Raw genomic sequence first — 114517 nt, forward strand, 5'->3', positions numbered from 1 at the left:
AGGCGTTTCGACGTCCTTGCGCCAAGCCTGAAAGAGAGCACCTCCGTGCCCGCAGTCTCCTCGCGACTCCCCGTCTTCCCCTGGGACAAGCTCGAGCCCTACAAGGCCACGGCCGCCGCGCACCCCGACGGCATCGTGGACCTGTCGGTGGGCACCCCGGTGGACCCCGTTCCCGAGGTGATCAGGAAGGCGCTGACGGACGCCGCCGACTCGCCGGGCTACCCGACGGTCTGGGGCACGGCGGAGCTGCGCGACGCGCTCGCCTCGTGGGTCGAGCGCCGGCTGGGCGCGGTGGGCGTGGTGCACACCAACGTCCTGCCCGTCGTCGGTTCCAAGGAGCTGGTCGCCTGGCTGCCGACGCAGCTCGGTCTCGGCGCGGGCGACAGGATCGCCTACCCGCGCCTCGCCTACCCGACGTACGAGGTGGGGGCGCGGCTCTGCGGGGCGACGCCGGTGGTCTACGACGACCCGACCGAGCTCGATCCCGCCGGGCTGAAGCTGCTCTGGCTCAACTCGCCGTCCAACCCGACCGGCCGGGTGCTGCACAAGGACGAGCTGACGCGGATCGTCGCCTGGGCGCGCGAGCACGGCGTGCTGGTCTTCAGCGACGAGTGCTACCTGGAGCTGGGCTGGGAGGCGGAGCCGGTCTCCGTCCTCCACCCGGACGTCTGCGGCGGCTCGTACGCGGGCGTGGTGGCCGTCCACTCGCTCTCCAAGCGCTCCAACCTGGCCGGCTACCGCGCCGCGTTCGTCGTGGGCGACGCGGACGTGCTGGGCGAGCTGCTGCAGATCCGCAAGCACGGCGGCATGATGACGCCGGCTCCGGTGCAGGCGGCCACCGTCGCGGCGCTCGGCGACGACACGCACGTCACCGAACAGCGTGCCCGGTACGCGGCCCGTCGTACGGCCCTGCGCACGGCGCTCGAGGCGCACGGCTTCCGGATCGAGCACAGTGAGGCCAGCCTCTACCTGTGGGCCACGCGTGACGAGCCCTGCTGGGAGACGGTCGCCCACCTGGCCGGCCTGGGCATCCTGGTGGCGCCCGGCGACTTCTACGGGGAGGCGGGGGAGCGTTTCGTGCGGGTGGCGTTCACCGCGACCGACGAGCGCGTCGAGGCCGCCGTGAAGCGCCTCGGCCGCGCAGAGGCCTGAGCAGACGGAAGGGCCCAAGGAGCTCCCGGGGCCCTTCCGTGTGCGTGGTGCGGTGCCGTCAGCCGCCGAGCGGCATGCCGCCGAGGGAGCTGGTGGGCAGGCCGCCGCCGGTCAGCGCGTCGGTCGGCAGGCCACCCTTGGTGGCGCCGCCGACCAGGCTGCCCGCCTGACCGGCGGTGTCACCGGTGGCCTTCTTGGCGAGCGGGGTCGTCGCCTTGGCCGCCTTGCCGACGGTCTTGGTCGCCCCCGGGGCCGCCTTCTCCGCCGTCTTTCCACCGACCTGGCCGGCCACCTTGGTGGTCTCCCTGGAGACGCTGTCGACCGTGCCGCTGACGTTGTCCGTGTCGAGGGCCGAGAGGCCGCCGACCGGAGCCTGGGGGAGCTCCATGGCGCCTGCGGAGCCGGCCGCACCGACCACGGGGGCTGCTCCCGCCGCGACGAGCAGCGCGGCACGGGCGATCCGACGGGTCAGGGGGAGGGACATGATGCTCCTTGAGACGAGAGGACGTTCGGAATGGTGCGTGGTGGTGCGTGTCCGCGTTCGGACGTCCTGACAACCGGGCGGAGGCGGGGGGAAGTTGCGGTGGGGCGAGGTAAAGAGTTGGTAATGCGTCGCATTATCGGTCTCGGATAAAAACGGGCAAACGCAGCAATGCGCGGGCACTTGGCGAACCGTCACTTCGCTTGCCCGGCAAGGGAATCGGAGGCGCGGGAGCCGGCCGGTCGCGGTGGCCGGAAGAGGGTGCGCAGGAGTGGAACGGACCGACACCTTCGAGGGACGCGTCGGACTACCGTGCGATGCGGATCCGGACCTCGTCCGCGACGTCTTCGCCGTCGCCGTCGCCGCCGCTGTCGTCCGTACGCCAGCCGTCCGCCGACTGCCGGGCGCTCCACACCCGGCCGCCGTAGGACACCTCCTCGATGCGCAGCTCGTCCGCCCGCGCGACCGCCCAGTGCGCGAGCTCCCAGCCGCGCCTGCCGCCCGTGGTGCCAGGTCCGCCGCCCTGGCCGCCGCTCTCCGCGCCGGCGGTGTCCTCCGCACCCATGGGTGCCTGCGCCGGAACGGTCAGCTCCTGCTCACTCGCGTCGCCCGCACGCCCCCGTCCGCTCCCGCCCTTCGGCAGCACCTCGGGCCCGAACACCCGGGTCAGTTCCGTCCGCACCCGCGCCGGGTCGCCCGGTCCGCCACCGCTCTTGGTCTCGCAGGTCAGGGTCGCGGAGGCCCGGCCGGTGAGGGCCGCGGCCAGCAGCGTCGCGTCCGGCTCGTGCTTCGCGTACGCCTGGGGGAAACCGCTGCGCTGGACGCGCTGCGCCGCGACGGTCAGAGGCAGCCGTGAGTAGCCGGGCACCTCGGCGAGATGCTCGTAGAACTTCTCCGACGCGTAGACGGGATCGAGGATCTGCTTCGGGGTGCCCCAGCCCTGCGACGGGCGCTGCTGGAAGAGGCCGAGGGAATCCCGGTCGCCGTGCTCGATGTTGCGCAGCGCCGACTCCTGGAGGGCGGTCGCCAGTGCGATCGTGACCGCCCGCTCCGGCATCCCGCGGGTCGTGCCCACCGCGGCGATCGTCGCGGCGTTCCCCGCCATCTCGGACGTCAGCTCGTACGACGGCCCGTCGCCCTCGGCGGTGCGGACGACACAGCGGGGAGTCCCGCCGCCGGTGACGTACTGCACCACGACGTAACCGATGAGGGCCAGCAGCACGAGGAACGCGGCCGCGAAGCGCAAGGAGCGGCCGCGCCGGACGGGAGAGGCAGTCTCGGGCACCCGCCCACCGTACTGGAGCGCCCGCGCGGCTCCGGGGGGTGTGCCGGTCAACGGGCCGGCGGGGCTCCGGGGGGTGTGCCGGCCGACGGCCCGGCCGGACCACTTATCGTCGGAGGCATGCATCCGACCGCGCTTGACCTCACCCTCGACGCTCCCGCGCTCACCGCCGCCCTGGTCGACTTCCCGTCGGTCAGCGGCAGCGAGAAGCCCCTCGCCGACGCCGTCGAGGAGGCGCTGCGCGAGCTGCCGCACCTCACGGTCGACCGGCACGGCAACAACGTCGTGGCCAGGACGCACCTCGGCCGCACCGAGCGCGTGGTGCTCGCCGGACACATCGACACCGTCCCGATCGCCGACAACGTGCCGTCGAGGCTCGACGAGAACGGCATCCTGTGGGGCTGCGGCACCAGCGACATGAAGTCGGGCGTCGCGGTCCAGCTGCGGATCGCCGCCACCGTTCCCGAGCCCAACCGCGACCTCACCTTCGTCTTCTACGACAACGAAGAGGTCGCCGCACACCTCAACGGTCTGGGACACGTGGCCGAGGCCCACCCCGACTGGCTGGACGGTGACTTCGCGGTCCTTCTGGAGCCCTCCGACGCCCAGGTCGAGGGCGGCTGCCAGGGCACGCTCCGGGTCCACCTGCGGACGAAGGGGGAACGCGCGCACTCCGCCCGCAGCTGGATGGGGTCCAACGCCATCCACGCCGTCGCCCCGATCCTCGACCGCCTCGCCTCCTACGAGCCGCGCCGGCCGGTCATCGACGGGCTGGAGTACCGGGAGGGCCTCAACGCCGTCGGCATCGAGGGAGGTGTGGCCACCAATGTCATCCCCGACGAATGCACTGTGGTGGTCAACTACCGCTACGCCCCGGACCGCAGCATGGCCGAGGCCGAGGCGCATGTCCGCGAGGTGTTCGCCGGCTGCGGTCTGAGCGAGATCGTGGTGGACGACCACACGGGCGGTGCCCTGCCCGGTCTCTCGCACCCGGCCGCCGCCGCGTTCATGGAGGCGGTCGGCGGGACGGCGCAGCCCAAGTTCGGCTGGACCGACGTCTCACGCTTCAGCGCGCTCGGCGTGCCCGCGGTCAATTACGGCCCCGGTGACGCGCTCTTCGCCCACAAGCGGGACGAACACGTCGCCGTGGACAAGATCACACACTGCGAGCAGCGGCTGCGCGACTGGCTGACTTCCTGACACCGCATTCTGGTTGATCGCCCCGATTTCGCCATTCGTAACGTCGGCCGACCTACCCTGAGCCAAAGCAGATGATGTTCGGCGGAGGGAGCAGGTCATGAGCAACCCCGAGGGATTGCGGGCGCTGGAGGAGCAGCGGCTGGGACCGGTACTGCGCCGCAGGGATCAGATCAGGCCGGGCACCACGGACCAGCGGCTGCTCGACACCGAAGGCGATTCCCAGTGGGTGCACACCGACCCGTGGCGGGTCATGCGCATCCAGTCCGAGTTCGTCGAGGGCTTCGGCGCACTCGCCGAACTGCCCGGCGCCATCAGCGTCTTCGGCTCCGCCCGCACCCCGGCCGGCACGCCCGAGTACGAGGTCGGCGTCAAGCTCGGCAGCGCGCTCGCCACCGCGGGCTTCGCGGTGATCACGGGCGGTGGCCCGGGTGTGATGGAGGCCGCGAACAAGGGCGCGCGCGACGCCCGGGGCATCTCGGTAGGCCTCGGCATCGAGCTGCCCTTCGAGCAGGGCATCAACGCACACGTCGACATCGGGGTGAACTTCCGCTACTTCTTCGTCCGCAAGACGATGTTCGTGAAGTACGCGCAGGGCTTCGTCGTCCTGCCCGGCGGACTGGGCACCCTCGACGAACTCTTCGAGGCGCTCACCCTCGTCCAGACGCGCAAGGTGACGCGGTTCCCGATCGTGCTCTTCGGGTCGGAGTACTGGAGCGGCCTGGTCGACTGGCTGCGGAACACCGTGATCGCCCAGGGGAAGGCGTCCGAGAAGGACCTGATGCTCTTCCACGTCACCGACGACGTGGACGAGGCGGTGGCCCTGGTCTCCAAGGAGACGGGCCGGTAACCGCCCCGTCGCCGCCCGATACGGGCCCCCGGCGCTGTGCCGGGGCCCGGACGGGCCCGCGTCCGTCCGGACGGGCCTGAGGGACTTCCGGACGGGCCCCGGGTGTCAGGCGAGGCCGCGGCGTGCGACCGCCGGCGGACGGTGGCCCGCGATCGAGGCCACCATGTCCAGGACCTGCTTCGTCTCCGCCACCTCGTGCACCCGGTAGACCCGCGCGCCGAGCCACGCCGAGACCGCGGTCGTCGCGAGCGTGCCCAGCACCCGCTCCTTGACGGGCTTGTCGAGCGTCTCGCCGACGAAGTCCTTGTTCGACAGCGAGACCAGCACCGGCCAGCCCGTCGCCGTCATCTCCCCGAGCCGGCGCGTGGCCTCCAGACTGTGCCGGGTGTTCTTGCCGAAGTCATGACCGGGATCGATCATGATCCCGTCCCGGCGGACGCCGAGCCCGACCGCCCGCTCCGCCAGCCCCAGCGTCACGCGCAGGATGTCCGCCATCACGTCGTCGTACGCGACCCGGTGGGGACGCGTACGCGGCTGGGAGCCGCCCGCGTGCGTGCACACCAGCCCGGCGCCGTACCGGGCCGCGACCTCCGCCAGCTTCGGGTCCACGCCGCCCCACGCGTCGTTCAGCACATCGGCGCCGGCCTCGCAGACCGCCGCGCCCACGTCATGGCGCCAGGTGTCGACGCTGATCACCACGTCCGGATGGCGCCGCCGCACCTCGGCCACGAAACCGACCGTGCGCCGCGCCTCCTCCTCGGCGGAGACGTCCTCGCCCGGGCCGGCCTTCACGCCGCCTATGTCGATGATCGCGGCACCCTCCGCCACCGCCTGCTCCACCCGGGAGAGCGCGGGCTCGTCGCGGAACGTCGCCCCCTGGTCGTAGAAGGAGTCCGGCGTCCGGTTCACGATCGCCATGATCACCGGCTCGTGCGCGTCGAACTCGCGCCGTCCCAGCCGCAGCATCCGCTGTTTCCTCCTCAGTGCTCGTACGCCTGCGACCCTAGCTGTCAGTGCCCCGTGGCACGATCGGCACCGGACGGTTTCCCGCTCGGGTAAGTTCCCCTGGGACGTACGGGAAGCTGCGAGAAGTCCGGGGAGAGGGTCGCTCGTGTTCTGGTTCTTGCTGATCGCGATGGTCGTGGTCATCGCGGCGGTCACCCTCGTCGTGCTCGGCGGCAGCGACACCGCTGCGCTGCCGGAGGCCGCCCCCGAGCAGCTGGTCGACCCGCTGCCGCTCGACAGGCCCGTCGGCCGCGCCGACGTCGACGCGCTGCGCCTGCCCGTCGGTATGCGCGGCTACCGGATGGCCGACGTGGACGAGGTGCTCGGCCGCCTCGGCGCGGAGCTCGCCGAGCGGGACGCGCGCATCGCCGAGCTGGAGTCGGCGCTCGCGGGGGCACAGGCCACCGCCGGCGGCCGGTCCGACATGTTCGACAAGCCCGGAGAGGAGCAGGGCCGGTGACCGCCTTGGCCGGGGGCGCCGTACCGGGCCCGGACGGGGGACTGCGCTGTCCCTGGGGTCTGTCCACCGCTGACTACGTGGCGTACCACGACGACGAGTGGGGCCGCCCGGTCCACGGCGACGACGCCCTGTTCGAACGGCTCTGCCTGGAGGCCTTCCAGTCCGGGCTGTCCTGGATAACGATCCTGCGCCGCCGTGAAGGGTTCCGCAGCGCCTTCGACGGCTTCAAGATCGCCTCGGTGGCAGCGTTCACCGACGCCGACGAGGAGCGCCTCCTCGCCGACCCCGGCATCATCCGCAACCGCGCCAAGATCGCCGCGACCCTCGCCAACGCGCGCGTGCTCGCCGACTGGCCCTCGGGGGACCTGGACAGCCTGATCTGGTCGTACGCCCCCGACGGTGCCCGGCGAGCCGCGCCACGCACCGTCGCCGACGTACCGGCCGTCACCGACGAGTCCACGGCACTGGCCAAGGCGCTCAAGAAGCGCGGACTGCGTTTCGTCGGCCCGACGACGGCGTACGCCCTGATGCAGGCGTGCGGGCTCGTCGACGATCACCTCGCCGACTGCGTCTTCCGGGGCGGCGCCGCGGGAGGGAGCGGACAGGACCGGGCCTAACGGCCCAGATACTTGGGGGCCTCCTTGGACAGGAACGCCTGCACGGCGATCGCGTGGTCCTCGGAGGCGCCCGCCTTCGCCTGGAGCTCCTCCTCCTTGTCCAGCGCCTCGCTCAGCGAACGGTCCGCGCCGTACGCCATGGACTCCTTCAGCGCCGCGTACGCGACCGTGGGACCGTCGGCCAGGGCGCGCGCCACGGCGGCGGCCTCGGTCGCCAGTTCGTCCGCCGGGACGAGCTTGTTCGCGATGCCCCACTCGAACGCCTCCTGCGCGGAGAACGAGCGCGGGAACAGCAGCAGGTCCGCGGCGCGGCTCTGCCCGATCAGCCGCGGCAGCGTCCACGACACCCCGGAGTCGGCGGTGAGCGCCACGCCCGCGAACGACGTCGTGAACTTGGCCGTGTCGGCGACGACGCGGTAGTCCGCCGCCAGCGCGAAACCGAGACCCGCCCCGGCGGCGACGCCGTTCACCCCGGCGACGACCGGCTTCTGCATACCGGTCAGGGCGCGGACGATCGGGTTGTAGTGCTCGCGGACCGTGCTCATTGTCCCGCCGCTGCCGGACTCGCGGTCCGCGGCGAGCAGCGACACGTGCTCCTTGAGGTCCTGGCCCACGCAGAACGCCTTGCCGCCGGCCGCCGTCAGCAGCACCGCACGCACGCCGCTGTCGGCGGCCGCGGCCTGTGCGGCGTCCCGCAGGGCGACCTTGGCGTCGACATTCATCGCGTTCATGGCCTCGGGCCGGTTGATCGTGATCGTCGCGAGTCCGTCGGTCACGTCGTACAGCACGGAGTCGGCCATGGCGGGTCCCCTTAGTGATTCAGCTGGTGATCCAGCGTGGTTCTGGCGGCAGTGTCGAGGCCAGCATGACGGAGATCATCCGGCGTGCACATGTGACCTGCGTCAAAGAATCCCCATGGGCCGCCTGGCAAGCGGTGGCGAAGTATCGCAGGCACATCGCCGAATTGGGTGGTTTTGAGAGAGCGCGTTGCGCAAGCGATGCCGACTGATGTTGGTCTTTGGGTCCCGCCATGCGGGATAATGACCTGGAAGCAATGTGTTCGATGCCGGTGACACAGCACCTCTCATGGGGCCGCCGGCTGCGATGAGCTGGTTTCAGGAAGGGGAACGAGCATGGCGGCCATGAAGCCGCGGACGGGCGACGGCCCGCTCGAGGTGACCAAGGAGGGGCGGGGCATCGTCATGCGCGTTCCGCTCGAAGGCGGCGGTCGTCTTGTCGTCGAACTGACTCCGGACGAAGCCGATGCACTCGGCGACGCCCTGAAGAAGGTCGTCGGCTGACGCGTCCTGAGTTTCCACCGCCCCCGGCATGTGAATGCCGGGGGCGGTGTGCGTTTCGGGGTGCGTGGTGGTGGCCGCTGACGGCACGGGGCGCTTGCGGCGGGCTTGCCCCCTCCCCGCCCGCTTCCCGAAACCGGGGGCTCCTCCCCCTGGGCCTGGCGGCCTGGGGGACCCCCACCGGACCCCCGCGCCTCGAACTCCCCCTACGGCCTGGCGGCCTGGGTGGGGGGCGCCTCCCACGCCGCCAGGCGTAGGGGGCGTGCCCTCGGGGGCTGCTGTGCAGCCCGCCCGGCGATTGAAGGCACGGCCGAAGGCCGCACGGGGTCCGGGCTTGCCCCGGTTTCGGGAACGGGCGGGGAGGGGGAACGGCCCCAGGACGTCAGGGGCGGCGCACCGCGCACAGGAGGCCGTCGCCGACCGGCAACAGCGTCGGCAGGAGCTCCGCGCTCTCCCGCACCGCCCGCAACAGCTCCCGCACCCGCAGCACCTCCGCCGGCTGTGCCGCCGAGTCGACCGTACGGCCGTCGGCGAAGACGCCCTCGAAGCAGACCAGCCCGCCGGGCCGCAGCAGGCGCAACGATTCAGCGAGGTAGTCGAGGGACTCGGTGCGGTCACCGTCGCAGAAGACGAGGTCGTAGCCGCCGTCCGCGAGCCGCGGAAGGACGTCGAGCGCGCGGCCGGGAATGAAGCGGGCGCGGTTCGCGGCGAAGCCGGCCGCGCGGAACGCCTCCTTGGCGAACTGCTGGCGCTCCGGCTCCAGGTCCACCGTGGTCAGGACGCCGTCGGGGCGCATACCGTGCAGCAGGTAGATCCCGGAGACCCCGGTGCCCGTGCCGATCTCGGCGACCGCCTTCGCGTCCGCCGTGGCCGCCAGCAGTCGCAGTGCGGCGCCGGTGCCCGGCGACACCGAGGGCAGCCCTGAGTCCCGGGCCCGGTCCCGGGCCCAGTGCAGAGCGTCGTCCTCGGCGACGAAGGCGTCGGCGAACGCCCAGCTCGTCTGCTGGTTGGCGGTTATGACCCTCTCCCGTCCCCGTAGTTGGCGCGACGCTGACTGTATCCGCTGCGCGCGGGAACCCGCAGATGGGACCGTCCGTTGTTCAGGGCAGAAGGAAGCGCGTGGACCGGGGCCGGATGCCGGACCCAAATCCACGTAAAGATTCTTATCCGGAGCTAACGGGCGAGGTGGCTATGGTAGGGGCTCCGCTGGACACCACCAGAGCCGACAGGGGAGGTGCGGCTGCACCTGCGGATCGGGGAGGAGTGCTCAGGCGCCTTCTCAGGTCGGTGGGTGAGCCGAAATCCGTGACCAACACTGCTGACCGTTCCGTGCCCTCCGACTCCGTCACCACCGCGACCTTCGCATCGGATGCGGAATCGCAGGCGTGGACTCCTCCCACGTGGGAGGAGATCGTCAGTACGCACAGCGCACGGGTCTACCGCCTCGCGTACCGCCTGACGGGGAACCAGCACGACGCGGAGGACCTCACCCAGGAGGTCTTCGTCCGCGTCTTCCGCTCCCTGTCGACGTACACACCCGGCACCTTCGAGGGCTGGCTCCACCGGATCACCACGAACCTGTTCCTGGACATGGTCCGCCGCAAGCAGCGGATCCGTTTCGACGCCCTCGGTGACGACGCGGCCGAGCGGCTGCCCAGCCGTGAGCCGTCCCCGCAGCAGGTCTTCAACGACAGCCACTTCGACGCGGACGTGCAGCAGGCGCTGGACACCCTCGCGCCCGAGTTCCGCGCCGCGGTCGTGCTCTGTGACATCGAGGGTCTGTCGTACGAGGAGATCGCCGCGACCCTGGGCGTGAAGCTCGGGACCGTCCGCAGCCGGATCCACCGCGGCCGCTCCCACCTGCGCAAGGCCCTGCAGCACCGTTCTCCGGAGGCACGCGCCGAGCAGCAGCGTTCGTTCGCGGGTGCCGTCGGGCTGGCGAGGGAGGGCGGGCCGGCGTGAGCGGTACAGGTCCGACCCCCGCGGAACAGCATCTGGGGGACCGGCTCGCCGCGCTTGTCGACGGAGAGCTGGAACACGACGCCAGGGACCGCGTCCTCGCACATCTGGCGACCTGCCCGCGGTGCAAGGCGGAGGCCGACGCCCAGCGACGCCTCAAGAACGTCTTCGCCCAGTCCGCCCCGCCTCCCCTGTCCGAGGGGCTGCTCGCGCGGCTCCAAGGGCTGCCCGCGGCGCCCGCAGCCGGTGACGACGACGAGCCCGGCCCCTTCGGCGGCGGCCGCGTGGCGGGCGGGGTGTTCGGAGGGCTGAACCCGTCCGCGGGAAGACCGCGCGACCCCCGCGCGGAGACGTTCGGATACGTCCCCGGGGGCGCCCACGCGGCCGTTCTGCCCGGTGGCGGGAGCGGCTTCCGGATCCACGAGGTGGGCCGGGCGGAGGCTGAGCGTTCGCCGTGGCGCGGCAGACGCTTCGCCTTCGCGGCGGCCAGCGCCGTCTCCTTCGCCGCCATCGCCCTGGGCGGTGCGGTTCCTCTGGACGTCTTGTCGGACTCCGGTTCCCGCGGCCAGGGCGGCGGGAACAAGGTGACGCCACTGCGCACGACGACGCCCACCACCGCCACGAACGGCTCCGGCACCGGTTCCTCGGGCGGCGCGACATCGCTGCGCGGCACGGAGGGCGAGCGTCGGCGCGGGACGGGGAGCGGCCAGGTCAGGCCCGGCTCAGGGCCGGTCGTCGCGGCCGTGCCGGGTGAGCCGGCCGGTCAGACGCTGAACCGCTCCTTCGGGGTGTCGCCTCTGAATCATGCCTCGGCGATGTCGCCGCTGATCCGTCCGACGGCGTCCGTGCTCCGGCTCGCCGCCGCTCCGGCGATCGGCCCGGCCGCCACTCCCGTCCCCACGCACCTGGCGGCTCCCACGCAGCCCGCCCCGCCGCTGCCGCCCTCGCGCTGACAGTGTCCCGGCGGGACTGAGAGGGACCTGACCAGGGCCCTGCGCTCGTATTCGCAAACCTGGTTGAATCTCAGCGGGCGCCCGCGCGGGCGCCGCATCGGCCGGCAGTTTGCGGGGAGAGCATGGACGACGGGAAGCCCACCGGACCCAAGGCGAAGTGGTGGAGCCGCCCCAGCACAGGACGCGGGGTTCCTTCCGGACCGGAGGCCCCCGCGTCCGACGTGACGCCCGTGGCGCCGGACACTTCGTCGGACGCCTCGCCGGCACAGGACGAGTCGCCCCCGGGGACGGGCACCGAGCCGACGGTGGCGACGGACGCCGCCACCGCCCGGGCAGACGCCACGGTGGAGCTGCCCGAGCCGGTGGCCGACGACGGCGGGACCGCCCAGGCCGACGCTCCGGCAGCCGCGGTGGTCCCCGCCCAGGCCAGGCACCGGCCGCTGCACGAGCCTGACGCCTACAGCACCCCGCCGTACGGCGGGCCGGGGCCCTGGGCGCCTGCTCCTCCCGTACAGCGGCCGGTGCCGACGCCGGCCCACGGCACATCGCTGCCCCCGCAGTACGCGACGGCCGGGGCCGGGACGACCGCCGGTGGCTACGCCCAGCACCCGCCCCACGAGCCTCACACGCAGCCGCAGCCCGGCCCACAAGCCCAACCCCACAGCCACACCCACCCCGCCCCGCCCGTCATGGCTCCTCCGGCGCCCGCTCCCGTCGCGGCCCCGGCCGGCGAGCGTCCGCAGCCGCTGTCCTCCATGTGGCTCCAGTACGACCCCTGGAGCGCCCCTGGGCAGCCGCTCACACACCACGGAGCGGCGCCCGCGCCGCGCAGGCGCCGCGGGGCGCTGCTCATCGGGGCCCTGGTGCTCGCGCTCGTCTCGGGCGGTGTCGGCGGCGCCGTCGGCGCGTACGTGGAACGCAACGGCGGCATGACCCGGATCGAGCTTCCGCAGGCCGGCCCCGAGAGTGCCGACCGCGCGCCCGACAGCGTCGCAGGCATCGCCGCCCGCGCCCTGCCGAGCGTCGTCACCCTGCACGTCAGCGGCGACACCGAACAGGGCACGGGTACCGGATTCGTACTGGACGAGCAGGGCCACATCCTCACGAACAACCATGTCGTCGACCCGGCCGGCACCGACGGGGACATCTCCGTCACCTTCAGCGGCGGCGAAACGGCCAAGGCCACCCTGGTCGGCAAGGACAGCGGCTACGACCTGGCGGTCGTCAAGGTCACCGGGGTCGGCGGCCTCAAGCCACTGCCGCTGGGCAACTCGGAGAACGTCCAGGTCGGCGACCCCGTCGTCGCCATCGGCGCGCCTTTCGACCTCCAGAACACCGTCACCTCGGGGATCATCAGCGCCAAGGAGCGCCCGATCACCGCAGGCGGTGAGAAGGGCGACGGCAGCGACATCAGCTATGTCGACGCGCTGCAGACCGACGCTCCGATAAACCCCGGCAACTCGGGCGGCCCGCTGGTGGACAGCCAGGCCCGGGTCATCGGCATCAACAGCGCCATCCGGGCCGCCGACACCGGCGCCGGACCCGACGGGGGCCAGGCCGGTTCCATCGGACTGGGCTTCGCCATCCCCATCAACCAGGGGAAGCGCGTCGCCGAGGAGCTGATCAGCACCGGCAAGGCCACGCACCCGGTGATCGGGGTCAGCCTCGACATGCGCTTCACCGGTGACGGTGCCCGGGTCGGCGAGAAGGGGCAGGACGACACCCCCGCCGTCACCCCGGGCGGCCCCGCCGCCGAAGCGGGCGTCAAGCCGGGCGACGTCATCACGAAGGTCGACGGCCGGCGGGTGCACAGTGGCGAGGAGCTGATCGTCAAGATCCGGGCCCACCGTCCCGGTGACAGGCTGGAGCTCACCTTGCGGCGCGGTGGCGACGAGCGGACCATGACGCTGGTCCTCGGCTCCGCCGACAGCTCATGACCACCTTCGGGCAGCCCGGACGGTACCGGCCCGACAGTTCCGCCAGGTACCGTGGGTCGCGCTCCACCCCGGCCGGACCACGGGTCGCGGCGGGCAGGCAGGCAGCACGCAGCGAGCACAGAGAACACGAGGAGCAGCAGGGTGTTCAATGACATAGGCGCACTCGAGCTGGTGGCGCTCGTGGTTCTCGCCGTGCTCATCTTCGGCCCGGACAAGCTGCCGAAGGTCATCCAGGACGCCAGCCGCTTCATCCGCAAGGTCCGCGCGTTCTCGGAGAACGCGAAGGAGGACATCCGCAGCGAGCTGGGTCCGGAGTTCAAGGACTTCGAGTTCGAGGACCTCAACCCGAAGACCTACCTCCGCAAGCAGCTCGCGGAGAACGAGGATCTGAAGGAACTCAAGGAGCTCCGCAGCAGCTTCGATCTCAAGAAGGAGATCAACGAGGTCGCCGACGCCGTCAACGGATCGGAGCATTCCGGTGTGTCGGAGAGTTCCGTCCCCGCCGCGGTGAACGGTTCCTCCACAGGCGGCCCCGACCTGCTCAAGAAGGGCGAGAAGGCCGCCCACGACGAGCGCCCGCCCTTCGACGCAGACGCCACCTGAGGACCGTCCTGCCCGGCGACCGGCGACCGGGTGGCTATCCTCCATCTGTCCGGCAGTGAGGACGCCCGAGGGGGGCGGGTCCGCTGCAGGTGCGAAAGACGGAGGAGGCGGTCGGCACATGTCGACGACGAGCCGGGTGACGGGGCAGCAGGATTCGGCAGGCGATCCGCCGGCCGGGAGCAGCTACAGGTCCCGCACGGCGCAGGGGGACACGGCGGCCCGGCGTGCGGTGGAGGGATTCAAGAACGCCGCCTTCCCCTGGTACGCCCTGGACGCGGCCTTCACCGGTCCGCGCCGGCTGATGCAGGTCGGCACCGCCGCGGACGGCACGGTGCAGCACGGTGCCATCGGCCACGGCGACGAGCCGACCATACGGTCGGAGTCGGCCGGCACCGAGAAGGAGCGTTTCGCCGTCGTGGTCACCGTCGCGGCCAGCCCCGTCCGACGCAGCGGTGACGGCACCGGCGTACTGGACGCCACCACGGTCTCCTCGGCGGCATGGCTCGCCGGTTCGGGCCTCCTGGCCCACACCTGGCCGGAGAAGCTCGACCACGCGCTGCGCGACGACTGGCTGGACCAGCAGACGGAGACCGCGTTCGAACTGGCCGACGATCTGGACGGCCCCGCGTGGTCGGTCCTCTCGCTGCCGGTCGACGGGGTGTTGACGCCCTTCCACTACCGCGAGTCCGAGTTCGGCTGGGTGCTGGCCGGCACGACCGGGTCGGGCGTGCACATCGGGGCGTACGGGCGCGGAATGAGCGCCTACGGCCTGGGCTTCGCCGTGGTTCCCAACCCCGCCGCATACGCACAGTGAGAAGGGCGCCGCTCTGCTCGAGCGGCGCCCTTCCGGCGCGGGGGGAGAGCCCCCGTCAGAACTTGTTGCGGGGCGTGATGCCCAGGGACATGCCGGACAGGCCCCGCTGGCGGCCACCGAGCTTGTCGGCGATCGCGCGCAGCGCCGAGCCCGCCGGGGAGTCCGGATCCGTCAGGACGACCGGCTTGCCCTCGTCGCCGCCCTCACGGAGCCGTACGTCGATCGGGATGGAGCCCAGCACCGGGACCGTCGCGCCGGTGGTCTTCGTCAGGCCCTCCGCGACACTCCGGCCGCCGCCGGTGCCGAAGACGTCGACCATCTCGTCGCAGTGCGGGCAGGGCAGGCCCGACATGTTCTCGACGACGCCCACGATCTTCTGGTGCGTCTGCACCGCGATGGCGCCGGCGCGCTCGGCGACCTCGGCCGCGGCCTGCTGCGGGGTGGTGACGACGAGGATCTCCGCGTTCGGGACGAGCTGGGCGACGGAGATCGCGATGTCGCCGGTGCCGGGCGGCAGGTCGAGCAGCAGGACGTCCAGGTCGCCCCAGTACACGTCGGCGAGGAACTGCTGAAGCGCCCGGTGGAGCATCGGCCCGCGCCACACGACCGGCGCGTTGCCCGGGGTGAACATGCCGATGGAGATCACCTTCACGCCGTTCGCCGACGGCGGCATGATCATGTTCTCGACCTGGGTGGGACGCCCGTCCGCACCCAGCATGCGCGGCACGCTGTGGCCGTAGATGTCCGCGTCGACGACGCCGACCTTGAGACCGTCGGCGGCCATGGCCGCCGCCAGGTTGACGGTCACCGACGACTTGCCGACACCGCCCTTGCCGGACGCCACCGCGTACACCCGCGTCAGCGAACCCGGCTTGGCGAACGGCACCTCGCGCTCCGCCGTGGTGCCCCGCAGCGACGCGGCGAGGTCCTTGCGCTGCTCGTCGCTCATCACGTCCAGCGTGACGTCGACGTGTGAGACGCCGTCGACGCGCGAGACCGCCTCCGACACGTTCCTGGTGATCGTCTCGCGCATGGGACAGCCGGAGACGGTGAGGTACACCGTGACGGCGACCGTGCCGTCGTCCCCGATGTCGACCGACTTGACCATGCCCAGTTCGGTGATCGGTCGGTTGATCTCGGGGTCGTTCACCGTCGCCAGTGCCTCAAGCACCGCGTCTTCCGTAGCCATACGGGAATGGTACGGCGCCGCCTCCCGGCTCCGGAAAGCCCGTCAGCGGTCGTCTTCGTCACTCCGGCCGGACTGCTCGTACGGGACGGAGACCCGCTGCTCCTCCAGCTCCCTCACGAGATCCTCCAGTTCCGAGCGGATCCAGTCCCGGGTCGCGACCTCGCCGAGACCCATCCGAAGCGCCGCGATCTCACGGGTCAGATACTCCGTGTCCGCGATCGACCGCTCGTTCTGCTTGCGGTCCTGCTCGAGATTGACCCGGTCCCGGTCGTCCTGCCGGTTCTGCGCCAGCAGGATCAGCGGCGCCGCGTACGAGGCCTGGAGCGACAGCGCGAAGGTCAGGAAGATGAACGGGTACTCGTCGAAGCGCAGCTGCGCCGGCGCGCTGACGTTCCACACCACCCACGTGATGATCGTCAGCGTCATCCAGACGAGGAACCGGCCCGTGCCCAGGAATCGCGCGATCTGCTCCGAGAACCGTCCGAAGGCCTCCGGGTCGTATTCGGGCAGCAGGCTGCGGCGCGGCGGACGCGGCAGATCGAGCCGCACCCGGGTCCGCGGCGCGGCGCTGGCACCGGCCGGCATGCGGTCCCGCTCGCCCCGTTCGGGCAGGCCGTGGTCCCGCCCGCTAACCATGGGAGGGCTCCTCGAACTCCGTCTCGCGCCAGTCGTCCGGCAGCAGATGGTCCAGCACGTCGTCGACGGTCACGGCCCCGAGCAGCGCCCCGCTGTCGTCGACGACGGGCGCCGCCACCATGTTGTACGCGGCGAGGTGCTGGGTGACCGACCGCAGCGGAGCATCCGGCGACAGCGGCGGCAGATCGCTGTCCACGATCGAGCTGACCAGGGTGAACGGCGGATCTCGCAGCAGCCGCTGGAAGTGCACCGTGCCCAGGTACTTGCCGGTGGGCGTCTCGTCGGGCGGCCGGCACACGTACACCTGCGCGGCCAGCGCGGGGGACAGGTCCTCCTGGCGCACCCGGGCGAGCGCGTCGGCCACCGTGGAGTCGGGGCGCAGCACGATCGGCTCGGTCGTCATCAGCCCGCCCGCCGTGCGCTCCTCGTACGACAGCAGCCGCCTCACGTCCGCCGCCTCGTCGGGACGCATCAGGGCCAGCAGCCGTTCCTTGTCGTCCTCCGGCAGCTCCGACAGCAGGTCGGCCGCGTCGTCCGGGTCCATCGCCTCCAGGACGTCGGCGGCCCGCTCCTCCTTGAGCTTGCCGAGGATCTCCACCTGGTCGTCGTCCGGGAGCTCCTCGAGAACGTCGGCGAGCCGGTCGTCGTCGAGGGCGGCCGCCACCTCGGCACGCCGCTTCGGCGAGAGATGGTGCAGCACATTGGCGAGGTCGGCCGGCCGCAGCTGCTCGAAGGTGGCGAGCAGGCTCTCGGCGCCCTGACCGTGCTCCTCGAGCGAGAAGCCGGTGACCGCGGACCACTCCAGTGTCAGCGTCTCCCCCCTGCGGCGCAGCGCGCCGGCCTTGCCCTTGCGTACGAAGACCTTGTCGATCTCCCAGTCGCGCCGGGCGGGCAGCTGCCGGATCGCCACATCGACGACGGTGACCTCCTCGCCGCTGTCCACCAGGCGGACCCGGCGGTCGAGCAGCTCGCCGATCACCAGCCGCTCGGTCGGCCGCTGCTCGAAGCGGCGCACGTTGAGCACGCCGGTCGTGATGACCTGTCCCGACTCGACGCCGGTGACCCGGGTCATCGGGAGAAAGATCCGCCGGCGGTTGTGGACCTCGACGACCAGACCCAGGAGCCGCGGCGGACGGCGCCCGACGCGCAGCATCGCCACCAGATCGCGTACGCGACCGACCTGATCTCCGTTGGGGTCGAAGACGGGCACGCCCGCGAGGTGCGAGACGAAGACCCGCGGAGCTGCCGCCGCCATTCACGCCCCTCTCTTATGCCCGGAAACACTGGCTTTGACGGGTTCAGGCTAGCCGGTACCGATCCGGGCCGCCCCCGGCTGACGTCCGTACGGCTGCCTGCGTAACGGTGCACCCCGCACGGGTACGCTGCGGTCTGCCATCCCCCAAGATGAGAGGCAGAGCGCTCGTGACTCCCCTCCTTCCGGCCGGCCGAGTGCGCCGGGCCGCGCTCTCGGCGGTGCTCTGTGCCGGGCTGGCCGTGGCTCTCACGGCGTGCGCAGAAGACCCGGACGCGGGGACCAACGGGATCGGGAAGCTCTCCGCCAAGGAGATCGAGACCAAGGCACGGGCGGCGGCCGACGCCGCGACCTCGGTACGCCTGTCGGGCACGCTCGTCAGCAAGGGCGGCACCTACAAACTGAACATGCGGCTCAAGCAGGACGGCGGCACCGGCTCCCTCACCTCCAAGGAGAACGCCTTCGAGCTGCTGAGGATCGGTGACACCCTCTTCCTGAAGGCCGACGCCGGCTTCTGGAGCCACGCGGACGGGGACGGCGGGAAGGAGCCGACCAAGTCCGACCTGAACGCGGCGAAGAAGCTCGCCGACAAGTATGTGAAGGTCCCGAAGGGGGACCCCTCGTACAAGCAGTTCCGCGGCTTCACCGACATGGACGTGCTCCTCGACGGGCTGCTCGGGATGCAGGGCGAGCTCAGCAAGGGCGACCGGACCCGGGTCGGCGGCATCCGCACCATCAAGGTGACGGCGGGTGAGGGCGGCCGTGGCGGTGTCCTCGACGTGTCGCTGGAGGGCAAGCCGTATCCGCTCCAGTTCAAGCGGGCCGGAGGCGCGGGCGTGCTCACACTGGGGGACTGGGACAAGGACTTCCCGCTGGCCGAGCCCGCGGCGGGCGAGACGGTCGACTACGGGAAGCAGCTGCCGAAGACGTCCCGGACGGACTCCTGAACGACTGCCGGACATCGGAGCCGGGCTCGTGAACCCCTGAACCCCTGTGGGCGCATGCCGAAGCAGGCCGAGCCGGGCTTCCTGCCGAAGCGCGGCGGGTGGGGCCCCGGGTCAGCCGCGCCGCTTGCGGCGCTTCAGCAGCAGCCTCGGCAGCGCCGCCGGGACGGGCCGTCGGGTCGTCGCCGAGGTCGGCAGCGGCGCGGCCGCCAGGGAGCCGTCGGGCAGATCCGTGACCGCGTCGCGCGGCTCGAGCCGCAGCACCCGGCACTCGCGCGCCCAGCGCTCCGTCATCCGCTCGGCGTCCGGTGCGTTCAGCCGCTTGCCCTTGAGCTCGCCGACGGCCGCCTCCCACGCCTCGGAGTGCGGCGCGAGCTCACTGACGCGCGCCGACCACGCCACCAGTCGACCGCCCTTGTCCTTGCTGCGCACGGTGACTTCGGCGTCGCCGCCGTCCGCGAGCCCCGGCAGCGGCTGCTCACCGGGCCCGTCGCCGACGATGTGCGCGGCACCCTCGTGCCACACGTGCCACAGGGCGCGTGCGGGGCCGTCGCCGCGCACCCAGATGAGGCCGGACTTCTTGGTGGCCTCCTCGACGAGCGCCCGGCGGAGCAGATGCGATGTCATGCGCGCAGCCTATCGACCCGGCGGCCGGCCGTGCCGCCCCGCTGCGGCAGGTGCTCCTGCTCCGGCCGCAGCGCCCGGGACGGCCCGGTGCGGTACGCCCCGCTGCGGGACGGCCCGTGCCGCCCTACAGCCAGCCGTTGCGCTTGAGGGTGCGGTGGATCGCGAAACAGACCACCGCGATGCCGGTGAGCACCAGCGGATAGCCGTACTTCCACTGGAGCTCCGGCATGTGCTCGAAATTCATGCCGTAGATCCCGCAGACCGCCGTGGGCACGGCGATGATCGCCGCCCAGGACGTGATCTTGCGCATGTCCTCGTTCTGCGCGACCGTCGCCTGGGCCAGGTTGGCTTGGAGGATGGAGTTCAGCAGCTCGTCGAAGCCGATGACCTCCTCCTGCACCCGGGCGAGGTGGTCGGCGACGTCACGGAAGTACTTCTGGATGTCGGGGTCCACCAGCCGCATCGGCCGCTCGCTCAGCAGCTGCATCGGCCGCAGCAGCGGGGAGACGGCCCGCTTGAACTCCAGCACCTCGCGCTTGAGTTGGTAGATGCGTCCGGCGTCGCCGCCGCGCGTGCTGCCCTTGGCGGGTGCGGAGAAGACCTCGATCTCGACCTCGTCGATGTCGTCCTGCACGGCCTCCGCCACCGCGATGTAGCCGTCGACGACATGGTCCGCGATGGCGTGCAGCACCGCGGAGGGGCCCTTGGCGAGCAGTTCGGCGTCCTTCTGGAGGCTGTGCCGCAGCGCGCGCAGCGAGCCCTTGCCGCCGTGCCGCACCGTGATGACGAAGTCCCGGCCGGTGAAGCACATCACCTCGCCGGTCTCGACGACCTCGCTGGTCGCGGTCAGCTCGGCGTGCTCCACGTAGTGGATGGTCTTGAAGACCGTGAACAGCGTGTCGTCGTAGCGCTCCAGCTTCGGCCGCTGGTGGGCGTGGACCGCGTCCTCGACGGCCAGCGGGTGCAGCCCGAACTCGGCGGCGATGCCCGCGAATTCGGCCTCCGTCGGCTCGTGCAGTCCGATCCAGGCGAACCCGCCGCCCTCACGCACCCGCAGCATCGCCTCGTGCGGCGTGAGACAGGCGGTGCTCTCGAGGCGACGGCCGTCGCGGTAGACGGCGCAGTCGACGACCGCACTGGACGCCGAGGGGTCACGGGTCGTGTCGTAGCCGCTGTAGGGGGTGCTGCTCTTGCGCAGCGAGGGGCGGACCGCGGCGCGCAGGTCACGGATCATCGACATGGCTGGCTCCTTCACGGAGAGGCCGTCGGCGGTGGCGTGGCACAGCCCGGAATGGGGACGTGAGACATACGTCCGCAAAGCGGGCGGCACCGCGGGGGCGCGGTGACGGCGTTCGCTACAGACAGGCAAAAACGAAGTGCTCGCGCTCTTCCGTCATGCGAAATGCCGTGGGGCCCCGTGCGGGAAAAGGCCTCAGCTCACCGAATCCGGCTCGTCGGGTCAGGACCGGCGAGAGGAAGGGTGCCGTGCGGAAGAGCTGCTGGTACTGCACGATCGACTTCGATCCACCGCAGCCTCACCTCCTCCGGCCGGTCCCCCATGAGGGACGACGTGTCGTCGGGACTCGAAGGCGTCGCTTCTGCGCGCCGTCCCGACCAGCGGCCAAGACTATCAGCCGACTACGGGTCAATCCCTGTGTTTGCCCGTTTCTTACGCGACCTATGCTCGCCACATGGAAGATGTTCTCGCTCTCGTCGACGCCCGACTGCGCAGCGCCCTCGGCGAACCGGACGCGCGCGCCGCGGTGACCTTCCTCGGTACCGACCGTATCGAGGTGTTGCGCTTCCAGGACCGGGACGGCGGCAGGGACATCGTGCGATACGCCACTCTCGGCATGTCCGCGCATCCGATGACCGACCCCACCGCGACCCTCGCCGACCGGGTGAAGGGCCCCCGCGCCGAACTGGTGCTCACCGTGCGGGCCGGGCTCGCGGACACCGACAAGGTGCTGCGCCCGCTTGCCGTGCTCGCGGCTTCGCCGCAGGTCGAGGGTGTGATCGTGGCGCCGGGCGCCTCGCTCGACGTGGGGGAGGCGCTGTGGCCCTCGGCGCCCTTCAGCTCGGTGCTGGTCGCGGAACCCGGCGGTCTGGTCGAGGATCTGGAACTGGACGGTCCCATGGACCCGGTGCGCTTCCTGCCGGTGCTGCCCATGACGTCGAACGAGGCGGCGTGGAAGAGGGTGCACGGTGCGGCGGAGCTTCAGGAACGGTGGCTGACGCACGGCACGGATCTGCGTGATCCGCTGCGCAGGTCCGTGCCGCTGGACTGAAGTCGAGCCCGGTCCCGGCCAGTTGGCGAAGGCGGCGACACCGCCCTCGCCCGTGTGACGGGGCTTCAGCTCCGCCGGCCCTGCGGCCGAGCGGGGAACGCCCGGCCCGCCTCGCGGGTCCCGCACCGGCGGCGGTCGCCCGTGCGGCAGCCGTCCCTGGCGGTTCGCACCCGGCCAAAGAAGTTAGACGCGCTAACAAGTGCGATCGTCATCTACTCTTCGCGGGCCGGAGGCACGCTCCGGACGGGTGATCGTCCTTGACGCGGCGTCGGCCGGAGAGGACCGTTGGGCCTTATGAGGGGCGAACCCAGTTGCCCGAAGTGCGGTGGCCGGGTGAGGGCGCCCGGTCTCTTCGCCGATTCCTGGCAGTGCGGTGTGCACGGTGCCGTGCACCCTCTCCAGCCGGTGATCCCGCCCAGTGTCGAAGCCCTCGGTGTCGTGGTGCACCGCGCTCGGGTCCCGGTGTGGATGCCCTGGCCACTGCCGGTCGGCTGGCTGTTCACGGGCGTTGCCTACGCGGGCGACGACCGCAGTGGCGGCCGCGCCACGGCGGTGGCGTGTTCGGGGCCGGGGCCGCTCGGCGGCATCGGGGAATTGCTGCTGATCGCGGAGGAGCTGGGCGTCGGGCTCGGCTCCCGCTATGCCGGAATCGACGGACCCGACCCCGGGCCGCACATCGAGGTCGCCAAGCCGCCGCAGGCCAAGGTGCTCGCGGCCGGCCGGCCCACCCCGCTGTGGCATGTCAGCGGCGCGCCCGACGACCGTGCGGTGTTCGCGGGCGAGGCCCGCGGGCTGTGGCTGTGGGCCGTCGTCTGGCCGGAGCAGTCCGGGCTGCTGATGTACGACGAGCTCGTCCTCACCGACCTGCGGGACGCGGGGGCGGAGGTCGAACTGCTGCCGTGTGGGGCGCTGTCGCCGCGGCTCCTGTCGTAGCGGGGGCCCTGCCGCCTTCCGTCGCCGCTGCCGGGCGGCCGGGGGGTGCTTCCGCGGCGGTTATCCTGGGGTGTCCCCTTTTCCGCCCGCCGAGCCCCGGAGCCACGCGTCGTGCGCATCGATCTGCACACCCACTCCACGGCTTCGGACGGCACGGACACCCCGGCGGAGCTCGTACGGAACGCGGCCGCGGCCGGCCTGGACGTCGTCGCGCTCACCGACCACGACACCACCCGCGGCCACGCGGAGGCGGCCGCCGCCGTCCCGGCCGGCGTGACTCTCGTCACGGGGGCCGAGCTCTCCTGCCGCCTCGAAGGCGTCGGTGTCCACATGCTCGCGTACCTCTTCGACGCACAAGAGCCCGAGCTGCTGCGTGAGCGTGAGCTCGTACGCGACGACCGGGTGCCGCGCGCCCGGGCGATGGTCGGCAAGCTCCAGGAGCTCGGCGTGCCGGTCGAGTGGGCGCAGGTCGCCCGTATCGCCGGGGACGGCTCCGTCGGACGGCCCCACATCGCCGAGGCTCTCGTCGAACTCGGCGTGGTGCCCTCCGTCTCCGACGCGTTCACCCCTGAGTGGCTCGCCGACGGCGGCCGGGCGTACGTCGAGAAGCACGAACTCGATCCCTTCACCGCCGTCCGCCTGGTCAAGGCCGCCGGCGGGGTCACCGTCCTCGCCCATCCCCTCGCCGCCAAGCGCGGCCAGGTGGTGCCGGAGGCCGCCGTCGCCGAGCTCGCCGCCTGCGGCCTCGACGGCATCGAGGCCGATCACATGGACCACGACGGGCCGGCGCGCGCCCGGCTGCGCGGCCTCGCGGCGGAACTCGGGCTGCTGACGACCGGTTCGAGCGACTACCACGGCAGCCGCAAGACCTGCCGGCTCGGCGAGTACACCACCGACCCGGAGATCTACGGCGAGATCACCCGCCGCGCCACCGGCGCGTTCCCAGTGCCGGGCACGGGCGGAGTCCGCCCGTAACCCTCGCCCGTCCACCTCGTACGACCCTCTTCCCGCAAGGCCCTCACTGTGTTCGACACTGCCGTTTTCGGCTCTCTCTTCCTGACCCTTTTTGTCATCATGGATCCCCCCGGGATCACGCCGATCTTCCTCGCCCTCACGTCCGGGCGCGCCACCAAGGTGCAGCGGCGGATGGCCTGGCAGGCCGTGGCGGTCGCCTTCGGTGTGATCACCGTCTTCGGCATCCTCGGCCAGCAGATCCTCGACTATCTGCATGTCTCCGTTCCGGCGCTGATGATCGCCGGGGGGCTGCTCCTGCTGCTGATCGCCCTCGACCTGCTCACGGGCAAGACCGACGAGCCCAAGCAGACCAAGGACGTCAATGTGGCGCTGGTGCCGCTGGGCATGCCGCTGCTGGCCGGCCCCGGTGCGATCGTCTCGGTGATCCTCGCCGTGCAGCACGCGGACGGGGCCGGTGAACAGGCCTCGGTGTGGGCGGCCATCGTGGCGATGCACGTCGTGCTCTGGCTGACGATGCGCTACTCGCTGGTGATCATCCGCCTGATCAAGGACGGCGGCGTGGTGCTGGTCACCCGGCTCGCGGGCATGATGCTCTCCGCGATCGCCGTGCAGCAGATCATCAACGGCGTCACGCAGGTGATCCAGGGCGCGTGACCCGGGCGCCCATGCAATGCGCCCCCGTACGGATCGTCCGTACGGGGGCGTCGTGCTCCGGAGACTTCACAAGCGTTATGAAGCAGTGGTGGTGTCGGCGGGTCGGATGTAGATGCGCTGGCCGGTGTAGGCGGCCTGCTGCACGATCCGGTTGACGGAGGCGGCATCCACGACCGTGCTGTCCACGGCGGTGCCGTCGACGTCGTCCAGTCGCATGATCTCGAAGCGCAAGGCTTCTCCCTTCGTCGTGATCCTCCTGCTGGAGAACTGATGGGCAGACGGGTGTCCCCGTCCCTGTACTACGTCTACAACGAGATGCATCTTGCAAACATTCCCTACGCTAAGGAAATTTTTCGGATGCCTAAGTACTGGCGAGTAGTGCTTCGGACACGGACAATGAGCCACGTATGAACGACGCCGAGATCAGCGACATCGCGACCCGCCTGGAGCGCACCAACCAGCTCCTGCAGCGGATGCTCGCCGAGGTCGCGAAGACCCCTTCCACCCATGCCATCTTCGTCGACGCCGGTTACGTCTACGCCGCGGCCGGACTGCTGGTCGCGGGCACCGAGGACCGGCGCTCCTTCGACCTCGACGCGGAGGGCCTGATCGAGGCGTTCATCGACAAGGCGCGCACGATCTTCGCCGACAGCAGGCTGCTGCGGGTGTACTGGTACGACGGCGCCCGGCGCCGTATCCACACCCCCGAACAGCAGTCCGTCGCCGAACTGCCCGACGTCAAGGTCCGGCTCGGCAACCTGAACGCCAACAACCAGCAGAAGGGCGTCGACTCCCTGATCCGCAGCGACCTGGAGTCCCTCGCCAGGCACCGCGCCATCAGCGACGCGGCGCTCGTCGGCGGCGACGAGGACCTCGTCTCCGCGGTCGAAGCCGCCCAGGGCTACGGCGCCCGGGTCCACCTCTGGGGCATCGAGGCCGCGGAAGGACGCAACCAGGCAGAGCCGCTGCTGTGGGAGGTCGACAGCCAGCGCACCTTCGACCTCGACTTCTGCCGCCCCTACATCACCCGCAGGCCCGTCACGACCTACGAGAACGAGGGCGCCCCGCCGCCGTCGCGCGACGAGGTGCGTTTCCTCGGCGCGCAGATCGCCGCGACATGGCTGGCCGAGCGGGGGCGCGCCGAGCTGGCCGAACTGCTGCCCGGCCACCCCTACCTGCCCGGTCCCGTCGACCAGGATCTGCTCATCGAGGCGGAACGGCGGCTCCAGCGCTCACTGCGCGGGTACGCGGTGCTCCGCCGGGCGCTGCGGGACGGGTTCTGGCAGCACCTGCAGAGTCAGTACTGATCCCAGAAGCGCGCGAGTGCGGTGGCCGTCTCCAGTGGGCGGTCCGTGTTCGGCGAGTGCTCCGCGCCGCGGACCACCGTCCGGTGCGCGTCCAGCCGCCGGGCCATGTCGTCCAGCAGCGGCACGGGCCAGGTGTCGTCGCGCTCGCCCGACAGCACATGCTTGGGCAGCGGCCGTACGGCGGCGAGCTCCGCGACCCGGTCCGGTTCCGTCGTCAGCTGACGGCCGGTGGCCATGAGTTGCGCCGGATTGTGGCGCAGCCACCGCTGCCGCAGGTCCTCGCGGCCTTCCGTGGCCTCCTCCGCCGCGTCCTCTGGCGCGTCGAAGGCCAGGATCGCCTGCCACACCTGGTCCATCGGCATCACGGTGAGCGCGTCGCTCAGCAGCTTCACCCGCTGCTGCTGGGCGGCACTGATCTGCGCGGGGCCCGAGGACATCAGCGTCAGCGTCGCGAACGGTGAGGCGTTAAGGAGGACGGCGGCGCGGGCGATCTGACCGCCGAGCGAATGCCCCACCAGGTGCAGCGGCCCGCCGTCACCGCCGAGGGCCGCGGCCTGTGCCAGCACGTCCTCGGCCAACCCGTCCTGCGCGTAGGCCGCTTGATCCGCGGGGCCGGCGGTCTCGTACTGCCCCCGGCCGTCGACCGCGACCGCGCGGTAGCCGGCCGCGACCAGCGGCTCGAGCATCGCGATGAAGTCCTCCTTGCTGCCCGTGTATCCGGGCAGCAGCAGCGCGGTACCGCGGTCGTCTCCTGACGCCGGACGCGCGTCGAGCACGGCGAACACGCCGCGCGAGGTCGACAGCGCCCGCGGGACGGCGCAGGGCGGCGGGACGAAGGTGGGAGGCCGGCTCATGCGCACGAGGCTAACGCGGGACCGTACGCGGCGGGACGCGCCCACTCCGTGGCGCCCGCCCGGGCATCCGGAGGAAAGCCGCCTCGCCCGGCGCGGGGTGCGGGGGACGGGCTTGAGCCGGTGGGCGGAGACACCGGATGGCCCGGCCCCGCGAACGGGGCCGGGCCATCGGAGTCGTGCGGGGCCGTCAGCTCTCCAACTGCGCCACGGCCTTGCGCGCGCGCGTCCGCCGCGGCTTGGCCTCGGCCTCCGCCGGCGCCTCGGCGACCGGCTCCGCCTTCGGCTCCGCGACCTTGCGCGTGCGGGTGCGGCGCGGCTTGGTGTCGGTTGCGGTGTCGGTGGCTTCGGCCGTGTCGGCGGCTGCGGCTGCCCGGGTGCGGCGGCGGGGCTTGGTGTCGGCGTCGGCGGTGTCGGTGCCTTCGGCGGTTTCGACGGCTTCGGTGGCCTTGCGCGTGCGGGTGCGCCGCGGCTTGGTCTCGGTTGCGGTCTCGGTGGCTTCGGCCGTGTCGGCGGCTGAGGTCGCACGGGTCCGGCGGCGGGGCTTCGCCTCCGGCTCGGGCTCCGTCACAACGGTCGACTCCACGTCCGCCACGACCGCCTCGGCTGCCGCCGCACCGCGCGTGCGGCGCCGGCGGGGCTGGGTCACCGTCGCGGCCTCGGCCGTCTCGACGGCCACAGCCACGGCCTCCGTGCCGGCCGTCTCCACGGCTGCCGTCGCCTCCGGCGACGCCTGCGCCCCCACACGGGTCCGGCGGCGGCGACGCGGCGTGCGCGCCTCGGCCGTCGGCGTGTCAGTGCTGCTCTGCTCCGGCACGACCGTCTCTCCGCCGCGGGTGCGGCGGCGCTGACGCGGCGTGCGCGTACGGGCCGGACGTTCCTCGACGGCGGCCGGCGCCGCCGACGCGGACCGGCGGTCGCGGCCGCCCGTCTCGCCCAGGTCCTCGACCTCTTCCGCCCCGAGTCCCGCGCGGGTCCGCTCGGCACGCGGCAGGACACCCTTGGTGCCGGCCGGGATGCCCAGCTCCTCGAACAGGTGCGGGGAGGTGGAGTACGTCTCGACCGGGTCGGGGAACTTGAGGTCGAGCGCCTTGTTGATCAGCTGCCAGCGCGGGATGTCGTCCCAGTCGACCAGGGTGATCGCGGTGCCCTTCGCCCCCGCGCGGCCGGTGCGGCCGATGCGGTGGAGGTAGGTCTTCTCGTCCTCGGGCGTCTGGTAGTTGATGACGTGGGTGACGCCCTCGACGTCGATACCGCGCGCGGCGACGTCCGTGCACACGAGCACGTCCACCTTGCCGTTGCGGAACGCTCGCAGCGCCTGCTCGCGGGCGCCCTGGCCCAGGTCGCCGTGGACGGCTCCGGAGGCGAAGCCGCGGCGTGCGAGCTGGTCGGCGATGTCCGCCGCGGTCCGCTTGGTGCGGCAGAAGATCATCGCCAGTCCGCGGCCCTCGGCCTGCAGGATGCGGGAGACCATCTCCGGCTTGTCCATGGAGTGCGCGCGGTAGACGCGCTGGGTGGTGTTGCGCACGGTCGCGCCCTCGTCGTCGGGCGAGGTGGCGCTGATGTGCGTGGGCTGCGACATGTAGCGGCGGGCGAGTCCGATGACCGCGCCCGGCATGGTCGCCGAGAACAGCATGGTCTGGCGCTTGGCCGGCAGCTGCTGGATGATCTTCTCGACGTCGGGCAGGAAGCCCAGGTCGAGCATCTCGTCGGCCTCGTCCAGGACGAGCGCACGCACGTGCGAGAGGTTCAGCTTCTTCTGACCGGCCAGGTCCAGCAGGCGCCCGGGCGTGCCGACGATGACGTCGACGCCCTTCTTGAGGGCCTCGACCTGCGGCTCGTAGGCCCGGCCGCCGTAGATGGCGAGCACGCGGACGTTACGGACCTTGCCGGCCGTCAGCAGGTCGTTGGTGACCTGGGTGCACAGTTCACGGGTGGGAACGACCACCAGGGCCTGGGGGGCGTCGGTCAGCTGCTCGGGCTTCGCCCGGCCCGCCTCGACGTCCGCGGGGACGGTGACGCGCTCGAGAAGCGGCAGGCCGAAACCGAGGGTCTTGCCGGTGCCGGTCTTGGCCTGGCCGATGACGTCGGAGCCGGAGAGCGCGACGGGGAGCGTCATCTCCTGGATGGGAAAGGGGGAAACGATGCCGACGGCCTCGAGGGCTTCGGCGGTCTCGGGCAGGATCCCGAGATCCCGGAAAGTCTGCGTAGTCAGGGTGTTGCCTCTTCTGTGAGACGCGGCGCGAGGCGAACGCGGGGGTCGTACCGCACCCGGTATCTGACCGGCCGTGGGTCGGCCGGATGGGCGCGGGACCACTGCCGTCGCTCGAGCGCTCGTACCGCTGAGGGGGCCCCTCGTCTGCGGTCGTACGCAGCTGTGCGCACGATCCGCGGGGAGGGCGGTCGGGTCGGAGCCGATCGTGGCACCGACCGGGCATCCTCATTCATCAGACGGCCCACTGAAGGCGCAGAGATACTCCGACGCTCAGCAGGCGCATTACCACTGTACCCCGGATTCGCGCATGTGTGTTGGGTGAATTCACGAGAACTGCGTTCCGGGCATGGCTGACCAGGCCCTTCCCCCCTGCGACGGGCGGGCTATTGTGCCGTTCATGGAGACGCCTGACAACGCCACTGAATCCGCCGGACACACCGGGATCGCCGCCCAGGACTGGGCTGCGGCTTCCGCGGAACCGCAGTACCGTGCCGCCGTCGTGGACCTGCTCGGGGCGCTCGCGTACGGCGAGCTGGCGGCATTCGAGAGGCTCGCGGAGGACGCCAAGCTGGCGCCGTCGCTGGCCGACAAGGCGGAGCTGGCGAAGATGGCCTCCGCGGAGTTCCACCACTTCGAGCGGTTGCGGGACCGGCTGACCGCCATCGACGCGGAGCCGACGGCCGCGATGGAGCCGTTCGCGCAGGCCCTGGACGACTTCCACCGGCAGACTGCCCCGTCCGACTGGCTGGAGGGCCTGGTCAAGGCCTATGTCGGCGACTCGATCGCCAGTGACTTCTACCGCGAGGTGGCCGCCCGCCTGGACAGCGACACCCGCGCCCTGGTGCTCGCGGTTCTCGACGACACCGGTCACGGGAACTTCGCCGTGGAGAAGGTCCGCGCCGCCATCGAGGCGGATCCGCGGGTCGGCGGCCGGCTCGCCCTCTGGGCGCGGCGGCTGATGGGCGAGGCGCTGTCCCAGGCGCAGCGGGTGGTGGCCGAGCGCGACGCGCTGTCCACGATGCTCGTGGGCGGTGTGGCGGACGGCTTCGACCTGGCGGCGGTCGGCGAGATGTTCTCCCGGATCACCAAGGCGCACACCAAGCGCATGGCCGCGCTGGGTCTGGCGGCGTAGCGCGGCCGGAAGCGGTGTAGCGCGGCCGAGAGCGGCGTGGAGCGGCGTCAGGAGCGTCTTCCGGGCGGCGGCCCCGCCACCGGGCTCCGCTCCCGGCGGCCCGGGTTTCCCGGCCCCGGGCCGCGGCTCCGCTCGGGGAGCCCGCGTGCTTCCGGTCCGCGGTGCCGCTCGGGCGGTGGCGGGACGGGGCCGGTGCTCCGCCCGCCGCTGAGGCGGGCGGTCGTCGTTCGGGCTCAGAAAGGGAACGCGCGGCGCAGTCTGCGTGTGGACGGGCGGATCAGCAGTGAGAGCAGCACCGCCCCGATGGTCATGGACCCCAGCAGCGTCGCCAGCGTGTGCCCGGGCCCCAGGGCCACATGCGTCACATACGCGCCGAAGAGCGCGCCCAGCGCGCCGGTGGTGAACACCGCCCCGCGGGAGGGAAGCCGATCGGCGAAGTGCCGGACCGCCGCCCAGGAGAGGGCGAGCCCGAGCAGAACTGAGCCGAGCGATTCCAAGAGCACTGCTGATCACCTCGCGGACGCCGGACACGGGCAGCATCGGTCGTAGCCCGTATTACCCGGCGTACACGGAACGCAACCCTTGTGGGAACGGTTCTCAGCAGTGCTGAGCAGCTGAGGGCCCGGCGGTCGTCCGCCGGGCCCTCTTCGCCGTGCTTCACGCGTTTGTCCGGATCGTGCCCGGCGCGCGCCGTCGTCGCGGCTACAGTGCGCCGAAACCCACGCGCCGCACCGTCGTCTCGCCGATCTCGACGTAGGCGAGCCGGTCGGACGGCACCAGGACCTTGCGGCCCTTCTCGTCCGTGAGGCTGAGCAGCTGCGCCTTGCCGGCCAGCGCGTCGCCCACCGCGCGCTCGACCTCCTCGGCGGACTGCCCGCTCTCCAGAACGATCTCCCGGGGCGCGTGCTGCACGCCGATCTTGACCTCCACGGCTATGTCCCTCCGAACGGTCAGTGCGTTGCGCGGTCAGCCGCGCCGTACGCAGCACACACTAGCCCGGAGTCGGCACGGGGCATGACCCGCCGGGAAACGCCAGGAGCGAACAGCCCCCGCGCCCGAGCCGCCGGCGCGCGGGGCCCGTCTCAGTGCTGCTGCTCGCTGCCGTGCAGCGGGAAGCCCGCGATACCGCGCCAGGCCAGCGAGGTGAGCAACTGCACCGCGGTGTCGCGGGGGATGCCGGAGCCGCTGGAGAGCCAGTACCTGGCGACGACCTGCGAGACCCCGCCGAGGCCCACGGCCAGCAGCATCGACTCGTCCTTGGACAGGCCCGTGTCCTCCGCGATCACGTCGGAGATGGCCTCCGCGCACTGCAGCGACACCCGGTCCACGCGCTCGCGGACGGCGGGCTCGTTGGTCAGGTCCGACTCGAAGACCAGCCGGAAGGCTCCGCCCTCGTCCTCGACGTACGCGAAGTAGGCGTCCATCGTGGCGGCGACGCGGAGCTTGTTGTCCGTGGTGGAGGCCAGTGCGCCGCGGACCGCCTGGAGCAGCGACTCGCAGTGCTGGTCCAGCAGCGCCAGGTACAGCTCCAGCTTCCCGGGGAAGTGCTGGTAGAGGACGGGCTTGCTGACTCCGGCCCGCTCGGCGATGTCGTCCATCGCCGCGGAGTGGTAGCCCTGGGCCACGAAGACCTCCTGCGCGGCGCCCAGGAGCTGGTTTCTGCGGGCTCGGCGTGGCAGGCGTGTGCCCCGCGGGCGCGCCGCCTCTGTCTGCTCGATGGCTGTCACGCCGCCTCCCAATGTAAGAACAAGCACAGTTCGAACAAGCACAGTTTGAACAGGCGCCTGTCTGAACAAGCATTTGCCTGGACCGTCGCGGTCTCCCGCGTGCGCTGCGCGCCGCGCACGCCATCGTACTTTTGGGTAACCCGGCTGTGCGTCGCGCGGACGCAGGATTTCACGGACCGGACAGTCTCGGAAGCTGCCGGTTCGCGAATCGACCCTGGACATATCGGGGCATCGGGCGGCAGGTCACCGGTAGTCGTCCTCGTCGAGTTTGACCACGCGCGTCTGTTCGACGATGTCCGCCTCGTTGGCGGCGGCCGGGTCGACGCGGTCCACCGGGTCGTCGCGCTCGGCGCGCACCTCGGTGTGCTGCTCGGCGGCGTCGGCCTCGGGGACCTCTTCGTCACGCGTTCCGGTGTTCTGTTCGTCGTCTTCCTCGAAGGTCTCGGGATCGGTCGGGTCGACTGACATGCGGCACCGCTTTCGATGGAGAGCGCCCTTTCCTATGAGCCTAGGAGGTACTGATTCATGGCGCTACGTGGTGATTCCGTGCCCCATCCGGGTGCCCCGCCCGGCACCGGGAATGTGTGACGCCGAACACACGGGAAGCCGCGTGATCGTCTCGTAACATTGCCGCATGTCTTCGACCGAGCTGCCGGGAGCCCGCGCCCTCAGCGCCGCGGTGGCTCCCAAGGTCGCGACCGTGCGCGTCGCCGAGGGGGAGGAGCTCCGCTCCGTCGCCCTGCCCGGACTCACCCTGACCGTCCGGTCGAGACCTCCGGCCCGCACCGGGCTGCCGCCCGCTCTGTACGTGCACGGACTGGGCGGTTCCTCGCAGAACTGGTCGGCACTGATGGCGCAGCTCGACGACGCCGTGGACGGCGAGGCGCTCGACCTGCCCGGCTTCGGCGACTCGCCGCCGCCGGACGACGGCGACTACTCGGTCACCGGCCATGCCAGAGCGGTGATCCGTTTCCTCGACTCCGGCGGGCGGGGGCCCGTTCATCTGCTGGGCAACTCCCTGGGCGGCTCCGTGTGCACCCGCGTCGCGGCCGTCAGGCCCGACCTCGTGCGCACCCTGACCCTCGTCTCGCCCGCCCTCCCCGAACTGCGCGTGCAGCGCGCCGCGGTGCCGACCGGGCTGCTTGCGCTCCCGGGCGTCGCCGGTCTCTTCGCGCGGATGACCAAGGACTGGAGTCCGGAACAGCGCACCCGGGGAGTGCTGGCCCTCTGTTACGGAGACCCCTCACGGGTGACGGACGAAGCCCTGCGCCATGCCATCGAGGAGATGGAGCGGCGCATGAGCCTGCCGTACTTCTGGGACGCGATGGCCAGGTCGGCGCGCGGAATCGTCGACGCGTACACGCTCGGCGGGCAGCAGGGGCTGTGGCGGCAGGCGGAGCGGGTGCTCGCACCGACCCTCCTTGTCTACGGGCGCAAGGACCAGCTCGTCTCGTACCGTATGGCGCGCAAGGCGGCAGTGGCGTTCCGGGGCTCCCGGCTGCTGACGCTCCCGGACGCCGGGCACGTTGCGATGATGGAGTACCCGGAGACGGTCGCCCAGGCCTTCCGGGAGCTGCTCGACGACTGCGGTAGGAGCTGATCCGGGGCGTGGGACGACACAGCCGCAAGGGCCACGTACCCAAGGACGCGCGCACCGGCGCGGAGGGCGGACCGCCCCCCGGCGAACGCGAGGCCGTGACCGCCGTGCCCGGGAACGGCCGGCGCAGGCGCGCGGCGGAACCGGACGGCGGCCCCTGGCCCGAACAGCAGCCGTCCGGGTACTACGGGGCGCCGCAGACCCGGGGCGGCCACCCGGAGCACCACGAGGCCGGAGGCGGCTGGGGCGACTGGACCCAGGGCGGACAGCGTCCGCAGCCGCCGCGCCCGGGCCCGGCGCCCGGGCGGGTGCCGGGCCCGCGGCGGGAGTACCTCGAGGCATTCGACCAGACGCCGTCGCCCCGCGCACCGCGTACCGATCCGAACTCGTCCGACCCGTTCGCCCCGCGCACGGACTGGGACACGGGGCACGGGCGGCCACCCGAAATCCAGGACGACAGCGACTCCGACGCCCTCGCGGACACGGAGGGCGCCCCGGAGGACGAGCCGCCGGCCAAGGGCGGCAAAGGCCGTACGTTCACGGGGATCGCGGCCGCTGCGGTGACCACCGTGCTCGCCGTCGTGGTGGCCGGGCAGGTCGCGGCCGACCGGTCGGGGACGATCGGCGGCCAGTCCTCCGGGGAACGCCCGGCAGACGAGCGCCCGGCCCGCTCGGAGGGCAGGCCCACGCCGCCCCAGGCCGCAGAGCCCCCTGCCGCCGCCCCGAGCTACCGGCAGCTGATGGCCCGGCAGTTCCCGATCGACCCCGAGCTGACGGCCTCCGGCGACTTCGCGGCCGTGCCCGGCTTCGACAAGGCGCCCGGCAAGGGCCGCAAGATCCGCTACCGCGTGGACGTCGAGAAGGGGCTCGGCATGGACGCCGGACTCTTCGCCAGGGCGGTTCAGGAGACGCTGAACGACGACCGGAGCTGGGCCCACGGCGGGGCGATGACCTTCGAGCGGATCTCCTCCGGTGAGCCCGAGTTCGTCATCACACTGGCCAGCCCGGGGACGACCGCGGTCTGGTGCGCGAAGTCCGGGCTCGACACCACCGTCGACAATGTCTCCTGCGACTCCGCCTCGACCGAGCGGGTGATGATCAACGCCTTCCGGTGGGCGCAGGGCGCGGAGACCTACGGCGACGACGGAATGCTCGCCTACCGGCAGATGCTCATCAACCACGAGATCGGCCACCGGCTGGGGTACAACCACGTCAACTGCAGCACCCCCGGCGCGCTCGCACCCGTGATGCAGCAGCAGACGAAGACGCTGGAGATCGGCGGCATCAAGTGCCGAGCCAACCCCTGGGTGCACCCCGGCGAATGAGGGTCGCGCGGGACTGGCCCCTGCGTTACGCTCCGTAACTCGTCTGCACCGTAGCGCGACGGAACGCTACCCGGGTGCGAAAGTTACGTGCATTCACCCCTTCCGGTGGCGCCACCGGCATGTCCGCTTAACGTCGTTCCGCTGTGAGTCGCCGGAAATCAACGGCGGCCGCCACAAGGGAGAGATCGGGGGTGCATTCGTGCGGATCGGACTGCTCACGGAGGGTAGCTATCCGTATGCGACCGGTGAATCCAGGCTCTGGTGCGACCGGTTGGTGCGCGGACTCGGTCAGCACGAGTTCGACCTGTACGCCCTCAGCCGCAGTGCCCAGCAGGAGGAACAGGGCTGCATCCGGCTTCCCCCGCAGGTGCGCAGGGTGCGCACCGCCGCGCTGTGGGCACCGGCGGACGACGGCCGGACCCACGGACGGCGCGAACGCCGGCGCTTCGCCGGCCACTTCAAGGACCTCGTCGCCGCGGTGTGCGCCGACGGCGACGGCTTCGTCGACGGGCTGTACGGCCTGGCCGAACTCGCCCGCGAACACGGCGGGCTGTACGCCGCACTCCGGTCGGAGACCGCCGTGCGCATCCTCGAGACCGCCTGCCGTGCGCCCGGCACACGCCGTACGGTGCACGGCGCGACCGTGGTCGACCTCCTCCTGTTCGCCGACCGTCTGGAGCGCGCGCTGCGCCCGCTGCTCCTCGACTGGTACGACGAGGACGGCCTCGGCGCGGTCGACCTGTGCCACGCGGCATCCGGTGGACCGGCGGCGCTGCCCGGCCTGTTGGCCAAACGCTTCTGCGGAGTCCCGCTGCTGGTCACCGAGTACGGCGTCCGGCTGCGCGCCCACTATCTCGAGGCGGCCGGCGCCGCCGGCTTGAGCACGCCGGTACGAGCCCTCCTCGCCGCCTTCCACCGGCAGCTGGCCGGCGAGGTCTACCGGCAGGCGGCCGTCATCACGCCCGGCAACACCCACGCGCGGCGCTGGCAGGAGAAGTGCGGGGCCGACCGGGAGAAGCTGCGCACCGTCTACCCCGGGATGGCGGCGGACCGTTTCGCGGCCGTCGGTGACAGCGCCGGGGCCGGTGACCCGCACACCCTCGTCTGGGTCGGCCGCATCGAGCCGTCCAAGGACGTCATCGGCCTGCTGCACGCCTTCGCGGAGATCCGCAAGGAGGAGCCGGCGGCCCGGCTGCGGCTGTTCGGCGCCCCCGCGCAGAGCCCGGAGGCGATCGCCTGCCTGGCCCACTGCAAGGCGCTCGCCGCGCAGCTCTTCCCCGACGAGGCCGACGGCGCGCACGCCGTCGGCGACAACCCGGTCTCCTTCGAGGAGATCGGCGGGCCCGGAGCGCCGGAGCTCGTCGACGCGTACGCGGCCGGGGGAGTGGTCGTCCTCTCCAGCGTCGTGGAGGGCTTTCCCGTCAGCCTGGTCGAGGCGATGTTCTGCGGCCGCGCGACGGTGTCCACGGACGTCGGCGCGGTCGTGGAGGTCATCGGGGGCACCGGGCTGGTCGTGCCCCCGCGCAATCCCCGGGCGCTCGCCGACGCCTGCGTCGCGCTGCTGCGCGATCCGGCGCGCCGTGAGCGGCTGGGCGCGGCGGCCCGCGCCCGCGCGCTCGAACTCTTCACCGTGGAACAGAACCTGACGGCATTCCGCGACATCTACCTCGAACTCATCTCGCACTCCCCGGTGCAGCGGGAGGCCTTCGACACGGACGGCGAGCCGCGGCCCTTCGCGCACCCCGCCGAATCACATGTGCCGGGCCGCTGGACCGGCACGGCGGCGGGCCCCCACACCCCCAGCTGGGCGGAGGAGCCGCGTCTCGTCACGACCGGAGCACCCCGGGAAACGCCTGAGGAGGCCCGCCCATGACGGCCCCCCGAGCCACCGAGAGCACGGCCCGCGAGGTCCCCTCCGCGAGCACCGGCACCGCGGCCGCCCCCGGTGCGGGCGTCGGCACTGCGGCTGCCCCCGCCGCGAGCACCGCCACCGCCTCCTACGCGGGTGTCGGGACCGCCGCGGGCATCGCCGCCGCCGCGGGCACGGGCGCCGGGGCCGCCCCCGGCGCGGCGCGTGCCCTGGCGGTCCTCACCGACCTCCACGCGGAACAGCGGGACCCGGCCGGCCCGGCCGAGGGGCCGCCGGGTCCGGAGGCGCCGGCCGGTGCCGTCGCATCGGCAGCCGGCCGTGACGGCGGCCGCGACCGGGACCGGACGGGCCGGTCCGACGCCGGTGAGGACCGGACGGGCCCGGCGGCAGCGGCTCCCGCCCGGCCGGGCAGCCGTTGCGGCGAGGACGCGGCCGAGGGCCGGGGCGAGGGCGCGACCCGGAGCACGGCCGTGCCCCGGGATGCGGCGCCGGCGGCGCGGCGGGGCGTCGGCGACCCCGTCAAGGTGCTCATGCACCGCCATCGTGAGCTGTGCGAGCGGGCGGTCGACCCACTGGAGATCGCCGCCGGTCTCGAGGCGCACGGAGTCACGGACCGCACCGCGGCACGCTTCCGCCACCGGGACGTGTTCGCCCTCGCCGAGGAGATGTACGCGCGTGTGCCCCGTGGTACGGAGCACACCCCCGTTCCCGTCCGGCCGGCGCGCGCCGCCGATTCGCGCGCCGGCCGGGCCGGATCCGCCCCCTGGATCCTGCGCGCGCTCCTCCCCGGAGCCGTGTGCGCTCTCGCCGTGGCGGGCATGGAGGCCGCCGAGGGCACCCCGAGGCTCCTCACGGGCACGGCCGGGGCCGTGGCGGTCGCCGTCACGGTGGCGCTGTGCCTGCGCCGCGGACCGCTCCGGGCGAAGGGCCGCACCGTCCCCTCCGTACTGATGTGGACGCTGTGCCTGCTCGCGTTCGCCGCCTTCGGCCAGGGACTCCTGCACGAGGTGATCGGCGGGGGCCCGGACGGTGCGTGGCCCATGGACCACGCACCGCTGGCCGGGCTCGCGCTGGCCGTCGCCCCGGCAGCCTGCTCGGCCCACCTGTTCTCCGTGCTCGCCCGGCGCCGGCTCGAACGGTGCCGAGGGCTCGACGAGTTCGCGGCCGGGGCACGGCCGCTGCTGCTCGCCGTCGTCGTGCTCCACATGGGAGCCCTCACCGTCCTGCTCGCGCTCACCGGGCTCGTTCTCCCCGGCGGCTCTCCGGTGCCCACCGCCGCCCTCGGCATGCTCCTCTTCCTCGCCCGTCTGCTCATCGTCCACGGCTTCCCCGACTCCGCCGCGACCGCCCTGGCGGCCGCCTGCGCCGTCGAGGCCGCCGCACCCGCCCTGCTGCTGGCGGGACGCCTGCCCGGTTTCGGTGCCCTCGCGCGCCCCGTCGAAGCGGTCGTCGGCGCGTGGGGCACGGCGGCCGTGCCGGCACTCGCCTGCGGCGTCGCCGCCGCCGGACTGCTCGCCCACGCCGTGGCGGCCCTGTCCCGGGCCTCGGCCCACACCCCTTGACCTTGTCCCCTGAATGCCGCCGGACCATCCGCCGTACTCCGCGGAGCCGACACCTCGGAGTACCGGTCGCCATGGCATCGACAGCAACATCCTTAAGGAGAAAGCGAATGACCCCGCAACACCCAGCTCCGGCCCGTCGGCCCCGAGGAGCCGCGCGATGAGGGTGCTCCTGCTCGGTGCCAATGGATTCCTCGGCCGTTTCGTCGCCGACCGGCTGCTCGCCGATCCGGCCGTGCACCTCACGGCCCTGGGCCGCGGCGACGACGCCGATGTCCGCTTCGACCTCTCCGGCGGCAGCCCGGGAGCGCTCACCCGCTTCCTGGGGGCGGTCCACCCCGGTGTCGTCATCAACTGCGCGGGTGCCACCCGCGGCGGCGCCCGCGAACTGACCAGGCACAACACGGTGGCCGTCGCGACCGTCTGCGAGGCGCTGCGCCGCAGCGGCTGCGGCGCCCGGCTGGTCCAGATCGGCTGTGCGTCCGAGTACGGGCCCTCGCAACAGGGCTCGTCGACGGCGGAGGACGCGGTCCCGCGCCCCGGCGGCCCGTACGGGGTGAGCAAGCTGGCCGCCACCGAGCTGGTGCTCGGTTCCGGCCTGGACGCCGTGGTCCTGCGCGTGTTCTCACCCGTCGGCCCCGGCACCCCGGCCGGCTCCCCGCTCGGTCGGCTCGCGGAGGCCATGCGGCGGGCCATGCAGTCCGGCGACGGCGAGCTCAAGCTCAGCGGACTCGGCGTGCAGCGCGACTTCGTCGACGTGCGCGACGTGGCGCGCGCCGTGCACGCCGCCTCGCTCTCCGCGGCGCAGGGCGTGGTCAACATCGGCACCGGGCGGGCGGTGAAGCTGAGGGACGCGGCGGCCACCCTCGCCAGGGTCGCCGGTTACGCGGGGGCGCTGCACGAACTGGACGCGCCGCCGGGCCGCCCGGTCATCGGCAGCCCGCGCTCCGAGTCGATCGTCGAGCATCTCGCCGCCACACCTTCCCCGTACCCGGACGGGTGCGGGAGCTGGCAGCAGGCCGATGTGCGCACCGCGCGCGACCGGCTCGGCTGGCGGCCCCGTATCAACCTCGAGGAGTCCCTCGCCGACATCTGGATGGAGGCGGCATGCCGCATCTGACCACCACGGACACACAGCTCTCCGCCACGGGCGCGGAGAGGCTCGGCTTCGGCGTCCCCGGGTACGCCCATCCGCTGCTCGCCCCGGTCGAATGGGCCGAGCTGACCCGGCCGGGGACGCCGCTGCACTGGGTCGTGCTCAATGTCGCGAAAGGACCGGGCGAACTGCCCGACCCGCACTGCCTGGAGGCCGCCGGCCTGCTGCGCAACGCGGGGGTGCGTGTCCTGGGGCACCTCGACATGGCCCACGGGTCCCGTGCCTTCGGTGATCTCGTCCGTGACGCCCAGCACTTCGTCGACTGGTACAAAGCCGACGGCTTCCTGCTGGACCGCTGTCCCACGGAGCGGGCCGACCTGGCCCAGGTGCGGCGGACGACGGCCACGCTGGACGCGGTTCTGGACGGCGGGCACCTGGTGCTCGGGCATGGTTCACACCCGTATCCGGGCTATGCGGAGGCGGCGGACCAGCTCGTCACCTTCTCCGGCCCCTGGGCGGAATACCGCTGGTCACAGGTGGCGGAGTGGACCGCTGAGTACCCGCCGGAACGATTCGTGCACTTCGTGCACGGCGTTCCGCGCACGCACCTGGAAGAAGCCACCCGCATCGCGCGCTGGCAGGGAGCGGGAACGATCTTCTTCACCGACCGGGGCGGACACCGTGACGGAAAAGGTCAGATCGGTCCATTCGAGACACTGCCCGGTTACTGGGACGAAATCGTCTCGCGGATCGGACGTGGTGTCTCGGAATGAGAAGGGCCGTGGCAGTGTTACGGAGAGAACAACCGTACTGACATACCGACCAACGGAGCCCCCGTGTCGCTGCCACCCCTGGTCGAGCCGGCTGCCGAGCTCACCGTAGACGAGGTCCGCAGGTACTCCCGCCACCTGATCATCCCGGATGTCGGGATGGACGGGCAGAAGCGGCTGAAGAACGCTCGTGTGCTCGCCGTGGGCGCGGGCGGCCTCGGTTCGCCGGCCCTGATGTACCTGGCGGCCGCCGGTGTCGGCACGCTCGGCATCGTGGAGTTCGACGAGGTCGACGAGTCGAACCTGCAGCGTCAGATCATCCACAGCCAGTCCGACATCGGCCGCTCCAAGGCCGAGTCCGCCCGCGACAGCGTCAAGGGCATCAACCCGTACGTGAACGTGATCCTCCACGAAGAGCGGCTCGAGGCCGACAACGTGATGGAGATCTTCAGCCAGTACGACCTGATCGTCGACGGCACGGACAACTTCGCGACGCGTTACCTGGTCAACGACGCGTGCGTGCTGCTGAACAAGCCGTACGTCTGGGGTTCGATCTACCGCTTCGACGGCCAGGCGTCCGTCTTCTGGTCCGAGCACGGTCCCTGCTACCGCTGCCTCTACCCGGAGCCCCCGCCGCCGGGCATGGTCCCGAGCTGCGCCGAGGGCGGCGTGCTGGGCGTGCTCTGCGCCTCGATCGGTTCGATCCAGGTCAACGAGGCCATCAAACTGCTCGCCGGCATCGGTGAGCCGCTGGTCGGCCGGCTGATGATCTACGACGCCCTCGAGATGCAGTACCGCCAGGTCAAGGTCCGCAAGGACCCGGACTGCGCGGTCTGCGGCGAGAACCCGACCGTCACCGAGCTCATCGACTACGAGGCCTTCTGCGGTGTTGTCTCCGAGGAGGCCCAGGAGGCGGCGGCCGGTGCGACGATCACTCCGAAGCAGCTCAAGGAGTGGATCGACGACGGCGAGAACATCGACATCATCGATGTCCGCGAGGTCAACGAGTACGAGATCGTCTCGATTCCGGGTGCGCGGCTGGTCCCGAAGAACGAGTTCCTCATGGGTACCGCGCTGCAGGACCTCCCGCAGGACAAGAAGATCGTCCTGCATTGCAAGACGGGTGTCCGCAGTGCGGAAGTCCTCGCCGTGCTGAAGTCGGCGGGCTTCGCCGACGCCGTGCACGTCGGTGGCGGCGTCATCGGCTGGGTCAACCAGATCGAGCCGGAGAAGCCGATCTACTGATCGAGGAGCCGATCTGCTGATCGCGCGAAATTCGGAAGGGCCCCGTACTGCCGCAAGCGGTACGGGGCCCTTCCGGATTTCAGGAGGTGTTTCAGGAGGAGCAGGTCGTGCCGTCCTCCGGCACCGTGCCCTCCAGCAGATAGGCGTTCACGACCTCGGTCACACAGGTCCCGTTGCCGTACGCGCCGTGGCCCTCGCCCTTGTTGGTCACCAGCACCCCCACGCCCTTGCCCAGCTCGTCGGCCGTCTTCCGGGCGCCCTCGTACGGCGTCGCCGGGTCGCCCGTCGTGCCGATCACCAGGATCGGCGCCGCGCCCTTCGCGGAGACGTCCGGGGTCGTGGCCGCACCCTTGACCGGCCAGTCGGCGCACCCGGCGGACAGCCCCCAGGCGAGGGCCGGGCCGAACACGGGGGAGATCCGGCTGAAGTCCGCGACGTGGCGTGCCTGCTCCCCGGCCGTGGGCTTCTCGACCGCGGTGTCCGCGCAGGTGATCGCGGCATGCGACTCGTTCTGGCCGGGGTAGTGCCCTTCACTGTCACGCTGGTGGTAGGAGTCCGCCAGGGCCAGCAGCACGCTGCCGTCACCCCGCTCCGCGGCCTCCAGGCCGATGGTCAGGTACTTCCAGTCGTCGTGGGAGTAGAGCGGGGTGATGATCCCGATCGTCGCCAGGCCCTCGGTCAGCTTCCTGCCGTCCTGCGTGGGCAGCGGCTGCCGGTCCAGCTCCTTCAGGAGCTTCACGACGCGCGCCGTGCCCTCCTCGGCTCCCACCCCGCGGCTCTTGAAGTAGTTCTCCAGTGCCCGCTGGAAGCCGAGGACCTGGTTGCGTGCGTGCGCCACCTCGTCGGCGGTCGAGTCGACGACGGCGTCCAGGACGAGCCGCCCGACGTTCCGCGGGAAGAGGTGGGCGTAGACCCCGCCGAGCTCGGTTCCGTAGGAGAAGCCGACATAGTGGAGCTTCCTGTCGCCGAGGACCTGGCGCATCAGGTCCATGTCGCGGGCGGCATCGAGGGTGCCGACGTGCGGCAGCAGCTTGCCCGAACGCTCGGCGCAGTCCGCGCCGAAGTCCGCCGCGTCGGCCAGATACGCCTTCTCCTCCGCCGCGTCGTCCGGTGTCGGGTCGACCGCCAGCGACTTCTCCGTCTCGGCGTCGTCGCGGCAGGTGACCCCCGAGCTCCGCGCCACGCCGCGCGGATCGAAGCCGACCAGGTCGTAGCGCTTGTTCAGGTTCCCGTAGTCCTCGGCGGCGTAGGGAAGGGTGGCCACTCCGGAGCCGCCGGGACCGCCGAAGTTGAACAGCAGCGAACCGATCCGCCGCTCCGGCTGCAGGGCCTTCGCGCGGATCAGCGCGATGCCGATCGTCCCGCCGTCCGGGTCCTTGTAGTCGAGGGGCGCCTCGAGCGTGGCGCACTGCCACTGCTTGCCGGGCTTCTCCGCGTTGCTGCCGAGGGCCTCGACCGGCGCCTCGCAGCCCTTCCAGTCCAGCTTCTGGCCGGTCAGTGCCGCGGGAACCGTCCCCTGCGGTTCACCACCGGGTGACGGCTGCGCGGCGGAGACGGACGGCGCGCTCCTGCCGTCGGCCGCCGCGTCCTCGGCGTTGTCGCACCCGGCGACGGTGCCCGCCGCCAGCAGCGCGGCGGCGGCCAGCGCCCCTGCCCGTACCCGATGTCTCATGACGCCCCCCATGGCTTTCGAAGACAGGTTCGACATCCTAGGTCGCCCGGTGCGACTACCTGCACACCGTGCCGTCGGACGGCGGCCTGCCGTCCAGCAGGTAGGTGTTCACGGCCTTCCGGACGCACGCGCTGCTGCTGTACGAGCCGTGGCCCTCGCCCTCGTACGTGACCGTGACCGCCACTCCCTCGCCCAGGGCCCGCGCCATCGCCTGCGTGCCCTTGTAGGGCGTCGCCGGGTCGCCGGTGTTGCCGACCAGCACGATGGGCGCCGCGCCGGGCGCGGAGACGTCCGGGTGCACCCAGGTGCCGGGCACCGGCCAGTCGGTGCAGCTCGCCTGCCCCCAGGCGAGGTACTCGCCGAAGACCGGGGAGGCCTTGCGGAACTCGGGCACCATGGCCTCGGCCTCGTCCACCGTGTAGCGGGCCTTGGTGTCGACACAGCCGATCGCTGTCCCCGCCGCCTGCATGTTGCTGTACGTCCCGTTCTCGGAGCGGCCGTTCAGCGCGTCGGAGAAAGCCATCAGCAGGCCCCCGTTGCCGCCGTCGGCCTCGTCGAGGGCCTGTTCCAGCAACTTCCAGTACTCCTGCGAGTACAGGGCCTGGATGATGCCGTTCGCCGCCTGGCCCTCCGTGAGCATCCGCTCTCCGATGCCCTGGATCGGCTTCTTGTCGAGCCGGGCGAGGAAGCCGATGATCCAGTCCTCGATCTCCTGCACCGACGAACCGGGAAGCCGGCAGTCGTCGCCGCGGTCCAGGCAGTCCTCCGCGAAGTTGGTGAGAGCCAGCTGGAAGCCCCTGACCTGGCCCAGAGCGCCCTGGACGGTGGTCAGCGTCGGGTCGACGACGGCGTCGAACACGGCCCGCCCGACGTTCTTCGGATACAGGTGGGCGTAGACGCCGCCCAGTTCGGTGCCGTACGAGATGCCGAAGTAGTACAGCCTCTCGTCGCCGAGAACCTGGCGCATCAGATCCAGGTCCCGAGCGGCGTTGATGGTGCCCACGTACGGCAGTTCGTCGCCCGAGTTCTCCTCGCAGGCGTCGGTGAACCTCTCGATCCCCTCCAGGAACTCCTTCTCCTCGGCGGGGTCGTCCGGCGTCGGGTCCTCGGTGGCCAGCTGGTCGAGCTCCCTGTCGTCGAGGCACTCCACGGGCACGCTACGGCCCACGCCGCGCGGATCGAAGCTCACCAGGTCGTAGCGGCCCCGCAGATCGTCGTACTCGGTGGCGAGAGACGGCAGCGTGTGCACGCCGGAGGCGCCCGGTCCGCCGAAGTTGAAGACGAGAGAGCCGATGCGGTTCTCCTGGTCACGCGCCGGTGCCCGGATCAGCGCCAGCTCGATGGTCTCGCCGTCGGGCTTGCCGTAGTCGAGCGGGACGTCCATGAACGAGCACTCCCACCCCGTGCCGCCGGGCAGCGGCGACGGCGACGGCCCGCCGCCCTGCGCTTCCGAGGGGGCGGGGCACGGGCGCCACTCCAGCTGCTGGGCGGCGAGGTCCTGCGGCCGGTCCTCGTCGCCGTTCCCCCCGTCGGAGCAGCCGGCCGCGGCCAGCAGTACGGCTGTCACTGTGGCGGCGGCCGCCGTGCGCGCCGCGGTGGAGAACTTCGGCATGCAGCCATCGTGCGCCGCCTCGCCGGGCCCCGCACGGGCTGGACGACCCCCGGCCCCCATGCGGGTGTCCGGCCCGTGCGCTGCGCCGTACGGGTGAGGCCCGGGGCGGGACGTTCCTTCAGAGGTGTCAGAGGGAGCCCTTGCGGGTGAGGTGCGTGAACGCGAACCAGCCCGGCATGACCGGCAGCCACAGAGTCATCGTCCGGTACAGCAGCACCGCCGGTGCGGCGACCTCCTTCGGTACGCCCACCAGCACCAGACCGCCCAGCAGCGCACCCTCGACGGCGCCGACACCGCCGGGTGTCGGCGCGGCGGAACCCAGTGCGTTGCCCGCGAGGAACACCACGGCGATGCTGGCGTAGCTCACCGGCTGGTTGCCGCCGTCGAAGGCCCGGACCGACGCGTCCAGGCACAGCACGAACACCGCCGTCAGCAGCAGCATCCCGCCGATGCCGGTGAGCAGCTTCAGCGGCCGCTGCAGCACGTCGAGCATCCGCGGCACCACCCCGGCGAACAGGGACCTCAGCCGGGTGGAGACGAACTTCCGCAGGAACGGGATCGCCGTCACCACCAGCACCAGCACGGCCACCGTCAGCAGACCGGCGATCACGGTCCTGGACGGGGTGAGCGACGCCGTCTTCTCCGTACCGGTGAGATAACCGAACGACAGCAGCAGCAGGATGTGGGCACCGAGACCGAAGAGCTGCGACGCGCCGACACTCGCGACCGCCAGGCCCGGCCGGACCCCCGAGCGCTGCAGGAACCGGGTGTTCAGGGCGACACCGCCGACCGCCGCCGGTGCGACGATCTTGACGAACGATCCGGCGACCTGCGCCATCACGGTCCGCAGGAACCCGACCCGCTCCGGGACGAACCCCAGCAGGCTCATCGCGGCGGCGAAGTAGCTGAGCGCGGAGAACAGGGCGGCGGCAGCCACCCAGCCCCAGTGCGCGTTGGCGAACACGGTGCCGAAGTCGATCCCGGCGATCTGCGACAGCAGGAAGTAGGCAGCGACGGCGCCCGCGATGAAACTGACGAGCGTGCGGGGCCTGATCCGCTCCAGACGGACCGGCTCGACCGGCGCCTGCGGCCTGATCAGCAGCACCTGCCGACGGATCTGGGAGAGCAGATCCTCCTCGCGCACCTCCTCCATCGCCTCGTCCATGGCCCGCTTGTCGGCCTGCTTCTCCGCGCGCTCCACCTTTCTGGCCGCCTTGCGGTCGTCGGCCGCCGGCTCCCCGGTACGGGCGCGCTTCGCGGACTCCGACGCCTCCAGCACCGCCTCGCGCTCACGGTGCGCCCGCTCGCGCGCCTGCTGGCGCAGGGTTGCCCTGGTCGAGCGGCTCAGCGCGATCGGCTGGAGCAGCGGCAGACAGTCGGCGACCTTGTCCGGGCCGAGCACGTCGACCGCCGCGGTCACCGCGCGGCCGGCGCCCACCCGCAGCCCGAGGGTGGTCAGCAGCTGGGCGATGTCCATCCGCAGCACCATGTCGCCGGCGGCGATCTCGCCGCCGCGCAGGTCCGTGAGGATCACATGGCCGCCCGGGCCCACCAGGATCGCGTCACCGGCCAGCCGGCGGTGCGCGATGCGGCGCGACTGGAGCGCCTTCACCTGCCGCCAGGCGCCGCGCACCACGTCGTCGGTGATCTCGGCGTCGCTCAGGGAGTCGAGGGAACGGCCGCCGGAGTGCTCGTACACGAGCATCACGGCGTCGGGGCCGAGCTCGGAGGTGGCGATCAGCTTGGGGGCGTTGGCGCCTGCGGCGATCGCGGCGTACGCCAGCAGCGCCTCCTGCTCCAGCGCCTGGCGCAGCGACTGGATGGAGCGGCGGGTGGTGATGGAACGCAGCGTCAGCCGGCGCCACACCCGGTAGAAGAAGCCCTGCGCCTGCTGTTCGCGGTCGACGACGGTGACGTCGAGCGGCGGGCCGTCCTCGAGGGACACCAGATAGCGGCGGCCGCGGTCCTGGTCCGCGTTCTCCGGGACGTCGTCCTCGGCGCGCATGGCGGTCACCGGGCGGAAGCCGACGTGGCGCAGACCGGCGAGCAGGTTCTGGCCGGTGGGCCGGACGTTCGGCGAGCCGACGGCGTACAGGGTGCCGTACGCGACGGTCCAGCCGAGCAGCACCGTCAGCAGCACGGAGAAGGGGGTGGTGTAGCCGGCCACCAGCATCGCGAAGGCGTCGAGCATCAGCACCATCCACAGCACGACGCGCCAGCGTGGTCTGCGGGCCATGCCCACGGCCGTCATGTACGCGATGACCGGCGCGAGATATCCGTGCACCGGATCGGTCAGCTCGCCACTGGTCTGCTGCTGGGTCAGGGCGTCCTGGAGAGACCCCGGGGCGCTCTTGGACACCCACAGGTCGGTGGCCAGGGTGACCCCGTGGGCGAGGACCGCGGCGAGCACGCCGTCCGCGATCCGCAGCCCGTCACGTTTGACCAGCCGTTCGATGGCGAAAGCGACGGGGACCAGGAGGACGGCGATGCTGGACGCCAGTCCGGCGATCTTGACCAGCAGGTCGGGGGCCTGGCCGGTGCCCTTGTTGATGTCCTGTTCGAGGCCCGTCGTGGTGCCCTGGGCGAACGCCGCGACGGCCAGGACGACCGCGATCGCGAGGATGCCGATCAGCAGCCGCATCAGGTCCGACGGGCGGTGCACACGAGCGGCGAGCAGCGGCTCGTCCCCGGAGAGCCGGTCCGCGTGGGCGACTTCCGTCTCCCCGCCCGGGGCCGGTGTTTCCGGGTGCGGCTCCGAGCCAGGGGTGCCTGCTGCCTTCGAAGGCTTCACGCCCTGATCCTTCGCCGTCTCGGTCTCTTCTTGATCTCGTATCACCAGTCACCGCCCGCATGATGGTGGCACGACCGGCCGACAGAGGGGGGCATCAGGGTGCAATGCGGGGGTTCGAGGCGCGTACGGTACACCTCTTTGCCGCCCCTGTGCCGATTCGCCCTCCGGCCGCCGGGGCGCTCGGGACCACGGCACTGTCGGTGCCGTACGGCAGGATGGGTCGGATGGACGAGCTGCCTGAGTACGCCGAGCGGGTTCTGGAGGTCGCCGAGCTGATCCCGCCGGGCCGGGTCATGACCTACGGCGACGTCGCGGAGTGGCTCGGAGAGGCGGGGCCCCGCCAGGTCGGCCGGGTCATGGCGCTGTACGGCGGCGGCGTGCCCTGGTGGCGGGTCGTGCGCTCCGACGGGGTCCTGCTCCCGGGCCACGAGCTGCGCGCCCTGGAGCGGTACCGCGAGGAAGGGACTCCGCTGCGCGGAGCGTCCCGCGCCGCACAGGGCCATCTGCCGCGTCTCGACATGAGACGCGCACGGTGGGACGGCGTCGGGGCGGCGCACAGCGACGAAGCTCACATATGACAGCTTCCGCCAAGCGGCGACCGTACGGGGAGTGCGAAGACCGTCCGAGGGACGGGACGACCCCGCCGCCCGCACACGGACGGCTGGCGTAGCGTCTTCGGCGCGCGGCACGCAGCGCAGTCTCACCACCAGCAGACCCAGGACCGGCGATCCACGTGAGCTCCTCCTCCACCACCGGGCGTACGCCGTACCCACAGCAGGTACGGCAGGGGGTTCCTCCGCGCCCGCCAGGCCGCAGGGAGGGGACACCGGGCGCTTACCGGCTGGTGCGGACCCCTCCGGGTCCGGTGGTTCCCCCTCTCCTGGACGCAGCTCAGCGCGCTGTGGTTGACCATGGAGAAGGGCCGCTGCTGGTCCTCGCCGGGCCGGGCACGGGCAAGACGACCACGCTCGTCGAGGCCGTCGCCGCGCGCATCGCCCAAGGCGTGGACCCGTCACGCATCCTCGTCCTCACCTTCAGCCGCAAGGCGGCGGTGGAGCTGCGCGACCGGATGGCGCTGCGGCTGGGCGGCACACGCGGCCCGCAGGCGACGACGTTCCACTCCTTCTGTTACGCGCTGGTCCGCGCCAACCAGGACGCCGATCTGTTCTCGGAGCCGTTGCGGCTGCTGTCCGGCCCCGAGCAGGACGTCGCCGTCCGCGACCTGCTGGCCGGCCAGATCGGCCTGCCCGGCGGCGTGCGATGGCCCGACGAACTGCGGGCCTGCCTGACCACCCGCGGCTTCGCCGACGAGGTGCGGGCCGTGCTCGCCCGGAGCCGGGAGCTGGGCCTCGGCCCCGACTCCCTCGCCCGCTTCGCGGCCCGCACCGGGCGGCCCGACTGGGCGGCCGCCGCGTCGTTCCTCGCCGAGTACCTGGACGTCCTCGACCTCCAGGGCGTGATCGACTACGCGGAGCTGGTGCACCGGGCGGTGCTGCTGGCCGAGGAGGCGCCCCTCCCGTCGTACGACGCGGTGTTCGTGGACGAGTACCAGGACACCGACCCGGCCCAGGTGAGGCTGCTGAGGGCGCTCGCGGGCGGCGGCCGGACTCTGGTCGCCTTCGGCGACCCGGACCAGTCGATCTACGCGTTCCGCGGCGCGGACGTGAACGGCATCCTCGACTTCCCCGACGCCTTCCCGCGGGCCGGCGGCAGGCCCGCGGACGTCGCGGTGCTCACCACCTCCCGGCGCAGCGGGGACGTGCTGCTGGAGGCGACCCGTCTGCTGACCCGCCGGATGCCGTTGACGCGGCTGCCGTCCGACAAGGTGCGCGCCCACCGCGAACTGTCGGCCGCCCGCGAGGGCGGCCGCATCGAGGCGTACACCTGTCCCACGGCCTCGGCGGAACTCGACAACGTCGCGGACATCCTGCGCCGCGCCCACCTCGAGGAGGGCGTCCCGTGGCACGAGATGGCGGTCCTCGTCCGCGCCGGCGGCCGCACGATTCCGTCGATCCGGCGCGCCCTGACGTCGGCGGGCGTCCCCCTCGAGGTCGACGGCGACGACGTCGCCCTCCGCCACGAACCGGCGGTGGCGCCGCTGCTGACCGCCCTGCGCACGGTGGCGACGGCCGCGTCGGGGCGCGCGGCGGGGGCGGGGCCCGGCGGCGGCCTGGCGGGACCGGCCGCGGAGGCCGGCGCGGTGCTGCCCGGCGGGACTGGTTCGGCGGGCGCGGAGCCCCGCGCGGCGCTGCCCGGTGGGGCCGATTCGGCGGGCGCGAACGGTGTGGCAGGAGCGAGGGCTGCGGACGCTGTGGCGGGAGCCGCGAGCGCTGACGGCGTGGCAGGTGCGGCGGACGCGGACGATGTTGTCGCGACAGCGGACGTCGTGGCGGACGCGGCGACCCCGTCGTGCGACGGGGCTGGGGAGACCGAGCGCCGGGCGGTCCCGGCGCCCGGCGTCACGGAGGCGCCGTCCGGTGGTGATGCGGCCGATGCGGCCGGCAGTCCTGACGCGGACGAGGTCTGGATAGACACCGAGACCGCGATCACCCTTCTCACCTCCCCGCTGGGCGGCATGGACACCGCCGACCTCCGCCGCCTCGGCCGGGCCCTCCGGGACGAGGAGCGGGCCGGGGGCAACCCGCTGCCGCCGCCGTCCGACCGGCTGCTCGCCCGCGCCCTCGCGGAGCCCGAGCGTCTCGTCGCGCACGACCCCGCGTACGCGCGCGGCGCCCAGCGGCTCGGTGCGCTGCTGCGCAAGGCGCGTGAGCTGCTCGAGGGCGGCGGCACGGCCGAGGAGGCCTTGTGGCTGCTGTGGGACGGCACCCCCTGGCCCGGCCGCCTGGAACGTGCCGCGTTCCGCGGCGGTGCGGCCGGCCGTAACGCGGACCGGGACCTGGACGCCGTCTGCGCCCTCTTCGAGACCGCCGCCCGTGCCGAGGAACGCACCGGCGGCCGTGGCGCCCTCAACTTCATCGAGGAGCTCGAGGCCCAGGACATCGCCGCCGACACGCTCTCCGGGCGCGAGGCCCGGCCGGACGCCGTACGGCTGATGACGGCCCACCGTTCCAAGGGCCTGGAGTGGAGCCTGGTCGTCGTCGCGGGGGTGCAGGAGGGCCTGTGGCCCGACCTCCGTCGCAGAGGCTCCCTCCTGGAGGCCGACCGCATCGGCCGGGACGGTCTCGCGGAGCCGCTCACCCCCGGTGCGCTGCTGGCCGAGGAGCGCCGGCTCTTCTACGTGGCGGCCACCCGCGCCCGCGACCGGCTTGTCGTCACGGCGGTCAAGGCCCCGGCGGACGACGGCGATCAGCCGTCCCGTTTCCTGGCCGAGCTCGGCGTGGAGCCGCGCGACGTCACGGGCCGTCCGCGCCGTCCACTCGCCGTCGCCCCGCTCGTCGCGGAGCTCCGTGCGACCACCGTCGACCCGGCGGCCTCGCCCGCGTTGCGGGAGGCCGCCGCCCGCCGGCTCGCCCGCCTCGCCGCCCTGACGGACGAGGAGGGCCGGCCGCTCGTGCCGGCCGCCCACCCCTACCGCTGGTGGGGCCTGTACGACGCCACGCACAGCGCGAAACCGCTGCGGGACCGGGACCGGCCGGTCACCCTCTCGGGCAGCGCGCTGGACCAGCTGGCGAACAGCTGCGCTCTCCAGTGGTTCCTCGGCCGTGAGGTGAAGGCGGACGCGCCGGCGACCGCCGCCCAGGGCTTCGGCAACGTCGTGCACGTACTCGCCGACGAGGTCGCCTCCGGCCGTACCCCCGCCGATCTCGCCGTCCTCATGGAGCGTCTCGACTCGGTGTGGGACGCGCTGGTCTTCGACGCCCCGTGGAAGTCGCAGCAGGAGAAGGAGCACGCGCGGGTCGCGCTCGAACGTTTTCTGCGCTGGCACGTCACGGACCGCGGCGGGCGCACCTCCGCCGCGACGGAGCACGACTTCGACGTGACCCTGGCCGCGGGCGAGTTCGAGGTGCGTATCCGGGGGTCCATGGACCGCGTGGAGAAGGACGAGCAGGGCCGCGCGTACGTCGTCGACTTCAAGACGGGCAAGCAGGCGCCCACGAAGGACGAGGTCGCCCGCCATCCGCAGCTCGCCGTCTACCAGATCGCCGTCCGCGAGGGCGCGGTCGACGAGGTCTTCGGCGGCCGGCCCGAGCCGGGCGGCGCCGAGCTCGTGCAGCTGCGTCAGCCGGCCGCCAAGAAGGAGGGCGGCGAGGCCCTGCCCAAGGTGCAGGCCCAGGAGGCGCTCGCGGGCGAGTGGGTGGGCGACCTGCTCGCCACCGCGGCCGGCCGCGTGCTCGACGAGCGCTTCACTCCCTCCACCGGCCAGCACTGTGCGCACTGCACCTTCCGCGCCTCCTGCAGCGCGCAGCCGGAGGGCCGCCAAATAGTCGAATGAGCCGAACGGCCGGTGTGTTTGTCACGCGGCGTCACATTCGCCCCGATCCAATGGAGTCCGGCCCGGTCGCCGACGGCCGACGGCCGGGGACCATGCGGATCTGCGAGGAGAGACAACATGACGGCCAAGCGGAAGTCCCTGGCCACGGCGATGGCCTGCGCGAGTGCCATCGTCGTGCTGGCGGGTTGCTCCCAGGACGGCGACATCAAGGCCAAGGGGGCCTCCGGGGACCGGAACGATCCGGTGGCCGCGACGAGCGGCGGTTCGCTGGAGGGTCTGAACGCCGGGCAGATCGCCGACAGGGCGGTCGAGGCCACGAAGGCCGCCGGATCGCTGACCATGGCGGGCCGGATCGAGAAGGACGGTGAGCCGTTCTCCGTCGACCTCGCCCTGGACTCCGCCCAGAACTGCACCGGCCGGCTCGGCGTCAAGGGAGGCAGGGCCGAGCTGCGCCAGGTGGCCGAGACGATGTACCTGAAGGGCGACAGGCAGTTCTGGAGTGCCTCGTTGCAGGAGCGTTCCTCCGCCTCGCCCGACGGGTCCGGCAACGACGCCGTCGTGGAGCTCATGACGGGCCGCTGGATCAAGATGCCCGCGGGGAGCATCAAGGACATGGACCGCCTCTGCGACCTCAAGGCGATGTTCGCCCGGATGGACGTGGACGAGGCGGACCGGAAGCGGATGACGAAGGGCCCGGACGCGAAGGTCGACGGCGTACCGACGGTGACCCTCGTGAAGAGGCAGCAGGGCACGACCACGACCGTCCATGTCGCCAAGGAGGGCAAGCCCCATGTCCTCAAGATCGTCAGGGCGGGTGGCGACGAGACCGGCACGATCGTCCTCTCCGGCTACGGCAAGCCGGTCCAGGTCGAGGCACCGCCGGCGGACGAGGTCGTCGACCTGGACAGCCTGACCGGGCGCGACGGCCTCGGGTTCGAGGCGGGCGAGACGCACACCGGGGAACAGTCGGGCGACCGGAGCGGCACGGACGGGGAGTCCGGCACCGGGCCGGACATCGGCCTCGGGGCCGGTACGGACGGGGGGACAGGCTCCGGGACCGACTCCGAAACCGATTCCGAAACGGACTCCGGGAACGATGCCGGGTACGGGACCGGGGCGGACGTTGACCCAGACACCGGCAGCGACTCCGGAACGGGCGCCGACGCCGAGTCCGGGGGCGATGTCGAGTCCGGCGGTGACACAGAGCCGGGTGACACCGGTACCGACACCGGATCGGGCGCCGGGACCTCCGCGGACAGCGAGACCGCTTCCTAGGCGGCTTCCGGGCATATCGGGAGACATGGGGACCACCGCTGATGCTGATCGGAAAATCGAGGTTCGGGAGGGCAGGCGGCAGCATCCGGGCCGCTTGCGGACCGGATGTCGGGGCGGGCTCTCTCAGGCGGATACGGGTTGGAGGGTGACCTGGTGGCCGAGGGCCTGGAGCTGGCGGACGAGGTCGCGGGTCTTGCGGGCGGGATTGAGATGGCGTTGGTGCCAGTCGGCGCCGAGCTCCTGGTAGGAGGCGTCCGGGTCATTGATCAGGTGCCAGGTGATGACGAGTATCGAGCGGGCGACGGCGACCAGGGCCTTGGCGTGTCCGCGGCGTTTGACGATGCGGCGGTAGCGGGCGCCGAGGAAGGTGTCGGTGCGGGCGGCGGCGTTGGCAGCCTCGCCGAGGGCGCCCTTGAGCCAGGGGTTGCCCTGCCCGGCCGGGCCTGCGGTGCTCTTCGCGCCGGACTGGATCGTGCGAGGGCATAACTTCGCCCAGGACACCAGATGTTCGGGAGTGGGGAAGCGGCTCATGTCCGCGCCGATCTCGGCGAGGATGATCTGTGCGGTGGCCGGCCCGATCCCGGGGACGGCATCCAGCTTCTCGGCCAGGGCGCGGGCGTTCACACCACCGGCGGACGGTCCCACTTCCGGGTCGTCGTGTGGGGTGGTGATGTTCTCCAGCGTGTGGGCGATGAGCCGGTCGAGTTCCTGGATCTGTGCGGTGAGATGGTCGACGGTGCCCAGCAGCACCCCCAGCAGCCGGGCGTGGTGGTCCTCGAACTGTCCGGTCAGGGCCTCGGCGAGGGCCGCCTTCTTCTTTACCAGGTTGCCTTTGGCGAGGTCGGCGAGGGCGCGGGGGTTGCGTTGGCCGGCGACCAGGGCATCGAGCATGGCCCGCCCTGACATGCCGAACAGGTCCGAGACGACGTCGGACAGTTTGATCTGCGCGTCCTGGAGGGCTTTGTCCACCCGGTGCTTGTGGCGGGTGCGTTCCTGGACGAACACGGTGCGGGTGCGGGTGACGTCCCGCAACTGCCGGACGGGCTTGGGCGGGACGAACGAGGCGCGGACCATGCCGCGTTCGGCGAGCTTGGCCAGCCAGACCGCGTCCAGCTTGTCGGTCTTCGGGCGCCCGGGGACGTTCTTCACGTCGCGCGCGTTGACGAGCCAGCAGTCCAGGCCGCGGGCCTCCAGCAGGTAGAAGAACGGGCGCCAGTACGAGCCCGTCGCTTCCATGACGACCCGCTCGACGCCCTGGCAGACCAGCCGGTCGCCGAGCTCCAGGATCGCGTTGGTGGTCGAGGCGACCGTCCAGACCTGCTGGACACGCCGGCCCTCGATAGTGTCGTGCGGGACGCGCAGGCAGACCATCCCGGATGCCTTGGCGATGTCGATCGACGCAACCCGCGCGACCGTGCCGTCGTCGTGGTCTTCTCTCAATTCCTCCATGCCGTGCCCCCTGTTGTACTGGTTCGGGCAGAGGCTGCCCGGGGAGCCTGAGGGGGAACGGAGAAGCTGATCGGCGTGCTCAAGGCGACAGTGTGCGGCCCCTCGGACGGCTCCCTCACCAGACTCCTATGCGGGCTCACAGCCCAGACATCAAGCGGCGTCGGCGGACAGCCCCTGTACCGATTTTCACGCCCGCGGGGCGTCACCGCAGGTGAACGGTCGACTCCTATTGGCTGTCAAGCGGCGGTGAGCCAGTCGCGGTAGGTGCTGGCGAGGTCGTCGTCCCGGCGGGTTCCTCGTTCGAGGGTGGAGATCGTGGCGGGCCAGACCCCGAAGTGGCGGGCTGCTGTGGTGAGGGTGATGTTCTTCGATTGCCGTAGGGGACGCAGATCGGCGATCGAGGGGACGGCGACCGTGGTGGTCAGGCAGCGGAACATCTCCCGGGCGATGGCCCGTTTCAGCAGCCGGATGATCTCCTTCTTCGTTCGGCCGGCGGCGGTCTGCCGTGTCACGTAGTCGCGGGTGCGGGGATCGCTGGACATGCGGACCAGGGCGATGCGGTAGAGAGCTGCGTTGGCCGCCCGGCCGGAGCCATGAGAACAGGTTCCGGCGGCCGGACAGAACAGCACGGGGACAGCCCAGCAGGGCGTCAGTCAGTGGCTGGGCCACGATCACCGGAACCTGAGTATCAGCATCAATGTCAGTGGTCCCCGTTAGCCTCTACGAGGTGACCGCACGTATCACCGACCCCGAGCAGCTCAAGGAGCTCCTCGGCATCCCCTTCACCCCGGAGCAGACGGCCTGCATCACCGCGCCGCCCGCACCGCAGGTCATCGTGGCCGGGGCCGGTTCGGGGAAGACGACGGTCATGGCGGCCCGGGTGGTCTGGCTCGTGGGCACCGGGCAGGTGGCTCCGGAGCAGGTCCTCGGCCTCACGTTCACGAACAAGGCTGCGGGCGAGCTCGCCGAGCGTGTCCGCACCGCCCTCGTCCGCGCCGGGGTGACGGACCCTGACGTCATCGACCCGGACAACCCTCCGGGAGAGCCGCGCATCTCCACGTACCACGCCTTCGCGGGACAGCTGCTCGCCGACCACGGCCTGCGCATCGGACTCGAGCCGACCGCCCGGCTCCTCGCCGACGCCACCCGGTACCAGCTCGCCGCCCGTGTGCTGCGGGAGGCCCCTGGCCCGTATCCGGCGCTCACCCGCTCCTTCCCGTCCCTCGTCAGCGACCTGCTCGCGCTCGACGCGGAGCTCGCCGAGCACCTGGTGCCCCCCGAGCGGCTGGCGGCGTACGACTCCGAGCTGCTCCGCACGCTGGAGGGGGCGCGGCTGAGCAACGCCGACCTCCGCAAGGTCCCGGAGGCCGCGGCCGCCCGCCGCGAACTGCTCGACCTGACGATCCGGTACCGCGCCGCCAAACGGGAGCGCGACCTTCTCGACTTCGGGGACCAGATCGCCCTCTCCGCCGAGCTGGCGCTCACCCGGCCGGAGGTGGGCGCCATCCTGCGGGACGAGTTCCGGGTGGTGCTGCTCGACGAGTACCAGGACACGTCCGTGGCCCAGCGGCTCCTGCTCTCGGGTCTGTTCGGGAAGGGCACGGGCCACCCGGTCACCGCGGTCGGCGACCCCTGCCAGGCGATCTACGGCTGGCGCGGAGCGTCCGTCGCCAACCTCGACGACTTCCCGGTCCACTTCCCCCACGCCGACGGCAGCCCCGCCACCCGCTACTCGCTCAGCGAGAACCGCCGCAGCGGCGGCCGGCTCCTGCATCTCGCCAACGGCCTCGCCACCCCGCTGCGCGCCATGCACGAGGGGGTCGAAGCGCTGCGGCCCGCCCCCGGGGCCGAGCGGGACGGCATCGTGCGATGCGCGCTGCTGCCGACACACGCCGACGAGATCGAGTGGCTCGCCGACTCGATCGCCCAACTGGTGCGCACCGGCAAGGCACCCGGGGAGATCGCGGTCCTGTGCCGTACCGCGGGCGACTTCCCCGAGATCCAGGGCGCCCTGGTCGCCCGCGACGTCCCCGTGGAGGTCGTCGGCCTGTCCGGGCTGCTGCATCTGCCGGAGGTCGCCGACCTGGTCGCGGTGTGCGAGGTGCTGCAGGACCCGGGGGCCAACGCCTCACTGGTCCGTCTCCTCACCGGTCCCCGGTGGCGCATCGGGCCGCGCGACCTGGCTCTCCTCGGCCGCCGGGCACGGCTGCTCGTGCACCGCGCCGGCGCGGACAACGACCCCGACCAGCGCCTCGCCGCGGCGGTGGAGGGCACCGACCCCGCCGAGATCGTCTCGCTCGCCGACGCCCTCGACACCTTCCTCGACGCGGCCGGCGGCGAGGACGACGGCCTGGTCTTCTCCTCCGAGGCACGGATCCGCTTCGCGCGTCTCGCGGCAGAGCTGCGCGACCTCCGGCGCTCGCTCGCCGACCCGCTGATGGACGTCCTGCACCGGGTGCTCTCCACCACCGGCCTCGAGGTCGAACTCTCCGCCTCGCCGCACGCCCTGGCGGCGCGCCGCCGCGAGACCCTCGCCAACTTCCTCGACGTCGCCGCCGGTTTCGCCGCGCTGGACGGGGAGGCGACGCTGCTGGCCTTCCTGGGCTTCCTGCGCACCGCCGCCCAGTACGAGAAGGGCCTCGACAACGCCCTCCCCGGCGGGGAGAACACGGTCAAGGTGCTCACGGCGCACAAGTCCAAGGGCCTGGAGTGGGATGTCGTCGCCGTCCCCGGGCTGGTCGCCAAGCACTTCCCGAACGACCAGGCGCGGGACGCGTGGACCTCCCGGTCCAGGGTCCTCCCGCACGCCCTGCGGGGAGACGCGGACACGCTCCCCGACGTCGGGTCGTGGGACGCGCGGGGACTGAAGGCCTTCAAGGAGGCAATGGCGGACCACCAGCACACGGAGGAACTCCGCCTCGGGTACGTGACCTTCACCCGTCCGCGCTCCCTCCTCCTCGGTTCCGCGCACTGGTGGGGCCCCAGCCAGAAGCGGCGGCGCGGTCCGTCGGCGTTCCTCCAGGCGCTGTACGACCACTGCGAGCAGGGGCACGGCGAGATCGAGGTCTGGGCGGAGGAACCGGAGGAGGACGCCGAGAACCCGGCGCTCGGCGCGGCCACCGCGGACCACGCGTGGCCGTTGCCGCTGGACCCGGTGTCCCTGTCCCGCCGCCGTGCCGCGGCGGACACGGTCCTGGCGCACCTCGAAGCACTGGCGGCCACGCCGTCCGCCCTCGACCAGCCGCCCGCCCTCGACGAGCCGGCCTCTCCCCACGAGCCCGACGACCGCGACGAGCCGGCCTCTCCCCACGAGCCGGCCGTCCCCCACGAGCCGGGGCCGGCCGAGCCCGACGAGTGGGACTGGCCGACGGAGGCCCCGCCCGAGGAGGACGCCGCACCGCCCTTCGACGACTACCCGGGGACCACCGTCCCCCACCAGGCCACCCGGGGACGCACGGACCTGCCCCCGGCCCCAGGACGCGGAGGTTCCGCCACGCCGCCGGGAGCAGAGGCAGGTCTCACGCCCGAGGAGAGCCGCGCCATCGCCTCCTGGGACCGCGACCTCGACGCCCTCGTCGGCGAACTCCGCCGCAACCGCGCCACCGTCCGCGACGTCCTCGTGCCGCCGTCCCTCTCCGCCTCCCAGCTGCTCCGCCTCGCCGCCGACCCCGACGGCTTCGCCCAGGAGCTCGCCCGCCCCATGCCCCGCCCGCCGCAACCCGCGGCCCGCAGAGGCACCCGGTTCCACGCCTGGGTGGAGTCGCGTTTCGAGGAACTTCCGCTGCCCATGCTCGGGCCGGACGAGCTCCCCGGCGGCGCCGACGACATCGGCGGCACCCACGAGCACGACATCGCGGACGAACAGGACCTGGCCGCGCTCAAGGAGGCCTTCGAGCGCACGCCGTACGCCCGGCGCACTCCGCACGGCGTCGAGGTGCCGTTCCAGTTCACGCTGGCCGGGCGCGTCGTCCGGGGCCGTATCGACGCCGTGTACCGCACGGGGGAGGACACGTACGAGATCGTCGACTGGAAGACGGCACGGGGCGGCGTCGCGGACCCCCTCCAGCTCGCCGTCTACCGCCTCGCGTGGGCCGAGCGGCACGGGATACCGCTCGACGCCGTGACCGCCACGTTCGTGTTCGTCCGGACCGGCGAGGTCGTGCGCCCCGAGGGCCTTCCCGACCGCGCCGGGCTGGAGCGCGTCCTGCTGGGCGGGACGGCCGACCGCTCCGGCGGCGTCGCCCGTTAGGCTCGGAGCATGAGCGAGACCCCGGACAACGCCGTCCGTATGTACGTACAGCAGCACCGCGCAGCCTTCCTCGACGACCTCGCCGAGTGGCTGCGCATCCCGTCGGTGTCGGCACAGCCCGAGCACGACGGAGACGTACGGCGCAGCGCCGAGTGGCTCGCGGCCAAGCTGACCGAGACCGGGTTCCCGGTCGCCGAGATCTGGCCCACTCCGGGCGCCCCCGCGGTGTTCGCCGAGTGGCCGTCCGGCGATCCGGAGGCGCCCACCGTGCTCGTCTACGGCCACCACGACGTGCAGCCCGCCGCCCGCGAGGACGGCTGGCACACCGACCCCTTCGAGCCGCAGCTGACCGACGGCCGGATGTACGGCCGCGGCGCCGCCGACGACAAGGGCCAGGTGTTCTTCCACACGCTCGGCGTGCGCGCCCACCTCGCGGCCACCGGCCGCACGGCCCCCGCCGTCCATCTGAAGCTGCTGATCGAGGGCGAGGAGGAATCGGGGTCCACGCACTTCCGTGCCCTCGTCGAGGAACAGGCCGAGCGCCTCGCCGCCGACGCCGTGATCGTGTCCGACACGGGCATGTGGTCGGAGACCACACCCACGGTCTGCACCGGCATGCGCGGCCTCGCCGACTGTGAGATCACGCTCCACGGCCCCGACCAGGACATCCATTCCGGATCGTTCGGTGGCGCCGTGCCCAACCCGGCGACCGTCGCCGCCCGTCTGGTCGCCGCGCTGCACGACGAGAACGAGCAGGTCACCGTCCCCGGCTTCTACGAGGGCATCGCGCCTCTCACCGACGCCGAGCGCGAGCTCTTCGCCGAGCTTCCCTTCGACGAGGACACCTGGCTGCGCACCGCGCAGTCCCACGGAACCCTCGGGGAGAACGGCTACTCCACGCTGGAGCGCATCTGGGCCCGCCCGACGGCCGAGCTGAACGGCATCGGCGGCGGCTACCAGGGCCCCGGCGGCAAGACGATCATTCCGTCGTCGGCGCACCTCAAGCTGTCGTTCCGGCTGGTCGCCGGGCAGGAGCCGGACAAGATCGAGCGGGCTGTCACCGACTGGGTCGCCGCGCGGGTCCCCGCGGGCATCCGCCACGAGATCGTCTTCGGGGCCGCCACCCGCCCGTGCCTGACACCGCTCGACCACCCGGCGCTCCGGTCGGTCGTGCGGGCCATGGGCCGGGCCTTCGACGGCCACAAGATCCGCTTCACCCGCGAGGGCGGCTCAGGGCCCGCGGCCGACCTCCAGGACGTGCTCGCGGCGCCCGTGCTCTTCCTGGGCATCTCCGTACCGTCCGACGGCTGGCACGCACCGAACGAGAAGGTCGAGCTGGATCTGCTCCTCAAGGGCGCGGAGACGGCCGCCCATCTGTGGGGCGACATGGCCGAAGCCCTTCGCTGAACACATTCACCGTCCCGTCCGGGGGAGTTGGAAGAACCGTGAGCACCAACAGCTACGCCGACGCCGCAGAGCGCCCGATCGGCCTCACCGCGCCCAGCGGCATCGACCGCGAGGCACACAACCGCCTCGACGAGGCATGGCTCGCGGCGGCGTGGAGTCACCCCACCACCCGCGTCTTCGTCGTCTCCGGCGGCCAGGCGCTGGTCGACGACACCACCGACGGCCGGACCGAACTGGTCATGACGCCGGCCTTTGAAGCACCAGTCACGGAGACCCACCGCTATTTCCTCGGCACCGACGAGGACGGGGTGCGCTACTTCGCGCTCCAGAAGGACGCCCTGCCGGGCCGTATGGACCAGTCGGCCAGACCCGCCGGGCTGCGCGAGGCCGGACTGCTGCTGTCCCCGCGCGACGCGGGGCTGCTGGTGCACGCGGTCGCCCTGGAGAACTGGCAGCGCCTCCACCGCTTCTGCTCCCGCTGCGGCGAGCGCACCGTCATCGCCGCGGCGGGCCACATCCGCCGCTGCCAGGCGTGCGGCGCCGAGCACTACCCCCGGACCGACCCTGCCGTGATCATGCTCGTCACCGACGACGAGGACCGTGCTCTCCTCGGCCGCCAGGTGCACTGGCCGGAGGGCCGCTTCTCGACGCTCGCCGGCTTCGTCGAGCCTGGTGAGTCGATCGAGCAGTCGGTCCGCCGGGAGGTCCGCGAGGAAGTGGGCGTCGACGTCGGCGAGGTCGAGTACGTCGCCAGCCAGCCGTGGCCCTTTCCGTCGAGCCTGATGCTGGGCTTCATGGCCAGCGCCACCTCGTCGCGGATCGAGGTCGACGGCGAGGAGATCCACGAGGCGCGCTGGTTCTCCCGGGAAGACCTGCGGGCCGCGTTCGAGTCCGGGGAGGTGCTGCCTCCCTACGGGATCTCGATCGCGGCCCGCCTCATCGAACTCTGGTACGGCAAGCCGCTGCCGAAGCCCGGCGACGTCCTCTGACCGGAGGCCGCCTGCGTACGGCGGCCTTCGGCCGTGGACCGGCCGGCCGTGGAACAGCCGGCCGGGGACCGGCGGCCCGCGGTGGTCGTGGACTAGACGCCGACCTTCTGCTTGACCTGGGCGAGCGACGGGTTGGTCAGCGTCGATCCGTCCGGGAAGAGCACGGTCGGCACCGTCTGGTTGCCGCCGTTCGCCTTCTCGACGAAGGCCGCCGACTCAGGGTCCTGCTCGATGTTGATCTCGGTGTACGCGATGCCCTCGCGGTCCATCTGGCTCTTCAGCCGACGGCAGTATCCGCACCAGGTGGTGCTGTACATCGTCACAGTGCCCTGCATCGTCTTCTGCTCCTAGGTCAGGGGGCGGGGGTGAGTCATCACCTCCGGCTAGAACGTACGTGACCCGGTGACGATTCCCGACCCTGCGGTGACCGCGCTGTGACCGTCGCTACGGTCACGGGCGGATCCGTACGACGAATGACGCACCCCTGTGGACAACCGCCGCACCGGCCCCGGGCGACCTGGCAGCATGGCGGGGTGACAGCAGCAACGCACTCCTCCCTTTTCCCGCAGGTCCCCGAATCGGCGGACGCCGTGCTCGACGGGCTCGACCCCGAGCAGCGCGAAGTGGCGACCGCCCTGCAGGGACCCGTGTGCGTGCTGGCAGGAGCCGGCACGGGCAAGACGCGCGCGATCACCCACCGCATCGCGTACGGCGTGCGTGCGGGCATACTCCAGCCCGCCAGTGTGCTGGCCGTCACTTTCACCAACCGTGCCGCCGGAGAGATGAGAGGCCGGCTGCGCCAGCTGGGCGCGGGCGGCGTCCAGGCGCGTACGTTCCACTCCGCCGCGCTGCGTCAGCTGCAGTACTTCTGGCCCAAGGCGGTCGGCGGCGACCTGCCCCGGCTGCTCGAGCGCAAGATCCAGCTGGTCGCGGAGGCCGCGGCGCGCTGCCGCATCCGCCTCGACCGCAACGAGCTGCGGGACGTCACGGGCGAGATCGAGTGGGCCAAGGTCACCCAGACCGTGCCCGGCGACTACCCGGCGGTGGTCGCGAAGTCGCTGCGCGACGCCCCCCGCGACCCGGCGGAGATCAGCCAGGTCTACGCGATGTACGAGCAGCTCAAGCGCGACCGCTCGGTGATCGACTTCGAGGACGTGCTGCTGCTCACCGTCGGCATCCTCCAGGACCGGCACGACATCGCCGACCACGTCCGCCGCCAGTACCAGCACTTCGTCGTCGACGAGTACCAGGACGTCAGCCCTCTCCAGCAGCGCCTGCTGGATCTGTGGCTGGGGGAGCGGGACAGTCTCTGCGTCGTCGGGGACGCCAGCCAGACGATCTACTCCTTCACCGGCGCCACCCCCGACCACCTGCTGAACTTCCGCACCCGCCACCCCGGCGCGACGGTGGTCAAGCTGGTCCGCGACTACCGCTCGACCCCCCAGGTCGTCCACCTGGCCAACGGCCTGCTCGGTCAGGCCCGCGGCAGGGCGGCCGAGCACCGTCTGGAGCTGGTCTCCCAGCGCGGGCCGGGCCCCGAGCCCGCGTATGTGGAGTACGCGGACGAGCCGGCCGAGGCCGAGGGCACCGCCCGCCGGATCCGTGACCTGATCACCGCCGGCGTCCCGGCCGGCGAGATCGCCGTGCTGTACCGGATCAACGCCCAGTCCGAGGTCTACGAGCAGGCGCTGGCCGACGCGGGCGTCCCGTACCAGCTGCGCGGGGCCGAGCGTTTCTTCGAGCGCCAGGAGGTGCGCGAGGCCGGGATCGCCCTGCGCGGCGCCGCCCGTGCCGGGGGCAACGACGCCCTGCTCGACGACCTGGAGGATCTGCCCGCCCAGGTGCGGGCGGTGCTGTCCACCAAGGGATGGACGACCGAGCCGCCCGCCGGATCCGGCGCGGTGCGCGACCGCTGGGAGTCACTGGCCGCGCTGGTCCGCCTCGCCGAGGACTTCGTACGGGCCAGGCCGCAGGCCACCCTTGCCGATCTGGTGACCGAACTGGACGAGAGGGCCGCCGCGCAGCACGCGCCCACAGTCCAGGGCGTCACACTCGCCTCTCTGCACTCGGCGAAGGGCCTCGAATGGGACGCGGTGTTCCTCGTCGGGCTCACCGAAGGCATGATGCCGATCACCTACGCCAAGACGGACGAGCAGGTGGAGGAGGAGCGCCGGCTCCTCTATGTGGGAGTCACCCGTGCGCGGTTGCATCTCTCCCTCTCCTGGGCCCTCTCGCGTGCCCCGGGCGGCCGTGCCTCACGCCGTCCGACCCGCTTCCTGAACGGCCTCCGGCCGGGCTCTGCCGCTGCCGGACCGCGAACGGCGGGCGGCGCGGGCGGTGTCGAGCGCGGCGGCGGGCGCCGCAAGCGGCGCGGCCCGGTGCTCTGCCGGGTCTGCGGCAAGACACTCACGGACGCCGGCGAGATGAAGCTGATGCGCTGCGAGGACTGTCCCTCGGACATGGACGAGGCGCTGTACGAGCGGCTGCGTGAGTGGCGTTCCGTCCAGGCCAAGGAGCTGGGCCAGCCCGCGTACTGCGTCTTCACCGACAAGACGCTGATGGCGATCGCGGAGGCCGTGCCCGGAGACGAGAGCGAGTTGGCCCGGATCTCCGGGGTCGGGGGACGCAAGCTGGATCGCTTCGGGGTCGACGTCCTGGCCATTTGCGCAGGTGAGGAGCCCGGCGGGGGCGACGAGGAGGACTGATACAAACTCGTCGAGAAAATAGTTTGCGTGCGCCCCGGCCAGCCCCATAGGTTCTTAACCACGGAAACGGCGGCTTCTCCGAAGCCCTGTCTTCGTGCTGTACTTATCCCGAATAGCGTGACCGGTCCGTCCGGTCCCCGAGACGCCGAGAGGAGGCGATTCCAGTGATCAGCATCAACAACAGCTTCGTCAGCACCGCCAAAATGACCGATCGCTCGGTCGTCTCCGCCTGCTCGCTCGGCTTCTCGTCCGCATTCCACGGCACCGGTATGTCCGGCATTCCCGCCGCACTGCCCGTGTCCGGTCTGGGCGGCATGCCCGTCCGCGAGCGCAATGAGCGACCGACCAAGGCACTGGAAGCAGGAGTAGCAGCGGCAGAGGCTCAGGCCTATGCCTTTGCGGCGGCCAGTGCCGACACGGAGCAGCAGACGACGCAGCACCACACGAAGTGGGCCTTCCGCGGGCTCGAACCCTGGAGTGATCCAGCCTGATACGGCATCAGGCCGGCGCCTTCAGGGCCGCGGAACCCCACCCGGGATCCGCGGCCCTTCTGTTTTCCCCAGCGGGAGAACAGCGTGAAGGGGCCTCGGGACCAGAAGCACCCGGTACCAACTGCCACCCGGCCGACCGGCCGGAACGACCAGACGAGGAAATACACACCGTGCAACTCGAAGCGCACGCCCCGTCCGTACCGCCTTCCGAGACCATCACCCCGCCCGCTCCTACCGAGGATTCGAACTTGACTCCCCTCACCGCGCTCACCGCGCTCGACGACGCCATCGAGAAGCTCGGCGTACCCGTCCCGTGCCGTTCCTACGACCCGGAGGTCTTCTTCGCCGAGTCGCCGGCCGACGTCGAGTACGCCAAGTCCCTCTGCCGCACCTGCCCGCTGATGGAAGCCTGCCTCGCGGGCGCCAAGGAGCGGCGTGAGCCGTGGGGCGTCTGGGGCGGAGAGCTCTTCGTCCAGGGTGTGGTCGTCGCCCGCAAGCGGCCGCGTGGTCGCCCGCGCAAGAACCCGGTTGCGGCATGAACGCCATCGGAACCATCGATCGACCCGTCACGCACGACCCCAAGAAGCAGGCCCCGATGACCTCTTCCCCGAGCGAGCCGCAGGGCTCCGCCACCCGAGCCGTCACCACCATCGGCGCGAACGCCTCGCGTCAGAACAGGACCCGCGAAATGCAACTCATCCCAGAAGCCCTGGCGCGTGCGCATATGCACGAGCGCCTGCGTGAAGCCGAGGCGGAACGCCAGGCCGCGCGCCTGGTCGCCGCCCGACGCATGCAGCGTCGCGCCGAGCGCGTGTCGATGCGCGCCCGTCGCGCCCTGGCCATGGCCGTCATGCAGTGACGGCGATGCACTCCCCGCGGGGGCCGGTCCCAACGGACCGGCCCCCGCGGTCGTTCTGCCCGGGGCGCCTTGACGCCTGGGCGCTCCGGCGTCCGGCAGGCCCCCGGCGTGGATTCCGGCGGGCGCCGCGGTGCGTTCCGCCCGGGCGGCGGGCCGGCGGCGGTATCGTCGCGAGGTGGAACAGGACCCGACCCCTCAGCCCGAGCAGCCGGGCGGCGACAGCATCGTCTGTGCCGGCTGCGGAACAGTCGCCGAGGAGGTGCCGGTGACCTGGACCTGCTCCGTGGAGGACGGCGCCCGGCGCTACTTCTGCGACGACTGCGCCCGTGCCAACCTCAGGGCGATCGAGGGCAGGCTCGACTCGACCTGGTGGTGACCGCGCCTCAGGCGCCCTCCGCCTCGGCGACCTCCGCCTCCACCAGGAATCCGGGCAGCCACTCCTCGAGCTCGGCCCGGAGCCTCACCGTCGCGTTCAGCTGGCAGAGCACTCCGATCGTGCTCAGCGTCACACGGTGTATGAGCAGGTACGACGGCGGAAGGTTGAGCTGCTTGCCCAGCTGATGGGCGGGGGACCTGACGTCGGCTATCCGGGCGGCCTGGGTACGGATCCAGCCGCGGGTGAAAATGAACTCCTCCGCCTCGGCCGGTTCGATGATGGGCAGCAGGTAGTCCAGTACCGCGTCCGGGTCGAGATCGATGGTCTCCTTGACGAAGCCCTCCTCGCACAGCAGCCCGTAGACCGCGTCCGCGTCGCCTTCGAGGGCCATCCGCAGACATTCGCCGATGGTGTCGGGCAGCCCGCCCGGCAGCCGGTCGACGGTCCCGAAGTCCAGTACCCCCAGGCGCCAGCCGTCCCCCTGGCCGTCGGGCAGCAGCCGGAAGTTGCCGGGGTGGGGGTCGGCGTGGAGGAGCCCGGTGCGTGCGGGGCCGGAGAAGAGGAAGTGGGCCAGCAGCTGGCCCGCGCGGTCCCGTTCCTCGGCGGTGCCGCCGGAGATGACGTCGGCCAGCGGTATGCCGTCGATCCACTCCGTCACCAGGACCTCGTCGCTCTGGTGCACCACGTCCGGGACGAGTACGGCGGGGTCGTCGGCGAATACCGCGGCGTGTTCGCGCTGGGCCTGGGCCTCCAGTTCGTAGTCCAGTTCCTCGGACACCCGGTCGCGCAGCTCGGAGAGCAGCGGCTTGATGTCCATGCCCGGGATGAGCGGCCCCAAGAGGCGGGCGAATCGGCTCAGTTGGGCCAGGTCGGACAGCAGCGCCTCGCCCGCTCCCGGATACTGCACCTTCACGGCGACGTCCCGCCCGTCGTGCCACACCGCACGGTGCACCTGCCCGATCGACGCGGCGGCCGCCGGTTTGTCCTCGAAGCTCAGGAACAGCTCCCGCCAGTCCTCGCCCAGGCGTTCCTCCAGCGCCGCGTGCACCGTCCGCGTCGGCATCGGAGGCGCCGCCTCCTGGAGCTTGGTCAGAGCGGCACGATACGGTCCCGCGATCTCTTCGGGCAGCGCCGATTCGAAGACCGACAACGCCTGCCCGAACTTCATCGCACCGCCTTTCAGCTCCCCCAGGACGCGGAACAGCTGCTCGGCCGTGCGCTGTTGGAGCTCGCGGGCCACGATCTCGGCCGACTTGCCACCGATCCGTTTTCCCAGCCCCCAGGTGGCCCGGCCGGCGAAGCCCAGCGGCAGAGCTGCCAACTTGGCAGTCCGGGTGACCGCCTTCCGGGGAAGATCAGACATGCGCCCCTCCAAATCCCAGACAGCCTGCCGCGTCTGCCGACGGCGTTGTCCGCCGACCGCGGTTACCCGTTCATTGTCGCGTGCGTCGCTGTGACCGCCGAGGTGTTCCCCCTCTCAGTTTTTCCCGCGGCACCGCAGACGCAGTCGAGGTGGGGAACGATCCGTTCGGACCGCCAGGACAGTTGCGGCAGCGACACCTCCCACCTGGATCCGGTGCTCGCCGGTGCTCCGCCGTCGAGGAACGACAGCGCGTGGCAGGCAGCCAGTCCCGACACCGCCGTGGCCAGCGCGACGTCGCAGGCGGCCACGGATCTGCGCCGGCCGGAGCGCCACTGCGCAAGCAGCCGCGGCCTTCCCGGGTCGAGATCCGCCCGCCCCCGCTCCATGCAGCCCCCGCACGCCGTACAACCGGGCAGCACCAGGGGACCGACGACTCCGGTGGCCTCCACAACGCCCGTATAGAGGTGGGGGATGCCGCTCGCGATCCGGTCCTCGGCTTCCTGGAGCGCGGGCGCGTACGCGGCCAGCCCGTCGCGCGGCGCCAGGATCACCAGGCTGAGCCCCGGCTCCCCACCGGCCGGGTCCCGCGGCCCGGTGGTACGCAGTGGACCGGCCGGAGCGGCGCGCCGCACCAGCCGCCGGGCTGCCGCATCCCTGCGGTCCCCGACGGCCTCGGCGGGCAGTCCGCAGGGAGCCACGTCCCCGGGCTCGGTGTATCCGCCGTCCAGCACTTCGACGCATCCCACGCCGGCGGCCGACAGCGTCGCGGCGACCGACGCACCCACCCGCCCGGCTCCGCGCACCTGGACCCGTATGGCACGCCGGGCCGCCACGCGTCCTGCCGCCCCGCCCGGTTCGGGATGGATCACGGACATCGAGGCGATGTCCGGACGCAACCGGTCGTGGGCCGCGGCCCGTTTGCGCAGCGCGGCGACCGCCGGGCCGCCGGCCGTGGGGTCGTCGAGCAGGCCCGCGGCCGTCAGACGGCGCACGAGTGCTTCCGCTCTGCCCTCCGGCAGGCCCATGGACCGCGCCTCCTCGCGCAGCAGCGGCAGACCGCGGGTCCCGTCCAGCAACTCCATCAGGGCGCCGGTCGCCGTGTCCACGGGCCCCACAGTCACCGCATGCGCGGGCGTCACCCCGAACTGCACCGACTGCCGGTCCCGCCATGCCCGCCGCAAAGCAGGCTTCATCATCGGATGCATATCCGCTTCCCCCGTCGACTTTTGGCACGGTTCCCCTTCGGCACGGCTATCCGAGAGCCGTGTCCGAACCGTTGCCAGGATGCAGTGCCGGGGAGATGCGCGTGAAAAGTTGTCCACAGGTGCGGGGTATTAGTCGTTCAAATGGTGCAGTCATGGAGTGGATCACGTGGGGAGCATCCTCGGGGCGGGACTTCTCCCACGGACAGCGGGTAACGTCGGGGCGTGTCCGTCGATCCCCCTCGCCTCGCTGGGGAGACCTCACCGCGCACCGCGGGAGGCCAGCAGCGCAGCGCGCCACGTCACCCGCCCCGCGGATCGGGAACGAGCGCGGTCGAGGTCCGCCGCAGCGCCCGGCGCAGTCGGACGGTGTCCGCGTACCGGGAGGGCGACCGGACCATCGTGCTCATTCCGGCCCGTATGTCGGAGGCGGAGGAACGGCGCTGGGTCGGCGTCATGCTGGACAAACTCGCCGCCCAGGAGAGCAGACGGGTCCTCGGTGACGCCGAACTCACCGAGCGTGCGGAACGTTTGTCCGACCAGTACTTCGACGGGCGCGCCAGGCCGGCGTCCGTACGCTGGGTGACGAACCAGAACACCCGCTGGGGCTCGTGCACTCCGGCGGAGGGCAGCATCCGGCTCTCCCACCGTCTTCAGGGCATGCCGGAGTACGTGGTGGACTACGTGCTCGTCCACGAGCTGGCCCATCTGCTCGTTCCCGGTCATGGACCCCGGTTCTGGCGGCTGATGGAGGCCTACCCGCGCACCGAGCGCGCCCGCGGTTATCTGGAAGGCGTCGTCTCGGCCGACCGGTTGCCGCATCTGCCGCCCGCCCGCGGAGAGTGACGGAGCGACGGTCCTGTACCGAATGTGTACCGGCTTGCCTCAATGTCGGACTCAGCGGTTAGCCTGACGCGACGCATTCAATTCGGGATGGGGGACGGTCGTAACGCATGGCCAGGGAATTCCAACGCGGCCACAAGGCCAAGATCAGTGATCTTACTCCGGGGACGGATCTGTACGTAGGCGTGCAGATCGCCGCTCCTGGTCTGACCTTCGACATCAGCTGCTTCGGGCTCGATGCCAACGAGCAGCTCTCCGACGACCGGTACTTCATCTTCTTCAATCAGCCGAAGTCGCCCGAGGAGTCCATTCAGCTGCTCGGCGCGCAGTCCGGCGACACCGAGTCGTTCCGCGTCACGCTCGACCGCATCCCGGCGAACATCCACAGGCTCTCCTTCACCGCCACGATCGACGGTGCCGGCCAGATGTCGCAGATCGGCCCCGGATACATTCGCATCGTCGCCGGTGGCGAAGAGGTCGTCCGGTACGCCTTCACCGGCTCCGAGTTCACCACCGAGCGCGCCGTGATGCTGGGGGACTTCTACCTCAAGGACGTGTGGCGCTTCGCTGCCGTCGGCCAGGGATTCGACGGCGGTCTCGAGGCCCTGCTGAAGAACTTCGGCGGCGAGGTCGCCGAGGAGCAGCCGGCCGCGCAGGAGCCGCAGGGTGCGGCCCCCACGTTCGCGCCGCCTCCACAGGCATCCGCACCGGCTCCGGCTTTCGGCGCCCCGGCGGCTCCCGCTGCCCCTCAGGCACCGCAGCCCGCGCCCGCCTTCGGCGCTCCCGCGCCTCAGGCACCGGCGCCCCACGCTCCGGCCGCTCAGGCCCCGGCCGCGCCGCAGAATCCGCAGATGCATGCCGCGCCGACCATGGCAGCGCCGATGACCCCGCCGGCCGGCACCGTCCCGCCGCCCGCCCCGTCCCCCTACGGTCAGCCGCCGCAGCAGCCGCAGTTCGGCCAGGTCCCCGGTCAGCCGCCCGGTCAGATGCCGGGCCAGATTCCCGGCCAGGCTCCGGGCCAGATGCCGCAGCCCGGCATGCCGTCGCCGTACGGTCAGCAGGCCCCCGCCCCGTACGGCCAGCAGCCTCCCGGTATGCCCCAGGGCGGCGTGCCCCAGGGCGCCCCGCAGGGCGGCGCCGGTCTGCAGGCCGCCCTGCAGCCGTACCGCGAGACGGCCACGGGCCAGCGATGGACCCCGCAGAACCAGCAACTCATGCGCGTCGACCTGACCATGGGCGGCACGCCGGTGCTCGCCCGGCAGGGCAGCATGGTCATGTACCAGGGCAAGGTCGACTTCGGTTACAAGGGCGCCGGCTTCGCGGGCCGCGTCGTCGGCAACGCGACCGGCCAGGAAATGCAGTTGATGCGTTGCAGCGGACGCGGCCAGGTCTTCCTCGCCGAGGAAGGCGCGCATCTGCACTCCATCGAGCTGCAGGGCGACGGGATCTGCGTCTCCGCGGAGAACGTCCTCGCCTTCGACGAGTCCTTGCAGCACGAGGTCCGCCGCATCGAGGGCCACGGCATCCCCGGCGGCGCGCTGTTCACGATGATGTTCCAGGGCACGGGCACCGTCGTCGTCAAGACGCACGGCATCCCCGTGGTCCTGCCGGTCACGCCCACCACGTTCGCCGACTGCAACGCGGTCGTCGCCTGGTCGGCGGCCTCGCAGGTCATCCTCTCCAGCCAGGTCCGGCTGCGCCGCAACGCGTACCCGGGACACAGCGGAGAGACCGTGAACCTGCAGTTCCGGGGAGCCCCCGGCAACTTCATCGTCGTCCAGCCGTACGAGGTCTGAGGGAGCCCGAAGAAATGAACCAGCAACTCGCGGGCTTCGCCCCGACCCCTGTGGTGGCCCGGATGGAAAACCACGGCCGCACCATGCTCAAGGTCGCCATGGCCACCGGCCAGGACCTGTACGCGCGTACCGGATCGATGGTCGCCTACGAGGGCTTCGTCCAGTACGAGCCCAACCCGCCCGCCGTCCGTCAGATCGCCGCCCAGTGGGTGACCGGCGAGGGCGCGCCCATCATGAAGTGCTCGGGTGACGGACTGCTCTACCTCGCCGACTACGGGGCGGACATCGTCGTCATCAACCTCAACAACGACTCCATCTCTGTCAACGGGACCAATGTGCTGGCCTTCGACGCGCACCTGCAGTGGGGCGTGGAGAAGGTCAAGGGACTGGCCAAGTTCGCCGGCCAGGGCCTGTGGAACGTGGAGATCGCGGGCACCGGCTGGGTCGCCCTGACCTCGCGCGGCACCCCGATCATGGTCGACTGCGGCCGCGGCGAGGACGAGACGTACGTCGACCCCGACGCCCTCGTCGCCTGGTCCCCGAACCTGAAGGTGAAGGGCAAGCGCAGCTTCAAGGCGTCCTCGCTGATCGGGCGGGGGAGCGGCGAGGCGTACCAGATGGCCTTCTCGGGCCAGGGCATCGTCGTCGTGCAGCCGAGCGAGGACAGTACCGACCGCCTGCGGATCCGGCACTGAGGGGGAGCGAGAACAATCATGCAGAGCCCGCTTTTCAGCTACGCAGAACAGCAGAGCCAGGACCGGTACGTCGTGCAAAACCCGCAGTTGCTGCGGGTCGCGCTGACCGGACACGACGACGTCCTCGCCCGCAAGGGCGCCATGGTGGCGTACCAGGGACTGGTCGACTTCGACGGCGAGTACCAGACGAGCAGCCAGCGCCGGGCCCGCGCCAACACCGGTGAGGGTCTCGACCTGATGCGCTGCTCCGGTCAGGGCACGATCTACTTCGCCAACCTCGCGCAGTACATCCACGTGGTGGACGTCGACCAGGAGGGCATGACCGTCGACAGCGCCTACGTCCTGGCGCTCGACTCCACGCTGCACACCGAGGTCATCGCGGTGGACAGCCAGTACGGCATCTCCGGCTCCGGCAAGTACCAGCTCAACATCTCGGGCCGGGGCAAGGTCGCGCTGATGACCTCGGGCCAGCCGCTGATGATGCAGGTCACCCCGGACAAGTACGTCAACGCGGACGCCGACGCCATCGTCGCCTGGTCCACGGGCCTGCGGGTGCAGATGCAGGCGCAGACGCACTCCTCCGGCGTGCGCCGCCGCCGCGGCAACACCGGAGAGGGCTGGGAGCTCAGCTTCCTCGGCCAGGGCTTCGCCCTGGTCCAGCCCAGCGAGGTCATGCCCCCGCAGAACGCGGACATCGGCCAGGGCGTGCGTGCCCAGTTCGGTGTCGGCCAGCACGGCTCCCACGCCCAGAACCAGAACAACGCCTGGAACTAGCGGCGGAGCACGTACGGGTACACACGGGTGAGGGGCGGTCGCCGGGCGACCGCCCCTCACCCGTGGGCGGTCACAGACGCGCCCTCGTACGCTCCATGAGCCGCATGACGGAGGCGTCGGCGACCTCCGCCACCTCGTCGTACCGGAACCAGCGCAGGTCCAGCGACTCGTCGCTGATCGCCCAGGTCGCGCCTGCCGGGGCGAGCGCCGCGTACTGCACGTCCAGGTGCCAGTGGCACGGCGCCGGGATCGCGTGCCGGTCGAGGGTGACCGGCCCGCCGGGCAGCAGGGAGAGCCCGGTCATGCCGGACTCCTCCGTCGCCTCACGCAGTGCGGCTCCGGCGAGGCTCGTGTCGTCCTGCTCGCAGTGGCCGCCCATCTGCAGCCACATGCCGAGCTTCCGGTGCAGCGTCAGCAGCACCTGCCCGCGCTCCGGGTCGATCACCAGGGCGCTGGCGGTCAGATGCCCGGCCCGGCAGGACTTCCACGTCCCGTCCGGGTGGGCCGCCAGATGGTCCAGGTAGGTCCGGCGCAGCTCTGCCTGGTCCCCGTGGGCGTCGTAGCCCTTCAGCACGAGGACCGCGTCGTCGTGAAGGCTCACTTGCCGGTGTCGTCCTCGTCCTCGTCCGTGCCCGGAGTCCCGGAAGGGCCGGAGTCCTCGGGGCGGTCCTTGTCGAGCTTGGTGCTGCCCTTGCCGCCGGCCGCCTCGCCGAGCATCTTGTCCAGCTCGGAGAAGTCCAGCTGCTCGCGGTGGACGAAGCCGTCCGGGTCGTCGAGGTCGGTGGCCGTCGGCAGCATGTCCGGGTGCTCCCACAGGGCGTCCCGCCCGTCCATGCCGCGCGCGTCCGTGAGGGACGCCCACAGCCGTGCGGCGTCCCGCAGCCTGCGCGGACGCAGCTGGAGGCCGATCAGCGTCGCGAACGTCTGCTCGGCGGGGCCGCCCGAGGCCCGGCGCCTGCGCAGCGTCTCGCGCAGGGCGCTCGCCGACGTCAGCCGGGACGAGGCGGCCTCGTGGACCACCGCGTCCACCCATCCCTCGACCAGAGCGAGTGCGGTCTCCAGACGGGCCAGTGCCGCCTTCTGCTCAGGGGTGTCCTCCGGCTGGAACATGCCCTGCTGGAGCGCTTCCTGCAGCTGCTCGGGATGCGTCGGGTCGAACTGGCCGACCACGTCCTCGAGCTTGGTCGTGTCGACCTTGATCCCGCGGGCGTACCCCTCGACCGCACCGAACAGATGCGAGCGCAGCCACGGCACATGGGCGAAGAGCCGCTGGTGGGCGGCCTCCCGCAGGGCCAAGTAGAGCCGCACCTCCTCCCTGGGAACGCCGAGGTCCTTGCCGAGCGCATCGATGTTGAGCGGGAGGAGCGCGGCTTTGCCGGCCGGGCCGAGCGGCAGCCCGATGTCGGTCGAGCCGACCACTTCACCGGCCAGTACACCGACGGCCTGTCCGATCTGCTGACCGAACATCGCACCGCCCATCGACCGCATCATTCCGATCAGCGGACCGGCCATGGCCTGCATCTCCTCGGGCAGCACATCGCCCATGGCGAGGCCGACGCGCTCCGCGACCGGGTCGACGAGCTGCTGCCATGCCGGGAGCGTCGCCTCGACCCACTCGGCGCGGCTCCACGCCACGGCGGTGCTCGCGCCGGAGGGAAGCGACGTGGCGCCGTCCAGCCACAGGTCGGCCAGCCGCACCGCCTCCTCGACCGCGGTCCGCTCGACCGGGCCGACGCTGGCGTCCTTGGTGCCGTCCGGCGTGCCCTGGGAGACGGTCTGGCGGGCGATCTGCTTCGCCATGTCCCAGTTGACCGGGCCGCCCTCGTAGCTCAGCATCTGGCCGAGCTGCTGGAAGGCCGCACCCAGGTCGTTCGGGTTCAGGGAGCCGAACATGGCCGCGAAGGGGTTGTCCCCGCCGCTCCCGAATCCGAAGGGATCGGCCGGGGACCCGCCGGAGCCCTGGCCACCTTCGCCGCGATTCTTCTTCTTGCCCTCGTCGCCGTTCTCCGGCTCCTCCGGCGGAAGGCCGAATCCGAATGGGGTGTCACTCACGGGTTTCCTCGGCTCGTAGGGCCGCCGGCTTCCTGCCGGCGGCGGCTGCCCGACAACACCACCCAGCGTAGACATCCGAACCGCTTACGGGCTCGGTGCTCCGCCGACACGGGGCCTGCGGCAGGATGGACGCCACCTGGTGCGTATGCGTCGTTCGCTTGCGTACTGAAGACAACCGCTGGAGACGCCTGGTGAGTTCCCCAGATCCGCAGGTTCGCGCAGCGCGAAACCACTCAACCCCGGCCGCCGGCCGCGGGCCGTCCGGCCGTGGCCCCGTCGTCGCGGTCACCGGCGCCGCCACCGGCGTCGGCGACCTGCTCACCCGGCGCCTCGCCGAGTCGGACGAGGTCAAGCAGGTCGTGGCCCTGGACGAGCGCCGCGGCGAGGCGACCGAGGCGCAGTGGCACATCCTCGACGTACGCGACCCGGCCATCGCGGAGAAGCTCCGCGGCGTCGACGTCGTGGTGCATCTGGCGCTCGACCTCGGCCTGGAGTCCGACCCCGCCGCGCGGACCGCGTACAACGTCCGCGGCACCCAGACGGTGCTGACCGCGGCCGCCGCCGCCGGCGTCCACCGGGTCGTCCTGTGCACGTCAGCCATGGTCTACGGGGCGCTGCCCGAGAACGACATCCCCCTCTCCGAGGACGCAGAGCTGCGCGCGACGGCGGAGGCCACCGGTGTCGGCGACCTGCTGGAGATCGAGAGACTGGCCCGTCGCGCGCCCCGTGCGCACCCGGGCCTCAACGTGACGGTGCTCAGGCCGGCCGTCCTGGTGGGCGGCACGGACACCGCCCTCACCCGCTACTTCGAGTCGCCCCGGCTGCTCGTGGTCGCCGGATCGCGCCCGACCTGGCAGTTCTGCCACGTCGAGGACCTGGTGAGCGCCCTGGAGTACGCCGCGCTCGAGAAGGTCGAGGGCGAGCTGGCCGTGGGCTGCGACGGGTGGCTCGAGCAGGAGGAGATCGAGGAGCTCAGCGGCATCCGGCGGATGGAGCTGCCTTCGGCGGTGGCCCTGGGCGCCGCGGCCCGCCTCCATCGCATCGGGCTCACGCCCTCGCCGGCTGGGGACCTCGCGTACACGATGCACCCCTGGGTGGTGAGCGTCAGTCGGCTGCACGACGCGGGCTGGCGTCCGCAGTGGACCAACGAGGAGGTGCTGGCCGCACTCCTGGAGGAGGTGGAGGGCCGTCACACGGTGGCCGGCCGCCGGCTCGGCCGCAAGGACGCCACAGCCGCGGGCGCCGCGGGCGCCACCGTCGCGCTGCTCGGCACGGCCGCCCTGGTGCGCCGGGCGCGCAAGGCGCGGCGGAGGATCTGAGGGGCGGGACCGGGTCGCCTGCCGGGCGACGGGCTGCGGCGAGGCGCCGAGCTTGTGCGAGGCTCCAAGGAGGATCGCCCCCGAACGGTCGAATGGGCTATTCCGCGTTGTCGGTGCGGTACGGCACGATGGACGCCATGGCACGCACGTACGACCATCCAGGTGAGCAGGCGGCGAAGGACCCGATCCGTCTGCTGGCGATCCGGGACACGCCGCTGTCCCTCGACGAGGTCTTCGCGGCGGTCGGCGACGACGCCGCGGGCGGCACGGCGCTGTTCGTCGGCACCGTGCGCAACCACGACGGTGGCGCCGATGTCGACACCCTTGGTTACTCCTGCCACCCCACGGCGGAGGCGGAGATGCGCCGCATCGCCGAGAAGGTCGCCGCGGACTACCCCGTCCGGGCGCTGGCCGCCGTCCACCGTGTGGGTGACCTGGCAGTCGGTGACCTCGCGGTGGTCGTCGCCGTGTCGTGCCCGCACAGGGGCGAGGCGTTCGAGGCCTGCCGGAAGCTGATCGACGATCTCAAGCACGAAGTGCCGATCTGGAAGCACCAGCGCTTCTCGGACGGTACGGAGGAGTGGGTCGGGGCCTGCTGACCGGTCCGGACGAACGGGCCGTGCCGATGCGACGGGCCCTGAAACCCGGTCGGTGCCCATCCGCCCGATTTGCGTAACAGCACCCCTGCCGTGAGCGTTGAAGCGGCAGATGGCTAATCTGCTGATCAGTCGATGCTTGCGCTCATGGGGTAGGGAGGTCGCGATGGCAGTTCTGGTCTGGTTGCTGATTCCGCTTTTCGCTGCTGTCGGTGCTGCGATATGGGCGGGCTGGGCGTCCAGAGACCGTACGAGCGGCGATGTCGCCGAGCTCGCCGGCTATGCCCGCTTCCGCGACGCGATGGACAGGGTCTCCGGCACCGACGCCGTACGTCCCTGACCGACGACCGACCGCCCCGCAGCCGTCGAGCTGCGGCCCCGGACGGACCGGCCCCGACGGTGGCATCACAGGCGTGTCCCGTACTGTCGTTCCATGCCACGCCGCACCGCGACGATGCTCGCCTCCACGCTCATCTTCATTGCGCTGCTCTGCGCAGGCGTGTTCCTCACAGTGCCGTACGCGAAGATGTCCCCCGGGCCGACGGTGAACACCCTCGGGTCCGCGGACGGTGAGCCGGTGCTCGACATCTCCGGCCGCAAGACCTACGCGACGACCGGGCATCTCAACATGACGACGGTCCGGGTCACCGGTGCCGATTATCAGATGAACCTCCTCGAAGCCGTCTACGGCTGGGTCGCACACGACTACGTCGTCGTGCCGCACGACACGCTCTACCCGAACGGGAAGACGGAAGAGGAGTCGACGCAGGAGAACGCCGAGGAGTTCAGCCAGTCGCAGGAGAGCGCCAAGGTCGCCGCTCTGCGGGAGCTGAAGATCCCCGTCAAGCAGCGCGTCGTCGTCTCCTCCGTCGTCAAGGGCTCGCCGTCGCAGAACAAGCTGCACGCTGGAGACGTGATCCGTGCCGTCGACGGCACGTCCGTCAAGCAGCCGGAGGACGTCGCGAAGCTCGTCGTGAAGCACAAGCCCGGGGAGAAGGTCGTCTTCACCGTCGTGCCGGCCGACGATGCCGCCGCCGCGGAGAAGGCGGGCAAGGAGCCGGTGAACACCGAGAAGGTCACGGTGGAGACGGTGAAGGCCGAGGACGACGGCCGGGCGATCGTCGGGATCCAGGCCGGGACCGACCACACGTTCCCGTTCGAGGTCGACATCAATCTGGCCGACGTCGGAGGCCCGAGCGCCGGTCTGATGTTCGCTCTCGGCATCGTCGACAAGCTCACGGCCGGGCAGCTGACGGGCGGCAACTTCGTCGCCGGAACGGGCACCATCGACGATGCCGGCAAGGTCGGACCGATCGGCGGCATCGAGATGAAGCTGGTCGGAGCGCGCAAGGCGGGTGCGGAGTACTTCCTCACGCCCAGCGCCAACTGCGCCGCCGCGGCCTCCGACACCCCGGACGGGCTGACGCTGGTGAAGGTGGACACCATCAAGGACGCGCGGGCGTCCCTGACCAAGATCGAGGCGGGTGACACCGCCGCACTGCCGAGCTGCTCGGCGGGCTGACACCGCAAGCCCCTGAGCCGCAGGCCCGCGAGCCCGCGAGCCGCACGCCGCGAACGACGACGCCGTGCCCCCACCGGGGGCGCGGCGTCGGCATGCGGCGGGGTTACGCCTCGAAGGTCGCGTACAGGGCTTCGGCCAGTCCCGGGACCAGGCCCGCTCCGGTGAGCACCTCGTTCGGAGAGTCCTTGGCGCGCAGCCGCAGCGCCGACTCACGCGTGCCGTCGCGCAGGACCGCCACCGTCATCCGGACCTCCTGGCGGTCCGGGTGCTCGGCCACCCACTTGGTGAGGGCGGTGTCGTCGAGGCCGACCGGTACGTCGGACTCCGCCGAGGGCGGCAGCATCAGCCGCTCCACGGTCAGGGCGCAGCCGGCGACCGCGTCGGGCCACGCGATGGTGCCGAGGAACTCGTCCAGCGGGGTGCCGGCCGGGATCTCGTCCTGTTCCACGGGGGTGAGGGGGGCGGCCTGGTCGCCGGTGTCGAGACCGAGCTGTGAGGCCAGCCCCGGCTCCTGGGAGCGCAGCTGAGCGGTGTCGACCAGAGCGAAGAGCCGGGCCGGCTGGTCCCAGCCGAGAGTGGCCGCGTACTCGTCGATCTCGAGCACGGCGCGGGTGAGTGGGGTCGCGGCCATCGGGGGGCCGGAAGAAGAAGCGTTGGGCATGGTCAATATCCTGCCTCCTTCCTGCCCCGCGGCGGGAACTAGGTAAAGCCTTAGTAAGTTGCATAAGTGGGCTCTACGATCGCGGGGCCCGATTCACACAACCGCGAACTTCAAGGGGCGCACGTTGGCTTTCCAGATGCCGGACCGCGGCGGAGGCCCGACAGGGCCACGGATGAGAGTGGGCCGGCCGTCCCGGCGTGTCCGCACCCTGCTCATGACACTGGGTGCTCTGGCCGTGCTGGCCATGGTGTTCGTCATGTTCTCCGGGTTCTGGACCGACTGGCTCTGGTACCGCTCGGTCGATTACTCCTCGGTGTTCACGACAACCCTGTGGACCAAGATCGGCCTGTTTGCCGTCTTCGGTCTGCTGATGGCGACTGCCGTCGGCGTGAACATCTGGCTGGCGCACCGGCTGCGTCCGCCGCTCAGCGCGATGTCGCTCGAGCAACAGAGCCTCGACCGCTACCGGATGAGCATCGCCCCCTACAAGAAGTGGGTGCTCCTCGCGATCACCGCACTCGTCGGGCTGATCGCCGGAGCGTCCGCCACGGGGCAGTGGCGGACCTGGCTCATGTGGGTGAACGGGGTGTCCTTCGGCGAGAAGGACCCGCAGTTCAACATGGACGTGTCGTTCTTCGCGTTCGACCTGCCCTGGTACCGGTTCCTGCTTGGCTTCGGTTTCGCGGCCGTCGTGCTGTCGCTGATCGCCGCCGCGCTGACCCACTACCTGTACGGCGGGCTGCGCATCACCAGCCCGGGCGCCCGCGCGACCGCCGCGGCCACCGGACACCTGTCGGTGCTGCTCGGCCTCTTCGTCGCGCTGAAGGCCGTGGCGTACTGGCTGGACCGGTACGGCCTCGCCGTGAAGTCGAGCGACTTCAAGACGACCGACAACTGGACAGGTCTGCGCTACGTCGACGCCAACGCCTATCTGCCGGCGAAGACGATCCTGTTCTGCATCGCCGTCATCTGCGCGCTGCTGTTCTTCGCGACGCTGTGGCGCCGCACCTGGCAGCTGCCGGTGATCGGTTTCGGTCTGATGGTCCTGTCGGCGATCCTGATCGGCGGCCTGTACCCGGCGATCGTGCAGAAGTTCCAGGTCCAGCCCAACGAGCAGGCCAAGGAAGCGCCGTACATCGAGAAGAACATCGAGGCGACGCGCAAGGCCTACGGCATCGACGGGGTGAAGCCCGGGGACTACACGGGCAGGGGCGAGGTCAAGAACCCGGAGCAGCAGCGGAAGAACGCCGACGCCGCCGCCAGCTACCGCATCAACGACCCGAACATCGTCTCGCCGACGTTCCAGCAGCTGGAGCAGGAGCGGAAGTACTACCAGTTCCCCTCCACGCTGGACGTCGACCGGTACGACGGCCAGGACACGGTCATCGGTCTGCGCGAGCTCAACCTCGCCGGGGTCGACAAGCGCAACTGGATCAACGACCACTTCACCTACACCCACGGCTTCGGCGCCGTCACCGCCAAGGGCACCGCGACCGCCGAGGGCACCAGCGGCTCGCCGGCGTTCACCGAGTCCGGCCTGCCGACCAAGGGCATGCTCGGCGACTATGAGCAGCGGATCTACTACGGCGAGAAGACCACGCAGTACTCGATCGTGGGCGGCCCCCAGAAGGAGCTGGACTACGAACGGGACGGCGGCGGCCAGGTCACCACGAGCTACAAGGGCAAGGGCGGCATCGACGTCTCGGGCCCGCTCAACCGCGCCGCGTACGCCGTCGCCTTCAGCGAGCCGCAGATCATGTACTCGGGAGCCATCGGCGACGGCTCCAAGATCCTCTACAACCGCACGCCCAAGCAGCGCGTCGAGGCGGTCGCCCCGTGGCTGACCATCGACGGCGACGCGTACCCGGCCGTGATCGGCAAGCGGGTCCAGTGGGTCATCGACGCGTACACCACCACGAACGGATACCCGTACGCCTCGCGGACGACGCTGGGCGACACCACGGCCGACTCGCTGACCGACCGGCAGCGCGCGGTGGTCGCGCAGCAGAACCAGGTCAACTACATCCGTAACTCGGTGAAGGCCACCGTCGACGCCTACGACGGCACCGTCACGCTGTACGAGTGGGACGAGAACGACCCGGTTCTGAAGACCTGGAAGAAGGCCTTCCCGGGCACAGTGAAGGACAAGGCCGACATCCCGGACGAGCTGCAGGCGCATCTGCGGTACCCGCAGGACATGTTCAAGGTCCAGCGTGAGCTGCTCTCCCTGTACCACGTCACGGACGCGGACCAGTTCTACAACGCGAGTGACGCCTGGCAGGTGCCCAACGACCCGACGAAGTCGGACAGCAACGCGGTTCCGCCGTACTACCTGTCGATGAAGCTGCCGGGTGACAAGGCGCAGCAGTTCTCGCTGACGACGACGTTCACCCCCAGTGGACGGCCCAACCTCCGGGCCTTCATGGCGGTGGACGCCGATGCCACGAGCGCGGACTACGGCAAGATCGAGCTGCTGCGGGTGACGGACGACAATGTCGACGGCCCCGAGCAGGTGCAGAGCCGGCTCAACCGCCATGGTCCCATCGCCACTTACGTCCGCGACCTCAAGGGGGCGGACTCCACGATCAAGTACGGCAATCTGCTGACCGTTCCCCTCGACAGCGGATTCCTGTACGTGGAGCCCATCTACGCGCAGGGCCGCGGCTCGGAGTTCCCACTGCTGAGCAAGGTGGCTGTGGTCTACGGGCAGAAGATCGGCTTCGCCGACGACCTCGCCGGAGCCCTCAGCCAGGTCTTCGGGACGGAGAGCGCGCCGGACGAGGAGACACCTCCGACGGAGCCGGCCGAGCCGCCGACCGAGCCCACGGAGCCCCCGGCCACCGGGGAGGCCGCGCTCGAGGACGCCATCGCGGACGCCCAGAAGGCGTACGACGACGCCAGGGCCGCCCTGGAGAAGGAGCCGACGGACTGGGCCGCCTACGGCAAGGCACAGGCCGATCTGGAGGCCGCGCTGAAGCGGGCTGCCGACGCGCAGAGGGCTCAGCCGGACTCCGCGCCTGGTTCAGGGTCCGACGCGAAGCCGGACGCGAAACCGGAGGCCACGCCGGACGCCAAGCCGGACGAAGGGTCGCCAGGGGACTGAGCAGGCACCATCCCGCGTCGTGGTACGGTTGCAACACAACGACGCGGGGTGGAGCAGCTCGGTAGCTCGCTGGGCTCATAACCCAGAGGTCGCAGGTTCAAATCCTGTCCCCGCTACTGAAGAAGAGGGCCCGGATCCTTCCAGGATCCGGGCCCTCTTCATGCTGCCCGCTTCTTTTTGTGGCACCGAAGTGCGTGCCGCGGCACGCGAGTTGGGCCCATTCGTGTTTGACTTATCTCTCTGTGGGCATGTCGACAAAACGCTGAAGTGACCTCACTGGCTGCGGTATACCAGGTGTACGCGGGTTGCGGGTGGTGCGACGATGGAATTTATGGGGGACAGGGCAACTCTGTTGGAGACAGGGCGGTTTGTGCAGCCGCAGGCCAGGGATGTGGCGGACGCGATCGACGCGGGTGTCGGTGCCGACCGTCACGGCAACGACGACACCGACAACAGCACCAACACCGGCAACAGCACCGAGACCGACAACAGCACCGACGCGCTGGAGACCGCCGGCGCGGAGGCGCGTCACCGGAGCGCCGCGGACGCCGGGGACACCGCGGCCATGAGCGTCCTCGGTGCGCTGCTGCTGCGCCGTGGAGACCTCGACGGCGCGGAGCCCTATCTGCGGGGTGCGACCGCCGACGGCGACCGCGCGGCGGCCAACAACCTCGGCGTGCTCCTCCACCAGCGCGGTTACGCGGACGAGGCGGCCGGCTGGTGGCGGATCGCCGCCGTCGCCGGCTCAGCCGCCGCCGCGCACGCCCTGGGACGCCACTTCCGCGAGCGGGGCGACGAGCCCGCCGCCGAGTACTGGCTGCGCCAGTCCGCCGAGCAGGGCCACGCCCTGGGCGCGTACGCCCTCGCCGACCTGCTGGAGCACCGCAGGGACACGGGGGCGGAGCGCTGGCTGCGCACGGCGGCCGAGCAGGGCCACCGCGAGGCGGCGTACCGGCTCGCCCGCACCCTGGAGCGCCGGGCCGCGGAAGAGTGCCGCACGGGTGACGCGCTCGGCCGGCTGGTCTGCGGCGCGCCCGCGGACGGAGGCGCCGCCGCCGCGCGGCCCACCGGCGCCCCGGAGCGCAGGGCAGCCGCCGCGCGGACGGCCGGCACGGCCCGCAACGGCGAGGCCGCCGCCCCGAAGCGCGCTGCACGGAACGCCCCCGCCCCGCGGCCACCAGCCGCGGCCGGTGGCCGCCGGGGCGACGCGGAGCGCCCCGGCGGCGTCTGGCAGACGGACGCCGCGCTGCGCGCGCTCGCGGACGCGGAAGCCGCGAACCGGGCCCCCGACGCGGCCGCCGGCGCGAACGGCACCAACGACACGAGCGGCACGGGCAGGGCCGGACGGCGGGCCCGTACGGCCGGGGCCGGCGGACATAGCCCCGCCGCGAGCGGCACGGACAGCGGTCCCGTCGCCCTGGGCCGGGCCCTGCTGGACGAGGCCGCCCAGTGGTACCGGCAGGCCGCCGCACGCGGTCACCGGCGGGCCGCGCTGCACCTCGGGGCGATCCTCGAGAAGCGCGGCGAACTCAAGGAAGCGGGCCGGTGGTACCTCACCGCCGCCAAGGAGGGCGAGGCCCGCGCCGCCTGCGCGCTCGGCTTCCTGCTGCGCGACGCCGGCGACGAGGAGAGCGCCGCCGTGTGGTGGCTGCGTGCCGCCCAGGACGGCGACGGCAACGCGGCCAACGCCCTCGGCGCGCTGCACGCCGCGCGCGGCGAGCAGCAGACGGCGGAGCGCTGGTACCGCGCAGCCATGGACGCGGGCGACGTCAACGGCGCGTACAACCTCGGACTGCTCTGCGCCGCCCAGGACCGTACGCCCCAGGCCGAGCAGTGGTACCGCCGCGCCGCCTACGCCGGGCACCGGGAGGCCGCCAACGCGCTGGCCGTCCTGCTGCTGCAGGCCGGTGACCCGGTGGGTGCGGAGCCCTGGTTCTCCAAGGCGGCCGAGGCCGGAAGCGTCGACGCGGCCTTCAACCTCGGCATCCTGCACGCCGGCCGCGACGACGACCGTACGGCTCTGGCGTGGTACGAGCGGGCTGCCGCGGCCGGGCACACCGAGGCGGCGCTCCAGGTCGGCATCGCGCTGCTCCGGGACGGTGACGAGCAGGGCGCGGAGCGTCACCTGCGCTGCGCCGCGGGCGGCGGCAGCGCGGAGGCGGCGTTCCGGCTCGCCACCGTGCTGGACTCCCGCCGGCCGCCGCCCGGTCCGCCGGCGCTCGGTGAGCCGGTGGCGGAGAAGGGCGAGTGCGAGGAGTGGTACGAGCGGGCCGCCGAGCAGGGTCACCGCCGGGCCCAGGTGCGGGTGGGCATGCTGGCCGCCGCGCGCGGTGACATGGCGCAGGCCGCCCGCTGGTACCGGGAGGCGGCCGAGGCGGGCAGCCGCAGCGGTGCGTTCAACCTGGGACTGCTCCTCGCCCGCGAGGGAAGCGAGCGGGAGGCGTCGCTGTGGTGGACCCGTGCGGCCAGGGCCGGTCACGGCAGGGCCGCGCTGCGTCTCGCGCTGCTCGCCGCCCGCAGGGGCGAGCTGGCCGAGGGCCAGCGGTGGTGCGCGCGGGCCGTCGAGCTCGGTCCCGCGGAGGTGGCGGCGCGGGCCGCACGACTGCGCGAGGCGCTGCTGCAGGAGCTCACCGCATAGGGATTTGCGCTGGTCGGCGGGGTGCCGTAAGGTTGTGTTCATCGACGCGGGGTGGAGCAGCTCGGTAGCTCGCTGGGCTCATAACCCAGAGGTCGCAGGTTCAAATCCTGTCCCCGCTACTGAAACCAGAGGGCCCGGATCTTCCAAGAACCGGGCCCTCTGGCGTTTCATGCGGACGCCTGTGCGGCGTCCGCCGTCCGTACGACCACGAGAAGGCCCCCGACGATCGCGTCGGGGGCCTTCTCGCGGTCGTACGGCGGGATCTAGCCGGCCGCGCAGTTCGGGCAGGTGCCGCGGTAGGTCACCTCGACGTCGGAGATCGTGAAGCCGAAGCGCTCCGTGTCCGGCAGGTCGGCCAGTGGGTTGCCCACCGGGTGCACGTCACGGATGGCGCCGCAGCGGGCGCAGACGAGGTGCTGGTGCGGGCGGTGCGCGTTCGGGTCGTACCGCTTCGCGCGGCGGTCGGTCGACACCTCGAGGACCTCGCCGAGGCTCACCAGTTCGCCCAGGGTGTTGTAGACGGTCGCCCGGGAGATCTCCGGCAGCCTCTCCGCGGCGCGGGCGTGCACCTCGTCGGCGGTCAGATGGACATGCTCGCCGTCGAGGACCTCGGCCACCACACGCCGCTGTGCGGTCATGCGCCAGCCGCGTCCGCGCAGTCGCTCCAAAAGGTCACTCATGAGGCCAGCCTAACAGCGCGGGACATGAATCCCGAACGGGTGTGGTTTTGGATGCTCACTTGACTTAGACAATGTCCATTGTAGGATCGGGATCGGCGCTGACCAAGGGCAGGAAGTGCCGAAAGACCACTGGGCAGTAAATGACGCAGGAGGCGCACGTGACGCAGGGACCGCTCACCACGGAGGCCGGGGCTCCGGTCGCCGACAACCAGAACAGCGAGACCGCGGGCGTCGGCGGGCCGGTGCTTGTCCAGGACCAGCTCCTGCTCGAGAAGCTCGCGCACTTCAACCGCGAGCGCATCCCGGAGCGCGTCGTCCACGCGCGCGGCGCCGGGGCCTACGGCACCTTCACGGTGACCGCGGACGTGACCCGGTACACCCGGGCCACGTTCCTCTCCGAGGTCGGCAAGCAGACCGAGACGTTCCTGCGCTTCTCGACCGTCGCGGGCAACCTCGGTGCGGCCGACGCCGTCCGTGACCCGCGGGGCTTCGCGCTGAAGTTCTACACCGAAGAGGGCAACTACGACCTCGTCGGCAACAACACCCCGGTGTTCTTCATCCGGGACGCCATCAAGTTCCCCGACTTCATCCACACCCAGAAGCGCGACCCGTACACGGGCTCGCAGGAGGCGGACAACGTCTTCGACTTCTGAGGTCTGAGCCCGGAGTCCACCCACCAGGTGACCTGGCTGTTCGGTGACCGGGGCATCCCGGCCTCCTACCGCCACATGGACGGCTTCGGCTCCCACACGTACCAGTGGAACAACGAGGCCGGTGAGGCCTTCTGGGTCAAGTACCACTTCAAGACCGACCAGGGCATCAAGAACCTCACCGCCGCGGAGGCCGAGGAACTGGCCGGCAAGGACCCCGACTCGCACCAGCGCGACCTGCGCGAGGCCATCGAGCGCGGCGACTTCCCGTCCTGGACCGTCGGTGTGCAGATCATGCCGGTGGCGGAGGCGGCGACCTACCGCTTCAACCCGTTCGACCTGACCAAGGTCTGGCCGCACGCCGACTACCCGGTCATCGAGTTCGGCAAGCTGGAGCTCAACCGCAACCCGGAGAACATCTTCGCGGAGGTCGAGCAGTCGATCTTCAGCCCCGCCCACTTCGTGCCCGGCATCGGCCCGTCCCCCGACAAGATGCTCCAGGGCCGGCTCTTCGCCTACGGCGACGCCCACCGCTACCGCGTCGGCATCAACGCCGACCACCTGCCGGTGAACCGGCCGCACGCCACCGAGGCACGCACCCACTCCCGTGACGGTTTCCTGTACGACGGCCGTCACAAGGGCGCGAAGAACTACGAGCCGAACAGCTTCGGCGGCCCGCACCAGACGGACCGCGCGCTGTGGCAGCCGGTCGCCGTCACCGGCGAGACCGGTGAGCAGACCACGCCCCGGCACGCCGAGGACGACGACTTCGTCCAGGCGGGCAACCTCTACCGCCTGATGTCAGAGGACGAGAAGCAGCGTCTCGTCGACAACCTCGCGGGCGCCCTCTCCGGTGTCACCCGCGACGACATCGCCGAGCGCGCGATCAGCAACTTCCGTCAGGCCGACGGAGACTTCGGCAAGCGGCTCGAGGCCGCGGTCCAGGCCCTCCGCGGCTGATCGGTACCGCCTGCCGTAGAAGAAGGGGCCGGATCTCTGTCCAGGGGGCCGGCCCCTTCCGCGTACCCGAAGGATTCGGGCGGCCGTGCATCCGGGCGGCTGTGCGCCGCGGAGTTCAGGCGACGGTCGTCACATGACGCCTGGCCGGTGCCCAGCAGCGGATGATGTCGCGGACGGAGACGACGCCGACCGGTCCGCCGTCGTCCATCACGATCAGATGGCGGAAGCCGCCGTGTGCCATGGCTCCGGCCGCCTCGTCCAGGGTCCAGGAAGGCGCGGCGAAGACGACGTCGGTGGTGGTGTGGGCGCCCGCGGTCTCCAGGTCGGGGTCCTGCCCCAGGCCGACCGAGTTCAGGATGTCGCGTTCGGTGAGGATGCCGAGGCTCGCGTCGGAGTCGAGGACGACGGCCGCGCCGACGCGGCGTGCGGCCATCAGCCGGGCCGCCTGGCGGAGTGTGTGTGCGGGTCCGATGGTGAGGACCACGGTGCTCATGGCGTCACGGACGAGCATGAATGGAGCCACCTCCTTGGTGATCGGCCGTTCGAGAACCGATTCACAAGTTCACAAGTGGGGGGACTCTCAGAGTTGCAGTCCTTGGATACGGCAGCAAGGGGGCGTGCGCGGACTCATGGGCCCGCCGTGTGCCGGCGAGCGCTCCGGCGTGCGCCCTCGGGGGACGGATCCGCGTCGCGGCGGCCGGTGAGGTTCAGTAACGCTGGTTGAGATAGCCCAGCAGCTCGTGATGGAGGAGCCCGTTCGACGCCGCGGCATTGCCGCTGTGCGGACCGTCCTGCCCGTCGAGGCCGGTGAACGAGCCGCCCGCCTCCTGCACCACGATCGCGGGAGCCGCCATGTCCCACAACGAAAGCTCCGGCTCGGCGCAGATGTCCACCGAGCCTTCCGCGACCATCATGTACGGCCAGAAGTCGCCGTATCCCCGGGTGCGCCAGACCGCCCGCGTCAGATCCATGAACCCGTCCAGACGGCCCTGGGCCTCCCAGCCGGTCAGTGACGAGTAGGCGAACGAGGCGTCCTGGATGCGCTCCACCTTCGAGACGTGCAGCCGGGTCGCCGAGGTCAGGCTGCGGCCCGTGTACGCGCCCGCCCCCTTCGCCGCCCACCAGCGCCGCCCGAGCGCCGGGGCGGACACCACGCCCACGACCGGCTGGAAGCCGCCCTCCCCCGCCTCCATCAGCGAGATCAGCGTCGCCCAGACCGGCACGCCGCGCACGTAGTTCTTGGTGCCGTCGATGGGGTCGACGACCCAGCGGCGCGGCCCCGTGCCCTCGATGCCGTACTCCTCGCCGAGGATCGCGTCACGCGGCCGTGCCCGTTGCAGATGGCCCCGGATCAGCTCCTCCGCAGCCTTGTCCGCCTCGCTCACCGGAGTCATGTCGGGCTTGGTCTCGACCTTGAGGTCCAGAGCCTTGAACCGCTCCATGGTGGTGGCGTCGGCGGCGTCCGCGAGGACATGGGCGAGGCGCAGATCATCGTGGTAGTCGGGCATGGTCGCCACTCTATCGGTGCAGACACGCTCCCTCCCGGGAGGCCGCCGGGGGCCGGTGACGGCCGGTCCGGCGCGTCTGCCGGATCCCTTGACAGCGGAACGAGGCCCGCCAACCCTGTGACCGGAGTTGCTCGGCCGGGGAGGCGACCACCATGCCCGCAGCGCGGGAGTCACTGCTGAACGCCGCTCTCGCGGCCGTGGGCGAACTGCCCTGGTCCGCGGTGCGGATGGTCGACGTCGCCGCCGCCGCGGGTGTCTCCCGCCAGACCCTCTACAACGAGTTCGGCAGCAAGGACGGCCTGGCCCGCGCCCTCGTGCGGCGCGAGGCCGACCGGTATCTGCGCGGCGTGGAACGGCTGCTGGGTCAGAGCGCGGGGGCGGCCGACGGGCCGTCCGAGGCGCCCGCGTCCGACCGGCTCGTCTCCGACCGGCTCGCGTCCGTCGCCGAATGGACCGTCGGCGAGGCGCGGGCGAGACCGTTGCTGCGGGCCCTGCTCACCGGCTGCTGGGGAGAACGGCTGCCCGCGCCCGAACCGGTCCGCGGCGGGGCCGTGCTCTCCAGGGTGCCCGCGCAGCGCCGGGCCGACGCGAAGCTGCCCGTACCGGCCGAGATCGTCGCCGCGGTGCGGGAGCGGTCACTGGTCGCTCTGCGCGGGCGGCGTCCGGGGAACGGGCCGCGCCCGGACGGGACGGCGGCCGGTGCGGGCGCCGGTGCCGGGGAGCGGGCCGGGGAGACGGCCGATCTTCCGCAACGCTGCGAGCTCGCGGTCCGGCTCGCGCTCTCCTACGTCGTCGCGCCGGCCGGTGAGAGCATCGGCAGGCTGGTGCGGGCCGCGGTGGGCGACGACGTCACTGCGACGAGCCCGAGAGCTGGAGACCGATGACACCGACGATCACCAGCGTGATCGAGACGATCTTCAAGGTGGAGACCAGGTCGCCGAGGAAGACCATTCCGTAGATCGCGGTGCCGGCGGCGCCGATCCCCGTCCACACCGCGTACGCCGGTCCCACGTCGAGCTTCTTCAGCGAGAGGGTCAACAGCCCGAAGCTGCCCAGCGCGAACGCGGCGAAGGCGACCGTCGGCCAGAGCCGTGTGAAGCCGTGCGACAGTTTGAGACAGACGGCGAAGCCCGTTTCCAGCAGCCCCGCAACCACCACCAGCAGCCACGCCATTGGTTTTGGGCCTCCCGCGTAGTGCCGACGAACTGCCTGGTCCCGGAACTGGTCCGACTTGGTGCGATTATGCACTTACCAGGCGCCACGGACGTCAAACGCCGATGACTCAGTCACCTTCGCGTCGTTCGCGGGTGGCAAGCAGCCGCCGCAGCGAGTAGAGCCGTGCGGGATCGGCGTGACCGTCGGCCACCCAGGCGTCCAGCGCGCAGTCCTGCTCGTCGTGGCTGCAGGCCCGCGGACACCCCTCCGTGCCCGGCACCAGATCCGGGAACGCGTTGATGACCCGCGACGGGTCGACATGGTGCAGTCCGAAGGAGCGCACGCCCGGCGTGTCGATCACCCAGCCGCCCTGCTTGTCCGCGAGCGGCAGCGCCAGGGCCGAGGTGGTGGTGTGCCGGCCGCGCCCGGTGACCGCGTTGACGACACCGGTGCTGCGCCGCCTCTCCTTGGGGACCAGGGCGTTGACCAGCGTCGTCTTGCCGACACCCGAGTGCCCGACGAAGGCGGTCGTACGGCCGACCAGATGCTCCCGGACGCGGTCCGCGGCGAGCCCGTCGACGAACTCCTCGCGGGTGGTGACCACATGGGGGACGCCGAGCGCGCCGTACATGTCCAGCAGCTCGTCCGGCGGGGCGAGATCCGACTTCGTCAGCACCAGCAGCGGCTCGAGCCCGCCGTCGTACGCGGCGACCAGACAACGGTCGATCAGGCGCGGGCGCGGCTCCGGATCGGCGAGCGCGGTGACGATGGCCAGCTGGTCGGCGTTGGCGACGACGACCCGCTCGTACGGATCGTCGTCGTCGGCCGTACGGCGCAGCACGGACGACCGCGGCTCGATGCGGACGATCCTCGCGAGGGTGTCCTTGTCACCGGAGAGATCGCCGACGATGCCGACCCGGTCCCCGACGACGGCCGCCTTGCGGCCCAGCTCGCGGGCCTTCATCGCCATGACGATCCGGTCCCCGACGAGGCAGGTCAGCCGGCCGCGGTCGACGGTGAGGACCATGCCCTCCAAGGCGTCCTCGTGCTTGGGGCGGATGCTGGTGCGCGGCCGGTTGCCCTTGCGGTTCGGTCGCGACCGGATGTCGTCCTCGTCGGTGTGCTTGCCGTAACGGCGCATGATGACGTCAGGCCCCGAGCATTTCGGCCCACATCTGCGGGAAGTCGGGCAGTGTCTTGGCCGTCGTCGCCACGTTCTCGATCTGCACGTCCTTCACCGCGAGACCGATCACCGAGCCGGCCGTGGCCATCCGGTGGTCGTCGTAGGTGCGGAAGACGCCGCCGTGCAACGGGCGCGGGCGGATGTGGAGGCCGTCCTCGGTCTCGGTCACGTCGCCGCCGAGCTCGTTGATCTCCTTGGTGAGGGCCGCCAGCCGGTCCGTCTCGTGCAGCCGCAGGTGCGCCACACCGCGCAGCGTCGAAGGGGAGTCGGCCAGCGCCGCGACCGCAGCGATGCCGGGGGTCAGCTCACCGACCTCGCCGAGGTCGACGTCGATGCCGTGGATGCGGCCGCTGCCGGTGAAGACCAGCGCCGTGCCGTTCGGCGTCGTCGTCAGCTCGCAGGAGCCACCCATCTCGGTGAAGATCTCGCGCAGTGCGTCACCGGGCTGCGTGGTGCGCTCGGGCCAGTCGGGGATGGTCACCCGGCCACCGGTCACGAGTGCCGCCGCCAGGAACGGCTGGGCGTTCGACAGGTCGGGCTCGATGGTGAGGTCGCGGCCGAGCAGCGCGCTGTGCGACACCCGCCACACATCGGGCTCGCCGCCGGTCTCCGGCTCGTCGACCTGCGCGCCCACGGCCCGCAGCATGTCGACCGTCATCCGGATGTGGGGCATGGAAGGAAGCCGGCCGCCGACGTGCCGTACCTCGACGCCCTGGTTGAAGCGCGGCGCGGACAGCAGCAGCGCGGAGACGAACTGGGACGACGACGAGGCGTCGATCCGCACCGGACCGCCCTCCAGGGCCCCACCGCCGTGCACCGTCATCGGCAGGGCGCCCCGGCCGTCGTCGTCGATCCGGGCACCGAGGGCGCGCAGCGCGTCGATGACGCCGTTCAGGGGCCGCTCGTACGACCGCGGGTCGCCGTCGAAGCGGATCGGGCCGTCGGCGAGGGCAGCGACCGGCGGCAGGAAGCGCATCACCGTGCCCGCGTTGCCGACGTCGACGGTCGCCGGGCCGTGCAGGCCCGAGGGGATGACGCGCCAGGCCTCGCCCGAGCCGGTGGCGGCCTCGTCGGCCGAGCCGCCCGCGGTGCTGGAGGAGACCGTCTCCTCGATACCCACGCCCATCGCCTGGAGGGCCGCGGACATCAGCAGGGTGTCGCGGGAGCGCAGCGGGCGACGCAGCCAGCCGGGTTCCGAGGCGAGCGCCGCCAGGACCAGCGCGCGGTTCGTGACGGATTTGGAACCGGGCACGGTGACCGTCGCTTCGACGGCTCCGGTCGCGAGGGGGGCGGGCCAGAGGGCGGGGTGCACGGCGCTTTCGGTCATGGCCAACACTTTAGTGGCTCCCGGCGTGGCCAGATCTTGATCGAAACCGGGCGCCCCGGTCAGAGCCCCAGGAGCCAGCGGCCGCCGCCGATCAGTGAGCAGAGCGACACGGCGTGGAAGAAGAACAGCCAGATCGCCGGTGGCACATGGGTGAGCCTGGAGAGCTGGTCGGCGTCCGAGTCGGGAGCACCGCCGTACCGCCGCTTGGACTGCAGCTCGAAGACCGGCCGTACACCGCCCAGCAGCATGAACCACACGGCCGTGTAGGCGAAGACGGACTGTACGCCGGGTTCCGTCAGCCACGAGACCAGCAGGAACGCCGCGCCGGTGACCGTCACCGTCAGTACCCCGTAGGCGTTGCGGACCATGACCAGCAGCGCCAGCAGCAGCGCCGTCGCCAGCCACAGCAGCAGCGTGATGTGGTGCGCGGCGAGGAGCCAGGCACCGCCCAGGCCCAGCAGCGGAGCGGCGGTGTAGCCGGCGGCGGCGGTGAGGATCATCCCGATGCCGGTCGGCCTGCCCCGGCTGACGGTGAGACCGCTGGTGTCCGAGTGGAGCCGTATGCTCTGCAGCTGCCGGCCCGTGAGCAGGGCCACGAGACCGTGGCCGCCCTCGTGGGCGATCGTCACGGCGTTACGGGTCAGCCGCCAGAGGAAGTTCGGCATGACGGCGGCGAGTGCGACGAGACCGGTGACGGCGACCAGCCACGGCTCGGGGGCGGCCTGGGTGCCGAAGACCCGGTCCCACAGATCGGTGAGCGACGCGCTTGCCGCGGCTGCTTGTGTGATGACCATTTCGCGGGCGGCTCCCTCGGACGGCGTACGGAAGTGGCAGTGTGGCACTTATGTGCGGACGGTATGCAGCGAGTCGTGGGCCCGAGGACCTCGTGGGGGTCTTCGAGGTCGAGAAATGGGAGCCGGAGGAGACCCTGGCACCCGACTGGAACGTGGCACCCACGAAGGAGGTCTACGCGGTTCTCGAGCGTCCTCTGAAAGACGCCGGCGACAGCACTCCGGTTCGCCAGCTGCGCACGCTGAAGTGGGGGCTGGTGCCGTCGTGGGCGAAGACGCCGGAGGGCGGGGCCCGGATGATCAACGCGCGTGCGGAGACGGTGCACGAGAAGCCGTCCTTCCGCCGGCCCTTCCTCACCCGGCGCTGCATTCTTCCCGCCGACGGCTATTACGAGTGGGTGACCGGCGCGGGTGAGCGGGAGCTCGAGGTCGAGGGGAAGAAGAAGCGGCCGCGGAAGCAGCCCTACTTCGTGACGCCCGCGGACGGGTCGGTGTTCGCGATGGCGGGTCTGTACGAGTTCTGGCGCGACCGCACCCTGCCGGACGACCACCCGCAGGCGTGGTGGGTGACCTGCTCGGTGATCACGACCGAGGCGGAGACCGGGCCGCTGGGAGTGGCACCGGCCGAGGGACCGCGGTCGCTGTCGGACATCCACCCCCGGATGCCGCTGATGCTGACGCCGGACCGCTGGGACGCGTGGCTGGACCCCTCCCGGACCGACCCGGACGATCTGCTGTCGCTGCTGGAGCCGCCGCCGGGCGGACTGATGCGGGCGTACGCGGTGACGACGGCGGTGAGCAACGTACGGAACAACGGGCCGGAGCTGCTGGAGGAGCTGGCGGCGCCCGAGGAGGCGACCCTCTTCTGACGGGGCCGGTGACGCGGTGGCGCGGGAGGATGGGCGGATGGAACAGAAAGAGACCGTCCCGGTCGCGGCCGGCGGTGACGCCCGTGTCACCTGGTTCGACAGCAGGCGCGCCCGCCTCGTGCTGGCCCTCGGCCACGGCGCCGGTGGCGGCGTCGAGGCGCGGGACCTGCAGGCGATCGCCCGGGTGCTGCCCGCGCACGGCGTCACCGTCGCCCTTGTGGAGCAGCCCTGGCGCGTCGCGGGCAAGAAGGTCGCCCCCGCGCCCCGGACCCTGGACGCGGCCTGGCGGGACCTGTGGCCGGCGCTCACGAAGAAGGGGCTCCCCGTCGTGGCCGGTGGCCGCAGCGCCGGCGCACGCGTGGCCTGCCGGACCGCCTCCGAGCTCGGTGCGGCCGGGGTGCTCGCGCTGAGCTTCCCGCTGCATCCGCCCGGCCGGCCCGAGAAGTCCCGGGCCGGTGAACTCCTCGGCACCGGCGTGCCGACGCTCGTCGTGCAGGGCGGCAGCGACCCGTTCGGCAGGCCCGGGGAGTTCCCCGGCGGGGCCTACGAGCTGGTGGAAGTGGCGCACGGGGATCACGGGTTCGCGGTGCCGAAGCGGGCCGGCACCAGCGAGGAGGAGACTCTCGTCACCATCACGGACGCGGTGACGCGGTGGGTGACCTCACTCGGGGAATGAGACGCGGGGCCCGGCTGTTGTGGCGGATGTCAGTAGAGAGCGTGAGTAGGGAGTCCGCCGCATGGGTACGACCTTCTGCCCGACAGCCGACCGCACCGACGGGCTGGACTGGACGGTGCTGTCGCAGGGCAAGCGTGGGCCGGTTCCTGCGGCGGGGGAGGCAAATCGGCAGGGCCCGGCGGACCATGGTCGACTATTCTCCGATTCGAGCGGGTCCGGATTCGGCCCCGGCACAGCGTTGGAGGAGGTGGGTCCGGTCACTGGGACCGACGCAGGGACCGATGACGGTCAGGCGCAGAAGTCCGAGGAGACGGCTGCCGAGCGCAACGCCCGCTTCGAGCGGGACGCGCTGGGCTACCTGGACCAGATGTACTCGGCCGCGCTGCGCATGACGCGCAATCCCGCCGATGCCGAGGATCTTGTGCAGGAGACGTACGCGAAGGCGTACGGGTCCTTCCACCAGTTCCGGGAGGGCACCAACCTCAAGGCGTGGATGTACCGGATCCTCACCAACACCTTCATCAACTCCTACCGCAAGAAGCAGCGTGAGCCGCAGCGCAGCGCGGCTGAGGAGATCGAGGACTGGCAGCTCGCGCGCGCCGAGTCCCACATGTCGACCGGGCTGCGCTCCGCGGAGTCGCAGGCCCTCGACCACCTGCCCGATTCCGACGTCAAGCAAGCCCTGCAGGCGATCCCGGAGGAGTTCCGGATCGCGGTGTATCTGGCCGACGTAGAGGGCTTTGCGTACAAGGAGATCGCGGACATCATGGGAACACCCATCGGTACGGTGATGTCCCGCCTGCACCGCGGCCGCCGCCAACTGCGCGGCATGCTGGAGGACTACGCCCGCGAGCGCGGGCTCGTCCCGGCCGGTGCGGGGGAGTCGAACGACGCGAAAGGCTCGGGCTCATGAGCTGCGGAGAGCCGCACGAGACGGACTGCTCAGAGGTCCTGGACCATCTCTACGAGTTCCTCGACCACGAGATGCCCGACAGTGACTGCACGAAGTTCGAGGTGCACTTCGAGGAGTGCTCCCCGTGCCTGGAGAAGTACGGCCTCGAGCAGGCGGTGAAGAAGCTGGTCAAGCGGTGCTGCGGGCAGGACGACGTGCCCAGCGACCTGCGGGCCAAGGTCATGGGACGCATCGACCTGATTCGTTCGGGTCAGGCCGTCCCCGACAAGGACGTGGCGACGGCCCAGGAGTAGGGCCCGAGCCACCGGCAGGAACCCCGGGTGCGCCGCGACACCGCGGCGCACCTTCCGCGTTCGTCCGGCGCGTCACCCGTACGTGCGAATGCGCGGCGTATTCGCCCCTCCCGCTTCACGACTCGCTAGCGTGGCGCTGCTTCGAGCGGGTTGCGAAGGGGGTGCGAGGAAGTGACGGCCATACCTTCGGCGGCGCGCGTCTGCATCGCCGCCGCTGTCCTGTGCGCCGCCGCAGCAGCCGTCCCCGTCGTCGCCGTCCTGTCTCCCGCTCCGGGCGCCGCGGACGCCGCGGTGCCCTGGACGACCGTCCTGCTGCTCACGGTCCTGTACGCCGGCTGCGAGCTCCCCGCCCTCCCTCTGCTCCCGGCGGTACGGGACGCGGCCCCGGCCCGCCGTCCCGGTGACCCGGTCCCGGCGGGGGCGGGCACGTTCTTCCCCGTGCTGCTGGCCGCCGCGTTCCTGCTGCCGCCCGCCGCCGCCGTGCTGGTGCCGGTGCCCGGAGCGCTGCTCGGACGGGTGGACCGGCCGCCGGCCGGGGCCCGGCGGGCCTGGCGCGCGGCCCGGTCCGCCCTCGGGACGTGGGCGGCCGCCCACACGTATCTGCTGCTCGGCGGTGAACGGACGCCCGGCGCGCCGGACTTCCCCTACGCGCTGGTGCCGGCGCTGGGCGGGGCGCTCGCCTTCTGGGTGCTGCTGACCGTCCTCGACGGCGGCATCCGCGTCATGGCGGATGGGATGCCCGCAGCACGGGGCGCGCTGTGGCGGAGGGTCCCGCTGCGCACAGTACGGCGGGGGTTCTCCGCCTCTCCGGTGCCCTACTGCGTGCACGGACTCGTCGGGCTGATGATGGCGGTGCTGTGGGTCAGCCCGTACGGGCCGCCGGCCGCCCTGTTCGTGCTGCTGCCGATGTACATCTCCTGCTGGATCTTCGCGCAGTACCACCGCGAGCGGGCCGCCCACCAGGCGACGATCCGCGCGCTGGTGCAGGCCGTCGACATCAAGGACCGGTACACGCGCGGGCACAGCGAACGCGTCGGCCGGGCCTCCGCGCTGATCGCCCGGGAGCTGGGCATGGAGGAGGAGCGCCTCGAGGTCGTCCGGTTCGCCGGGATCCTGCACGACGTGGGCAAGCTCGGCGTGCCGACGAGGGTGCTGCGCAAGGAGGGCCCGCTGACGCCCCAGGAGCGGCGGGTGATCGAGCTGCATCCCGAGTACGGGCACGAGATGGTGCGCGGCATCGGCTTCCTGGGCCAGGCCCGCGCCGCGATCCTGCACCACCACGAACGCATGGACGGCAGCGGTTACCCGTACGGGCTGGTCGGCCACCAGATCCCCGAGTACGCCCGGGTGGTTGCGGTGGCGGACGCGTTCGACGCGATGACGTCCACCCGCTCCTACCGGCGTGCCCGGCCGGTACCGGTCGCGCTCGCCGAACTGCGGCGGTGCGCGGGCACGCAGTTCGACCCCCGGATGGTGCGCGCCCTGGTGCGCGCGCTGGAACGGCACGGCTGGCAGACGTCGGTGACCTCGGACGAGACGGCGGTGGCCCTGGGTCCGCAACGGATGCCGGAGGGGCCGGGGACAGGGGCTTCGCATCAGATCCGGACCGGGTGAGCGGCCCGCGGCGGCGCACGGCCTTCGGGCCCGCCGGCCCCCGGGCGCCGTCCGCGCCGTCCACGGGGCCGCCGCCGTCATGGCCGCGGCCGCACTCGCGTGGGTGGTGACCCACGGTGTGGCGGAGCCGGGGAACGCGCTGGCCTTTGGAGTGTTCATCGCGGTCGGCGAGCTCGCCCGCTGGGGGGCCGCGCCGGGGGCGGGGGAGCCTCCCCTGCTCGCGGGGTCCGGGGGAAGGGAGCCCGCGCCGCTGGGCGCCGCGGGCGCTCTGGCGTACGCCCTGCTCGGCGAGTGCGCCGGGGAGCCGACCGGGCACGGGGCCTTCCAGGTCGTGGCCGTCGTCGTCGCCGGTGCGCTCGTCGGAGCCGTACCGCACGTCGCCCGGGGCCGGGGAGCGGGGCCCGGCCATGTGGCGCGGCGGGTGCTGACCGTCGGCTTCGCCGCGGTGTGCTTCCAACCGCTCTACGGCTCCGGCGAGTTGGCGCTGCGGCTGGGGCACGGGCCGGGTCATGCCCTATTCCTGCTGGTGCTGCTGGTGCTGACCGCCCTGTGCGACGCGGTGCTGGCCGCCGTCCTGCTGCGCGCCCGCACCGGCCACCCCTTCGGGCCGCTGCTGCGCGACGAGCTGCGGGCGCTGCCGGGGATCGGCTCCGCCGTCTGCGCGACCGGCGCGGTCATGGCCCTCGCCGTGGCCGTGGCCGGGCTGTGGGCGCTCCCGGTGTTCTGCGTGCCGCTGCTGCTGACCCAGCTGTCGTTCCGGCGGTACGCGGCCGTGCGGGCCACCTACGGGCAGACGATCGCCTCACTCGCCCGCGCGACCGAGGTCGCCGGCTACACCCGGCCCGGCCATGCCCGCCGGGTGGCGGCGCTCAGCACGGCGGTCGGGCGCGAGATGGGGCTGTCCGGCCCCGAGCTGACCCTGCTGGAGCACGCGGCGCTGATGCACGACATCGGCCAGCTGTCCCTCGTCGATCCCGTGCCGGAGGGCGCCACCTCCTCGCTCCCGGCCGCCGAGCAGCGCCGGATCGCGCTGCTCGGCGGAGCGGTGGTCCGGCAGACAGGGGCCCCGGCGGCCGTCGCCGCCGTCGTGGAGCAGCAGGCCGACCCGTATCGGGACCAGCCGCTCGCCGCCAGGATCGTCCGTGCCGTCAACGCATACGACGACCTGGCCGGGGGAAGCGGAGCCGGAGCGGGCGGAGCTCTGACCGCGCTGGAGCAACTGCGGCTGGGCACGGGGCGCGACTACCAGCCCGAGGTGGTCGAATCCTTGGCCAGAGTGCTCGGCAGAGTGCTCGCCTGAAGCGGTCTGACCCTTGTCCCATCGGGGTAACCCATGGGTAATGAGCGAGCCTGCGACCGGGCATGGTTGGATGCGAAAGAAGGCAGGAAGCAGTCACACAGTCATGCGTCCGGGCAGTGACCCGAGCGACCGGCAGGCGGGAATCGTGAGGATCTTCGGGAAGGTACGGCATCGGCCCTCCGCCTCTTGGCGGCAGGCCACGGACCGCGCGTTCACGCTGATCGGCGACGGCCGGTACGAGGACGCGGGTGCGCTGCTGACGCGGGCGGTGGACCTGGAGCCCTGGCTGTCGGAGTCCTGGTTCAATCTGGCGCTGCTGCACAAGTTCCGGCACGACTGGGAGCAGGCCCGCGCCGCGGGGCTGCGGGCGGTCGCTCTGCTGGACAAGGAGACCGGCGCCCCGGACTGGTGGAACGTCGGTATCGCGGCCACCGCTCTCCAGGACTGGCCGCTGGCCCGCCGTGCCTGGCAGGCGTACGGGCTGAAGGTCCCGGGAGCGGCCGCGGCGAATGGCGAGCCGGTCGGCATGGACCTGGGCAGTGCCGCCGTGCGGCTCTCGCCGGAGGGCGAGGCCGAGGTGGTGTGGGGCCGCAGGCTCGATCCGGCCCGGATGGAGGTGCTGTCCATCCCGTTGCCGTCGTCCGGGCGCCGCTGGGGCGAGGTCGTGCTGCACGACGGCGTCCCGAACGGCGAGCGCACCACCACCGCGGGACCGTCGTTCCCGGTCTTCGACGAGATCGAGCTCTGGGCCCCGTCTCCGGTCCCGACCTGGGTGGTGCTGCTGGAGGCGGCGACCGAGGCCGACCGGGACGCCCTGGAGCGGCTCGCGGCGGACGCCGGTTTCGCGGCCGAGGACTGGTCGTCGTCGGTGCGGCTGCTGTGCCGTGCCTGTTCCGAGGGGAGCATGCCCAGCGCCGAGGGCGAGGGTGAGCACCTCGACCCGCACGACCACAGCGAGCCCGGCCATCCCGGACCGCTGGGGCACCGTACGGGCGGGGACCTCTGGTCGCCCGAGCGCGAGTGCGGCATAGCGGCGCCCGCCGGTCTGGTGCGGGGTCTGCTGGACGGCTGGGTGGCCGACAGCCCGGACTCCCGTGAGTGGCGGGATCTCGAGGAAGTCTGCTGACGCCTGCCCGTAGGCTGTACGGACGCGTAAGTGACCGGGCATCGGGCCGGGGATCGGGTACTGAGAAGGGCGCAGAGGCTGACATGGCGTCGCAGCAGCAGGAGACGGACGAGCAGGTCAACGACGGTTTCGTCGTGGACACGGAGAACTGCGAGGAGCGTGAGCGGGCGTACCGCGAGCGTGGTACCTCGCGTCCGATCACGGTCGTGGGCAACCCCGTGCTCCACAAGGAGTGCAAGGACGTCACGGAATTCGACGACAAGCTCGCCGCACTCATCGACGACATGTTCGCCAGCCAGAAGACGGCGGAGGGCGTGGGCCTGGCCGCCAACCAGATCGGTGTCGACCTGAAGGTCTTCGTCTACGACTGCCCGGACGACGAGGGCGTCCGGCACACTGGTGTCGTCTGCAACCCGGTCCTGGAGGAGCTGCCGCCCGAGCAGCGTGTCCTCGACGACTCCAACGAGGGCTGCCTGTCCGTGCCGACGGCGTACGCCTCGCTGGCCCGCCCCGACTACGCGGTGGTGCGCGGCCAGGACGCGCAGGGCAACCCGATCAAGGTGCGTGGCACGGGCTACTTCGCCCGCTGCCTGCAGCACGAGACCGACCACCTGTACGGGTATCTGTACATCGACCGGCTCTCCAAGCGTGAGCGCAAGGACGCGCTGAAGCAGATGGCCGAGGGCACCCCGCGTTACGAGGTCGTTCCCAACGACTGAGGCCGGCGTCTCATGGGCCCCGCTCCTTCCGGGCGGGGCCCCGTGCGTCACCGGGCCGTCATTGGACCGACAAATGACGGCTGCTCAGGGGATGTTGACGCGCGTCGACTGCCACGCCACTCTCAGCGGTACACCGCTTTCACATCATGGAGGCCCGATGCTGAGACGTACGGCCCGACTCCTCACGTCAATTGTCATGTTCATGGTGGCCGCGACGGCCGGGGTCGTGGCGACCGCCGGAACCGCCCAGGCCGACGACTGCTACACCTGGTCCCGCACTCTGTCCCAGGGCTCCTCCGGGTCCGATGTCCGCCAGCTCCAGATCCGGGTGTCCGGCTATCCGGGCTACGGCAGCGTCCTCGCCGTCGACGGGGAGTACGGGCCCGCCACCGCGGCCGCGGTCAAGCGGTTCCAGTCGGCCTACGGCCTGAGCGCGGACGGCGTGGCGGGCCCCGCCACGTTCAGCAAGATCTACGCCCTCCAGGACAGTGACTGCACGCCCGCCCACTTCAGCTACGCCGAACTCAACCGCTGCAACTCCACCTGGTCCGGCGGCGCGGTGAGCGCCGCGACCGCGAAGGCCAACGCACTGCGCACCATGTGGAAGCTGGAGGCCATGCGCCACGCGCTCGGTGACGAGCCGATCCGGGTGACGAGCGGCTTCCGCTCCTACTCCTGCAACAGCGCGGTCGGCGGCTCCTCCAGCAGCCGCCATCTCTACGGGGACGCGGCAGACCTCGGCGCCGGCTCGCACTCGCTGTGCACGCTGGCCAAGCAGGCCCGCTACCACGGATTCAGGGGCATCCTCGGCCCCGGCTACCCGGGCCACAACGACCACACCCACGTCGACCACCGGTCCAGCCGCTACTGGTCAGCCTCCAGCTGCGGCATCTGAGCCGGCACGGCGGCCCGCACCTCGGACGGCGAGGTGCGGGCCACCGCTGTGACGGGCACCGGGCTCAGAAGTCCTCGTCCAGGTCCACCGAGCCCTCCACGGCCACCTGGTAGGCGGACGGACGGCGTTCGAAGAAGTTCGTCAGCTCCTGGACGCCCTGCAGCTCCATGAAGGAGAACGGGTTCTCCGAGCCGTACACCGGGCCGAACCCGAGCCGGGTGAGGCGCTGGTCGGCGACGCACTGGAGGTACTCGCGCATCGACTCCGTGTTCATGCCCGGCAGGCCGTCACCGCACAGGTCCCGGCCGAACTGCAGCTCTGCCTCGACGGCCCCCGCAAGCATGTCGGTGACCTGCTGCCGAAGCTCGTCGTCGAAGAGGTCCGGCTCCTCCTTGCGGACGGTGTCCACGACCTCGAAGGCGAAGTTCATGTGCATCGTCTCGTCCCGGAACACCCAGTTGGTGCCGGTCGCGAGCCCGTGCAGCAGTCCGCGCGAGCGGAACCAGTAGACGTAGGCGAACGCCCCGTAGAAGAACAGGCCCTCGATGCAGGCCGCGAAGCAGATCAGGTTCAGCAGGAAACGGCGGCGGTCGGCCCTGGTCTCCAGCCGGTCGATCTTCTCCACCGAATCCATCCAGCGGAAGCAGAACTGCGCCTTCTCGCGGATCGACGGGATGTTCTCCACGGCGGCGAACGCGGCGGCCCGGTCGTCCGGGTCGGGCAGATACGTGTCCAGCAGCGTCAGATAGAACTGGACGTGCACCGCCTCCTCGAACAGCTGACGCGACAGATACAGCCGCGCCTCCGGGGAGTTGATGTGCTTGTAGAGCGTGAGCACCAGGTTGTTCGCGACGATCGAGTCACCCGTCGCGAAGAACGCGACCAGCCGGCCGATCAGATGCTGCTCACCGGGGGTGAGCTTGGCCAGGTCGGCGACGTCGGAGTGGAGGTCGACCTCCTCCACGTGCCAGGTGTTCTTGATGGCGTCCCGGTAGCGCTCGTAGAAGTCCGGGTAGCGCATGGGCCGGAGGGTGAGTTCGAAGCCCGGGTCGAGCAGGTTCTTGGCGTTGTTCTCCGACATTACTGACAGGCCTCGCAGGACTCGGGGTTCTCCAGGGAGCAGGCGACGGCCTCTTCGGGGCTCGCCTGCACGGGCACGGGCACGCTCGCGGACGCGGCGCGGGCGATGCGGGTCGCCGGGCGCGAGCGCAGGTAGTAGGTCGTCTTCAGGCCCTGCTTCCAGGCGTACGCGTACATCGAGCTGAGCTTGCCGATGGTCGGCGTCTCGAGGAACAGGTTCAGCGACTGGCTCTGGTCCAGGAACGGGGTACGGGCCGCGGCCATGTCGATCAGACCGCGCTGCGGGATCTCCCAGGCCGTGCGGTACAGGGCGCGCACGTCGGCGGGGACCCAGCCGAAGCCCTGCACCGAGCCGTTCGCCTCGCGCAGGGCCTCCCGGGTCTGCGCGTCCCACACCCCGAGCCTCTTCAGCTCGTCCACCAGGTAGGAGTTGACCTGGAGGAACTCGCCGCTGAGGGTCTCGCGCTTGAACAGGTTGGACACCTGCGGCTCGATGCACTCGTACACGCCGGCGATCGAGGCGATGGTGGCGGTCGGCGCGATGGCGAGCAGCAGGGAGTTGCGCATGCCGGTCTCGGCGACCCTGGCGCGCAGCGCCTCCCAGCGCTCGGGCCAGTTGAGCGCGGTGCCGTAGTGGTCGGGGTGCAGCACGCCGCGTGCCGTGCGGGTCTCGGTCCAGGCCGGCAGCGGGCCGTTGCGTTCGGCGAGGTCGCAGGAGGCCTCGTAGGCCGCCAGCATGATCCGCTCGGCGATCCTCGTGGAGAGTGCCTTCGCCTCGGGCGAGTCGAAGGGCAGCCGCAGCTTGAAGAAGACGTCCTGCAGGCCCATCGCGCCCAGGCCCACCGGGCGCCACCTGGCGTTCGACCGGCCGGCCTGCTCGGTCGGGTAGAAGTTGATGTCGACGACCCGGTCGAGGAAGGTCACCGCCGTGCGGACGGTCTCGTCCAGCCGGTCCCAGTCGATCCCGCCGTCGGCCTCCTCGTCGACGAACGCGCCCAGGTTGACCGAGCCCAGGTTGCACACGGCGGTCTCGCCGTCGTTCGTGACCTCGAGGATCTCGGTGCACAGGTTCGAGGAGTGGACGACCCGGCCCGGCTCCGCGGTCTGGTTGGCGGTGCGGTTGGCGGCGTCCTTGAACGTCATCCAGCCGTTGCCGGTCTGCGCGAGGGTACGCATCATCCGGCCGTACAGCTCGCGGGCAGGGACGGACTTGCGGGCCAGCCCGGCGGCCTCCGCCCGGCGGTAGGCGGCGTCGAACTCCTCGCCCCACAGGTCGACCAGCTCGGGGACGTCGACCGGGGAGAACAGCGACCAGTCGGTGTCCGCCTCGACGCGGCGCATGAACTCGTCGGGGACCCAGTGCGCGAGGTTCAGGTTGTGCGTACGGCGGGCGTCCTCGCCGGTATTGTCGCGCAGCTCCAGGAACTCCTCGATGTCCGCGTGCCAGGTCTCCAGGTAGATCGCGGCGGCGCCCTTGCGCCGGCCGCCCTGGTTCACGGCGGCGACCGAGGCGTCGAGGGTCTTCAGGAACGGCACGATGCCGTTGGAGTGCCCGTTGGTGCCCCGGATGAGTGAACCGCGGGCGCGGACGCGGGAGTACGAGAGGCCGATGCCGCCCGCGTGCTTGGAGAGGCGGGCGACCTGGTGGTAGCGGTCGTAGATCGAGTCGAGCTCGTCGAGCGGAGAGTCCAGCAGGTAGCAGGACGACATCTGCGGGTGGCGGGTGCCGGAGTTGAAGAGGGTGGGGGAGGAGGGCAGGTAGTCGAGTCGGCTCATCAGCCCGTACAGTGCGGCCACTTCGTCCACCGCGTGTGTGGTGTCGTCCTTGGCGAGTCCGGACGCGACGCGCAGCATGAAGTGCTGGGGCGTCTCGATCACTTCGCGGGTGATCGGGTGCCGCAGCAGGTAGCGGCTGTAAAGGGTGCGCAGACCGAAGTAGCCGAACCGGTCGTCCCCCTCGGGGTCGATCAGCGCGTCGAGCCGGTCCGTGTGCAGCGCGACGAACGAGGCCGTGCGGTCGGCGATCAGACCCTCGCGGTGGCCGACGGCGACCGAGGCGGAGAAGGACACCGCGCCCTGCCCGGCGGCCTCCTCCGCGATCGTGCGGGTGAGCAGACGCGCGGCCAGCCTGGAGTAGGCGGGGTCCTCGGAGATGAGGCCCGCGGCGGCGTCGGTGGCGAGGGAGCGCAGTTCGGCCTCGTCGGACCCGGCGTGCCGGCCGCGCAGCGCGGCGGCGGCGACCCTGCCGGGGTCGGTGTCGGCCAGGTCGGCCGTGAGGTCCGTCAGGAGCCGCAGCAGGGCGGTCCCGGGGCCGTCCTCCTGCCGGGTCGCTGAAACCGGATCGGCTGGCGCGATGGTCATGTGGTGCTCTCCCTCGCTCGGTTCTGGGCCGGCGGGGAGGCGGGGGCCGTGGCGGCGCGTACCTGGACAGCACGGCGCACGGCGTCCACCGGCCCATCCGCGAGGCCCGGACGTCTGGGCATCCGGATCGGTCGAACCGGATGCGCCGTCGGCAGGTCGTCGGACTCGTAACGGGCACGGCGAAGCGCACCTGAACACACCGTTGCGGGACAGTTCCGGATTCGCACCGGATTCCCCTGCGGCGACAGCGAGATGAGCATACATGTGGGGGCGGTTGGCTGAGCCACCCCCCACATGTTGTGTCGGGAGGTCTAGTAGAGCTCCAGCGCGTACGTCAGCAGCGGGACGGCCGGGATGGGGGACCAGTCCCGTTCGGGGGTGCGTACGAAGCCCAGCCGGCCGTAGACCCGGTGCGCCGCGTACATCGTGGGTTGCGTCGACAGCACCAGCCGTACGCAGCCGGGCGTCGCCCTCGCCCGTTCCGCGCAGGTGCGCACCAGCGCCTCGCCCGTGCCGCGGCCGCGTGCCTTCTCGTCCACGGCAAGCATCCGGAACTCGGCCTCGCCGGGCACCGCGATGTCGGCGAACGGGCCGCCGTCCGGCACGAACGCGACCCCGCCGAGCAGCGTGTCCGCCTCGTCGACGGCGACGTACACCTCTGCTTGCGCGTCCCGGCTCGCGACGTCGCGGAGCACGTCGGCGTACGGGTCCTCCTCGCCGAAGTCCAGCAGCCCGCCGTCGATGTACGCGCGGCACGTCAATTCGCCGAGCGCCGTGTACTCCTCGGGGCGGATTCTCCTGATGGTGATGTCCATGCCCGGCAGTGTGCATCAGAGCACGGCGAAGGGCCGCCGCATTTCCCCGGGGGGAGGTGCGACGGCCCTCGGCGCGCGATCGGTCAGTGACCGCCGGGCGCGCCGGCCGTGGCCGGCGGGAGCTCGACCTTGACGCCCGGGTCGCCCGCGTCGGCGGTGTAGTCGGACGGGCTGGTCTCGTCGATGCCGTCGGGGGCCTTGGCCGCCCGCAGGACGAAGGTGAGGACCACGGTCACGACGACGTTCAGCACGAACGCGGTGAGACCGATGTAGCCGATCTCGCCGATGCCCGGGATCATGTCCGACGAGCCGCCGAAGTGCTTCTGGGTCGGGCTGGCGACGCCGTACGCGGCGGCCGTGCCGTAGATCATGCCGACCGCCCAGCCGCCGATGAGCGCCCAGCGGTGGAACCAGCGGGTGAACAGGCCGCCCACCAGCGCCGGGAAGGTCTGCAGGATCCAGATGCCGCCCAGTAGCTGGAAGTTGATGGCGACCGTCTTGTCCATGGTGAGGACGAAGACCAGGGCGCCGACCTTCACCAGCAGCGAGACCAGCTTGGAGACCTTGGTCTCCTGCGCCGGTGTCGCGTCGGGTTTGATGAAGTCCTTGTAGATGTTGCGGGTGAACAGGTTCGCCGCGGCGATCGACATGATGGCCGCCGGGACCAGGGCGCCGATGCCGATGGCGGCGAAGGCGACGCCCGCGAACCAGGCGGGGAACATGTTCTCGAACAGCTGCGGGATGGCCAGCTGGCCGTTCTTGACGTTCACTCCGGCCGCGATCGCCATGAAGCCGAGCAGCGCCAGCAGACCCAGCATCACCGAGTACAGCGGCAGGATCGTGGTGTTGCGGCGGATCACCTCACGGCTGCGCGAGGAGAGCGTCGCCGTGATCGAGTGCGGGTACATGAAGAGCGCGAGTGCCGAGCCGAGCGCCAGGGTGGCGTAGCCCCAGTGACCGGCGTCGCCGGGCACGAGCGCCCCGGTCGGCTTGCCCGTCGCCTCGTTGACCTGCGAGAACTTCTCACTGGCGCTGGCGAAGATCGCGTCGAAGCCACCCAGCTTGATCGGGATGTAGATGATCGCCACCGCGATGACGATGTAGATCAGGGTGTCCTTGACGAAGGCGATCAGTGCCGGCGCCCGCAGACCCGAGGAGTACGTGTAGGCCGCGAGCACACCGAAGGCGATCAGCAGCGGAAGGTCCTTGACGAACCAGTTGGTGGTCTCGCCGCCGCCGACGCCCATGACGTCGAGCACGGCCTGGATGCCGACCAGTTGGAGCGCGATGTACGGCATCGTGGCGAGCAGGCCGGTGAGCGCGACCGCCAGGGACAGGCCCTTGGAGCCGAAGCGGCCACGGACGAAGTCCGAGGTCGTCACGTACCCGTGCTTGTGCGACACCGACCAGAGCCGCGGCAGGAAGGTGAAGATCAGCGGGTAGACGAGGATCGTGTACGGGACGGCGAAGAAGCCGGCCGCGCCCGCCGCGTAGATGGCCGCCGGCACGGCGACGAAGGTGTACGCCGTGTACAGGTCGCCGCCGAGCAGGAACCAGGTCACCCAGGTGCCGAACGAACGGCCGCCGAGGCCCCATTCGTCGAGGCTGTTCTCGTTGGCGGCCTTGCGCCAGCGCGCGGCCAGGAAGCCCATGACCGTGACGGCCACGAAGAAAAAAATGAAGACGGCGAGTGCTACGCCGTTGACGCCCTCGTTCATTGGGACGCACCCCCCTTGCGGGCGCGCTGGTCACGCTGCCACAGCTTGTACGCGATCATCGTCAGGATCGTCGAGATCAGCACCCAGAGCATCTGGTACCAGTAGAAGAACGGCATCCCGATGAAGGTCGGGTCGACCTTCGCATAGGAGCCGACCCAGAGCATCGCCACGAACGGCGTGAAGAGGCAGAGGGCGATGATCACGCGCACCGGTGTGACGACCGGCTGTGGCGCTTCGGGCGCTTGTGGCGCGTCGGGCGCATCGGGTACTGCTGACATGCGGCTCCGTCCCCTCACTGGTCACCTTTGTAATGGGCACGAAATCTAGGCGAGCCGTTCGCGCGCAGTCACCCCCCGTCCGTATATCGGTACGGCAACGACTGCCGGTCGGGCGGCGCAAAACGGGACATGGCGCCGCAACACGTTGCGGCGCCATGTGTGCTGGGGTGGGCGGAGGTCAGTCGCCCGGGCGCTGGAGCCGGGCGACGAACTTGTACCGGTCACCGCGGTAGACCGAGCGGACCCACTCCACGGGCTCGCCCCGGGCGTCCAGCGAGTGGCGGGAGAGCATCAGCATCGGCAGGCCCACGTCCGTGCCGAGCAGCCCGGCCTCGCGCGGGGTGGCGAGCGAGGTCTCGATCGTCTCCTCGGCCTCCGCGAGGTGGACGTCGTACACCTCGGCCAGTGCCGTGTAGAGCGAGGTGTACTTCACCAGGCTGCGGCGCAGTGCCGGGAAGCGCTTGGCGGACAGGTGCGTGGTCTCGATGGCCATCGGCTCGCCGCTGGCCAGCCGCAGCCGTTCGATGCGCAGCACCCGGCCGCCGGCCGTGATATCGAGCAGTCCGGCCAGGGTGTCGTCGGCCGTGACGTATCCGATGTCCAGCAGCTGGGACGTGGGCTCCAGGCCCTGTGCGCGCATGTCCTCGGTGTACGAGGTGAGCTGGAGCGCCTGCGAGACCTTGGGCTTGGCGACGAACGTGCCCTTGCCCTGGATGCGTTCGAGCCGGCCCTCCACGACCAGCTCCTGGAGCGCCTGGCGGACCGTGGTGCGCGAGGTGTCGAACTCCGCGGCGAGCGTCCGTTCCGGCGGTACGGGTGTGCCGGGCGGCAGGGTCTCCGTCATGTCCAGCAAGTGCCGCTTGAGCCGGTAGTACTTGGGTACGCGCGCGGTACGGGTCTGTGCCCCGCCCTCGGCCTCGGTGCCGCCCCCGTCCGTGGTCATGGCCCGCCTTCCCGACTGCTGTGCTCCTGCCGTCACCGGCTCCTCCGTCTCCAGCCCTGTCCGGCCGATCCCGCCGGGCTCGCGTGCCCTGGCACGCCCGCTCGCTGACCCGGCCTGATCGGCCGGGCAGGACCTGGCGGCTCACATGGTGGCACGGACCGGTCACGGGTCGTCGCCCTCCCTCAGGTGTCGGTCCGATAACGGACACGACAGCCCTTCTTATACACCCTTGACACCCCTAAAGGTCTAGGCCAAGCTCCCGGTACTGGTCTAAACCATTAAAGATCAGGTCCCGGCCCCAGGGCAGAATCTCGGCGCGTGTCCGTCAAGTGCAGCGCGACTCCCGGGTGGTGGGGGGGCAACTCTTGCATCCCTTTGAGGAGGGTGGCGTGAAGCGCAAGCTCGTAGCAGCAATTGGTGCGGTGGCCATGATGGCTTCGGTCGCGGCGTGTGGTTCCGACGGAGGTGACAACGCCTCTAAGGACCCCAAGGACCGCAAGGAGACCCTCACCGTCTGGCTGATGGTCGACGCCCAGAGCACGTGGCCCGAGCTGGTCAAGGATGTCAACGCCCAGTTCAACAAGAAGTACCCGGGCGTCAAGGTCGACGTCCAGTACCAGCAGTGGGCGGACAAGGCCAAGAAGCTCGACACGGCACTGGGCGGCGACAAGTTCCCGGACGTCGTCGAACTCGGCAACACCGAGACGATGCAGTACATCCTCAACGGGGCGCTCGCCGAGATCGACCCGAAGAAGTACGACAACTCCGACACCTGGATCCAGGGCCTGAAGGACACCTGCTCCTTCGAGGGCAAGCAGTTCTGCGTGCCCTACTACGCCGGCGCCCGTGTCGCCATCTACAACACCGACATGCTCAAGAAGGGCACGGGCAGCGACAAGCTGCCCGCGACCGAGGACGAGCTCCTCGCGGCGATGGACAAGGTCGGTGCCGAGTACGGCAAGAAGGACAAGCGCTTCTCGCCGCTCTATCTGCCGGGCCGCTACTGGTACGCCGCCATGTCGTACGTCGCCGCCTACGACGGCAAGATCGCCGAGTACGACGAGGGTTCGAAGGAGTGGAAGGCCTCCCTGTCCTCGCCCGAGGCGCAGAAGGGCATCGAGCACTTCGTCAACCTGGTCAAGAAGTACAACAAGGCCGACCAGACCAAGGACGAGCAGGACCACGCCAATGTGATGGCCAACGAGAAGGCCGCCCTCATCTACGGCAACGGCTGGGAGTCCGGCTCCGTCGTCGACGGCGAGAACAACGGCAACCCGAAGCTCGAGGGCAAGATCGCGACGGCCGGCATGCCCGGCCCGAACGGCAAGGCGCTGCCCTCCTTCATCGGCGGCTCCGACCTCGCCGTGGTCAGCAAGTCCAAGGTGACGGACCTCGCGCAGGAGTGGATCTCCCTCTTCACCAGCGAGAAGTCCATGGAGGTGCTCGCCTCCAAGAACATCCTTCCGAACAACACCAAGCAGCTGGAGCCGCTGAAGGCGAAGCCGGAGACGGCGGCGATCGCGGGCGCGGTGCCGGACGCGTGGTTCACCCCGATCGCCCCGGGCTGGACCTCGATCGAGAAGGAGGAGGTCCTGGAGAACATGCTCCTGGCCATCCTCAAGGGTGACTCCGTGGAGAAGGCCACCAAGGCGGCCGACGAGAAGATCAACGAGCTGATCAACCAGGAGTCCTGAGCCGCGGGGGCCTCGGGGCGCGGTGCCGCCCCGAGGCCCGTCGGGCATTCCCGGCGGTGGCGGGGCTCCGCGCACGCGGCCTTGCCCCGCCCTTTTCGGTGCAGAAGAACAAACGGAAGGTCAGCCACGTGACTGCCGCCGACACCCAGGCCGCCGGCCCGCCGGTACCCGTACCACGTGCCCCGGAAGGAACGGGCGCCACGCCCGTGCCCGACAAGGCGGGTCCCGATTCCCGTCCGAAGAAGCGGAAGAAGGGCGAGCTCCTTCCGTATCTGCTGATACTCCCCGCGCTGGTCGCGATCGCCGCGGTCTACGCCTTCCCACTGGCCAAGACCGTGATCATGTCCTTCCAGGACATGGGGCGGAAGGAGCTGTGGACGGGCCAGTCGCCGCCCTGGGTCGGCTTCGAGCAGTTCACCAACATCCTCGGCGACTCGGAGTTCTGGTCCGTCACCGGCCGCACTGTCGTCTTCATGGCCGTCTGCGTGACCCTGACCATGGGCATCGGCCTGCTGCTCGCCCTGCTGATGACCCGGCTGACCACCTGGGTGCGCCTCGTGTTGACGGCGGCTCTGGTCGCCGCCTGGTCGATGCCGTTGATGGTCGCCGCGTCCATCTTCCGCTGGCTCTCCGACTCCGACTACGGCCTCATCAACACCCTGATCGCCAAGGTCGCCGGTGAGGACTTCCTCGGCCACAACTGGTTCCTCGACCCCAAGCAGGGCTTCGCGATCATCTCCCTGCTGGTCATCTGGGGCGCCATCCCGTTCGTCGTGATCACGCTGTACGCGGCGCTCACCCAGGTGCCCAGGGAACTGGAGGAGGCCGCGTCCCTCGACGGGGCGAACGCGCCCGGCGTGTTCCGGTTCGTCACCTGGCCCGTCATCCGCCCGGTCTTCACCATGGTCGCCACCCTCTCGGTGATCTGGGACTTCAACGTCTTCGGACAGATCTGGCTGCTGCGCGGCAACAAGCCGGAACCGGAGTACGAGACCCTCGGCCTCTACTCCTTCTCCAAGGCCTTCGAGTCCACCTCGTTCAGCCAGGGCACCGCGATCGCCCTGATCACCGTGCTGCTGCTGTCCGGTGTGGCCGTGTACTACCTGCGTCAGCTGATGAAGACAGGAGAGGTCGAATGAGCACCTACACCGTTCCCTCCCCGGCCGGCGACCGCCAGGACCTGAAGCAGGCGCCGAAGCAGGCGCCGAAGCAGGACCTGCGGCCGGACCGCAGGAGGACCCGCTGGCACTACGACCTCATCGGCCTGGTCACCACCGTGCTGATGGCCTTCCCGGTGTACTGGCTCGTCGTCAGTTCCCTGCGCCCCAACCACGAGATCCGCTCGTACGACCAGACGCTGTGGCCCTCGTCGCTCACCTTCGACAACTTCGCCCGGGCGGTGGAGCAGGAGAATTTCGCGACCGCCGTCCAGTCCAGCCTCATCGTGTCGGTCACCGCCGTCGTCGGCGGAATGATCATCGCGACGCTCGCGGCGCTCGCCATCGGCCGGTTCCGCTTCTTCGGCCGCAAGGCGCTGCTGATGGTGCTGATCCTGGTCCAGATGCTGCCGCCGACCGCGATGCTCATCCCCATCTACGCCCAGCTCAACGCCATCGGCGGGCTGGACGAGTACTGGGGCCTGATCATCGTCTACCTGGTGTCCACCCTGCCCTTCGCGATCGTCATGATCCGGGGATTCGTCGTGAACATCCCGGTGGAACTCGAGGAGTCGGCGATGGTCGACGGCTGCACACGGATGGGCGCCTTCCGCCGGGTGATCTTCCCGCTGCTCGCCCCGGGGCTGGCTGCCGCGTCGATCTTCGCGCTGGTCAACGCCTGGAACGAGTACCTCTTCGCGTACATCCTGATCAACGACAACTCCAAGTACACGCTCAACGTGTGGCTGATGACGTTCACCACCGAGCGCGGTACGGACTACGGCGCGCTGATGGCCGCCTCCACCCTCATCGCCCTGCCCGTCGTCGTCTTCTTCATGATCATCCAGAAGAAGATGGCCGCAGGTCTCACCTCCGGCGCCGTGAAGGGATAACGCCACCTCATGACGACTCTGGTACGCGGAGCGGCAGGCACCCTGACCCGCGACGCACTCACCGTCCTCCAGCCCGGTTTCGTCGGCACCACCGCCCCCGACTGGGTACTGAGGCGGATCGGTGAAGGGCTGTCCGCCGTCGGCCTCTTCGGCCGCAACATCTCCTCACCCCGTCAGCTGGCCGCCCTCACCGCCCGGTTGCGCGCGGAACGGGACGACGTTCTCGTCGCCATCGACGAGGAGGGCGGCGACGTCACCCGCCTCGAGGTGGCCCACGGCTCCTCGTTCCCCGGCAACTACGCCCTGGGCCGGGTGGACGACGTGGAACTCACCCGTGCCGTGGCGAACGAACTGGGGCGCCGGCTCGCCCGGTGCGGGGTGGACCTCAACTGGGCACCCTCCGCCGACGTCAACTCCAATCCGGATAATCCGGTCATCGGTGTGCGGTCGTTCGGCGCCGACACCGCGCTCGCCGCCCGGCACACCGTCGCCTACGTCGAGGGCCTGCAGGCAGCCGGCGTCGCCGCCTGCACCAAGCATTTCCCCGGGCACGGGGACACCAACGTGGACTCGCACCACGCGCTGCCCCGCATCGATGTGGACCTGGACACACTGCACGCCCGTGAGCTGGTACCTTTCCGCGCCGCCGTCGCGGCGGGTTCCAAAGCGGTCATGAGTGCGCATATTCTGCTGCCCGCGCTCGATCCCGACCGTCCCGCGACGCTGAGCCCGCAGATCCTCACCGGTCTGCTGCGCGAAGAGCTGGGCTATCAGGGCCTGATCGTCACGGACGGCATGGAGATGCAGGCCATCTCCTCCACGTACGGCATCGAGCGCGGCTCGGTCCTCGCGATCGCCGCCGGAGCCGACGCGATCTGCGTCGGTGGCGGCCTGGCCGACGAGGAGACCGTACTGCGGCTGCGCGACGCGCTGGTCGATGCGGTGCGCGGTGGAGACCTGCCCGAGGAGCGGCTGGCCGACGCGGCGGCGCGGGTGCGCGGCCTCGCCGACTGGACACGCCGGGCCAGGGGGGCTGCGGCAGAGCCGGGCGCGGCTTCACAGGAGGGGACCGCGCCCGGCTCCGACACGGAGATCGGCCTGGTCGCGGCGCGTCGCGCGGTGCGGGTCACCGCCGGTGCACAGCCCTGGGAGCCGGTGACGAAGCCCCCGTACGTCGCCGCCTTCACCGCGGTCGCCAACATCGCCGTCGGTGACGAGACGCCATGGGGTGTGGCCGCGGAACTGGCCGTCCTGCTGCCCGGCACCCGGACCGACACCTATACGGAAGGTTCCGACACATCCGACTTGGTGTCACATGTGCTGGAGGCGGCGGCGGACCGTAGGATCGTCGCCGTGCTGCGCGACGTGCACCGCCACTCGTGGATGGCGAACGCCCTCGAGGCGCTCCTCGCGGCCCGTCCCGACACGGTCGTCGTCGAGATGGGCCTGAACCGTGCGGAGCCCAGGGGGGCCCTGCACATCGCGACCCATGGCGCGGCCCGCGTCTGCGGACGCGCCGCCGCCGAGGTCGTCACCGGCATGTGAGCCGGTCCGGCCGACGCGGACCGTGCGGTGCCGGGCAGGTGCCCGGAAGACCGGCGCCCGGCACCCTGGAGCGCCACCTGGAGGCAACCGGCATGTCCGACCTGTTCGTGGTCGGACCGGCGGCTCAGGTCGAGGCGGCGTCGGCAGGCTTCGTGCTGCCGACGGACGGTGTGCCCAAGGCGCTGCAGCGGTCCTGGAGACCCTTCCGCTGCAGCTGCCGGCGTAAGAGGTGGCCATCGCCCGGGGGGCAGGACCCGGATGCCCCGAGGGCGCCGGCGAAGGTGACCGAGACCCGGTAGGGCCGCTCGGCTCCACGGCCCGGCGGGGCAGGGCCGTACGGCGGGGGCCGTGATCGCGACGGGCGGGTGTGATGAGGGGCCCGCCCGTCGTTCACGGACCGGTACCGGGCGCGTCTTCATACTTCGCCGATTCATAAGTATGGTGGCGGAACTAAACTCTTCCGAAGCATGGACAGGCAGAATGGTCTAGTCCACAATTGGATTTGTTGAAGCCTCCGCCCTCCCCGCACAGGAGGGTGGAACGAGGTCACCGGCGCTCTCTGCCCTGACTGCGCCGAGACCTCCGTACGGCCGACCGGGACCGCACACCCTTCGGCCGGGAAACTCCGGGCTGCGGTGCCTGACGGGTTGAGGGTCCCGTCACGGCGCCGCGGCCCGCGGGTACCCTCGCTGACGTGCCCTCCATGAACGATCTCGTCCGCCAGCACACCGCTCTGAGTGAGTCCGACCTCGAGTGGCTCCACCTGCTGGTGTCGGAGTGGCAGCTGCTCTCCGACCTCTCCTTCGCCGACCTGGTGCTGTGGGTCCCCACCCGCGACGGCACGCGGTACGTCTCCGTCGCCCAGATGCGTCCCAACACGGGCCCCACCTCGTACCAGGACGACATGGTCGGCCACCTGGTCCCGCGGGGCCGGCGCCCGCTGCTGGACGCCGCACTGGACGAGGGCCGCATCGTGCGCGAGGGCGACCCCGAGTGGCGCGAGGAGGTGCCGGTACGGGTCGAGTCCATCCCCGTACGCCGTGAGGGCCGCGTTCTCGGCGTCATCGCGCGCAACACCAATCTGCTCACCGTCCGGACCCCGTCACGGCTCGAGCTCACCTATCTCCAGTCCGCCTCCGACCTGGCGCAGATGATCGCTGCCGGAACGTTTCCCTTCCCCGACGAGCAGGTCGAGATGGACTCCTCCCCGCGCGCCGGGGACGGTCTCATCCGCCTCGACGCGGACGGCATCGTCCAGTACGCCAGCCCCAACGGCCTCTCCGCGTACCACCGGCTCGGCCTCGCCTCCGACCTCGTCGGCCAGCACCTGGGCCAGCTCACCGCCGAGCTCGCGCCCTCCCGCGGTCCGGTCGACGAAGCCCTGGCCAAGATCGCCAGCGGCTACGCCCCCCGCGAGACGGAGGTCGAGGGCAACGGCGGCGTCATCCAGCTGCGGGCGATCCCGCTCAAGCCCAAGGGCGTCCGGATCGGCTCGCTGGTGCTGCTGCGGGACGTGACCGAACTGCGCCGCCGCGAACGCGAGTTGATCACCAAGGACGCGACCATCCGGGAGATCCACCACCGGGTGAAGAACAACCTCCAGACGGTTGCCGCGCTGTTGCGCCTCCAGTCGCGCCGGATGGATTCCGTACGCGGCCGTGACGCCCTCAACGAGGCGGTGCGGCGCGTCGGTTCCATCGCGATCGTGCACGAGACGCTGTCCCAGAATCTGGACGAGCGTG

The 114517-nt window shown here is 71.4% G+C and carries 102 protein-coding genes, 2 tRNA genes, 2 pseudogenes and 1 riboswitch (1 of these 107 running past the window's edge); of the genes and pseudogenes, 65 read left to right on the top strand and 41 right to left on the bottom strand.

Annotation, left to right across the window (positions count from 1 at the left end; genetic code table 11):
* Window positions 1–45: 45 nt before the first annotated feature.
* A complete protein-coding gene (gene dapC / locus OGH68_RS23980) occupies window positions 46–1152 on the top strand; it encodes a succinyldiaminopimelate transaminase (RefSeq protein WP_264247025.1) in 1107 nt (368 codons plus the stop codon).
* Between the two features lie 58 nt (window positions 1153–1210).
* Here dapC and OGH68_RS23985 read toward each other — a convergent pair whose 3' ends face one another.
* Window positions 1211–1636, bottom strand: coding sequence for an ATP-binding protein (locus tag OGH68_RS23985; RefSeq protein ID WP_264247026.1), 426 nt, complete (start codon window positions 1634–1636; stop codon window positions 1211–1213).
* 304 nt (window positions 1637–1940) lie between these two features.
* Window positions 1941–2918, bottom strand: coding sequence for a hypothetical protein (locus OGH68_RS23990; RefSeq protein ID WP_264247027.1), 978 nt, complete (start codon window positions 2916–2918; stop codon window positions 1941–1943).
* A gap of 117 nt (window positions 2919–3035) precedes the next feature.
* Between OGH68_RS23990 and dapE the strand changes: the two genes are divergently transcribed.
* Window positions 3036–4115 carry a succinyl-diaminopimelate desuccinylase gene (dapE, locus tag OGH68_RS23995; RefSeq protein WP_264247028.1) on the top strand — a complete coding sequence of 360 codons (1080 nt, stop codon included), beginning with the start codon at window positions 3036–3038 and terminating at the stop codon, window positions 4113–4115.
* Window positions 4116–4212: 97 nt separating this feature from the next.
* Window positions 4213–4962: a TIGR00730 family Rossman fold protein gene (locus tag OGH68_RS24000; protein WP_264247029.1), complete on the top strand. Its 750-nt coding sequence runs from the start codon at window positions 4213–4215 to the stop codon at window positions 4960–4962.
* A gap of 105 nt (window positions 4963–5067) precedes the next feature.
* Here OGH68_RS24000 and folP read toward each other — a convergent pair whose 3' ends face one another.
* The gene (folP, locus tag OGH68_RS24005; RefSeq protein WP_264247030.1) at window positions 5068–5928 is read right to left on the bottom strand and encodes a dihydropteroate synthase; all 861 of its coding nucleotides are present in this window, start codon (window positions 5926–5928) and stop codon (window positions 5068–5070) included.
* A 145-nt stretch (window positions 5929–6073) separates the two neighbouring features.
* Here folP and OGH68_RS24010 point away from each other — a divergent pair, with 145 nt between their 5' ends.
* Window positions 6074–6427, top strand: coding sequence for a DivIVA domain-containing protein (locus OGH68_RS24010; RefSeq protein WP_264247031.1), 354 nt, complete (start codon window positions 6074–6076; stop codon window positions 6425–6427).
* 5 nt (window positions 6428–6432) lie between these two features.
* Entirely contained in the window at window positions 6433–7044 is a 612-nt protein-coding gene (locus OGH68_RS24015) for a DNA-3-methyladenine glycosylase I (RefSeq protein ID WP_319020277.1), read from the top strand.
* Here the strand turns inward: OGH68_RS24015 and OGH68_RS24020 are convergent.
* A complete protein-coding gene (locus OGH68_RS24020; protein WP_264247032.1) occupies window positions 7041–7844 on the bottom strand; it encodes an enoyl-CoA hydratase/isomerase family protein in 804 nt (267 codons plus the stop codon). The two genes, OGH68_RS24015 and OGH68_RS24020, sit on opposite strands and share 4 nt — an antisense overlap.
* A gap of 333 nt (window positions 7845–8177) precedes the next feature.
* On the opposite strand from OGH68_RS24020, the gene OGH68_RS24025 reads away from it, so the two are divergent.
* Window positions 8178–8345 (top strand): DUF3117 domain-containing protein, encoded by a 168-nt coding sequence (locus OGH68_RS24025; RefSeq protein ID WP_003966491.1) that lies wholly within the window; start codon window positions 8178–8180, stop codon window positions 8343–8345.
* A 379-nt stretch (window positions 8346–8724) separates the two neighbouring features.
* Here OGH68_RS24025 and OGH68_RS24030 read toward each other — a convergent pair whose 3' ends face one another.
* A complete protein-coding gene (locus OGH68_RS24030; RefSeq protein ID WP_264250253.1) occupies window positions 8725–9402 on the bottom strand; it encodes an O-methyltransferase in 678 nt (225 codons plus the stop codon).
* 131 nt (window positions 9403–9533) lie between these two features.
* Here OGH68_RS24030 and sigE point away from each other — a divergent pair, with 131 nt between their 5' ends.
* The 5 genes from sigE (at window position 9534) to OGH68_RS24055 (ending at window position 14608) form a co-directional block, all read left to right on the top strand.
* Window positions 9534–10304, top strand: coding sequence for an RNA polymerase sigma factor SigE (gene sigE, locus OGH68_RS24035; RefSeq protein ID WP_264250254.1), 771 nt, complete (start codon window positions 9534–9536; stop codon window positions 10302–10304).
* On the top strand, window positions 10301–11254 hold the full coding sequence (locus OGH68_RS24040) for an anti-sigma factor family protein (protein ID WP_264247033.1): 954 nt from the start codon (window positions 10301–10303) through the stop codon (window positions 11252–11254). Before sigE ends, OGH68_RS24040 begins: the two co-directional genes overlap by 4 nt.
* Before the next feature lie 122 nt (window positions 11255–11376).
* Entirely contained in the window at window positions 11377–13191 is a 1815-nt protein-coding gene (locus OGH68_RS24045) for a S1C family serine protease (RefSeq protein WP_264247034.1), read from the top strand.
* Window positions 13192–13332: 141 nt separating this feature from the next.
* Window positions 13333–13794, top strand: coding sequence for a sec-independent translocase (locus OGH68_RS24050; protein WP_264247035.1), 462 nt, complete (start codon window positions 13333–13335; stop codon window positions 13792–13794).
* 118 nt (window positions 13795–13912) lie between these two features.
* Window positions 13913–14608, top strand: coding sequence for a hypothetical protein (locus OGH68_RS24055; RefSeq protein ID WP_264247036.1), 696 nt, complete (start codon window positions 13913–13915; stop codon window positions 14606–14608).
* A 55-nt stretch (window positions 14609–14663) separates the two neighbouring features.
* Here OGH68_RS24055 and OGH68_RS24060 read toward each other — a convergent pair whose 3' ends face one another.
* The 3 genes from OGH68_RS24060 to OGH68_RS24070 are packed head-to-tail and all read right to left on the bottom strand — an operon-like array spanning window position 14664 to window position 17688.
* Window positions 14664–15797, bottom strand: a complete 1134-nt coding sequence (locus tag OGH68_RS24060; protein ID WP_264247037.1) for an Mrp/NBP35 family ATP-binding protein — start codon at window positions 15795–15797, stop codon at window positions 14664–14666.
* 42 nt (window positions 15798–15839) lie between these two features.
* Window positions 15840–16433: a DUF1003 domain-containing protein gene (locus OGH68_RS24065; protein WP_264247038.1), complete on the bottom strand. Its 594-nt coding sequence runs from the start codon at window positions 16431–16433 to the stop codon at window positions 15840–15842.
* Window positions 16426–17688, bottom strand: coding sequence for a magnesium transporter MgtE N-terminal domain-containing protein (locus tag OGH68_RS24070; protein WP_264247039.1), 1263 nt, complete (start codon window positions 17686–17688; stop codon window positions 16426–16428). The genes OGH68_RS24065 and OGH68_RS24070 overlap by 8 nt, the downstream gene beginning before the upstream one ends.
* A 167-nt stretch (window positions 17689–17855) precedes the next feature.
* Here OGH68_RS24070 and OGH68_RS24075 point away from each other — a divergent pair, with 167 nt between their 5' ends.
* A complete protein-coding gene (locus OGH68_RS24075; RefSeq protein ID WP_264247040.1) occupies window positions 17856–18632 on the top strand; it encodes a hypothetical protein in 777 nt (258 codons plus the stop codon).
* 111 nt (window positions 18633–18743) lie between these two features.
* Here OGH68_RS24075 and OGH68_RS24080 read toward each other — a convergent pair whose 3' ends face one another.
* Together OGH68_RS24080 and OGH68_RS24085 are read right to left on the bottom strand one after the other, a co-directional pair.
* Window positions 18744–19256 (bottom strand): hypothetical protein, encoded by a 513-nt coding sequence (locus OGH68_RS24080; RefSeq protein WP_264247041.1) that lies wholly within the window; start codon window positions 19254–19256, stop codon window positions 18744–18746.
* Between the two features lie 124 nt (window positions 19257–19380).
* Entirely contained in the window at window positions 19381–20496 is a 1116-nt protein-coding gene (locus tag OGH68_RS24085) for a magnesium and cobalt transport protein CorA (RefSeq protein WP_264247042.1), read from the bottom strand.
* A gap of 451 nt (window positions 20497–20947) precedes the next feature.
* Between OGH68_RS24085 and OGH68_RS24090 the strand changes: the two genes are divergently transcribed.
* The 4 genes from OGH68_RS24090 to OGH68_RS24105 all read left to right on the top strand — a co-directional run bounded on the left by OGH68_RS24090 (window position 20948) and on the right by OGH68_RS24105 (window position 24106).
* The gene (locus OGH68_RS24090; protein WP_264247043.1) at window positions 20948–21544 is read left to right on the top strand and encodes a suppressor of fused domain protein; all 597 of its coding nucleotides are present in this window, start codon (window positions 20948–20950) and stop codon (window positions 21542–21544) included.
* A 294-nt stretch (window positions 21545–21838) separates the two neighbouring features.
* Entirely contained in the window at window positions 21839–22477 is a 639-nt protein-coding gene (locus tag OGH68_RS24095) for a DUF6758 family protein (RefSeq protein WP_264247044.1), read from the top strand.
* A gap of 111 nt (window positions 22478–22588) precedes the next feature.
* Window positions 22589–23452, top strand: coding sequence for a PHP domain-containing protein (locus OGH68_RS24100; protein WP_264247045.1), 864 nt, complete (start codon window positions 22589–22591; stop codon window positions 23450–23452).
* Between the two features lie 48 nt (window positions 23453–23500).
* Window positions 23501–24106 (top strand): MarC family protein, encoded by a 606-nt coding sequence (locus OGH68_RS24105; protein ID WP_264247046.1) that lies wholly within the window; start codon window positions 23501–23503, stop codon window positions 24104–24106.
* A gap of 75 nt (window positions 24107–24181) precedes the next feature.
* Here OGH68_RS24105 and OGH68_RS24110 read toward each other — a convergent pair whose 3' ends face one another.
* The gene (locus tag OGH68_RS24110) at window positions 24182–24337 is read right to left on the bottom strand and encodes a hypothetical protein (protein ID WP_264247047.1); all 156 of its coding nucleotides are present in this window, start codon (window positions 24335–24337) and stop codon (window positions 24182–24184) included.
* A 176-nt stretch (window positions 24338–24513) separates the two neighbouring features.
* On the opposite strand from OGH68_RS24110, the gene OGH68_RS24115 reads away from it, so the two are divergent.
* On the top strand, window positions 24514–25413 hold the full coding sequence (locus tag OGH68_RS24115) for an NYN domain-containing protein (RefSeq protein WP_264247048.1): 900 nt from the start codon (window positions 24514–24516) through the stop codon (window positions 25411–25413).
* Here the strand turns inward: OGH68_RS24115 and OGH68_RS24120 are convergent.
* On the bottom strand, window positions 25404–26267 hold the full coding sequence (locus tag OGH68_RS24120; RefSeq protein WP_264247049.1) for an alpha/beta hydrolase: 864 nt from the start codon (window positions 26265–26267) through the stop codon (window positions 25404–25406). The genes OGH68_RS24115 and OGH68_RS24120 overlap by 10 nt on opposite strands.
* Window positions 26268–26454: 187 nt before the next feature.
* Window positions 26455–28383: a DEAD/DEAH box helicase gene (locus OGH68_RS24125; protein WP_264247050.1), complete on the bottom strand. Its 1929-nt coding sequence runs from the start codon at window positions 28381–28383 to the stop codon at window positions 26455–26457.
* A gap of 493 nt (window positions 28384–28876) precedes the next feature.
* Here OGH68_RS24125 and OGH68_RS24130 point away from each other — a divergent pair, with 493 nt between their 5' ends.
* Window positions 28877–29611: a ferritin-like domain-containing protein gene (locus OGH68_RS24130; RefSeq protein WP_264247051.1), complete on the top strand. Its 735-nt coding sequence runs from the start codon at window positions 28877–28879 to the stop codon at window positions 29609–29611.
* A 233-nt stretch (window positions 29612–29844) separates the two neighbouring features.
* Here OGH68_RS24130 and OGH68_RS24135 read toward each other — a convergent pair whose 3' ends face one another.
* The 4 genes from OGH68_RS24135 to OGH68_RS24150 all read right to left on the bottom strand — a co-directional run bounded on the left by OGH68_RS24135 (window position 29845) and on the right by OGH68_RS24150 (window position 31806).
* Window positions 29845–30114 carry a hypothetical protein gene (locus OGH68_RS24135; RefSeq protein ID WP_264247052.1) on the bottom strand — a complete coding sequence of 90 codons (270 nt, stop codon included), beginning with the start codon at window positions 30112–30114 and terminating at the stop codon, window positions 29845–29847.
* A gap of 199 nt (window positions 30115–30313) precedes the next feature.
* Complete coding sequence (locus tag OGH68_RS24140; protein ID WP_264247053.1) at window positions 30314–30541, bottom strand: DUF3107 domain-containing protein; 228 nt, start codon at window positions 30539–30541, stop codon at window positions 30314–30316.
* A 152-nt stretch (window positions 30542–30693) separates the two neighbouring features.
* On the bottom strand, window positions 30694–31338 hold the full coding sequence (locus OGH68_RS24145; protein WP_264247054.1) for a TetR/AcrR family transcriptional regulator: 645 nt from the start codon (window positions 31336–31338) through the stop codon (window positions 30694–30696).
* A gap of 243 nt (window positions 31339–31581) precedes the next feature.
* Entirely contained in the window at window positions 31582–31806 is a 225-nt protein-coding gene (locus tag OGH68_RS24150; RefSeq protein WP_264247055.1) for a hypothetical protein, read from the bottom strand.
* 166 nt (window positions 31807–31972) lie between these two features.
* On the opposite strand from OGH68_RS24150, the gene OGH68_RS24155 reads away from it, so the two are divergent.
* From OGH68_RS24155 to moeZ, 7 genes are all read left to right on the top strand, one after another.
* On the top strand, window positions 31973–32938 hold the full coding sequence (locus OGH68_RS24155) for an alpha/beta fold hydrolase (protein ID WP_264247056.1): 966 nt from the start codon (window positions 31973–31975) through the stop codon (window positions 32936–32938).
* 8 nt (window positions 32939–32946) lie between these two features.
* Window positions 32947–34260: a DUF3152 domain-containing protein gene (locus OGH68_RS24160; protein ID WP_264247057.1), complete on the top strand. Its 1314-nt coding sequence runs from the start codon at window positions 32947–32949 to the stop codon at window positions 34258–34260.
* Between the two features lie 199 nt (window positions 34261–34459).
* On the top strand, window positions 34460–36133 hold the full coding sequence (locus tag OGH68_RS24165) for a DUF3492 domain-containing protein (protein WP_264247058.1): 1674 nt from the start codon (window positions 34460–34462) through the stop codon (window positions 36131–36133).
* On the top strand, window positions 36130–37692 hold the full coding sequence (locus tag OGH68_RS24170) for a hypothetical protein (RefSeq protein WP_264247059.1): 1563 nt from the start codon (window positions 36130–36132) through the stop codon (window positions 37690–37692). Before OGH68_RS24165 ends, OGH68_RS24170 begins: the two co-directional genes overlap by 4 nt.
* Before the next feature lie 157 nt (window positions 37693–37849).
* Complete coding sequence (locus tag OGH68_RS24175) at window positions 37850–38809, top strand: NAD-dependent epimerase/dehydratase family protein (protein ID WP_264247060.1); 960 nt, start codon at window positions 37850–37852, stop codon at window positions 38807–38809.
* Entirely contained in the window at window positions 38797–39558 is a 762-nt protein-coding gene (locus tag OGH68_RS24180) for a spherulation-specific family 4 protein (protein ID WP_264247061.1), read from the top strand. Before OGH68_RS24175 ends, OGH68_RS24180 begins: the two co-directional genes overlap by 13 nt.
* A 63-nt stretch (window positions 39559–39621) precedes the next feature.
* A complete protein-coding gene (gene moeZ / locus OGH68_RS24185; protein WP_264247062.1) occupies window positions 39622–40800 on the top strand; it encodes an adenylyltransferase/sulfurtransferase MoeZ in 1179 nt (392 codons plus the stop codon).
* Between the two features lie 91 nt (window positions 40801–40891).
* Here moeZ and OGH68_RS24190 read toward each other — a convergent pair whose 3' ends face one another.
* From OGH68_RS24190 to OGH68_RS24200, 3 genes are all read right to left on the bottom strand, one after another.
* Window positions 40892–42472 (bottom strand): alpha/beta hydrolase, encoded by a 1581-nt coding sequence (locus OGH68_RS24190; RefSeq protein WP_264247063.1) that lies wholly within the window; start codon window positions 42470–42472, stop codon window positions 40892–40894.
* Between the two features lie 55 nt (window positions 42473–42527).
* Window positions 42528–44084 (bottom strand): alpha/beta hydrolase, encoded by a 1557-nt coding sequence (locus tag OGH68_RS24195; protein WP_264247064.1) that lies wholly within the window; start codon window positions 44082–44084, stop codon window positions 42528–42530.
* 127 nt (window positions 44085–44211) lie between these two features.
* The gene (locus tag OGH68_RS24200) at window positions 44212–46875 is read right to left on the bottom strand and encodes a lysylphosphatidylglycerol synthase domain-containing protein (RefSeq protein ID WP_264247065.1); all 2664 of its coding nucleotides are present in this window, start codon (window positions 46873–46875) and stop codon (window positions 44212–44214) included.
* Between the two features lie 215 nt (window positions 46876–47090).
* On the opposite strand from OGH68_RS24200, the gene OGH68_RS24205 reads away from it, so the two are divergent.
* From OGH68_RS24205 to OGH68_RS24215, 3 genes are all read left to right on the top strand, one after another.
* The gene (locus OGH68_RS24205; protein ID WP_319020278.1) at window positions 47091–47453 is read left to right on the top strand and encodes an MGMT family protein; all 363 of its coding nucleotides are present in this window, start codon (window positions 47091–47093) and stop codon (window positions 47451–47453) included.
* A gap of 155 nt (window positions 47454–47608) precedes the next feature.
* Complete coding sequence (locus OGH68_RS24210; RefSeq protein ID WP_264247067.1) at window positions 47609–51268, top strand: ATP-dependent helicase; 3660 nt, start codon at window positions 47609–47611, stop codon at window positions 51266–51268.
* Between the two features lie 117 nt (window positions 51269–51385).
* Complete coding sequence (locus tag OGH68_RS24215) at window positions 51386–52543, top strand: MSCRAMM family adhesin SdrC (protein WP_264247068.1); 1158 nt, start codon at window positions 51386–51388, stop codon at window positions 52541–52543.
* 123 nt (window positions 52544–52666) lie between these two features.
* Here the strand turns inward: OGH68_RS24215 and OGH68_RS24220 are convergent, their stop codons facing one another.
* Window positions 52667–53992: an IS110 family transposase gene (locus OGH68_RS24220; RefSeq protein WP_264247070.1), complete on the bottom strand. Its 1326-nt coding sequence runs from the start codon at window positions 53990–53992 to the stop codon at window positions 52667–52669.
* A 236-nt stretch (window positions 53993–54228) separates the two neighbouring features.
* The gene (locus OGH68_RS24225) at window positions 54229–54534 is read right to left on the bottom strand and encodes a hypothetical protein (RefSeq protein WP_264247071.1); all 306 of its coding nucleotides are present in this window, start codon (window positions 54532–54534) and stop codon (window positions 54229–54231) included.
* 185 nt (window positions 54535–54719) lie between these two features.
* Here OGH68_RS24225 and OGH68_RS24230 point away from each other — a divergent pair, with 185 nt between their 5' ends.
* The 3 genes from OGH68_RS24230 to nudC are packed head-to-tail and all read left to right on the top strand — an operon-like array spanning window position 54720 to window position 60637.
* A complete protein-coding gene (locus tag OGH68_RS24230) occupies window positions 54720–58241 on the top strand; it encodes a UvrD-helicase domain-containing protein (RefSeq protein WP_264247072.1) in 3522 nt (1173 codons plus the stop codon).
* 9 nt (window positions 58242–58250) lie between these two features.
* The gene (locus tag OGH68_RS24235; RefSeq protein ID WP_264247073.1) at window positions 58251–59648 is read left to right on the top strand and encodes a dipeptidase; all 1398 of its coding nucleotides are present in this window, start codon (window positions 58251–58253) and stop codon (window positions 59646–59648) included.
* A gap of 38 nt (window positions 59649–59686) precedes the next feature.
* Window positions 59687–60637 carry an NAD(+) diphosphatase gene (gene nudC / locus OGH68_RS24240; RefSeq protein WP_264247074.1) on the top strand — a complete coding sequence of 317 codons (951 nt, stop codon included), beginning with the start codon at window positions 59687–59689 and terminating at the stop codon, window positions 60635–60637.
* Window positions 60638–60729: 92 nt separating this feature from the next.
* On the opposite strand, the gene OGH68_RS24245 is transcribed toward nudC, so the two are convergent.
* Complete coding sequence (locus OGH68_RS24245) at window positions 60730–60972, bottom strand: mycoredoxin (protein WP_005312266.1); 243 nt, start codon at window positions 60970–60972, stop codon at window positions 60730–60732.
* A 138-nt stretch (window positions 60973–61110) separates the two neighbouring features.
* Here OGH68_RS24245 and OGH68_RS24250 point away from each other — a divergent pair, with 138 nt between their 5' ends.
* The 5 genes from OGH68_RS24250 (at window position 61111) to OGH68_RS24270 (ending at window position 65068) form a co-directional block, all read left to right on the top strand.
* The gene (locus OGH68_RS24250; protein WP_264247075.1) at window positions 61111–63342 is read left to right on the top strand and encodes an ATP-dependent DNA helicase UvrD2; all 2232 of its coding nucleotides are present in this window, start codon (window positions 61111–61113) and stop codon (window positions 63340–63342) included.
* Between the two features lie 164 nt (window positions 63343–63506).
* A complete protein-coding gene (locus OGH68_RS24255; protein ID WP_264247076.1) occupies window positions 63507–63833 on the top strand; it encodes a hypothetical protein in 327 nt (108 codons plus the stop codon).
* Window positions 63834–64003: 170 nt separating this feature from the next.
* Window positions 64004–64372 carry a WhiB family transcriptional regulator gene (locus OGH68_RS24260; protein ID WP_264247077.1) on the top strand — a complete coding sequence of 123 codons (369 nt, stop codon included), beginning with the start codon at window positions 64004–64006 and terminating at the stop codon, window positions 64370–64372.
* Complete coding sequence (locus OGH68_RS24265) at window positions 64369–64692, top strand: hypothetical protein (RefSeq protein WP_264247078.1); 324 nt, start codon at window positions 64369–64371, stop codon at window positions 64690–64692. Before OGH68_RS24260 ends, OGH68_RS24265 begins: the two co-directional genes overlap by 4 nt.
* Before the next feature lie 175 nt (window positions 64693–64867).
* Window positions 64868–65068 carry a hypothetical protein gene (locus tag OGH68_RS24270; protein ID WP_264247079.1) on the top strand — a complete coding sequence of 67 codons (201 nt, stop codon included), beginning with the start codon at window positions 64868–64870 and terminating at the stop codon, window positions 65066–65068.
* 7 nt (window positions 65069–65075) lie between these two features.
* On the opposite strand, the gene OGH68_RS24275 is transcribed toward OGH68_RS24270, so the two are convergent.
* Both OGH68_RS24275 and OGH68_RS24280 read right to left on the bottom strand, forming a co-directional pair.
* Window positions 65076–66431 carry an ABC1 kinase family protein gene (locus OGH68_RS24275; RefSeq protein WP_264247080.1) on the bottom strand — a complete coding sequence of 452 codons (1356 nt, stop codon included), beginning with the start codon at window positions 66429–66431 and terminating at the stop codon, window positions 65076–65078.
* Between the two features lie 62 nt (window positions 66432–66493).
* The gene (locus OGH68_RS24280; RefSeq protein WP_264247081.1) at window positions 66494–67636 is read right to left on the bottom strand and encodes a ThiF family adenylyltransferase; all 1143 of its coding nucleotides are present in this window, start codon (window positions 67634–67636) and stop codon (window positions 66494–66496) included.
* 222 nt (window positions 67637–67858) lie between these two features.
* Here OGH68_RS24280 and OGH68_RS24285 point away from each other — a divergent pair, with 222 nt between their 5' ends.
* From OGH68_RS24285 to OGH68_RS24300, 4 genes are all read left to right on the top strand, one after another.
* Window positions 67859–68479 carry a M48 family metallopeptidase gene (locus tag OGH68_RS24285; RefSeq protein ID WP_264247083.1) on the top strand — a complete coding sequence of 207 codons (621 nt, stop codon included), beginning with the start codon at window positions 67859–67861 and terminating at the stop codon, window positions 68477–68479.
* Between the two features lie 107 nt (window positions 68480–68586).
* Window positions 68587–70272 (top strand): TerD family protein, encoded by a 1686-nt coding sequence (locus tag OGH68_RS24290; protein WP_264247084.1) that lies wholly within the window; start codon window positions 68587–68589, stop codon window positions 70270–70272.
* Between the two features lie 14 nt (window positions 70273–70286).
* Window positions 70287–70967 (top strand): AIM24 family protein, encoded by a 681-nt coding sequence (locus OGH68_RS24295; RefSeq protein WP_264247085.1) that lies wholly within the window; start codon window positions 70287–70289, stop codon window positions 70965–70967.
* Between the two features lie 18 nt (window positions 70968–70985).
* Window positions 70986–71741 (top strand): AIM24 family protein, encoded by a 756-nt coding sequence (locus OGH68_RS24300; RefSeq protein WP_264247086.1) that lies wholly within the window; start codon window positions 70986–70988, stop codon window positions 71739–71741.
* A 70-nt stretch (window positions 71742–71811) separates the two neighbouring features.
* Here the strand turns inward: OGH68_RS24300 and OGH68_RS24305 are convergent, their stop codons facing one another.
* Together OGH68_RS24305 and OGH68_RS24310 are read right to left on the bottom strand one after the other, a co-directional pair.
* Window positions 71812–72342: an NUDIX hydrolase gene (locus OGH68_RS24305; RefSeq protein ID WP_264247087.1), complete on the bottom strand. Its 531-nt coding sequence runs from the start codon at window positions 72340–72342 to the stop codon at window positions 71812–71814.
* Complete coding sequence (locus tag OGH68_RS24310) at window positions 72339–73793, bottom strand: zinc-dependent metalloprotease (protein ID WP_264247088.1); 1455 nt, start codon at window positions 73791–73793, stop codon at window positions 72339–72341. Before OGH68_RS24310 ends, OGH68_RS24305 begins: the two co-directional genes overlap by 4 nt.
* A 191-nt stretch (window positions 73794–73984) precedes the next feature.
* Between OGH68_RS24310 and OGH68_RS24315 the strand changes: the two genes are divergently transcribed.
* The 4 genes from OGH68_RS24315 to OGH68_RS24330 all read left to right on the top strand — a co-directional run bounded on the left by OGH68_RS24315 (window position 73985) and on the right by OGH68_RS24330 (window position 77230).
* A complete protein-coding gene (locus OGH68_RS24315; protein ID WP_264247089.1) occupies window positions 73985–75112 on the top strand; it encodes an SDR family oxidoreductase in 1128 nt (375 codons plus the stop codon).
* Between the two features lie 137 nt (window positions 75113–75249).
* Window positions 75250–75711 carry a molybdenum cofactor biosynthesis protein MoaE gene (locus tag OGH68_RS24320; RefSeq protein WP_264247090.1) on the top strand — a complete coding sequence of 154 codons (462 nt, stop codon included), beginning with the start codon at window positions 75250–75252 and terminating at the stop codon, window positions 75709–75711.
* Window positions 75712–75874: 163 nt separating this feature from the next.
* A complete protein-coding gene (locus OGH68_RS24325) occupies window positions 75875–76048 on the top strand; it encodes a hypothetical protein (protein ID WP_264247091.1) in 174 nt (57 codons plus the stop codon).
* A 93-nt stretch (window positions 76049–76141) separates the two neighbouring features.
* Complete coding sequence (locus OGH68_RS24330) at window positions 76142–77230, top strand: PDZ domain-containing protein (RefSeq protein ID WP_264247092.1); 1089 nt, start codon at window positions 76142–76144, stop codon at window positions 77228–77230.
* 103 nt (window positions 77231–77333) lie between these two features.
* Here the strand turns inward: OGH68_RS24330 and OGH68_RS24335 are convergent, their stop codons facing one another.
* The gene (locus OGH68_RS24335) at window positions 77334–77891 is read right to left on the bottom strand and encodes a PPA1309 family protein (protein ID WP_264247093.1); all 558 of its coding nucleotides are present in this window, start codon (window positions 77889–77891) and stop codon (window positions 77334–77336) included.
* 136 nt (window positions 77892–78027) lie between these two features.
* On the opposite strand from OGH68_RS24335, the gene OGH68_RS24340 reads away from it, so the two are divergent.
* The 4 genes from OGH68_RS24340 (at window position 78028) to OGH68_RS24355 (ending at window position 83751) form a co-directional block, all read left to right on the top strand.
* On the top strand, window positions 78028–80994 hold the full coding sequence (locus tag OGH68_RS24340; RefSeq protein ID WP_264250256.1) for a UPF0182 family protein: 2967 nt from the start codon (window positions 78028–78030) through the stop codon (window positions 80992–80994).
* A 42-nt stretch (window positions 80995–81036) separates the two neighbouring features.
* Window positions 81037–81110, top strand: a tRNA-Met gene (locus tag OGH68_RS24345).
* 206 nt (window positions 81111–81316) lie between these two features.
* Window positions 81317–83632: a tetratricopeptide repeat protein gene (locus OGH68_RS24350; RefSeq protein ID WP_264247094.1), complete on the top strand. Its 2316-nt coding sequence runs from the start codon at window positions 81317–81319 to the stop codon at window positions 83630–83632.
* A gap of 45 nt (window positions 83633–83677) precedes the next feature.
* Window positions 83678–83751, top strand: a tRNA-Met gene (locus OGH68_RS24355).
* Window positions 83752–83895: 144 nt separating this feature from the next.
* On the opposite strand, the gene OGH68_RS24360 is transcribed toward OGH68_RS24355, so the two are convergent.
* Window positions 83896–84312: a Fur family transcriptional regulator gene (locus OGH68_RS24360; RefSeq protein WP_264247095.1), complete on the bottom strand. Its 417-nt coding sequence runs from the start codon at window positions 84310–84312 to the stop codon at window positions 83896–83898.
* Window positions 84313–84470: 158 nt separating this feature from the next.
* Here OGH68_RS24360 and OGH68_RS24365 point away from each other — a divergent pair.
* A pseudogene (locus OGH68_RS24365) lies at window positions 84471–85922 on the top strand (catalase).
* A gap of 115 nt (window positions 85923–86037) precedes the next feature.
* Here the strand turns inward: OGH68_RS24365 and OGH68_RS24370 are convergent.
* Together OGH68_RS24370 and hisN are read right to left on the bottom strand one after the other, a co-directional pair.
* Complete coding sequence (locus tag OGH68_RS24370) at window positions 86038–86433, bottom strand: cyclic nucleotide-binding/CBS domain-containing protein (RefSeq protein WP_264247096.1); 396 nt, start codon at window positions 86431–86433, stop codon at window positions 86038–86040.
* A gap of 196 nt (window positions 86434–86629) precedes the next feature.
* Entirely contained in the window at window positions 86630–87430 is an 801-nt protein-coding gene (gene hisN / locus OGH68_RS24375) for a histidinol-phosphatase (protein ID WP_264247097.1), read from the bottom strand.
* 152 nt (window positions 87431–87582) lie between these two features.
* Here hisN and OGH68_RS24380 point away from each other — a divergent pair, with 152 nt between their 5' ends.
* Window positions 87583–88314, top strand: coding sequence for a TetR/AcrR family transcriptional regulator (locus OGH68_RS24380; protein ID WP_264247098.1), 732 nt, complete (start codon window positions 87583–87585; stop codon window positions 88312–88314).
* On the opposite strand, the gene OGH68_RS24385 is transcribed toward OGH68_RS24380, so the two are convergent.
* From OGH68_RS24385 to OGH68_RS24400, 4 genes are all read right to left on the bottom strand, one after another.
* Window positions 88280–88603, bottom strand: a complete 324-nt coding sequence (locus OGH68_RS24385) for a DMT family transporter (RefSeq protein WP_264247099.1) — start codon at window positions 88601–88603, stop codon at window positions 88280–88282. The genes OGH68_RS24380 and OGH68_RS24385 overlap by 35 nt on opposite strands.
* A 109-nt stretch (window positions 88604–88712) precedes the next feature.
* Window positions 88713–89726: a ribosome small subunit-dependent GTPase A gene (rsgA, locus tag OGH68_RS24390; RefSeq protein WP_264247100.1), complete on the bottom strand. Its 1014-nt coding sequence runs from the start codon at window positions 89724–89726 to the stop codon at window positions 88713–88715.
* A 7-nt stretch (window positions 89727–89733) separates the two neighbouring features.
* Window positions 89734–91095: a 3-phosphoshikimate 1-carboxyvinyltransferase gene (gene aroA, locus OGH68_RS24395; RefSeq protein ID WP_264247101.1), complete on the bottom strand. Its 1362-nt coding sequence runs from the start codon at window positions 91093–91095 to the stop codon at window positions 89734–89736.
* Window positions 91096–91154: 59 nt separating this feature from the next.
* A complete protein-coding gene (locus OGH68_RS24400; protein ID WP_264247102.1) occupies window positions 91155–91889 on the bottom strand; it encodes a M50 family metallopeptidase in 735 nt (244 codons plus the stop codon).
* Window positions 91890–91939: 50 nt separating this feature from the next.
* Between OGH68_RS24400 and OGH68_RS24405 the strand changes: the two genes are divergently transcribed.
* From OGH68_RS24405 to OGH68_RS24445, 9 genes are all read left to right on the top strand, one after another.
* Window positions 91940–92755, top strand: a complete 816-nt coding sequence (locus OGH68_RS24405; RefSeq protein ID WP_264247103.1) for an SOS response-associated peptidase — start codon at window positions 91940–91942, stop codon at window positions 92753–92755.
* A gap of 37 nt (window positions 92756–92792) precedes the next feature.
* Window positions 92793–93431, top strand: coding sequence for an alpha/beta family hydrolase (locus OGH68_RS24410; protein ID WP_264247104.1), 639 nt, complete (start codon window positions 92793–92795; stop codon window positions 93429–93431).
* 247 nt (window positions 93432–93678) lie between these two features.
* Window positions 93679–94344 (top strand): sigma-70 family RNA polymerase sigma factor, encoded by a 666-nt coding sequence (locus tag OGH68_RS24415; protein ID WP_264250258.1) that lies wholly within the window; start codon window positions 93679–93681, stop codon window positions 94342–94344.
* Window positions 94341–94637 carry a mycothiol system anti-sigma-R factor gene (gene rsrA / locus OGH68_RS24420; RefSeq protein ID WP_100109000.1) on the top strand — a complete coding sequence of 99 codons (297 nt, stop codon included), beginning with the start codon at window positions 94341–94343 and terminating at the stop codon, window positions 94635–94637. The genes OGH68_RS24415 and rsrA overlap by 4 nt, the downstream gene beginning before the upstream one ends.
* A gap of 171 nt (window positions 94638–94808) precedes the next feature.
* Complete coding sequence (locus OGH68_RS24425; RefSeq protein ID WP_264247105.1) at window positions 94809–96251, top strand: HD-GYP domain-containing protein; 1443 nt, start codon at window positions 94809–94811, stop codon at window positions 96249–96251.
* A 79-nt stretch (window positions 96252–96330) separates the two neighbouring features.
* On the top strand, window positions 96331–97551 hold the full coding sequence (locus OGH68_RS24430; protein ID WP_264247106.1) for an HD domain-containing protein: 1221 nt from the start codon (window positions 96331–96333) through the stop codon (window positions 97549–97551).
* A 145-nt stretch (window positions 97552–97696) separates the two neighbouring features.
* Window positions 97697–98677, top strand: coding sequence for a tetratricopeptide repeat protein (locus tag OGH68_RS24435; RefSeq protein ID WP_264247107.1), 981 nt, complete (start codon window positions 97697–97699; stop codon window positions 98675–98677).
* 83 nt (window positions 98678–98760) lie between these two features.
* Complete coding sequence (gene def, locus OGH68_RS24440; RefSeq protein WP_264247108.1) at window positions 98761–99396, top strand: peptide deformylase; 636 nt, start codon at window positions 98761–98763, stop codon at window positions 99394–99396.
* 157 nt (window positions 99397–99553) lie between these two features.
* Window positions 99554–100291: a D-Ala-D-Ala carboxypeptidase family metallohydrolase gene (locus tag OGH68_RS24445; protein ID WP_264247109.1), complete on the top strand. Its 738-nt coding sequence runs from the start codon at window positions 99554–99556 to the stop codon at window positions 100289–100291.
* A 64-nt stretch (window positions 100292–100355) separates the two neighbouring features.
* Here the strand turns inward: OGH68_RS24445 and OGH68_RS24450 are convergent, their stop codons facing one another.
* From OGH68_RS24450 to OGH68_RS24475, 6 genes are all read right to left on the bottom strand, one after another.
* Entirely contained in the window at window positions 100356–101372 is a 1017-nt protein-coding gene (locus OGH68_RS24450; protein WP_264247110.1) for a ribonucleotide-diphosphate reductase subunit beta, read from the bottom strand.
* Window positions 101372–103732: a ribonucleoside-diphosphate reductase subunit alpha gene (locus OGH68_RS24455; protein WP_264247111.1), complete on the bottom strand. Its 2361-nt coding sequence runs from the start codon at window positions 103730–103732 to the stop codon at window positions 101372–101374. The genes OGH68_RS24450 and OGH68_RS24455 overlap by 1 nt, the downstream gene beginning before the upstream one ends.
* Window positions 103733–103864: 132 nt before the next feature.
* A riboswitch (cobalamin riboswitch) is annotated at window positions 103865–103999 on the bottom strand.
* Window positions 104000–104043: 44 nt separating this feature from the next.
* Window positions 104044–104547, bottom strand: coding sequence for a GNAT family N-acetyltransferase (locus tag OGH68_RS24460; RefSeq protein WP_264247112.1), 504 nt, complete (start codon window positions 104545–104547; stop codon window positions 104044–104046).
* An 83-nt stretch (window positions 104548–104630) separates the two neighbouring features.
* Complete coding sequence (gene mctP / locus OGH68_RS24465; RefSeq protein WP_264247113.1) at window positions 104631–106265, bottom strand: monocarboxylate uptake permease MctP; 1635 nt, start codon at window positions 106263–106265, stop codon at window positions 104631–104633.
* Window positions 106262–106543, bottom strand: a complete 282-nt coding sequence (locus OGH68_RS24470; protein WP_264247114.1) for a DUF3311 domain-containing protein — start codon at window positions 106541–106543, stop codon at window positions 106262–106264. Before OGH68_RS24470 ends, mctP begins: the two co-directional genes overlap by 4 nt.
* A gap of 178 nt (window positions 106544–106721) precedes the next feature.
* The gene (locus OGH68_RS24475; protein WP_264247115.1) at window positions 106722–107486 is read right to left on the bottom strand and encodes a GntR family transcriptional regulator; all 765 of its coding nucleotides are present in this window, start codon (window positions 107484–107486) and stop codon (window positions 106722–106724) included.
* A 389-nt stretch (window positions 107487–107875) separates the two neighbouring features.
* Here OGH68_RS24475 and OGH68_RS24480 point away from each other — a divergent pair, with 389 nt between their 5' ends.
* The 6 genes and pseudogenes from OGH68_RS24480 to OGH68_RS24505 all read left to right on the top strand — a co-directional run.
* Window positions 107876–109180, top strand: a complete 1305-nt coding sequence (locus OGH68_RS24480; RefSeq protein ID WP_264247116.1) for a sugar ABC transporter substrate-binding protein — start codon at window positions 107876–107878, stop codon at window positions 109178–109180.
* A gap of 128 nt (window positions 109181–109308) precedes the next feature.
* The gene (locus tag OGH68_RS24485) at window positions 109309–110319 is read left to right on the top strand and encodes a carbohydrate ABC transporter permease (RefSeq protein ID WP_264247117.1); all 1011 of its coding nucleotides are present in this window, start codon (window positions 109309–109311) and stop codon (window positions 110317–110319) included.
* Complete coding sequence (locus tag OGH68_RS24490) at window positions 110316–111230, top strand: carbohydrate ABC transporter permease (protein WP_264247118.1); 915 nt, start codon at window positions 110316–110318, stop codon at window positions 111228–111230. Before OGH68_RS24485 ends, OGH68_RS24490 begins: the two co-directional genes overlap by 4 nt.
* Window positions 111231–111239: 9 nt before the next feature.
* Complete coding sequence (locus OGH68_RS24495; protein ID WP_264247119.1) at window positions 111240–112775, top strand: glycoside hydrolase family 3 protein; 1536 nt, start codon at window positions 111240–111242, stop codon at window positions 112773–112775.
* A 95-nt stretch (window positions 112776–112870) separates the two neighbouring features.
* Window positions 112871–113074 (top strand): annotated as a pseudogene (locus OGH68_RS24500) (glucosamine-6-phosphate deaminase); the annotation flags it as partial.
* A 404-nt stretch (window positions 113075–113478) separates the two neighbouring features.
* Window positions 113479–114517, top strand: partial view of a PAS domain-containing sensor histidine kinase gene (locus OGH68_RS24505; RefSeq protein WP_264250259.1) — the 5' portion only. Its footprint extends 437 nt past the window's final position; the window shows 1039 of its 1476 coding nt (coding positions 1–1039); its start codon is at window positions 113479–113481; its stop codon lies off the right edge, out of view.

Origin of the sequence: Streptomyces peucetius (assembly GCF_025854275.1) — a bacterium.
Taxonomy (GTDB): domain Bacteria; phylum Actinomycetota; class Actinomycetes; order Streptomycetales; family Streptomycetaceae; genus Streptomyces; species Streptomyces peucetius_A.

Bases quoted from the DNA above. Each gene is read 5' to 3' on its own strand.
- OGH68_RS23985 (WP_264247026.1), bottom strand. From the start codon at position 1,636: ATGTCCCTCCCCCTGACCCGTCGGATCGCCCGTGCCGCGCTGCTCGTC.
- dapE (WP_264247028.1), top strand. From the start codon at position 3,036: ATGCATCCGACCGCGCTTGACCTCACCCTCGACGCTCCCGCGCTCACC.
- OGH68_RS24000 (WP_264247029.1), top strand. From the start codon at position 4,213: ATGAGCAACCCCGAGGGATTGCGGGCGCTGGAGGAGCAGCGGCTGGGA.
- folP (WP_264247030.1), bottom strand. From the start codon at position 5,928: ATGCTGCGGCTGGGACGGCGCGAGTTCGACGCGCACGAGCCGGTGATC.
- OGH68_RS24020 (WP_264247032.1), bottom strand. From the start codon at position 7,844: ATGGCCGACTCCGTGCTGTACGACGTGACCGACGGACTCGCGACGATC.
- OGH68_RS24025 (WP_003966491.1), top strand. From the start codon at position 8,178: ATGGCGGCCATGAAGCCGCGGACGGGCGACGGCCCGCTCGAGGTGACC.
- sigE (WP_264250254.1), top strand. From the start codon at position 9,534: ATGGTAGGGGCTCCGCTGGACACCACCAGAGCCGACAGGGGAGGTGCG.
- OGH68_RS24045 (WP_264247034.1), top strand. From the start codon at position 11,377: ATGGACGACGGGAAGCCCACCGGACCCAAGGCGAAGTGGTGGAGCCGC.
- OGH68_RS24055 (WP_264247036.1), top strand. From the start codon at position 13,913: ATGTCGACGACGAGCCGGGTGACGGGGCAGCAGGATTCGGCAGGCGAT.
- OGH68_RS24060 (WP_264247037.1), bottom strand. From the start codon at position 15,797: ATGGCTACGGAAGACGCGGTGCTTGAGGCACTGGCGACGGTGAACGAC.
- OGH68_RS24065 (WP_264247038.1), bottom strand. From the start codon at position 16,433: ATGGTTAGCGGGCGGGACCACGGCCTGCCCGAACGGGGCGAGCGGGAC.
- OGH68_RS24070 (WP_264247039.1), bottom strand. From the start codon at position 17,688: ATGGCGGCGGCAGCTCCGCGGGTCTTCGTCTCGCACCTCGCGGGCGTG.
- OGH68_RS24080 (WP_264247041.1), bottom strand. From the start codon at position 19,256: ATGACATCGCATCTGCTCCGCCGGGCGCTCGTCGAGGAGGCCACCAAG.
- OGH68_RS24085 (WP_264247042.1), bottom strand. From the start codon at position 20,496: ATGTCGATGATCCGTGACCTGCGCGCCGCGGTCCGCCCCTCGCTGCGC.
- OGH68_RS24090 (WP_264247043.1), top strand. From the start codon at position 20,948: ATGGAAGATGTTCTCGCTCTCGTCGACGCCCGACTGCGCAGCGCCCTC.
- OGH68_RS24095 (WP_264247044.1), top strand. From the start codon at position 21,839: ATGAGGGGCGAACCCAGTTGCCCGAAGTGCGGTGGCCGGGTGAGGGCG.
- OGH68_RS24115 (WP_264247048.1), top strand. From the start codon at position 24,514: ATGAACGACGCCGAGATCAGCGACATCGCGACCCGCCTGGAGCGCACC.
- OGH68_RS24120 (WP_264247049.1), bottom strand. From the start codon at position 26,267: ATGAGCCGGCCTCCCACCTTCGTCCCGCCGCCCTGCGCCGTCCCGCGG.
- OGH68_RS24125 (WP_264247050.1), bottom strand. From the start codon at position 28,383: ATGACGCTCCCCGTCGCGCTCTCCGGCTCCGACGTCATCGGCCAGGCC.
- OGH68_RS24130 (WP_264247051.1), top strand. From the start codon at position 28,877: ATGGAGACGCCTGACAACGCCACTGAATCCGCCGGACACACCGGGATC.
- OGH68_RS24150 (WP_264247055.1), bottom strand. From the start codon at position 31,806: ATGTCAGTCGACCCGACCGATCCCGAGACCTTCGAGGAAGACGACGAA.
- OGH68_RS24155 (WP_264247056.1), top strand. From the start codon at position 31,973: ATGTCTTCGACCGAGCTGCCGGGAGCCCGCGCCCTCAGCGCCGCGGTG.
- OGH68_RS24170 (WP_264247059.1), top strand. From the start codon at position 36,130: ATGACGGCCCCCCGAGCCACCGAGAGCACGGCCCGCGAGGTCCCCTCC.
- OGH68_RS24175 (WP_264247060.1), top strand. From the start codon at position 37,850: ATGAGGGTGCTCCTGCTCGGTGCCAATGGATTCCTCGGCCGTTTCGTC.
- OGH68_RS24180 (WP_264247061.1), top strand. From the start codon at position 38,797: ATGCCGCATCTGACCACCACGGACACACAGCTCTCCGCCACGGGCGCG.
- OGH68_RS24190 (WP_264247063.1), bottom strand. From the start codon at position 42,472: ATGAGACATCGGGTACGGGCAGGGGCGCTGGCCGCCGCCGCGCTGCTG.
- OGH68_RS24195 (WP_264247064.1), bottom strand. From the start codon at position 44,084: ATGCCGAAGTTCTCCACCGCGGCGCGCACGGCGGCCGCCGCCACAGTG.
- OGH68_RS24205 (WP_319020278.1), top strand. From the start codon at position 47,091: ATGGGTCGGATGGACGAGCTGCCTGAGTACGCCGAGCGGGTTCTGGAG.
- OGH68_RS24215 (WP_264247068.1), top strand. From the start codon at position 51,386: ATGACGGCCAAGCGGAAGTCCCTGGCCACGGCGATGGCCTGCGCGAGT.
- OGH68_RS24220 (WP_264247070.1), bottom strand. From the start codon at position 53,992: ATGGAGGAATTGAGAGAAGACCACGACGACGGCACGGTCGCGCGGGTT.
- OGH68_RS24225 (WP_264247071.1), bottom strand. From the start codon at position 54,534: ATGTCCAGCGATCCCCGCACCCGCGACTACGTGACACGGCAGACCGCC.
- OGH68_RS24235 (WP_264247073.1), top strand. From the start codon at position 58,251: ATGAGCGAGACCCCGGACAACGCCGTCCGTATGTACGTACAGCAGCAC.
- OGH68_RS24245 (WP_005312266.1), bottom strand. From the start codon at position 60,972: ATGCAGGGCACTGTGACGATGTACAGCACCACCTGGTGCGGATACTGC.
- OGH68_RS24250 (WP_264247075.1), top strand. From the start codon at position 61,111: ATGACGCACCCCTGTGGACAACCGCCGCACCGGCCCCGGGCGACCTGG.
- OGH68_RS24265 (WP_264247078.1), top strand. From the start codon at position 64,369: ATGAACGCCATCGGAACCATCGATCGACCCGTCACGCACGACCCCAAG.
- OGH68_RS24275 (WP_264247080.1), bottom strand. From the start codon at position 66,431: ATGTCTGATCTTCCCCGGAAGGCGGTCACCCGGACTGCCAAGTTGGCA.
- OGH68_RS24280 (WP_264247081.1), bottom strand. From the start codon at position 67,636: ATGCATCCGATGATGAAGCCTGCTTTGCGGCGGGCATGGCGGGACCGG.
- OGH68_RS24290 (WP_264247084.1), top strand. From the start codon at position 68,587: ATGGCCAGGGAATTCCAACGCGGCCACAAGGCCAAGATCAGTGATCTT.
- OGH68_RS24295 (WP_264247085.1), top strand. From the start codon at position 70,287: ATGAACCAGCAACTCGCGGGCTTCGCCCCGACCCCTGTGGTGGCCCGG.
- OGH68_RS24300 (WP_264247086.1), top strand. From the start codon at position 70,986: ATGCAGAGCCCGCTTTTCAGCTACGCAGAACAGCAGAGCCAGGACCGG.
- OGH68_RS24320 (WP_264247090.1), top strand. From the start codon at position 75,250: ATGGCACGCACGTACGACCATCCAGGTGAGCAGGCGGCGAAGGACCCG.
- OGH68_RS24325 (WP_264247091.1), top strand. From the start codon at position 75,875: ATGGCAGTTCTGGTCTGGTTGCTGATTCCGCTTTTCGCTGCTGTCGGT.
- OGH68_RS24330 (WP_264247092.1), top strand. From the start codon at position 76,142: ATGCCACGCCGCACCGCGACGATGCTCGCCTCCACGCTCATCTTCATT.
- OGH68_RS24335 (WP_264247093.1), bottom strand. From the start codon at position 77,891: ATGCCCAACGCTTCTTCTTCCGGCCCCCCGATGGCCGCGACCCCACTC.
- OGH68_RS24340 (WP_264250256.1), top strand. From the start codon at position 78,028: ATGCCGGACCGCGGCGGAGGCCCGACAGGGCCACGGATGAGAGTGGGC.
- OGH68_RS24350 (WP_264247094.1), top strand. From the start codon at position 81,317: ATGGAATTTATGGGGGACAGGGCAACTCTGTTGGAGACAGGGCGGTTT.
- OGH68_RS24360 (WP_264247095.1), bottom strand. From the start codon at position 84,312: ATGAGTGACCTTTTGGAGCGACTGCGCGGACGCGGCTGGCGCATGACC.
- OGH68_RS24370 (WP_264247096.1), bottom strand. From the start codon at position 86,433: ATGCTCGTCCGTGACGCCATGAGCACCGTGGTCCTCACCATCGGACCC.
- hisN (WP_264247097.1), bottom strand. From the start codon at position 87,430: ATGCCCGACTACCACGATGATCTGCGCCTCGCCCATGTCCTCGCGGAC.
- OGH68_RS24380 (WP_264247098.1), top strand. From the start codon at position 87,583: ATGCCCGCAGCGCGGGAGTCACTGCTGAACGCCGCTCTCGCGGCCGTG.
- OGH68_RS24385 (WP_264247099.1), bottom strand. From the start codon at position 88,603: ATGGCGTGGCTGCTGGTGGTGGTTGCGGGGCTGCTGGAAACGGGCTTC.
- rsgA (WP_264247100.1), bottom strand. From the start codon at position 89,726: ATGCGCCGTTACGGCAAGCACACCGACGAGGACGACATCCGGTCGCGA.
- aroA (WP_264247101.1), bottom strand. From the start codon at position 91,095: ATGACCGAAAGCGCCGTGCACCCCGCCCTCTGGCCCGCCCCCCTCGCG.
- OGH68_RS24400 (WP_264247102.1), bottom strand. From the start codon at position 91,889: ATGGTCATCACACAAGCAGCCGCGGCAAGCGCGTCGCTCACCGATCTG.
- OGH68_RS24405 (WP_264247103.1), top strand. From the start codon at position 91,940: ATGTGCGGACGGTATGCAGCGAGTCGTGGGCCCGAGGACCTCGTGGGG.
- OGH68_RS24410 (WP_264247104.1), top strand. From the start codon at position 92,793: ATGGAACAGAAAGAGACCGTCCCGGTCGCGGCCGGCGGTGACGCCCGT.
- rsrA (WP_100109000.1), top strand. From the start codon at position 94,341: ATGAGCTGCGGAGAGCCGCACGAGACGGACTGCTCAGAGGTCCTGGAC.
- OGH68_RS24430 (WP_264247106.1), top strand. From the start codon at position 96,331: ATGGCCGCGGCCGCACTCGCGTGGGTGGTGACCCACGGTGTGGCGGAG.
- def (WP_264247108.1), top strand. From the start codon at position 98,761: ATGGCGTCGCAGCAGCAGGAGACGGACGAGCAGGTCAACGACGGTTTC.
- OGH68_RS24445 (WP_264247109.1), top strand. From the start codon at position 99,554: ATGCTGAGACGTACGGCCCGACTCCTCACGTCAATTGTCATGTTCATG.
- OGH68_RS24450 (WP_264247110.1), bottom strand. From the start codon at position 101,372: ATGTCGGAGAACAACGCCAAGAACCTGCTCGACCCGGGCTTCGAACTC.
- OGH68_RS24455 (WP_264247111.1), bottom strand. From the start codon at position 103,732: ATGACCATCGCGCCAGCCGATCCGGTTTCAGCGACCCGGCAGGAGGAC.
- OGH68_RS24460 (WP_264247112.1), bottom strand. From the start codon at position 104,547: ATGGACATCACCATCAGGAGAATCCGCCCCGAGGAGTACACGGCGCTC.
- mctP (WP_264247113.1), bottom strand. From the start codon at position 106,265: ATGAACGAGGGCGTCAACGGCGTAGCACTCGCCGTCTTCATTTTTTTC.
- OGH68_RS24470 (WP_264247114.1), bottom strand. From the start codon at position 106,543: ATGTCAGCAGTACCCGATGCGCCCGACGCGCCACAAGCGCCCGAAGCG.
- OGH68_RS24475 (WP_264247115.1), bottom strand. From the start codon at position 107,486: ATGACCACGGACGGGGGCGGCACCGAGGCCGAGGGCGGGGCACAGACC.
- OGH68_RS24490 (WP_264247118.1), top strand. From the start codon at position 110,316: ATGAGCACCTACACCGTTCCCTCCCCGGCCGGCGACCGCCAGGACCTG.
- OGH68_RS24495 (WP_264247119.1), top strand. From the start codon at position 111,240: ATGACGACTCTGGTACGCGGAGCGGCAGGCACCCTGACCCGCGACGCA.